The sequence below is a fragment of the Aeromonas sp. 1805 genome, assembly GCF_013085525.1.
GTDB classification, from domain to species: Bacteria; Pseudomonadota; Gammaproteobacteria; order Enterobacterales; family Aeromonadaceae; genus Aeromonas; species Aeromonas hydrophila.
In genome coordinates this window covers 2018646-2130554 of sequence record NZ_CP038515.1, presented here as the reverse complement: position 1 = coordinate 2130554, position 111909 = coordinate 2018646, and the positions used below count along the sequence as shown (strand labels likewise).

At 63.2% G+C, this 111909-nt stretch carries 104 protein-coding genes, 5 pseudogenes and 1 riboswitch (2 of these 110 running past the window's edge); of the genes and pseudogenes, 55 read left to right on the top strand and 54 right to left on the bottom strand.

The window, feature by feature from the left end; translation table 11 throughout:
• The 3 genes in view from E5E96_RS10165 to argC are tightly spaced (at most 25 nt apart) and all read right to left on the bottom strand, a layout consistent with a single transcriptional unit that may run on beyond the window.
• Window positions 1-811: the 5' portion of an ornithine carbamoyltransferase gene (locus E5E96_RS10165; protein WP_171282074.1), read on the bottom strand. The gene continues 101 nt to the left of window position 1, outside the view; 811 of the gene's 912 nt are visible here — the first part of the coding sequence; the start codon lies at window positions 809-811; the stop codon falls past the left edge of the window.
• Between the two features lie 25 nt (window positions 812-836).
• Window positions 837-1616 (bottom strand): acetylglutamate kinase, encoded by a 780-nt coding sequence (gene argB, locus E5E96_RS10160; protein WP_139389503.1) that lies wholly within the window; start codon window positions 1614-1616, stop codon window positions 837-839.
• Window positions 1617-1639: 23 nt separating this feature from the next.
• Window positions 1640-2647: an N-acetyl-gamma-glutamyl-phosphate reductase gene (argC, locus tag E5E96_RS10155; RefSeq protein ID WP_171282073.1), complete on the bottom strand. Its 1008-nt coding sequence runs from the start codon at window positions 2645-2647 to the stop codon at window positions 1640-1642.
• Window positions 2648-2915: 268 nt separating this feature from the next.
• On the opposite strand from argC, the gene argE reads away from it, so the two are divergent.
• The 3 genes from argE (at window position 2916) to E5E96_RS10140 (ending at window position 7418) form a co-directional block, all read left to right on the top strand.
• Window positions 2916-4061, top strand: coding sequence for an acetylornithine deacetylase (argE, locus tag E5E96_RS10150; RefSeq protein ID WP_171282072.1), 1146 nt, complete (start codon window positions 2916-2918; stop codon window positions 4059-4061).
• Between the two features lie 215 nt (window positions 4062-4276).
• Window positions 4277-6910: a phosphoenolpyruvate carboxylase gene (gene ppc, locus E5E96_RS10145; RefSeq protein ID WP_005308531.1), complete on the top strand. Its 2634-nt coding sequence runs from the start codon at window positions 4277-4279 to the stop codon at window positions 6908-6910.
• Between the two features lie 109 nt (window positions 6911-7019).
• Complete coding sequence (locus E5E96_RS10140; RefSeq protein ID WP_171282071.1) at window positions 7020-7418, top strand: hypothetical protein; 399 nt, start codon at window positions 7020-7022, stop codon at window positions 7416-7418.
• A gap of 144 nt (window positions 7419-7562) precedes the next feature.
• Here E5E96_RS10140 and E5E96_RS10135 read toward each other — a convergent pair whose 3' ends face one another.
• Window positions 7563-10031, bottom strand: coding sequence for a bifunctional aspartate kinase/homoserine dehydrogenase II (locus E5E96_RS10135; RefSeq protein WP_171282070.1), 2469 nt, complete (start codon window positions 10029-10031; stop codon window positions 7563-7565).
• The gene (metB, locus tag E5E96_RS10130; RefSeq protein ID WP_171282069.1) at window positions 10031-11194 is read right to left on the bottom strand and encodes a cystathionine gamma-synthase; all 1164 of its coding nucleotides are present in this window, start codon (window positions 11192-11194) and stop codon (window positions 10031-10033) included. Before metB ends, E5E96_RS10135 begins: the two co-directional genes overlap by 1 nt.
• Window positions 11195-11402: 208 nt before the next feature.
• On the opposite strand from metB, the gene metJ reads away from it, so the two are divergent.
• The 3 genes from metJ (at window position 11403) to E5E96_RS10115 (ending at window position 12937) form a co-directional block, all read left to right on the top strand.
• Entirely contained in the window at window positions 11403-11726 is a 324-nt protein-coding gene (metJ, locus tag E5E96_RS10125; RefSeq protein WP_005308521.1) for a met regulon transcriptional regulator MetJ, read from the top strand.
• 35 nt (window positions 11727-11761) lie between these two features.
• Complete coding sequence (locus tag E5E96_RS10120; protein WP_139389501.1) at window positions 11762-12514, top strand: AraC family transcriptional regulator; 753 nt, start codon at window positions 11762-11764, stop codon at window positions 12512-12514.
• A gap of 84 nt (window positions 12515-12598) precedes the next feature.
• Entirely contained in the window at window positions 12599-12937 is a 339-nt protein-coding gene (locus E5E96_RS10115) for a tRNA-binding protein (RefSeq protein WP_010635217.1), read from the top strand.
• A gap of 73 nt (window positions 12938-13010) precedes the next feature.
• On the opposite strand, the gene E5E96_RS10110 is transcribed toward E5E96_RS10115, so the two are convergent.
• From E5E96_RS10110 to nudE, 4 genes are all read right to left on the bottom strand, one after another.
• Window positions 13011-14282 carry an aromatic amino acid transport family protein gene (locus E5E96_RS10110; RefSeq protein ID WP_017408955.1) on the bottom strand — a complete coding sequence of 424 codons (1272 nt, stop codon included), beginning with the start codon at window positions 14280-14282 and terminating at the stop codon, window positions 13011-13013.
• A gap of 202 nt (window positions 14283-14484) precedes the next feature.
• Window positions 14485-14613 carry a hypothetical protein gene (locus E5E96_RS22755; protein ID WP_256681938.1) on the bottom strand — a complete coding sequence of 43 codons (129 nt, stop codon included), beginning with the start codon at window positions 14611-14613 and terminating at the stop codon, window positions 14485-14487.
• An 80-nt stretch (window positions 14614-14693) separates the two neighbouring features.
• Complete coding sequence (cysQ, locus tag E5E96_RS10105; RefSeq protein ID WP_011704554.1) at window positions 14694-15506, bottom strand: 3'(2'),5'-bisphosphate nucleotidase CysQ; 813 nt, start codon at window positions 15504-15506, stop codon at window positions 14694-14696.
• Window positions 15507-15543: 37 nt separating this feature from the next.
• Entirely contained in the window at window positions 15544-16152 is a 609-nt protein-coding gene (nudE, locus tag E5E96_RS10100; protein ID WP_017785790.1) for an ADP compounds hydrolase NudE, read from the bottom strand.
• Between the two features lie 138 nt (window positions 16153-16290).
• Here nudE and yrfG point away from each other — a divergent pair, with 138 nt between their 5' ends.
• Entirely contained in the window at window positions 16291-16959 is a 669-nt protein-coding gene (yrfG, locus tag E5E96_RS10095; RefSeq protein WP_101149822.1) for a GMP/IMP nucleotidase, read from the top strand.
• An 81-nt stretch (window positions 16960-17040) separates the two neighbouring features.
• Here the strand turns inward: yrfG and tyrS are convergent, their stop codons facing one another.
• On the bottom strand, window positions 17041-18309 hold the full coding sequence (gene tyrS / locus E5E96_RS10090; protein ID WP_171282068.1) for a tyrosine--tRNA ligase: 1269 nt from the start codon (window positions 18307-18309) through the stop codon (window positions 17041-17043).
• Between the two features lie 180 nt (window positions 18310-18489).
• On the opposite strand from tyrS, the gene E5E96_RS10085 reads away from it, so the two are divergent.
• Window positions 18490-19305 (top strand): helix-turn-helix transcriptional regulator, encoded by an 816-nt coding sequence (locus E5E96_RS10085; RefSeq protein WP_171282067.1) that lies wholly within the window; start codon window positions 18490-18492, stop codon window positions 19303-19305.
• Between the two features lie 60 nt (window positions 19306-19365).
• Here E5E96_RS10085 and exeN read toward each other — a convergent pair whose 3' ends face one another.
• The 14 genes and pseudogenes from exeN to exeC form a co-directional block, all read right to left on the bottom strand.
• Complete coding sequence (gene exeN, locus E5E96_RS10080; RefSeq protein WP_171282066.1) at window positions 19366-20127, bottom strand: GspN family type II secretion system protein ExeN; 762 nt, start codon at window positions 20125-20127, stop codon at window positions 19366-19368.
• Between the two features lie 61 nt (window positions 20128-20188).
• On the bottom strand, window positions 20189-20680 hold the full coding sequence (gene exeM / locus E5E96_RS10075) for a GspM family type II secretion system protein ExeM (protein ID WP_016349344.1): 492 nt from the start codon (window positions 20678-20680) through the stop codon (window positions 20189-20191).
• Window positions 20677-21861, bottom strand: coding sequence for a GspL family type II secretion system protein ExeL (gene exeL / locus E5E96_RS10070; protein ID WP_080722382.1), 1185 nt, complete (start codon window positions 21859-21861; stop codon window positions 20677-20679). The genes exeM and exeL overlap by 4 nt, the downstream gene beginning before the upstream one ends.
• 119 nt (window positions 21862-21980) lie before the next feature.
• Window positions 21981-22994, bottom strand: a complete 1014-nt coding sequence (exeK, locus tag E5E96_RS10065; protein ID WP_042862657.1) for a GspK family T2SS minor pseudopilin variant ExeK — start codon at window positions 22992-22994, stop codon at window positions 21981-21983.
• An 89-nt stretch (window positions 22995-23083) separates the two neighbouring features.
• Window positions 23084-23158, bottom strand: a pseudogene (locus E5E96_RS22500) (type II secretion system protein GspJ); the annotation flags it as partial.
• A 25-nt stretch (window positions 23159-23183) separates the two neighbouring features.
• Window positions 23184-23813, bottom strand: coding sequence for a GspJ family T2SS minor pseudopilin variant ExeJ (gene exeJ / locus E5E96_RS10055; RefSeq protein WP_081304868.1), 630 nt, complete (start codon window positions 23811-23813; stop codon window positions 23184-23186).
• Window positions 23814-23881: 68 nt separating this feature from the next.
• A complete protein-coding gene (exeI, locus tag E5E96_RS10050; RefSeq protein ID WP_005308487.1) occupies window positions 23882-24241 on the bottom strand; it encodes a GspI family T2SS minor pseudopilin variant ExeI in 360 nt (119 codons plus the stop codon).
• Window positions 24238-24789, bottom strand: a complete 552-nt coding sequence (gene exeH / locus E5E96_RS10045; RefSeq protein ID WP_171282065.1) for a GspH family T2SS minor pseudopilin variant ExeH — start codon at window positions 24787-24789, stop codon at window positions 24238-24240. The genes exeI and exeH overlap by 4 nt, the downstream gene beginning before the upstream one ends.
• Before the next feature lie 5 nt (window positions 24790-24794).
• A pseudogene (locus E5E96_RS10040) lies at window positions 24795-24905 on the bottom strand (type II secretion system protein); the annotation flags it as partial.
• Window positions 24906-24952: 47 nt separating this feature from the next.
• The gene (gene exeG / locus E5E96_RS10035) at window positions 24953-25384 is read right to left on the bottom strand and encodes a GspG family T2SS major pseudopilin variant ExeG (RefSeq protein ID WP_005308483.1); all 432 of its coding nucleotides are present in this window, start codon (window positions 25382-25384) and stop codon (window positions 24953-24955) included.
• A gap of 151 nt (window positions 25385-25535) precedes the next feature.
• A complete protein-coding gene (gene exeF, locus E5E96_RS10030; RefSeq protein ID WP_011704542.1) occupies window positions 25536-26756 on the bottom strand; it encodes a GspF family T2SS innner membrane protein variant ExeF in 1221 nt (406 codons plus the stop codon).
• Window position 26757: 1 nt separating this feature from the next.
• Window positions 26758-28263 (bottom strand): GspE family T2SS ATPase variant ExeE, encoded by a 1506-nt coding sequence (gene exeE / locus E5E96_RS10025; RefSeq protein ID WP_016349336.1) that lies wholly within the window; start codon window positions 28261-28263, stop codon window positions 26758-26760.
• Window positions 28263-30296, bottom strand: a complete 2034-nt coding sequence (exeD, locus tag E5E96_RS10020; RefSeq protein ID WP_171282064.1) for a GspD family T2SS secretin variant ExeD — start codon at window positions 30294-30296, stop codon at window positions 28263-28265. Before exeD ends, exeE begins: the two co-directional genes overlap by 1 nt.
• A 21-nt stretch (window positions 30297-30317) precedes the next feature.
• A complete protein-coding gene (exeC, locus tag E5E96_RS10015) occupies window positions 30318-31166 on the bottom strand; it encodes a GspC family type II secretion system variant ExeC (RefSeq protein WP_301270965.1) in 849 nt (282 codons plus the stop codon).
• 214 nt (window positions 31167-31380) lie between these two features.
• On the opposite strand from exeC, the gene hslR reads away from it, so the two are divergent.
• From hslR to E5E96_RS09975, 8 genes are all read left to right on the top strand, one after another.
• On the top strand, window positions 31381-31779 hold the full coding sequence (gene hslR, locus E5E96_RS10010; protein WP_171282063.1) for a ribosome-associated heat shock protein Hsp15: 399 nt from the start codon (window positions 31381-31383) through the stop codon (window positions 31777-31779).
• 108 nt (window positions 31780-31887) lie between these two features.
• Entirely contained in the window at window positions 31888-32772 is an 885-nt protein-coding gene (hslO, locus tag E5E96_RS10005) for an Hsp33 family molecular chaperone HslO (protein ID WP_024943636.1), read from the top strand.
• 149 nt (window positions 32773-32921) lie between these two features.
• Window positions 32922-34547: a phosphoenolpyruvate carboxykinase (ATP) gene (pckA, locus tag E5E96_RS10000; protein ID WP_045790733.1), complete on the top strand. Its 1626-nt coding sequence runs from the start codon at window positions 32922-32924 to the stop codon at window positions 34545-34547.
• 205 nt (window positions 34548-34752) lie between these two features.
• Window positions 34753-35388 (top strand): GntR family transcriptional regulator, encoded by a 636-nt coding sequence (locus E5E96_RS09995; protein WP_171282062.1) that lies wholly within the window; start codon window positions 34753-34755, stop codon window positions 35386-35388.
• Window positions 35389-35421: 33 nt separating this feature from the next.
• Window positions 35422-37224, top strand: coding sequence for an aminopeptidase P family protein (locus tag E5E96_RS09990; RefSeq protein WP_171282061.1), 1803 nt, complete (start codon window positions 35422-35424; stop codon window positions 37222-37224).
• 112 nt (window positions 37225-37336) lie between these two features.
• Window positions 37337-37732 (top strand): nitrous oxide-stimulated promoter family protein, encoded by a 396-nt coding sequence (locus tag E5E96_RS09985; protein ID WP_026080215.1) that lies wholly within the window; start codon window positions 37337-37339, stop codon window positions 37730-37732.
• Window positions 37733-37852: 120 nt separating this feature from the next.
• Window positions 37853-38305, top strand: coding sequence for an N-acetyltransferase (locus E5E96_RS09980; RefSeq protein WP_171282060.1), 453 nt, complete (start codon window positions 37853-37855; stop codon window positions 38303-38305).
• Window positions 38306-38442: 137 nt separating this feature from the next.
• Complete coding sequence (locus E5E96_RS09975) at window positions 38443-38919, top strand: glycine zipper 2TM domain-containing protein (RefSeq protein ID WP_005308463.1); 477 nt, start codon at window positions 38443-38445, stop codon at window positions 38917-38919.
• A gap of 65 nt (window positions 38920-38984) precedes the next feature.
• On the opposite strand, the gene E5E96_RS09970 is transcribed toward E5E96_RS09975, so the two are convergent.
• From E5E96_RS09970 to E5E96_RS09960, 3 genes are all read right to left on the bottom strand, one after another.
• Window positions 38985-40964 (bottom strand): bifunctional 2',3'-cyclic-nucleotide 2'-phosphodiesterase/3'-nucleotidase, encoded by a 1980-nt coding sequence (locus tag E5E96_RS09970; RefSeq protein WP_029301886.1) that lies wholly within the window; start codon window positions 40962-40964, stop codon window positions 38985-38987.
• A 127-nt stretch (window positions 40965-41091) separates the two neighbouring features.
• A complete protein-coding gene (gene lysE, locus E5E96_RS09965; protein ID WP_011704530.1) occupies window positions 41092-41712 on the bottom strand; it encodes an L-lysine exporter in 621 nt (206 codons plus the stop codon).
• Between the two features lie 213 nt (window positions 41713-41925).
• Window positions 41926-42708 (bottom strand): LuxR family transcriptional regulator, encoded by a 783-nt coding sequence (locus E5E96_RS09960; RefSeq protein ID WP_005315931.1) that lies wholly within the window; start codon window positions 42706-42708, stop codon window positions 41926-41928.
• 62 nt (window positions 42709-42770) lie between these two features.
• Between E5E96_RS09960 and E5E96_RS09955 the strand changes: the two genes are divergently transcribed.
• The 11 genes from E5E96_RS09955 to E5E96_RS09905 all read left to right on the top strand — a co-directional run bounded on the left by E5E96_RS09955 (window position 42771) and on the right by E5E96_RS09905 (window position 55570).
• Complete coding sequence (locus tag E5E96_RS09955) at window positions 42771-43394, top strand: acyl-homoserine-lactone synthase (RefSeq protein ID WP_011704528.1); 624 nt, start codon at window positions 42771-42773, stop codon at window positions 43392-43394.
• 267 nt (window positions 43395-43661) lie between these two features.
• Window positions 43662-44561: a LysR family transcriptional regulator ArgP gene (locus E5E96_RS09950; RefSeq protein WP_171282059.1), complete on the top strand. Its 900-nt coding sequence runs from the start codon at window positions 43662-43664 to the stop codon at window positions 44559-44561.
• Window positions 44562-44661: 100 nt separating this feature from the next.
• Window positions 44662-46683, top strand: coding sequence for an exoribonuclease II (locus E5E96_RS09945; RefSeq protein ID WP_171282058.1), 2022 nt, complete (start codon window positions 44662-44664; stop codon window positions 46681-46683).
• Between the two features lie 187 nt (window positions 46684-46870).
• A complete protein-coding gene (locus tag E5E96_RS09940; RefSeq protein ID WP_171282057.1) occupies window positions 46871-47464 on the top strand; it encodes a TetR/AcrR family transcriptional regulator in 594 nt (197 codons plus the stop codon).
• Between the two features lie 21 nt (window positions 47465-47485).
• Complete coding sequence (locus E5E96_RS09935) at window positions 47486-48532, top strand: DUF418 domain-containing protein (protein ID WP_171282056.1); 1047 nt, start codon at window positions 47486-47488, stop codon at window positions 48530-48532.
• A 454-nt stretch (window positions 48533-48986) separates the two neighbouring features.
• On the top strand, window positions 48987-50909 hold the full coding sequence (locus E5E96_RS09930; RefSeq protein WP_016349321.1) for a PTS mannitol transporter subunit IICBA: 1923 nt from the start codon (window positions 48987-48989) through the stop codon (window positions 50907-50909).
• Window positions 50910-50946: 37 nt separating this feature from the next.
• The gene (locus tag E5E96_RS09925) at window positions 50947-52092 is read left to right on the top strand and encodes a mannitol-1-phosphate 5-dehydrogenase (RefSeq protein WP_016349320.1); all 1146 of its coding nucleotides are present in this window, start codon (window positions 50947-50949) and stop codon (window positions 52090-52092) included.
• A 108-nt stretch (window positions 52093-52200) separates the two neighbouring features.
• A complete protein-coding gene (locus E5E96_RS09920; protein ID WP_005308438.1) occupies window positions 52201-52722 on the top strand; it encodes an MltR family transcriptional regulator in 522 nt (173 codons plus the stop codon).
• A gap of 176 nt (window positions 52723-52898) precedes the next feature.
• On the top strand, window positions 52899-54686 hold the full coding sequence (locus E5E96_RS09915) for a sodium:proton antiporter (protein WP_171282055.1): 1788 nt from the start codon (window positions 52899-52901) through the stop codon (window positions 54684-54686).
• Complete coding sequence (locus E5E96_RS09910; RefSeq protein WP_171282054.1) at window positions 54683-55258, top strand: DNA-J related domain-containing protein; 576 nt, start codon at window positions 54683-54685, stop codon at window positions 55256-55258. The genes E5E96_RS09915 and E5E96_RS09910 overlap by 4 nt, the downstream gene beginning before the upstream one ends.
• Window positions 55259-55321: 63 nt before the next feature.
• On the top strand, window positions 55322-55570 hold the full coding sequence (locus E5E96_RS09905; RefSeq protein ID WP_011704519.1) for a hypothetical protein: 249 nt from the start codon (window positions 55322-55324) through the stop codon (window positions 55568-55570).
• A gap of 42 nt (window positions 55571-55612) precedes the next feature.
• Here the strand turns inward: E5E96_RS09905 and E5E96_RS09900 are convergent, their stop codons facing one another.
• Together E5E96_RS09900 and zntB are read right to left on the bottom strand one after the other, a co-directional pair.
• On the bottom strand, window positions 55613-56131 hold the full coding sequence (locus tag E5E96_RS09900; protein WP_043162330.1) for a mechanosensitive ion channel domain-containing protein: 519 nt from the start codon (window positions 56129-56131) through the stop codon (window positions 55613-55615).
• A gap of 9 nt (window positions 56132-56140) precedes the next feature.
• Entirely contained in the window at window positions 56141-57133 is a 993-nt protein-coding gene (gene zntB / locus E5E96_RS09895; protein ID WP_039215076.1) for a zinc transporter ZntB, read from the bottom strand.
• Window positions 57134-57238: 105 nt separating this feature from the next.
• Between zntB and E5E96_RS09890 the strand changes: the two genes are divergently transcribed.
• The 4 genes from E5E96_RS09890 to E5E96_RS09875 all read left to right on the top strand — a co-directional run bounded on the left by E5E96_RS09890 (window position 57239) and on the right by E5E96_RS09875 (window position 59278).
• Window positions 57239-57691, top strand: a complete 453-nt coding sequence (locus E5E96_RS09890) for a YaiI/YqxD family protein (RefSeq protein WP_011704516.1) — start codon at window positions 57239-57241, stop codon at window positions 57689-57691.
• A 121-nt stretch (window positions 57692-57812) separates the two neighbouring features.
• Window positions 57813-58082 carry a PepSY domain-containing protein gene (locus E5E96_RS09885; RefSeq protein ID WP_011704515.1) on the top strand — a complete coding sequence of 90 codons (270 nt, stop codon included), beginning with the start codon at window positions 57813-57815 and terminating at the stop codon, window positions 58080-58082.
• A 48-nt stretch (window positions 58083-58130) separates the two neighbouring features.
• The gene (locus tag E5E96_RS09880; protein ID WP_171282053.1) at window positions 58131-58685 is read left to right on the top strand and encodes a cytochrome b/b6 domain-containing protein; all 555 of its coding nucleotides are present in this window, start codon (window positions 58131-58133) and stop codon (window positions 58683-58685) included.
• A gap of 92 nt (window positions 58686-58777) precedes the next feature.
• A complete protein-coding gene (locus E5E96_RS09875; RefSeq protein WP_039215114.1) occupies window positions 58778-59278 on the top strand; it encodes a metal-dependent hydrolase in 501 nt (166 codons plus the stop codon).
• A 92-nt stretch (window positions 59279-59370) separates the two neighbouring features.
• On the opposite strand, the gene E5E96_RS09870 is transcribed toward E5E96_RS09875, so the two are convergent.
• A complete protein-coding gene (locus E5E96_RS09870) occupies window positions 59371-60576 on the bottom strand; it encodes a NupC/NupG family nucleoside CNT transporter (RefSeq protein ID WP_016349310.1) in 1206 nt (401 codons plus the stop codon).
• A 564-nt stretch (window positions 60577-61140) separates the two neighbouring features.
• Here E5E96_RS09870 and dbpA point away from each other — a divergent pair.
• Both dbpA and E5E96_RS09860 read left to right on the top strand, forming a co-directional pair.
• Window positions 61141-62517, top strand: a complete 1377-nt coding sequence (gene dbpA / locus E5E96_RS09865) for an ATP-dependent RNA helicase DbpA (RefSeq protein ID WP_011704511.1) — start codon at window positions 61141-61143, stop codon at window positions 62515-62517.
• Window positions 62518-62589: 72 nt separating this feature from the next.
• Window positions 62590-62880: a YkgJ family cysteine cluster protein gene (locus tag E5E96_RS09860; protein WP_016349308.1), complete on the top strand. Its 291-nt coding sequence runs from the start codon at window positions 62590-62592 to the stop codon at window positions 62878-62880.
• Between the two features lie 30 nt (window positions 62881-62910).
• On the opposite strand, the gene E5E96_RS09855 is transcribed toward E5E96_RS09860, so the two are convergent.
• Window positions 62911-63306: a hypothetical protein gene (locus tag E5E96_RS09855; RefSeq protein WP_024943653.1), complete on the bottom strand. Its 396-nt coding sequence runs from the start codon at window positions 63304-63306 to the stop codon at window positions 62911-62913.
• Window positions 63307-63580: 274 nt separating this feature from the next.
• Here E5E96_RS09855 and E5E96_RS09850 point away from each other — a divergent pair, with 274 nt between their 5' ends.
• Entirely contained in the window at window positions 63581-64978 is a 1398-nt protein-coding gene (locus tag E5E96_RS09850; RefSeq protein ID WP_171282052.1) for a PepSY domain-containing protein, read from the top strand.
• Between the two features lie 79 nt (window positions 64979-65057).
• Here the strand turns inward: E5E96_RS09850 and E5E96_RS09845 are convergent, their stop codons facing one another.
• Entirely contained in the window at window positions 65058-65273 is a 216-nt protein-coding gene (locus E5E96_RS09845) for a DUF6500 family protein (RefSeq protein ID WP_171282051.1), read from the bottom strand.
• 106 nt (window positions 65274-65379) lie between these two features.
• On the bottom strand, window positions 65380-66285 hold the full coding sequence (locus tag E5E96_RS09840) for a 1,4-dihydroxy-2-naphthoate polyprenyltransferase (RefSeq protein ID WP_026080210.1): 906 nt from the start codon (window positions 66283-66285) through the stop codon (window positions 65380-65382).
• Window positions 66286-66492: 207 nt separating this feature from the next.
• On the opposite strand from E5E96_RS09840, the gene E5E96_RS09835 reads away from it, so the two are divergent.
• From E5E96_RS09835 to E5E96_RS09805, 7 genes and pseudogenes are all read left to right on the top strand, one after another.
• A complete protein-coding gene (locus E5E96_RS09835; RefSeq protein ID WP_171282050.1) occupies window positions 66493-67839 on the top strand; it encodes an isochorismate synthase MenF in 1347 nt (448 codons plus the stop codon).
• Window positions 67840-67873: 34 nt separating this feature from the next.
• Window positions 67874-69603: pseudogene (gene menD / locus E5E96_RS09830) on the top strand (2-succinyl-5-enolpyruvyl-6-hydroxy-3-cyclohexene-1-carboxylic-acid synthase).
• Window positions 69593-70363: a 2-succinyl-6-hydroxy-2,4-cyclohexadiene-1-carboxylate synthase gene (menH, locus tag E5E96_RS09825; RefSeq protein WP_171282049.1), complete on the top strand. Its 771-nt coding sequence runs from the start codon at window positions 69593-69595 to the stop codon at window positions 70361-70363. Before menD ends, menH begins: the two are co-directional and overlap by 11 nt.
• 4 nt (window positions 70364-70367) lie before the next feature.
• Window positions 70368-71216, top strand: a complete 849-nt coding sequence (menB, locus tag E5E96_RS09820) for a 1,4-dihydroxy-2-naphthoyl-CoA synthase (protein WP_016349300.1) — start codon at window positions 70368-70370, stop codon at window positions 71214-71216.
• Window positions 71216-72144 (top strand): annotated as a pseudogene (menC, locus tag E5E96_RS09815) (o-succinylbenzoate synthase). Before menB ends, menC begins: the two are co-directional and overlap by 1 nt.
• 10 nt (window positions 72145-72154) lie before the next feature.
• Window positions 72155-73561: a 2-succinylbenzoate--CoA ligase gene (locus E5E96_RS09810; RefSeq protein WP_171282048.1), complete on the top strand. Its 1407-nt coding sequence runs from the start codon at window positions 72155-72157 to the stop codon at window positions 73559-73561.
• 301 nt (window positions 73562-73862) lie between these two features.
• Window positions 73863-75098, top strand: coding sequence for a winged helix-turn-helix domain-containing protein (locus E5E96_RS09805; RefSeq protein WP_168755579.1), 1236 nt, complete (start codon window positions 73863-73865; stop codon window positions 75096-75098).
• 2 nt (window positions 75099-75100) lie between these two features.
• Here E5E96_RS09805 and E5E96_RS09800 read toward each other — a convergent pair whose 3' ends face one another.
• The 6 genes from E5E96_RS09800 to E5E96_RS09775 all read right to left on the bottom strand — a co-directional run bounded on the left by E5E96_RS09800 (window position 75101) and on the right by E5E96_RS09775 (window position 81052).
• Window positions 75101-75640 carry a fimbrial protein gene (locus E5E96_RS09800; RefSeq protein WP_171282047.1) on the bottom strand — a complete coding sequence of 180 codons (540 nt, stop codon included), beginning with the start codon at window positions 75638-75640 and terminating at the stop codon, window positions 75101-75103.
• Window positions 75641-75648: 8 nt separating this feature from the next.
• A complete protein-coding gene (locus tag E5E96_RS09795; protein ID WP_045790754.1) occupies window positions 75649-76674 on the bottom strand; it encodes a fimbrial protein in 1026 nt (341 codons plus the stop codon).
• A 2-nt stretch (window positions 76675-76676) separates the two neighbouring features.
• Window positions 76677-77408 carry a molecular chaperone gene (locus tag E5E96_RS09790; RefSeq protein WP_101616170.1) on the bottom strand — a complete coding sequence of 244 codons (732 nt, stop codon included), beginning with the start codon at window positions 77406-77408 and terminating at the stop codon, window positions 76677-76679.
• Between the two features lie 10 nt (window positions 77409-77418).
• Window positions 77419-79953, bottom strand: a complete 2535-nt coding sequence (locus E5E96_RS09785; protein WP_171282046.1) for a fimbria/pilus outer membrane usher protein — start codon at window positions 79951-79953, stop codon at window positions 77419-77421.
• Between the two features lie 67 nt (window positions 79954-80020).
• Entirely contained in the window at window positions 80021-80410 is a 390-nt protein-coding gene (locus E5E96_RS09780) for a hypothetical protein (protein WP_024943668.1), read from the bottom strand.
• A 99-nt stretch (window positions 80411-80509) separates the two neighbouring features.
• Window positions 80510-81052: a fimbrial protein gene (locus E5E96_RS09775; protein ID WP_011704492.1), complete on the bottom strand. Its 543-nt coding sequence runs from the start codon at window positions 81050-81052 to the stop codon at window positions 80510-80512.
• A 1075-nt stretch (window positions 81053-82127) separates the two neighbouring features.
• Window positions 82128-82213, top strand: a riboswitch (cyclic di-GMP riboswitch).
• A gap of 93 nt (window positions 82214-82306) precedes the next feature.
• Between E5E96_RS09775 and E5E96_RS09770 the strand changes: the two genes are divergently transcribed.
• From E5E96_RS09770 to E5E96_RS09760, 3 genes are all read left to right on the top strand, one after another.
• The gene (locus E5E96_RS09770; protein ID WP_171282045.1) at window positions 82307-82630 is read left to right on the top strand and encodes a fimbrial protein; all 324 of its coding nucleotides are present in this window, start codon (window positions 82307-82309) and stop codon (window positions 82628-82630) included.
• A 504-nt stretch (window positions 82631-83134) separates the two neighbouring features.
• Window positions 83135-85882, top strand: a complete 2748-nt coding sequence (locus E5E96_RS09765; RefSeq protein WP_171282044.1) for a collagenase — start codon at window positions 83135-83137, stop codon at window positions 85880-85882.
• Window positions 85883-86093: 211 nt separating this feature from the next.
• Window positions 86094-87074 (top strand): vancomycin high temperature exclusion protein, encoded by a 981-nt coding sequence (locus tag E5E96_RS09760; RefSeq protein WP_171282043.1) that lies wholly within the window; start codon window positions 86094-86096, stop codon window positions 87072-87074.
• 53 nt (window positions 87075-87127) lie between these two features.
• On the opposite strand, the gene E5E96_RS09755 is transcribed toward E5E96_RS09760, so the two are convergent.
• Complete coding sequence (locus tag E5E96_RS09755; RefSeq protein ID WP_171282042.1) at window positions 87128-87742, bottom strand: superoxide dismutase; 615 nt, start codon at window positions 87740-87742, stop codon at window positions 87128-87130.
• Window positions 87743-87763: 21 nt separating this feature from the next.
• Window positions 87764-88189, bottom strand: coding sequence for a hypothetical protein (locus E5E96_RS09750; protein ID WP_171282041.1), 426 nt, complete (start codon window positions 88187-88189; stop codon window positions 87764-87766).
• A 290-nt stretch (window positions 88190-88479) separates the two neighbouring features.
• On the opposite strand from E5E96_RS09750, the gene E5E96_RS09745 reads away from it, so the two are divergent.
• Both E5E96_RS09745 and E5E96_RS09740 read left to right on the top strand, forming a co-directional pair.
• Entirely contained in the window at window positions 88480-89391 is a 912-nt protein-coding gene (locus E5E96_RS09745) for a triacylglycerol lipase (protein WP_042066117.1), read from the top strand.
• Window positions 89388-90143, top strand: coding sequence for a lipase secretion chaperone (locus E5E96_RS09740; RefSeq protein WP_171282040.1), 756 nt, complete (start codon window positions 89388-89390; stop codon window positions 90141-90143). The genes E5E96_RS09745 and E5E96_RS09740 overlap by 4 nt, the downstream gene beginning before the upstream one ends.
• 47 nt (window positions 90144-90190) lie before the next feature.
• Here the strand turns inward: E5E96_RS09740 and E5E96_RS09735 are convergent, their stop codons facing one another.
• Genes E5E96_RS09735 through sgrR form a run of 3 tightly spaced genes read right to left on the bottom strand, consistent with a single transcriptional unit; the run spans window position 90191 to window position 93100 of the window.
• Window positions 90191-90904 (bottom strand): hypothetical protein, encoded by a 714-nt coding sequence (locus E5E96_RS09735; protein WP_171282039.1) that lies wholly within the window; start codon window positions 90902-90904, stop codon window positions 90191-90193.
• Window positions 90905-90935: 31 nt separating this feature from the next.
• Window positions 90936-91331: a thioesterase family protein gene (locus E5E96_RS09730; RefSeq protein WP_011704482.1), complete on the bottom strand. Its 396-nt coding sequence runs from the start codon at window positions 91329-91331 to the stop codon at window positions 90936-90938.
• Between the two features lie 35 nt (window positions 91332-91366).
• Window positions 91367-93100, bottom strand: coding sequence for an HTH-type transcriptional regulator SgrR (sgrR, locus tag E5E96_RS09725; protein WP_171282038.1), 1734 nt, complete (start codon window positions 93098-93100; stop codon window positions 91367-91369).
• A gap of 100 nt (window positions 93101-93200) precedes the next feature.
• Here sgrR and E5E96_RS09720 point away from each other — a divergent pair, with 100 nt between their 5' ends.
• The 3 genes from E5E96_RS09720 to E5E96_RS09710 all read left to right on the top strand — a co-directional run bounded on the left by E5E96_RS09720 (window position 93201) and on the right by E5E96_RS09710 (window position 95540).
• The gene (locus E5E96_RS09720) at window positions 93201-93377 is read left to right on the top strand and encodes a hypothetical protein (protein WP_016349280.1); all 177 of its coding nucleotides are present in this window, start codon (window positions 93201-93203) and stop codon (window positions 93375-93377) included.
• Between the two features lie 156 nt (window positions 93378-93533).
• Window positions 93534-94802 (top strand): O-acetylhomoserine aminocarboxypropyltransferase/cysteine synthase family protein, encoded by a 1269-nt coding sequence (locus E5E96_RS09715; RefSeq protein WP_011704479.1) that lies wholly within the window; start codon window positions 93534-93536, stop codon window positions 94800-94802.
• 108 nt (window positions 94803-94910) lie between these two features.
• Window positions 94911-95540 (top strand): glutathione S-transferase family protein, encoded by a 630-nt coding sequence (locus E5E96_RS09710; protein ID WP_171282037.1) that lies wholly within the window; start codon window positions 94911-94913, stop codon window positions 95538-95540.
• A gap of 132 nt (window positions 95541-95672) precedes the next feature.
• On the opposite strand, the pseudogene E5E96_RS09705 reads toward E5E96_RS09710, so the two are convergent.
• Window positions 95673-96847 (bottom strand): annotated as a pseudogene (locus E5E96_RS09705) (iron-containing alcohol dehydrogenase).
• A gap of 210 nt (window positions 96848-97057) precedes the next feature.
• On the opposite strand from E5E96_RS09705, the gene E5E96_RS09700 reads away from it, so the two are divergent.
• Complete coding sequence (locus E5E96_RS09700) at window positions 97058-97639, top strand: hypothetical protein (RefSeq protein ID WP_011704476.1); 582 nt, start codon at window positions 97058-97060, stop codon at window positions 97637-97639.
• A 195-nt stretch (window positions 97640-97834) separates the two neighbouring features.
• Here E5E96_RS09700 and E5E96_RS09695 read toward each other — a convergent pair whose 3' ends face one another.
• Window positions 97835-98287 carry a hypothetical protein gene (locus tag E5E96_RS09695; protein WP_042066109.1) on the bottom strand — a complete coding sequence of 151 codons (453 nt, stop codon included), beginning with the start codon at window positions 98285-98287 and terminating at the stop codon, window positions 97835-97837.
• A 465-nt stretch (window positions 98288-98752) separates the two neighbouring features.
• Between E5E96_RS09695 and E5E96_RS09690 the strand changes: the two genes are divergently transcribed.
• Window positions 98753-100225 (top strand): C69 family dipeptidase, encoded by a 1473-nt coding sequence (locus E5E96_RS09690; RefSeq protein WP_171282036.1) that lies wholly within the window; start codon window positions 98753-98755, stop codon window positions 100223-100225.
• 61 nt (window positions 100226-100286) lie between these two features.
• Here E5E96_RS09690 and E5E96_RS09685 read toward each other — a convergent pair whose 3' ends face one another.
• Genes E5E96_RS09685 through E5E96_RS09675 form a run of 3 tightly spaced genes read right to left on the bottom strand, consistent with a single transcriptional unit; the run spans window position 100287 to window position 101808 of the window.
• Window positions 100287-101033 carry an SDR family oxidoreductase gene (locus E5E96_RS09685; protein ID WP_171282035.1) on the bottom strand — a complete coding sequence of 249 codons (747 nt, stop codon included), beginning with the start codon at window positions 101031-101033 and terminating at the stop codon, window positions 100287-100289.
• Window positions 101034-101089: 56 nt separating this feature from the next.
• Window positions 101090-101335, bottom strand: a complete 246-nt coding sequence (locus E5E96_RS09680) for a DUF3624 domain-containing protein (RefSeq protein WP_011704472.1) — start codon at window positions 101333-101335, stop codon at window positions 101090-101092.
• Window positions 101336-101349: 14 nt separating this feature from the next.
• The gene (locus E5E96_RS09675) at window positions 101350-101808 is read right to left on the bottom strand and encodes a GNAT family N-acetyltransferase (protein WP_024946079.1); all 459 of its coding nucleotides are present in this window, start codon (window positions 101806-101808) and stop codon (window positions 101350-101352) included.
• A gap of 186 nt (window positions 101809-101994) precedes the next feature.
• Between E5E96_RS09675 and E5E96_RS09670 the strand changes: the two genes are divergently transcribed.
• Entirely contained in the window at window positions 101995-103437 is a 1443-nt protein-coding gene (locus E5E96_RS09670; RefSeq protein ID WP_171282034.1) for a RimK family protein, read from the top strand.
• A gap of 24 nt (window positions 103438-103461) precedes the next feature.
• Complete coding sequence (locus E5E96_RS09665; protein ID WP_162516945.1) at window positions 103462-103995, top strand: MgtC/SapB family protein; 534 nt, start codon at window positions 103462-103464, stop codon at window positions 103993-103995.
• 54 nt (window positions 103996-104049) lie between these two features.
• Here the strand turns inward: E5E96_RS09665 and E5E96_RS09660 are convergent, their stop codons facing one another.
• The 3 genes from E5E96_RS09660 to E5E96_RS09650 all read right to left on the bottom strand — a co-directional run bounded on the left by E5E96_RS09660 (window position 104050) and on the right by E5E96_RS09650 (window position 108263).
• Window positions 104050-105669 carry an alpha-amylase family protein gene (locus tag E5E96_RS09660; RefSeq protein WP_171282033.1) on the bottom strand — a complete coding sequence of 540 codons (1620 nt, stop codon included), beginning with the start codon at window positions 105667-105669 and terminating at the stop codon, window positions 104050-104052.
• Between the two features lie 123 nt (window positions 105670-105792).
• On the bottom strand, window positions 105793-107760 hold the full coding sequence (locus E5E96_RS09655; RefSeq protein WP_171282032.1) for a TonB-dependent copper receptor: 1968 nt from the start codon (window positions 107758-107760) through the stop codon (window positions 105793-105795).
• 245 nt (window positions 107761-108005) lie between these two features.
• Complete coding sequence (locus E5E96_RS09650; RefSeq protein WP_029304479.1) at window positions 108006-108263, bottom strand: DUF2442 domain-containing protein; 258 nt, start codon at window positions 108261-108263, stop codon at window positions 108006-108008.
• A gap of 259 nt (window positions 108264-108522) precedes the next feature.
• Here E5E96_RS09650 and E5E96_RS09645 point away from each other — a divergent pair, with 259 nt between their 5' ends.
• Window positions 108523-110487: an LTA synthase family protein gene (locus tag E5E96_RS09645; RefSeq protein ID WP_171282031.1), complete on the top strand. Its 1965-nt coding sequence runs from the start codon at window positions 108523-108525 to the stop codon at window positions 110485-110487.
• A gap of 57 nt (window positions 110488-110544) precedes the next feature.
• Here E5E96_RS09645 and E5E96_RS09640 read toward each other — a convergent pair whose 3' ends face one another.
• Window positions 110545-111015 (bottom strand): Lrp/AsnC family transcriptional regulator, encoded by a 471-nt coding sequence (locus tag E5E96_RS09640; protein WP_011704464.1) that lies wholly within the window; start codon window positions 111013-111015, stop codon window positions 110545-110547.
• Between the two features lie 159 nt (window positions 111016-111174).
• On the opposite strand from E5E96_RS09640, the gene E5E96_RS09635 reads away from it, so the two are divergent.
• Complete coding sequence (locus E5E96_RS09635) at window positions 111175-111693, top strand: cyclin-dependent kinase inhibitor 3 family protein (RefSeq protein WP_171282030.1); 519 nt, start codon at window positions 111175-111177, stop codon at window positions 111691-111693.
• 8 nt (window positions 111694-111701) lie between these two features.
• Here the strand turns inward: E5E96_RS09635 and metA are convergent, their stop codons facing one another.
• On the bottom strand, window positions 111702-111909 hold the end of the coding sequence (gene metA, locus E5E96_RS09630) for a homoserine O-succinyltransferase (RefSeq protein ID WP_171282029.1). 746 nt of this gene lie beyond the right edge of the window; the window shows 208 of its 954 coding nt (coding positions 747-954); its start codon lies off the right edge, out of view; the stop codon is at window positions 111702-111704.

The following is a 111909-nucleotide window of genomic DNA, read 5'->3' as shown; positions in this document are numbered from 1 at the left end:
AGGTGATCTCCAGCTCCCGGTGCGCCGGCTGGCAGTGCAGCACGTGCTGGATGCCGGTACGGTCGAGCAGGGCCTGGTTGATCTGATAAGGCATAAAGATATCTTTTACCTGCTCCATTGGCGTGTTGTCACCCATGGAGACCCAGGTATCCGTGTAGGCCACGTCAAACCCTTCGATGGCCGCCACGTCATCGCTGATGTGGATGGTCGCACCGGACTGGGCCGCCAGCGCCTGGGCCTGCAGGAAGATCTGGGTATCCGGGCCGTGGCCTTTCGGGCAGACCAGAGTCACGTCGGTGCCCAGCGTCGCCCCCAGCAGCAGCAGGGAGTGGCTGACGTTGTTGCCATCGCCCAAATAGGCCAGCTTCACCTTCGACAGATCGCCGTAGTGTTCGCTGATGGTCATGAAGTCGGCCAGCCCCTGGCAGGGGTGGTAGAGGTTGCACAGGCTGTTCACCACCGGCACTGTGCCGTGCTCGGCCAGCTCGACCAGGGTCTGGTGATCGAACACCCGGGCGACGATGGCATCACACCAGCGCGACAGGTTGGCGGCGAAATCCTTCACCGATTCCCGCTTGCCGAGCGCGCCGTTCTGCTGATCCAGATAGACGCTGTGGCCGCCCAGTTTGGCGATGCCGATGTCGAAGGTGACCCGGGTACGCAGGGAGGGTTTCTCGAACAGGGTGACCACGCTCTTGCCCGCCAGTGCCTGGCCGTACTTTTTCGGATCGGCCTTGACCGCTTTGCCCAGGGCGATCAGCGCCTCAATCTGGGCTTTGTTCAGATCACTGTCTTTCAGAAGATGTTGCATCGGATGTTCCTTGTTCCGGTGGAGATCAGAGGGTGACCTGGGTGCCGACGGCGCCGCCAGCCAGTAGCTTGAGCAACTGATCCGGGTAGCGCCAGCTGGCAACACAGACCGGTTTGCCCAGGGTCTCGGCGGCATGCAGGGCGGCTTTCACCTTGACCGCCATGCCGTCACTGATCACCCCCTTCTCCATCAGATCCAGCGCGGTCACCTTGTCGAGCTGGGGCACCAGCTTGCCCTTGCCATCCAGGATGCCGCTCACATCCGACAGCATCACCAGGTCGGCGCCCAGCGCCTCGGCAATGGCGGTGGCCGCCTGATCCGCGTTGACGTTCATCAGCTGCCCGTCGGCCGTGATGCCGATGGAGCTCACCACCGGCAGGAAGCCCTGAGCGAGGATGCCCGCCACCAGCGCCGGGTTGCCCGGCTGGCAGTCACCCACGGCACCGAGTGCCGGGTCGAGCTGGGTCACCTGGCACAGACCGCCGTCCGCCAGGCAGAGTCCCACCGCCGGAATGTCGGTGGCGATGGCCTTGGCCATCATCATCTTGTTGGCGGTACCGGCCAGCGCGCCGGCGATGAAGGGGATCTGCTCGAACGGGGTCACCCGCAGACCGTTCTTCTTGGTGGAGGTGAGACCCAGCCCCTTGAGCAGGTCATCCACCAGGCAGCCGCCGCCGTGTACCAGCACCAGGGGTCTGTGCTGCTCGTCCAGAAAGGTCTTGAGGGTGGCGAACAGGGCGGTCAGCGCCTCGTCGTTTTCGATCAGTGCGCCACCCAACTTGATTACCAGAGTCTGCTTGTCCATCGTTGCGATCCTTCCTTGAGTCCTTAAATCAGGCCGGTGGCCGGTTCAAATCCAAACTTGATATTTATGCACTGCATGGCCTGGGAGGCGGCGCCCTTGAGCAGGTTGTCGATGGCGGAGACCACCACCAGCATGTTGCCCTGCTGTTGCCAGGCCAGATCGCAGTACGGGGTGCCCGCGACACCACGGATGGAGGGCAGCTGGCCGGTCAGACGCACCAGCGGCTTGCCCTCGTAGGCCTTGAGGTAGGCCTGATCCACCTGGGTCGGCGTCACGCCATCCGCCAGCTGCACATAGATGGTGGCCAGGATGCCGCGCACATAGTTGCCAAGGTGGGGCTGGAACAGCACCTCCTTGCCGAGGTGGTGGCTGATCTCCGGCTGATGCCTGTGATTGAAGGTGCCGTAGGGATTGAGGCTCACCTCGCAGAAGCTGGTGTTGATGGCCGCCTTGCGACCGGCACCGGAGACCCCGGAGACGGCGTTGATGATGGGCTGCCACCCCTTGGCAATCAGTCCTGCCTGCTGCAGCGGCTTGAGGGCGCACAGGGAGGCGGTCGGGTAGCAACCGGGCACGGCAATCAGCTGGGCCGCCTTGACCGCTTCGGCATTCCACTCGGCAAGGCCGTAGGCGGCCTGATCCAGCCACAGCTGGCTCTCGTGGGTGAAGCCGTAGTAGGAGGCGTAGAACTGCTGATCCCTGACCCGGAAGGCGCCGGAGAGATCGAACACCGGCAGCCCCTTGGCCAGAAACTTGGGTGCAAGCTCGACGCTCACCTCGTGGGCGGTGGCCAGCAGCACCAGATCGGCCTGGGTCAGGATCCGGGTCATGCCATCCTCGTCCAGCGGCAACAGCGGCTGATCCAGCGCGCCGACCCACTGGGGATGCAGAGAAGAGAAACGCTTGTGGGCGTCCTGGCTGCCGGCGGAAACATAGAGGCCGAACAGCTTGAGTTGTGGATGGTTCTGGACCAGGGCGGCCAGCTCGGCTCCCGCGTAGCCACTGGCACCGACGATAACGGTGTTAAGCATGTTGAGTATTCCAAGTCAGAGTTCGAGATTCACAGCATGGTGCTGCGGTGCACAAGGGGGTTCGATGCCCCATGCACAAGTGCGGAGGGGCAATTCAGGCGGGTGTGTGTCGTCGGTTATAGATCAGGTGACAGAACATTAACTTTCCCTTACAACTAGAAGCCTTGTCGATGAGCCACGTATTCAGGCAAACTTACAGAATATTCATGCACTCACTTTGCATTTGTATTTTCTAACAGAAACATTCCGGGGAAGCAAGGAGGAGCAGGTGGCCAATCTGGATTTTTTTTCACTCTACAAGAATATTATTGCGATTCCGTCCATCAGCAGCACGGATCCCCGCTGGGATCAGAGCAATGAGGCGGTGATCCGGCTGCTGGCCGACTGGTTCGGTCAGCTCGGTTTTCAGTGCGAGGTGACCGCCCTGCCCGATCTGCCGGGCAAGTTCAATCTGGTGGCGACGATAGGTCAGGGTGAAGGGGGGCTGCTGCTGGCAGGTCACACCGATACGGTGCCGTTCGACGAAGGCGCCTGGCGCAAGGATCCCTTCAAGGTGACCGAGGAGGGCAACCGCCTCTATGGCCTCGGTACCATCGACATGAAGGGCTTCTTCGCCTTTATCGTCGAGGCACTCAAGGAGATCGATCTCAAGATGCTCAGCAAGCCGCTGCGCATCCTCGCCACCGCCGATGAAGAGACCACCATGGCGGGGGCCCGCGCCATCGCCGCTGCGGCTGAGCTGAAACCCGACTATGCGGTGATCGGCGAGCCGACCGGACTGGTGCCGGTGGTGGCCCACAAGGGGCACATGTCGGAAGCCATCCGCATTACCGGCAAGAGCGGTCACAGCTCGGATCCCGCCAACGGCGTCAACGCGCTGGAGATCATGCACCAGGCCATGGGCCAGGTGCTCAAGCTGCAGCACAGCCTGAAGGAGAAGTACGCCGACCACAGATTCGCCGTGCCGCAGCCCACGCTGAATCTCGGCTACATCCAGGGGGGCGACAGCCCGAACCGCATCTGCGGCTGCTGCGAACTGCACATCGACATGCGCCCCACCCCGCAGGTGGGCCCAGACGAGCTGATGGGGATGCTGAAAGAGGCGCTCTCCCCCATCGAGATCCACCAGCCGGGCTGCCTGCACCTGCAGCACCTGCACGAGCCGATCCCCGCCTACGCCTGCGTCGATGACTCCGAGCTGGTGCGCGAGGCCGAGCGGGCAAGCGGGCGGGCCGCCGAATCCGTGAACTATTGCACCGAGGCCCCCTTCATCCAGCAGCTCGGTTGTGAAACCATAGTGCTGGGCCCCGGCCACATCGCCCAGGCCCACCAGCCGGACGAATATCTGGATCTGTCGTTCGTCAAACCGACCACCAGCGTATTGCAGCACCTGATCCGCCGTTTCTGTCTCTGAATTGACGGGAATGTAAGTAAGTTACATGACATCGCACCTCGGGACAGGTGATGGAAATACATGTTCTGAATCGGCCTGTTATTTGACCTTGCGCAGACAATCTGGGTAGATTGTCACCCTAAGATGACGGAGCATATGTTGTAATCGCACAACAATAAGTGAGGTCGTCTCTCACCCCGGATGGGTGTCAGGCACCAACAAGATAAGGATGTGGAATGAACGAAAAGTACGCCGCACTACGCGCCAACGTAGGCATGCTGGGTCAACTGCTGGGCAAGTCCATCAAGGATCATCAGGGACAGGCCTTCCTCGACAAGATCGAAACCATTCGCCAGCTGGCCAAATCCTCCCGCAAAGGCAATGAGACAGACCGGGAACGTCTGCTCGATACCCTGCGCAACCTGAGCGATGACGAGCTGCTGCCGGTGGCCCGCGCCTTCAGCCAGTTTCTCAACCTGGCCAACGTGGCCGAACAGTTCCACACCATCTCCCGTCGCTGCGAAGAGCAGGTCTGCACCCCGGATCCGCTCGAGCAGATGTTCGACAAGCTGAAAGCCTCCAATCTGTCGCAGGAAGCCATCATCCAGGCCGTGCGCGAGCTGGACATCGATCTAGTGCTGACCGCCCACCCCACCGAGGTGACCCGTCGCACCCTGATCCACAAGCACGTGCAGCTCAACGACTGCCTCGAGGCGCTGGAACTCTCCGATCTGCTGCCCCGCGAGCGGGACAAGATCCTCAATCGCATCGAACAGCTGGTCAACCAGGCCTGGCACACCAACGAGATCCGCGAACAGCGCCCGACCCCGGTAGACGAGGCCAAGTGGGGCTTTGCCGTGGTGGAAAACAGCCTGTGGCCGGCCATCCCCGAATTCATGCGCAATCTGGACGAGCGGCTGCAACACCACCTGGGTGTGCGGCTGCCGCTGGATGCCGCGCCGGTCAAGTTCACCTCCTGGATGGGTGGTGACCGCGACGGCAACCCCTTCGTCACCGCCAAGGTGACCGCCGAAGTGCTGGAGCTGGGCCGCTGGATGGCGGTGAGCCTGTTCTACAAGGACATCAAGGAGCTCACCTCCGAGCTCTCCATGTCCGACTGCACCGACGCCGTGCGCGAGCGGGTCGGTGATCACCCCGAGCCTTACCGCGCCCTGGTACGCGAGCTGCGCGAACAGCTGCGCGAGACCCAGGAGTTCCTCACCGCCAAGGTGCAGGGCCAGGCGAGCGAGAGCCGGGATCTGGTCAAGACCACCGCCCAGCTGCGCGAGCCGCTGGAGCTCTGCTACCACTCCCTGCACGCCTGCGGCATGGGCAACATCGCCGATGGCATGCTGCTGGACGTGCTGCGCAAGCTGGCCTGCTTCGGCATCCATCTGGTCAAGCTGGACATCCGCCAGGATGGCGAACGCCACGGCCAGGTCTTCTCCGAGCTGACCCGCTACCTCGGCATGGGTGACTACGCCGAGTGGAGCGAGGACGACAAGCAAGCCTTCCTGCTCAACGAACTCAACTCCCGCCGCCCGCTCATCCCGACCGACTGGGAGCCGAGCGACGAGACCCGCGAGACCCTGGATACCTGCAAGGTCATCGCCCAGCACGATCCCGATGCGTTCGGCATCTACATCATATCCATGGCTGGCGCACCGTCCGACGTGCTGGCGGTGCAGCTGTTGCTGAAAGAGGCCGGCTGCAAGTTCCGCATGCCGGTCGCCCCGCTGTTCGAGACCCAGGAAGACCTGATGGCGGGCACCGCCGTGATGGAGCGCCTGCTGTCGGTGGACTGGTATCGCGGCTACATCCAGGGCCGTCAGTACGTGATGATCGGCTACTCCGACTCCGCCAAGGACGCAGGCATGATGGCCGCCGGCTGGGCCCAGTACGCCGCCATGGAATCCCTGGTGGCACTGGCCGAGGCCAACAATCTGCGCCTCACCCTGTTCCACGGCCGTGGCGGTACCGTCGGCCGTGGTGGCGCCCCCGCCCATCAGGCCATCCTGTCGCAACCGCCAGGATCCCTGCGCGGTGGCCTGCGGGTGACCGAACAGGGCGAGATGATCCGCTTCAAGTTCGGCCTGCCGAAGGTCGCCATCCAGAGCCTCAACCTCTACACCAGCGCCGTGCTGGAGGGGAACCTACTGCCGCCGCCCAAGCCCAAGGAGTGCTGGCGCGCCGTGATGGAGCAGCTGGCCTCTGTCTCCTGCGATCACTACCGCAGCATAGTGCGTGGTCATCCGGACTTCGTGCCCTACTTCCGCGCCGCCACCCCCGAGATGGAGCTCGGCAAGCTGCCGCTCGGTTCGCGCCCCTCCAAGCGCAAACCCAACGGCGGCGTCGAGAGCCTGCGCGCCATCCCCTGGATCTTCGCCTGGACCCAGAACCGGCTGATGCTGCCGGCCTGGCTCGGCGCCCACAAGGGGCTGCAGCAAGCCATCGCCGACGGTCAGAAGGGCGTGCTGGAAGAGATGAGCCGTCAGTGGCCCTTCTTCCGTACCCGCCTCGAGATGCTGGAGATGGTGTTCCTCAAGGCTGACGTCTGGCTGGCCGAGTACTACGACACCCGGCTGGTGCCCAAGGAGCTGTGGGGCCTCGGCAAACAGCTGCGACAGGAGCTTGCCGACTCCATCCAGGTGGTGCTGGAGCTGCGCCCGCAGGGCGACTTGCTCGACGACCAGCCCTGGATCAAGGAATCCATCAAGCTGCGCAACCCCTACACAGACCCGCTCAACGTGCTGCAGGTCGAGCTGCTGGGCCGCTCGCGCAACCATGCCGAAACTCTGCATCCCGAGTTGGATCAGGCGCTGATGGTCACCATCGCTGGTATTGCCGCAGGTATGCGCAACACAGGTTGATGGCTGACAGGCTGCAACGCATATAGAAAAAGGGCGCCATATTGGCGCCCTTTTCGCAGGTATTTGATTGCCGCATAATCGCCTCATCTTCAACGGAGGACACCTGTCCATGCGCCTGCTCTGTCTGCTGGCTCTCTTCGCCTCTTTCACGGCGAGTGCTAATAGCGCCGATACCATCGCGGTCTGTGATGGGCTGATAACCAAAGCCAAAACCTATTCTTCCATACCGCCGGCCACCCTCAAAAAGCTCAGGGACTTGACCATGGAGGCAACACTGGAAGATTTCCGTCAGGAGTATGGTTCCGCCGTCGATGATGCTATGACTCAGCTGCTGGCGACCAACCTCTCTCGGGAGCAGGCGCAATTCCAGCTGCTCCGTCAGCTGCGCATCTTTCAGGGCATGTTGATCAACATGGGGTTGAACCTGAATGGGGTTGAGGATCCCGCCCCATGGGAGAAGTTTCGTCAGGACTGCATCGCCTCAAACGGCCAGTGGCCTGCCATGTGATTGCCTGCACTGCACTTATTGCTCCCCCTTGCCCCTCGTGTCTACTTCAGGTCGTCACTTAAGGGATATCCTCTCGCAAAATGACTGACCCGCAATGAGAAGAGGCGCCACTGGCGCCTCTTTGACTGAATGGCTTGTCCGCTGTTACAGGCTGGCACATATCTGCCAGAGATCGTACTGGATGGCCGCTGCCGTCACTTCCCGACCGGCGCCCGGCCCCTGGATGACCAGTGGGTTGGTGCGATAGCTGTCGCTCTCGATGGCGAAGATGTTGTCGCACGGCAGCAGGTTGGCGAACGGGTGGTGGGGCTCCAGCGCCTCCAGCCCGACCCGCGCCTTGCCGTCGTGCTCGAAGCGGGCGACATAACGCAGCACCTTGCCGACCCGGCGCGCCCCCTCGAAGGCGGTCTGGATCGGGTCATCCAGCTCTTTCAGGCTGTCCATGAACTGATCCGTGCTCACCTTGCGCAGGGAGACAGGTACCAGATTCTCCAGCTCGATGTCGGCGGAGTCGAGCTCGAAACCCGCCTCCCGCGCCAGGATCAGCAGCTTGCGGCGCACATCCTGGCCGGAGAGATCCTCGCGGGGATCCGGCTCGGTCAGGCCGTGCTGCCACGCCTCGTCCACCAGTTCGGAGAAGGGGCGAGTGCCGTCATACTGCTGGAACAGCCAGGAGAGGGTGCCGGAGAAGATGCCGGAGACCCCCTGAATGCGGTCGCCGCTCTGGCGTAGCATCTGGATGCTGGACTGGATCGGCAGCCCGGCGCCCACGGTGGCGTTGTAGCGCCACTGCACCTGATGGTCGCGGCAGGTCTGCTTGATGCGCTGGTAGAACTCGCTGTCGGCGGCGCCGGCAAACTTGTTGGCGGCGATGATGTGAATGCCGAGCTGGGCGAAGTCCGGGTAGTAGCGGCTCACCGTCTCGCTTGCGGTCATGTCGAGGGCAATCAGGGTATCGAAGCCGTGCTGCTCCAGCTGGGCCAGCAGTTCGGGCCAGATCAGCGCTTTGGGATTGAAGTTGTCCTGCACCTTGAGGGGGTTGAGCCCCTCTTCATCCAGCAAGCCCCCTTCCGAGCTGAACACCCCGTAGAGGGTGAGCGCCAGGTTCAGTTCATGCTCGAGCCGCGCCTTCTCGCGGGCATAGAGGTTGAGCCAGTGACCACCGATGTTGCCCTTGCCGAACACCACCAGCCCGACCCGGTTCGGGCGGCTGAACAGGGCGCTGTGCAGGGCGATCAGCAGTGGCTCCAGCACCACCTGGCGCAGCACGGCCACCAGGCTCAGGCCATCTTTGGCCACCTGCACGAACTCCAGCGGCTGATCCGCCAGCAGCTGGTAGAAGCGGTGGCACTGCTCGGCGTTGTCGGTGACGCCGGCCCCCACCAGCGCCACCAGGCTGTAGCCTTCGCGCTGGATAAGACCGGTGAAGCTGCCCTGCAGCTGGAAATCGCGCAGCAGCTCGAACGCCCCCTGTGCCACCTCGAGGGTGTAGGCGAGGCGCAGGATCCGGCGATCCGGCTGGCGCTGCAGGGTGAGCGGGTTGAGGCGATGGCGGGCCAGATGGGCCTCGATGGTGGCCACCGTCTGCTCATAGTTTGTCTGCGGCAGTACCTTCAGCTCGATGAGAGCGATCTGATCCACCGAGGAGACGATGCGGGCGCCGCCGGAGCGCGGGGCACGGCGCAGGATGTGGGTGCAACCCTCGTCCGGGTTGTAGCTGCAGCGCAGGGTGAGGCGCTGGCGGCTGTCGGCCACCGGCTGCAGGGTGCGCGAGTGCAATACCGAGGAGCCGAGGCGGGCCAGCTCGTTCGCCTCGGCGAGGCTCAGGCGCTCCAGCAGGCGCGCCTCCTTCACCCGGCGCGGGTCGGCGCTGTAGACCCCGGCCACGTCGCTCCAGATGGTGGTGGATTCGCCGTCCGCCAGCAGGGCCAACAGGCTGGCGCTGTAGTCGGAACCGTTGCGACCGAGCAGCAGGGAGCGGCCTTCCATGTCGGCGGCGATAAAGCCGGTCACCACGATGCGGCCGGCGTGTTCCGCCAGCCGCGCCTTGAGCAGTTCGCTGGACAGCGCGGTATCCACCTTGACCAGGGCGCCATCCTCGGCGCGCAGGAAGCTGCGGGCATCGAGCCAGATGGCCTTGTCGCCGCGACTGGTGAGCAGGGCCGCCAACAGGCGCGCCGACCACACCTCGCCAAAGGCGAGCAGGCCGTTGCGCTCGAAGCGGTCAAACTGTCCCTCCAGGGTCTTGGCGATCAGCTGCATGTCGTCGGCCAGCTGCTGGCTCAGCTCGAGGTGAAGCTCCCCTTCCAGCAGGCCGTCGATCAGGCTCTGCTGATAGGCCTGCAGGGCCGAGATGGCCTCGCCGGCGGCTTCATCGCCTGCTTCGGCCAGCTCCACCAGCTGGATCAGCCGGTTGGTGGTCTTGCCGGCGGCGGAAACCACCACCAGCTCTCGTCCGCCCCCCTGCTGCTCGGCTTGTTGTTCGAGAATGCTGGCGACCCGGCGATAACAGACCGGATCCGCCAGACTGCTGCCACCGAATTTGTGGACGTGACGTCGCTTCAAGCCTGCTTCTGTTGCCACCGCGATCTCTCCTTGTTGCTGCTGTTCCATTACTTCGCCACCTGCTGTGCCTGTGCAAACGCCGCGGCCAGATCGGCCACCAGATCCTCACCGTGTTCGATACCGACCGACATCCGCAGCAGTTGGCTGCTGATGCCTGCCGCCTGCTGGGCGGCCGGGGTCATGGCCCTGTGGGTCATGCTGGCCGGATGGGCCACCAGACTCTCCACCCCGCCGAGGGATTCGGCCACCGAGAAGAGAGTGAGGGCCGCCAGGAAGGTGCGAATGCCCGCCTCATTGCAATCGAGCTCAAAACTTAGCATGGCGCCGAAGCCGGACTGTTGACGGCGCGCAATATCATGGCCCGGATGGCTCGGCAGGCTGGGGTGATAGATGCGCTTGACCAGCGGTTGCTGCTGCAGGAAGGCGAGGATGCGGTCGGTGTTCTCCTGATGGGCGCGCAATCTGGGAGCCAGGGTGCGCAGACCGCGCAGGGTGAGGTAGGAGTCGAACGCCCCGGAGGTGAGTCCCAGACAGTTGGCCCACCACACCAGGGAGTCGGCCAGCTCGGGATCCTTGGCGATCGCCACCCCGCCCACCACGTCGGAGTGGCCGTTGATGTACTTGGTGGTGGAGTGCACCACCAGGTCCGCCCCCAGCGCCAGCGGCTGTTGCAGCAGTGGCGAGAGGAAGGTGTTGTCCACCGCTACCTTGGCGCCCGCCGCGTGGGACGCCTCGGCGATGGCGGCGATATCCACCACCCGCAGCAGCGGGTTGGAGGGGGTCTCCACCCACACCAGCGCGGGCTGCTGGGCCAGCGCTTCGGCCAGTGCCGCCGCGTCCCCCTGATCGACGAACTGTACCCGGTAGTGGCCCTTGGCCGCCAGGTACTCGAACAGGCGCCAGGTGCCACCGTAACAGTCGTGGGGGGCGATCAGCAGATCCCCTGCCTTGAGCAGGGCGGTGGTGACCAGATGAATGGCCCCCATGCCGGTGCCGGTCACCACGGCGCCGGCGCCCCCTTCCAGCGCCGCCAGCGCGTCCGCCAGATTGGTGCGGGTCGGGTTGCCGGAGCGGGCATAATCGTATTGACGGGGCTCGCCAAAGTCGGCAAAGGTGTAGTTGCTGGAGAGGTAGATGGGCGGCACCACGGCACCGTGCTGTGTGTCTGTCTCAATCCCGGTGCGTACTGCCTGGGTGGCCTTGTGGGTCATGTCACTCTCCTTGATGTCTCTTCACACGCTGGCATGCTATTTCTGCCACGCGCCATCCCGCCATTGCAGGCTCATGGTGAACCACACTACGCCAGCTTAAAAAGGCCGTCAACACTTCTAGACGTCTAAATGGCTTTGCTGTTGGATTGCCATTAAATTCCTTAAGGGTTAAAATCCGCGCTCACGGCTAAATGAGAACAGGTGGATCATGGGTACAGAGTGGAACGGCGACTACGTCAGCCCCTACGCGGAACACGGTAAGAAGAGCGAACAGGTCAAGAAGATTACCGTCTCGATCCCGCTCAAGGTGCTGAAGGTGTTGACCGATGAACGCACCCGTCGCCAGGTGAACAACCTGCGTCATGCGACCAACAGCGAGCTGCTCTGCGAAGCCTTCCTGCACGCCTTCACCGGTCAGCCGCTGCCCTGCGACGAAGATCTGCGCAAGGATCATCCGGACAGCGTCCCTGCCGAGGCGCGTGCCATCATGGAAGCGCTGGGCAAAGAGATCGAAGATTTCGACGCCGAGTAATCCTGCAGCAGATGCCAAACAGCAAACCCCCTTCGATGACGCGGCCCCAGGCCGCGTCATCGCTATCCGCCCCTTTCAGCCTGCGTCGCTACCAGAGCGACGTCTGCAGCCACAGCCACGACCATGCCCAACTGGTGATCCCCCTCGACGGTCCCATCGAGATCGAGGTGCAGGGCCAGGGGCGGCGGCTTGCGCCCGGCTTTGCCTGCATCATCGCCCCCGGTGAGCGGCACGACTACGCCGCCGATCCGGCGCTCTCGTTTCTGGTGCAGGAGAGTCACTGGCTGCCCGGCGAGCTGGGCGAGCGCCCCTTCATCGAGCTGGACCAGGCCCAGCGCCACTACCTCGCCTTCCTGCACCGCATGGTGGCCGATGGGCGCCACGTGGCCGGCATGGAGCAGGTGTGGCTGGGTCTGCTGGCAGAGGCGCAGCAGGCAGGCTCGCGCGGCCGTGCCCGCCTCGCCCCGCGCATCGGCAAGGTGCAGCGTCATATCGAGGCGCATCTCGCCGAGCCCCTCAACAACGAGCAGCTGGCCGCCATCGCCTGCCTCGGCCAGAGCCAGTTCAAGCACGCCTTCCAGCAGCAGGTGGGGATGAGCGTCTCCCACTACATCCGGGCGCGGCGCATGGCGCTGGCGCGTACCCTGCTCGCCCACACCGCCCTGCCCGTCGGCGACGTGGCCAGCCGCTGCGGTTACCAGAATCAGGGGGCCTTCGGCGAGCGCTTCCTGGCCGAAACCGGACTGACCCCTTCCCGCTGGCGCCAGCAAAACGGCCGCTTGCCGTAACCGGGCGGCCGTTTGCCGAAGACGGCGCAGGTGGTTTCGAGGCATGCTGAGGCTCATGCAAGGTATGGGCAACGAGGAGCCAAGATGCAGACCATAAGCTGGCAGGATTTCGAGATGGTGGAGCTCAGGGTGGGCACCCTGGTGCGGGTCGAGCCCTTCCCCGAGGCGCGCCGTCCGGCCTACAAGGTGTGGGCGGATTTCGGCCCCGAGCTCGGGGTACGCAAGAGCAGCGCCCAGATCACCGACCTCTACCAACCTCAGGAGCTGGTGGGCCGCCAGATCGTCGCCGTGGTGAACTTCCCCCCCAAACAGATAGGCCCGATCCAGTCGGAGTTTCTGCTGACCGGCTTCTACCGGCCGGACGGCGCCGTGGTGATCGCCATCCCCGAGCAGGCGGTACAAAACGGCGCCAAGCTCGGCTGAGGCCACCACCGGACCGATACAAGAGAGGCGACCCCAGGGTCGCCTCTCTTTATTTGCGGCTGGTTGCTCGCCGTTACTTCAGCAGGCTGAAGATCAGCGCCGACACCGCCAGCGCGCCGGTCAGCAGGATAAAGCCGTTGGCCCAGCGGTGGCGGAAGCGAGCCAGCGCCTCCACCTTGTAGATGGCCACCACCGGCATAATGAACAGGATCATGGCGATCACCGGGCCGGAGAGGGTCTCCATCAGCCCCAGGATCCCCGGGTTGATGATGGCTGCGCCCCAGATGGAGAAGAACATCAGGGCGATGCCGAGCCGGTCCGCCTTGGCCAGCGACAGGCCGGTGGGCTTGGCGATCAGGCTTTTCAGGCTCTCACGGGCCCCGAGGAAGTGGCCGAGGAAGGAGGAGCTGATGGCGATGAAGGCGATGAGCGGCCCCAGGGTCACGATCACCGGGTTGTCGGTGATGTTGGCGAGGTAGGAGAGCACAGAGACGTTCTGGGCCTTGGCCTCGGCCAGCTGGGCCGGCGAGAGGCTCAGCACGCAGGAGAAGACGAAGAACAGCACGAAGCCCACCAGCATCACGGTGGTGTTGCGCAGGATCAGGCTGCTCTTGGCTTCCGCCTGCTCGCCGTACTCCCGGCGCTGCACGTTGGCAAAGCCGGAGATGGCGGCGGCGTGGCTGAAGGCGAACACGGTGACCGGCAGCGCCAGCCAGACGGTGTTGAGGAAGCTGCCGCCCTCCAGGCTGCCCAGCTGCGGCCATTGCCACTGGGGGATCAGGTAGCAGGAGAGCGCCGCCAGGATGGCCGCCAGCGGATAGACCATGACGGCAAAGGCACGCAGCATCGCCTTCTCGCCGGCCAGCATCACGGCGATCATGGCGAACACCAGCAGACCGGAGAGCATCACCCGGTTCGGGGCATCCATACCGAGCTGATTGATCATGAAGCTCTCCACCGTGTTGGTCAGCCCGACCCCGTAGATGAGCAGGATCGGGAAGATGGAGAGGAAGTAAAGCGCCGAGATGAGGCGGCCGGCCATCTTGCCGAAGTGCTCCTGGGCCACCTCGGTGAAGTCGGCGTGGGGGCGCGAAGAGGAAAGCACGAAGCGCGCCAGCCCGCGGTGGGCCAGGAAGGTCATGGGACCGGCCAGCACGGAGACGATGATGAGGGGCCAGATCCCGCCCAGACCCAGATTGATGGGCAGAAACAGGATGCCGGCGCCGACGGCGGTACCAAACAGGCTGATGACCCAGTGGGTGTCGTGGCGACGCCAGGGGGTGGCGCTGACGGTGGTGGAGCAGGAACCGGACAGCTCCTTGGTGACGTCTACAGATAAACTCATTACTAATTCACTTTTTGTCAGTGTTTTAATCTGAGTTCATTGTGGTTTATCGGGATTTAATTCTCAAAAGTCCACCCTGAAACATATCACTACCATTACGGGCTTCAGCCAGTGAGATTGGGAATGGAATCGGGATCACATAAATGAGTAAAACTGAATATTGTTGAAAACGTGAAATTTAAAACCAAATTTTCACTCTTGTTCAATTTTTTATTTTGGCCAAATGATCGTTTGCAGAATTACCTGAAAAATCGTGCCATTCCTCCGCCTTCTCTTGTGATGATTCACTGTCATTCCCGCGCTTTGCCAGCGGATATTTCTGTTCATTCACGATGAAACCAGCGGATCACACCAAGCAATCAGGCGGCCATGGGCCGCCTGATTGCCGTCAATGATGACCTGTTGACCCGCTCAGTGCGCCAGAATGCTGCCCCAGGCGAGATCCGGATCCCCCATCACGATGAAGTCCGGGTTCTCCAGCGACTCTGTCTCGTTGTAGCGCAGCGGCTGCAGCGCCAGGCTGAGGATGCGGCCACCGGCCGCCTCGACGATGCACTGGGCGGCGGCGGTGTCCCACTCGCCGGTGGGGCCGAGCCGCACGTAGCAGTCGGCCGCCCCTTCCGCCACCAGACAGGACTTGAGCGAGCTGGAGCCGAGCGGGATCAGCTCGTAGTTGATGGCCGGGTTGAGGCGACGGGTCAGGTTCTCCAGCTTCTGGCGGCGGCTGATGGCCACCACCAGCGAATCGGGCTGATCGTGCTCGTGGTGCATGGCGCTGATGGGGTGCACCTCGCCGTTCGCCTCCTTGAAGGCGCCATGACCACGCACCGCCCAGTAGAGCACGTTCGACTCGGGAGCATAGATGACGCCGAGCACCGGCACATTGTCCTGCACCAGGGCGATCAGGGTGGCGAAGTCGCCGCTGCCAGCGATGAACTCGCCGGTGCCGTCGAGGGGATCCACCAGCCAGTACTGACGCCAGTTGGCGCGCTGGCTGAAGGGGATGTCGGCCGCCTCTTCGGTCAGCACGGGAACATGGGGAGTGAGCGCCGACAGCGCCTGTTTGAGGTAGGCATCGGCAGCAAGATCGGCACTGGTGACCGGGGTCGCATCCTCCTTCAGCTGACGCTCGAACTGACCGCCGTGATAGATTTCGTGAAGGATCCTGCCCGCTTCGCGCGCGATCTCCTTGACCCCCGGCACCCAGGCCAACAACTCCTGCATCTTGTTATCCTCTGTATTCAAACTGCCCGTCTGCGGGCTACTCTGCCTGCTCCGCCAGCCAGCGTTGGGCCAGCAGCAGCGCACTGATGCTGCGCGACTCGGTAAAATCGGGTCGCGCCAGCAATTCGTCGATCCGGTTCAGCGGCCAGGGGATCACCTCGAGGGGCTCGGGCTCGTCGCCCACCCGCTGCTCGGGGAAGAGATCCCGCGCCAGCAAGATGTCCATCCGGCTGGAGAAGTAACCCGGCGCCAGCGACACCTGCTTGAGCAGGGTCAGGCTGTTGGCGCCGAAGCCCGCCTCCTCCATCAACTCCCGGTTGCCCGCCTCGAAGGCATCTTCACCCGGGTCGATCAGCCCCTTGGGAAAGCCCAGCTCGTAGGAGTGAGTGCCCGCTGCGTACTCGCGCACCAGCAGCAGGGTGTGGGCATCGAACAGCGGCACCACCATGACGGCGCCCCGGTTGCCACCGCGCATCCGCTCGTAGACCCGCTCCTCGCCGTTGGAAAACTTGAGGTGGAGGGACTCCACCTTGAACAGCCGGCTCTCGGCCACGATCTCGGCCTTGAGGATCTCCGGCTTGCTCTTGTCATGCGCCATGGTGTCGGCGCTGAGGTGGACGGGTTTGCGTTGGTGGAGGTCACTCATCGGGGCTGGCTGCTCGTTAAAAAATCGTGTTTCAAGAGTAAACGACTCCCCTCCCGAACACCACGGGGCAAGGGTGGGAAAGCGGCGGGAAAAATCCGTTATAATGCCCGCCCGTTTCGACCCAACCACCGAGGCCCCATGCCGACCCCACTGCCCTGGCACCAGATAGACACTGTCCTGCTCGATATGGATGGCACCCTGATCGATCTGCATTTTGACAACCACCTCTGGCAGCAGCTGGTACCCGAGCGCTATGCCGAGCGACTCGGCCTGCCGCTGGCCGAGGCCAGAGTGCAGATCGAGGCGCACTACCAGGCCGTCAGCGGCACCCTCAACTGGTACTGCGTGGATTACTGGAGCGAGACGCTGGGGCTCGACATCCGTGCCCTCAAACAGGAGATCCTGGCCAAGATCCAGTGGCGGCCCCACGTCATCCCCTTCCTGGCCGCGCTGCGGGCCGCGGGCAAGCAGCTGGTGCTCTTCACCAATGCCCACCCCGCCAGCCTGTCGGTGAAAGATGCGCAGCTGGGGCTGGCCGGCCACCTCGATCTGATGGTGAGCACCCACGAGCTGGGCTGGTCGAAGGAGAGTCAGCACTGCTGGCAGGCACTGGCCGAGCGGCTGGCATTCGACCCGGCTCGCACCCTGTTCGTGGATGACAGCGAGCGGATCCTGCGCGCCGCCGCCGACTACGGCATCGGCTATCAGCTCGCCATCCAGAACCCGGACAGTTGCCAGCCCGAGCAGCACATCACCGCCTTCCCAGCGATCCGTGACTACGCCGAGTTATTGCCGCTGGCCGTGTGATGTCAACAGGGATACAGAACTCACCGAACTGATGGATAAACAAAAGGGCTGCCCAGGCAGCCCTTGTCGATCCCGGGTCGCTCACCCCTGCCACATCACCAGCCGGTACTGTTTCTTGCCCCGGCGCAGCAGCAGGTAGCGGCCGAACAGCCGGTCAGCCGTCGTCAGTGGCTCATCCCGGCGGATCTCGCCGTTGAGGCTGATAGCGCCTGCCGCCAGCAGCTCGCGGGCGATGCGCCTGGAGTTGGCTAGACCGCTCTCCACCAGCAGGGTCACCAGGCTGGTTTCCCCCTCGATTCGGCAGCTTGGCATGCCATCCTGCGCCAGCTGGGCCAGATCGCTCTCACCAAGACGGGCCACCTCGCCGCTGAACAGCAGTTCGCTGATGCGCTGCACCGCCGCCAGCGCCCCCTTGCCGTGCACCAGTTCGGTCAGCTCGTCCGCCAGCACCTGCTGCGCCAGCTTGCGCCCTTGCCGCTTCGCATCCTCCGCTTCCAGCGCCTCAATCTCGGCCAGCGCCATAAAGCTGTAGTAGCGCAGGAAGCGGTAGGCATCCTCGTCTGCGGTGCCGAGCCAGAACTGGTAGAAGGCGTAGGGCGAGGTGAGCGCCGGATCGAGCCAGACTGCGCCGCCTTCGGTCTTGCCGAACTTGGTGCCATCGGCCTTGGTGATGAGGGGCAGGGTCATGCCGTGCACCTGCGCCTGATGGAGGCGGCGGGTGAGATCCATGCCGCTGGTGATGTTGCCCCACTGGTCGTTGCCGCCAATTTGCAGGGTACAGCCGAGGCGCTGGTTGAGCACTGCAAAGTCCTGGGATTGCAGCAGGGCGTAGGAGAACTCGGTGAACGAGATGCCCTGATCCGGGCGGGCCAGCCGCTGGCGCACCGATTCGCGAGCCAGCATGGCGTTGACCGAGAAATGCTTGCCGATGTCGCGCAGAAAATCGAGGGCGGACATCTGCCCCATCCAGTCGGCGTTGTTGACCAGCAGCGGCGCCGCCAGCCCTTCGCTGGCCGGCAGCAGCGCTTTTATCTGGGCCGACAGGCTGGCCACCCAGCCCTGCACCGTCTGGGCGCTGTTGAGGTTGCGCTCGGTCGCCTTGAAGCTAGGATCACCGATAAGGCCGGTGGCACCGCCCACCAGCGCCACCGGGGTGTGACCCGCCAACTGGAAGCGGCGCAGCATCAGCAGCGGCACCAGATGGCCGATGTGCAGGCTGCCGGCAGTGGGATCGAACCCGCAGTAGACGGTGCGCGGGGTGGCGAGGTGGGAGGCCAGCGCCACCGGGTCGGAATTCTGGGCCACCAGGCCGCGTCGGGTCAGCTCATCGAGCAGGTGGGGGTTGATCATGGGGTCTCCAACAGCAGGGGGAAAAGCCCACATCCTCGCCGCTCTGGCTCGTACCGAATATGTCCCCCAGGGGACAGTTTTGCCACTCTCGTGCTAACATTCGGCTATCGTGTGACCATCGCACGGCCATCGCGGGGAGCCTGCCCGCCACCCGGAAGCCATCGCCATGACCCAGCGCCCATGATCCAGACACTTGCCACAGAAGCCCTTACCCGTAGCATGACCGAGGTGGTCGATGCCCTGCACGGCAGCGCCTTTCCGGCGGCGCTGGTGCGCCTGATCCAGCAGCAGGTGGCGTTCGACTGTGCCCTGCTGCTCGGGGTGGGGCAGCGCCCCGTCTATCTCTATGACAACCTGCATCACCAGCGGGCCCTGCTGTTCGATCGCTACCTCACCCGCCACTTCAGTCAGGATCCCTTTATGCAGGCGCTGGAACAGAGTCTGGGGGCCGGTGTCTGGACCCTGGCGCAGGTGTCGCGGGGGCGGCTCGACCCCGAGTATCGCCACCACTTCTATCAGGCCACCGGCTGGCAGGAGGAGGTGGGGCTGATCCTGCCGGTGCGCGGCGGCCTCACCCTGATGCTGTTTCTGGGCCGCCTCGACAAGCGCAGCAGCCTCAGCCGTGGCGAGCTGGCCCGACTGGATGCGCTGTTTCCGCTGGTGCATTCGCTGTGCCGCCAGCACTGGCGGGAGGAAGCCGCCCTGCTGGCCCAGAGCCCGATGCTACCGGGTGGCGCCGATCTCAAGGCGACGGTGGAGCAGGCCATCGCCAGCGTGGGGGGCGCAAGCCTCACCCGTCGCGAGCGCCAGGTGGCGGGATTGCTGTTGCAGGGGCTCGACACCGAGGCCATTGCCGGTGCGCTCGGCATCGGCAGCGGCACGGTGAAGAATCACCGCAAGCACCTCTACGCCAAGCTGCACCTGCGCTCGCGGGCCGAGCTGTTCCGCTTCTTCCTCAATCACCTCATCACGGCGCCAGCCGCCGCGGCCCCATAACGACACCACCCCGCCGAGGCGGGGTGGTGTCGATGTTTGCCAGATCAGACAACAAGGCCGTCAGATGCGGCCCTGGTAGCGCAGCGGGAAGCGCCCCTGGCCGTCGGGCTGGCCGAGGAAGGGCAGCCCCTGCTTCATCTGCTCCGGCAGCTCGGGCCCGGGTTTGAGGGTGCCCTGGAACAGGTACTGGCGATTGGCCTGCAGCTCCAGCTTGCCTTGCACCTGCACCGCCTCCGAGCCCTGCTTGAGCTCGGCCACCAGCCGGGAGTCGATGCAGGTCAGCTTGATCTCGGGATCCCCCAGCACCAGCTTGCCGGCCGGGGTATCGGCATCGGCCCCGTACCAGTAGAGGTTGCCGTAGAGGTTGTCGCACCAGGGGTTGCCCTGGGCAACCTGATCGAGCTTGAGCTGCAGCTGGCCAGCCACCGTCACCGGCACGGGCACGGGCAGCTGCATCGGCACCCGCGCCAGCAGCCAGGGGGCCGGCACGTTGAGGGTGATGTCGCGGCCAAAGGCGGCGCCGCTCCAGCCAACCACCCCCTGCCCGTTGAGGCCGCTGCGCTCGCCAAAGCGCAGGGACACCTCAGGGGCAAAGCGCAGCAGCGACCAGCCGTTGAGCTCCCAGCGCAGCTGGGTCAGCGACTCGCTGGCGTATTGCAGGCGGGCAACCTGGCCGCTCCAGAGGGTGCCACTCACCCCTTCCAGCTGTACCAGGGGCGGCAGCGGCAGGTAGCGCACCACCAGAGACGCCGGCAGCTTGGCCAGCAGGAAAACCAGATAGGCCGCCAGAAACAGCACGGCAATCAGCACTCTTTGCTTCATAGAAAACGACTCGACTGCAAACGCCCGATCAGGCGCGGGGCCCTGCTCGGGACGCGTGGTTTCATTGGGGACGGCTCAGCTGCAAGCGGCGTACCTTGACCAGGCCGGGCGCCAGATTCTCGCGGGCCACCTCGATCACCTGCACCTGCACGCCATGGCGATCCGCCAGGGTCGCCAGCCAGATCAGCAGATCATCGAACGCCACCGTGTCGATCCACACCTGCAGCTCCTGGCCCTGGGGCTGCAAGCGGGCAATCTTGATCTTCTGGTTGAAGGCGGTACGGTTGACCACCCCTTCCAGGGTGCCGCTGGTATCGAGCTGGCGGCCCTGGCCACCCTGCAGCGCCAGCACCTCTTCACCCTTCTCTTTCAGCCAGGCGAGGGTCTGCTGCTGGCTCAATACCTGCCGCTCGCGCTCGTCGATGCGATTGCCGATGGGCTGCCAGATGACCCAGTAGCAGAAGCCGATCAACAGCACGCTGCCGCCCACCGCCACCAGCCGCTGCTCGCGGGCGCTTATGCCGCGCCACCAGCCTTGTAGTTTGTCCATCATGATGATTTACCCTTCAGCACCAGTGCCCCTTCAACCTTGCCTTCGGTGCTGCGCACCTCCCCCTGCTGCACGTCGAAGCGCTTGCCGGCCAGCTCGCGAAAACGCTCGATCTCGGCAAAACCGGGGGCCGTCACCTGCAGCCTGAGCTCGCCGCGAGCCGCGTCGAAACGCAGCACCTCGGGCTTGAGGCCGGGTACTTCGGCAAAGGTGGGGGCCAGCTCGGTCAGCACCATCAACACCCCGTCCTGCGGCGTCTGCCCCAGTTGCTGGAGGTGCTGGGTCATCTGGCTGCGCACGTTGACGATGCGGCTCTCCCCCGGGAAGATCCGGGTGTAGACCTGCCGGATCTCCGCCTTGAGCGCCTTGTCCTGCTCCGCCAGCTGATAGAGCTGCACGCCGCGCTGGGCGAACGCCACCACCAGCAGCGCCCCGGCCACCACCGCCACCTTGCGCCACTGCTGCCAGTAGCGGGAGTATTCGGTCTGCGGCCGGTAAGGCCCCTGCAGCAGATTGGCCTGACTGGCAAGCGCGCCCCGGGCCAGCAGCAGCATGGGCAGTTCGGGATCGGCCGCCTGCCAGCTGGCCGCCGCAATGGCCGGCGGCGGGGTATGGCTGTGAATGGTCACCGGCGCCGGCTCCGCCGCCAGCAGCATGGCCAGCAGCGGCTCGTCGGCGACGATGCCCTGACAAGGGCCCTGGCGCAGCAGCCACTCCTTGCCCAGCTGCAGCGCCGACCAGCCGTCGGTCGCCTGCGGCAACGCCAGCACGTCCGGCAGCAGTTGCCGGCTCTTGAGACCGGCCTGCTCCAGCCAGCCGAGCCAGGTCTGCATCTTCTCCTTGTCGACCGCCATCAGATCCACCTCGTGACCCTGATGACCCAGCACCACCAGGTGCAGCTCATCCACGTCGGAGGCGATTTGCTCCTCCAGCAGATAGGGCAAGGCGGCCGCGGACTGGCGGCTGTATTTGCCCGGCAGGCTCACCCGCCGGAAGATAAGATCGCTGCCGGGCACCAGCACCACCGCCGGACGGCCACCGGCCCGCTCCTGCAGCTCGCCAAGGGCATGGGCCGAGGCCAGGGTACCGGAGGCGATCACCTCCTCTTCCCCGCCCGACCACACCAGCCACTCGACCGGCTGCTGCGCATTGGTCCCCAGACGGATGACCAGACTCTCGCTCACTAATGTCTCTCCTGCCATGCTCGCTCGCACCCCTCGGGATGGGCGGGCGCGCAGCCATGGGCTGCAGTCCAATCGGGGGATGGCGCGGGCCGGCCAACGGCCGTCGCCCGCCTCCCTTGTTATTCGGCGCCGCCGTTCAGACGGCGCAGCATCACCAGCTTGTTGTCCTTGCCGCGCACGAAGACGCTCTCCAGCCGGGCCCGGGTGTCACCCACCTCGGCAATCAGCCTGGCCTCGAAATAGCTGCTCTTGACGTCCAGCGCCGCATCCAGCCCCTGGATGTTGCCTACCTGCACCGGCATCTGGTCCGTCATCTCCTTCTTGTTCTTCCACCCCTTCTGGGGGCGGCTGGTCAGCACCCGCTTGGCATCGTCCAGCCCCACCTTGTCCAGATAGAGCGCCACCAGCAGGGCCGACTGCTCCGGCCGGATGGTGTTGACGTTCACCACCAGCTTGTCGTTGGGCAGGGCGCACACATAGGGCGCCAGCCGGGCGTACAGCTTGGCGCTCACCCCGCGCACTGCCCGCAGCTCGTCGGTGCCGAGCATCCACTGGTTGGCGGTCAGATAAGGGGGGGTGAGCCCTTCGTAATAGGCATCCTCGGCACCGTAGCTCGACACCAGCACGGTATCCTTGTCGGTCCAGTCGCGGATGGCATCGGTCAGCTGCACCGCCTCGTAATCTTCCACCTCGAGCTGCTTGAGCAGCACCTTGAACACCTTGACCGGATAGGGCTGCTTCTCCAGATCGTCGCCGCTGATCCCGTCCTTCAACGGCACGCTCAGGCTGTTGAGGTTGAAGCAGGATTGCAGATCCCGCACCCGGCCGGTGAGCTTGCCGTCATCCACCGGGAAGACCGCATCCTGGCGCGCCCAGTTCTGCCCCAGGCTGACCACGTTGGGGTCGTCCTTGAAATCCTGAGCCAGCACCTTGCTCACCAGCGCCTCCGCCGACATGGCATACCACCAGGCCTGCTTGCCGGCGGTGAGGTTGGCGGTGCGGCGCAGCTCCAGCTGCAGGCGGCCGCTCATGTTGCTGGCGATGATCACCATCACCGACAGGATGAGCAGCACCACCAGCAGGGCCATGCCCCCCTGGCGGCCTGGGCGGGAAAAACGACGATCAGCTGCCATTTTCAGCCCTCTGGCCACCAGCGCCGCTCAGGAACTGGCGACGTCGAATAGTGCCGTCATCCTCCGTGACGGACAGGGGAAAAGGACGATCAGTTACCATTCTCTGCCCTCTGACCACCGGCGCCGATCAGGAACTGGCGGCGTCGAATAGTGCCGTTATCCTCCGTGACGGACAGGGGAAAATGACGATCAGTTACCATTTTCTGCCCTCTGGCCACCAGCACCGATCAGGAACTGGCGACGGATGGTACCGTAATCTTCCAGATCCAGCTCCACCGCCAGCCCGTAGGGCAGTACGTTGCGCTGGGTCCACTCCTCTTTCCAGGTGCCCTTGTCGTAGAAATAGAGCCGCAGCGCCGTCACCCGCTCCAGCATCGGCTGGATGCGCGGCTCGGTGCCGATCACCGGATCCGGGTAGAGGTAGCTCAGCCGCTCCAGCTTGTGATCCTTGAGGCGCCAGCCAACCCGCTGCAGGCCGGAGCGCGGCAGCATGCCGTCCGGGTTGAGCCAGCCGCCGCGCATGAAGGCCATGCCCCAGTCGTCGCTCTGCTGGCCGAAGCGGGAGGCCGCCAGCAGCACCTTGTTGTTCTCGCCGTCGATGCGGCCGCTGCGCGGCACCATCTGGGTGATGTCCCGCTCCAGCACGGAGAAGGCCAGTTGCAGCTCGGAAAGACGAGCCTCCTTGCGCTTGGCCACCTCGTCGCTGGTGAGCACCCCTTGCAGCACCTGATAGGCGCCCAGGCTCAGGCCGGCGAAGATGGCGATGGCCACCAGCATCTCCAGCAGGGTAAACCCCGCCTGACGCCGGCTTCGGATCATGGAGACTCGTTGGTGAATGTTCATCGGCTGATGCCGGCTCCGGATCATGGAGACACCTTGATGCAGGTTCATCGGCTGATATAGGTCCGGATCATGGCCACCGGGCTGTCGGCCTTGGGCGCGGTACGCACTTCCATGTCCAGCGCCTTGAAGTTGCTGTCGGCGGTAGCGACACCGCGATAGCGCCAGTACCAGGTCTGACCCGCCATCTGCTCGTCCCCTTCCACCCAGCTGTCACCGGGCCACTTGGCTTCGAGCTTCTGCTGCACCAGCTGGTTCTCCACCACCCAGGTCGCCAGGGTCTTCTGTTCCAGATAGTTGAGGCCGGAGAGGTGCTCGCTGGCGGTCTTCATCACCGCCAGCCCGGCGATGGCAAACACCGCCAGCGCCACCATGACTTCCAGCAGGGTCATGCCGCGGGCGTTCATTCCTCTTCCTCCTCGTCCTGCAGCAGACGCAGACGGCCGAACTCGTCCGCCTTGACCGTGCGCACATAGCGCAGATCGTCGTCCTGCTGGGTCAGGGTCAGCACGAAGGGGGTCAGCTCGCCACCGGGAAAGATGAACACCTGCGGGGTGCGATCCTTCTCGTCGCGCCCCTTCTCGTACTTCTCGTCGGATTCGGTCCGCCAGCTGAAGCCCTCGAGCTCGATGGCCAGCCGCATGTTGTCGGGCAACTCGACCCGATCCAGCAGCTTGTCGCCGCTCATCACCTGCCACTTGCGATCCTTGGCCGCGCGCTGCATGAACTGCCAGCTGTTGTCCTCGACACGCAGGCCCACCAGCCGGCCATCCATCACCGAGTACTCCTGCGCCTGCTGCAGCACGGCCATGAAGCGGCGCGCCTGCTTGTCGAGCTCTCTATCCCCCCTGGCGCCACCCATGCTGAGGGTGACGGCAGTGGCAACCAGCCCCATCAACATGGCGACCAGCAACACTTCCAGCAGGGTAAAACCGGCCTGGCGACTATGTTTCATGGCACCAGCCTCAACTGCATGGCAGTGGCCTCGAGCCGACCCATCAACATGGCGACCAGCAGCACTTCCAGCAGGGTAAAACCGGCCTGGCGACGGGCAGAAGAGGCCACCTTCATTCAGGCAGCCCCGAGATGACTCGGTGAGCGCGACGCGGCGGGATCACTTATTGGAAGTCCTTCAGGTTCCAGTTGCCGATGTCGTCATCGGTACCGGCTTCGCCATCCAGCCCCATGGAGAAGATGTCGATCTTGCCGAACTGACCCGGGCTCAGCATCTGGTACGGGTTGCCCCAAGGATCCTGCGGCAGGCGCTTGATGTAGCCCCCTTCGCGGTAACTGCGCGGCTCAGGTGCGGCGGTCGGCTTGTTGACCAGCGCGTCCAGCCCCTGCTCGGTGGTCGGGTAGCGGTTGTTGTCCAGCTTGTACATGTCGAGGGCGTTTTCCAGCGCCACTATGTCGGAGACCGCTTTCTGCTGGTCCGCCTTCTCCTTGTTGCCCATCAGGTTGGGCACCACCAGGCTGGCCAGGATCCCCAGGATCACGATGACCACCATCACTTCCAGCAGGGTAAAACCCGATTGACGACGCTTTTGCATGACTTACTCCCTCACGAAATGAGATGGCATGAACCATCAACGATAAATTGTTAAACCTCGATCGTTCGATGACGCCTGTCGGCTAATCGAACCTACGGAGTTGATTGGATTGGTAGGTTCGAATAGCGAAGCGTATTCGAACGTCCGATCCTTACAGATTCACCATATTGTTGAGCTCCAGGATCGGCTGCAGGATCGACATCACGATAAACAGCACCACCCCGGCCATGGAGACCACCAGCATGGGTTCGAACACCCCGAGGGCGATGTTCACCTGGGTTTCGAACTCCCGATCCTGGTTGTCTGCCGCCCGCTCCAGCATGTTGTCGAGCTCGCCGCTCTGCTCGCCGGAGGCGATCATGTGCAGCATCATGGGCGGAAAAATTTTGGTTTCATCCAGCGACTTGCGCAGGCTGGTCCCCTCCCGCACCCGCTCGGTGGCCTCACCGATGCGCATGCGGGCAAAGTCGTTGGAGAGCACTTCGCCGGAAATCTTCATCCCCTCCAGCAGCGGCACGGCGCTGGCGTTGAGGATGCTCAGGGTGCGGGCAAAACGGGCAGTGTTGAGACCACGGCTGACCCGACCGATCACCGGCAGGCGCAGGATCAGCTGGTGCCAGTGACGGCGACGCTTGTCGTCGGTCAGCCACCAGCGCCAGACAAAACCACCCACCAGCAGCAGCAACAGGAACCAGAGGCCATAGTGCTGCATCAGCTCGCTGGTGCCGATGAGGAAGCGGGTGGTGGCCGGCAGTTGCTGACCCATGTGTTCGAACTGGGCAACCACCTTGGGCACCACGGCGGTGAGCAGGATGGAGATGACGCCGATGGCGACGCAGGTCAGTACGATGGGGTAGATCATCGCCTGCAGCAGCTTGGTGCGCATGTGCTGACGCTGCTCGGTGTAGTCGGCGAGGCGGTTGAGCACCTTCTCCAGGTGACCGGACTTCTCGCCGGCCGCCACCATGGAGCGGAACAGCTGATCGAACACATGGGGGAAGGCCGCCAGCGAATCGGCCAGCGAATAGCCCTCCACCACCTTGCTGCGCACCGTGGCCACCATGCTGCGCAGGTGGGCCTTCTCGCACTGCTCGGCGACGGCCTTGAGCGCCTCTTCGATGGTGAGGCCGGCCCCCACCAGAGTGGCCAGCTGGCGGGTGATCATCGCCAGCTCAGCGGTGCTGGCACCACGGCGGAACAACACGAAGCGGTTAGCCTCGCGCTTGGCCTTCTCGGTGGTCTCGTTCACCTCGAGCGGGGTCAGCCCCTGCTCGCGCAACAGCTGGCGTACCTGGCGGGCGGAATCCCCCTCCAGCACGCCGCTCTTGTTGCGTCCCTTGCCGTCGAGGGCCTTGTATTCGAATGCTGCCATCTCAGTCTTCCCGGGTCACGCGCAGCACCTCTTCGAGGCTGGTCTGCCCCTTGAGTACCTTGTCGATGCCGTCGCGGCGGATGCTGGGGGTGTGACCCCGGATCAGCCGCTCGATGGCCAGCTCGCCGCTGGCGCTGTGGATCGCCTCGCGCACCGCTTCGTCGATCACCACCAGCTCGTGGATGCCGGTCCGGCCGCGATAGCCGGTGTGGTTGCACTGCTCGCAGCCCACTGGTCGCCACACCTGCTGATCCGGCGCCAGCTCGATGCCCATGGCAATGCGCTCCTGCTCGGTGATGGGGCGCGGCGCGCGACAATCGGGGCAGAGGGTGCGCACCAGCCGCTGGGCCAGTACCGCCAGCAGCGAGGAGGAGAGCAGGAAGGGCTCGATGCCCATGTCCCGCATCCGGGTGATGGCACCGATGGCGGTGTTGGTGTGCAGGGTCGACATCACCAGGTGACCGGTCAGCGACGCCTGCACCGCGATCTGGGCGGTCTCGAGGTCACGAATTTCCCCCACCATCACCACGTCCGGGTCTTGGCGCAGAATGGCGCGCAGGCCGCGGGCGAAGGTCATGTCCACCTTGCTGTTGACCTGGGTCTGGCCCACCCCTTCGAGGTCATATTCGATGGGGTCTTCGACGGTCAGGATGTTGCGATCCCGCGAGTTGATCTCGGAGAGGGCCGCGTAGAGGGTGGTCGACTTGCCCGAACCGGTCGGGCCCGTCACCAGAATGATGCCGTGGGGCTTGCGAATGAGTTCGCTGATGATGTTGCGGTTGGCCAGCGTCATGCCGAGCTGCTTGAGCTCGAGCCGCACATTGTTCTTGTCGAGCAGACGCAGCACCACCCGCTCGCCGTAGCTGGACGGCATGGTGGATACCCGCACGTCCACCGCCCGGCCGCCGATGCGCAGTGAGATGCGGCCATCCTGCGGCACTCGCTTCTCGGCGATGTCCATCCGCGACATGACCTTGATGCGCGACACCAGCAAGGAGGCGAGCTTGCGGTGGGGACGCAGGATCTCCCGCAGCACCCCGTCGATACGGAAGCGGATCACCAGGGCCCGCTCGAAGGTCTCGATGTGGATGTCGGACGCCTCTTCTTTTATCGCCTCGCTCAACATGGCGTTGATGAGGCGGATGATGGGGGCATCGTCATCGGCGTCCAGCAGGTCTTCACTCTGGGGCAGCTCTTCGGCCAGCGCGAAGAAGTCCATCTCGTTGCCGAGATCCTCCATCAGCTGGCGCGCCTCGGAGGAGTCGCGCTGGTAGTGGGCCATCAGCAGCTCTTCGAAGGCTTCGCCATCCATCTGCTCCACCGTGAAGGCGCAGCCCGCCACCCGCCGTACTTCCAGCAGGGTTTGCGGCGTCACGCCCTGGCGGCAGAGCAGCACCGGGGCCCCCTGCCGCTCGGTCAGGATCACCCCGAAGTTGCGGGCGAAGGCAAACGGCAGCTCGGGCAGGGCTGCCGGCATGTCGACACCATCCAGCTGGTATGCCGCCATTACTTGTTACCCACGAATGGCTGGGATCCGCCGCTCGTCTGCGGGGCCGACTGCATCTGCTGGATCTGTTTCTGCGCCTCGGGCGACATGGTCACGTCCTGGCCGTACTGGGGCAGCACCTGGCGCTTGGGCGAGGTGAGGTACCCCTCCTGCGCCGCAGCCTCCTGCTGCTCGGAGCGGAACTGGGAGTACTTGTTGCTGGAGATACCGCTGTAGACATCGGCATCACGCAAAATGGTCGGTCGGATAAAGACCATCAGATTGCGCTTGGAGGTCGAGTTGGAGGTAGAGCGGAACAGATAGCCCAGCACCGGGATGTCGCCGAGCAGCGGCACCTTGGAGACCTTCTCCTGGGTCTTCTCGTCCATCAAGCCGCCCAGCACCACTGTCTCGCCACTCTTCACCAGCACCGCATTCTTGATGGTGCGGGTATCGAAGGTCGGGCCCAGCGTGCTGGTGCCGGGTGCCTGGGTCTGCGCCACGCTGGAGACCTCCTGCTCGATGTTGAGCAGCACGGAATCCCCCTCGTTGATCTGCGGCGTCACCACCAGCTTGGTACCCACCGTCTTGCGTTCGATGGTGTTGAACACCTGATCGCTGGTGGTGGAGCTCTGGGAGCCACTCTGCACCGGCACTTCCTGACCGACGTTGAAGGAGGCTTCCTTGTTGTCCATGGTGACGATACTCGGGGTGGAGAGAATATCGTTCTTGGTATCGGTCGACAGGGCCGTCACCAGCGCGGCCCAGTTGCCCTTGTAGAAGCCGGCCGCCATACCGTTGAAATCCTTGGCCAGCGAGGCCAGGCCGGTGGTGGTGCCGTTCTTCTGGTAATCCTTGGCCGCGATGGCCACCGAACCGATGGGCAGACCGGTGTCGGTGAACTGGGTGCCGCCGCCATTGGTGTTGGCCCACTGCACCCCGAGGTTGAGGCCGTCGCCATCGGCGATCTCGACGATGATCGCCTCCACCAGTACCTGGGCACGGCGAATGTCGAGCTTGGCGACTACCTGCTCCAGCTCGGCCATCACGTCCGGCTGGGCGGTGATCACCAGGGCATTGGTGGTCTCGTCGGCGGAGATGGCCAGCTTGCCACCGCCGATGCTGGCACCGCCACCGCCTGTGGTGGTAGCCGCGCCGCCCTTCTTGTCCGCCTCTATGCTGGAGCTGACGCCCTTGAGCACCTCCACCAGATCCTTGGCCTTGCCGTATTTCAGATAGAAGACCCGGGTGTTGCCCTGGCTCTGCAGGTCACGGTCAAGCTGGTGCACCATCTGGATGATGCGGGCGCGCGCCTTGGGCTCGCCGCTCACCACCACCGAGTTGGTGCGCTCGTCGGCCACCACCTTGGGTGCCAGCAGCAGGGAGGTATTGCCGCCCTGGTTGTTGCCATCCTTGTTGAGGTTGGTCACCAGCCGCACCATCTCGCCGGCGGAGGCGTACTTGAGCTTGACGATGTCCACTTCCTGATCGCCCGCCTTGTCGACCCGGCGTACCACTTCCACCAGCCGGTTGACCACGGCGGCGCGGCCGGTGATCAGCAGCACGTTGGAGGGGTCGTAATGGACCACGTTGCCGCCACCGGCGTTGTCGTTAAGCTGGCGCAGCAGCGGCGCCAGTTCACGTACCGAGACGTTGCGCACCGGCACGACCCGGGTCACCATCTCGTCGCCGCTGCCGGGGTTGCTCTCGTCCACCACCGGGATGGCGGAGGTCTTGGCATCCTTGGAGCGCACCACCTTGAGCACGCCGTTGTCCATCGGGACCACGGCGAAGCCATAGACATCGAGCACGCTCAGGAAGAACTGGTAGTACTGGTCCTCGTTGAGCAGGTCATAGCTGCGGACGTTGATCTTGCCGCGCACCGAAGGCTCGATGATGATGGTCTTGTTCAGGTTCTTGCCGACCGTGTTGATGAACTCTTCGATGTCGGCATTCTTGAAGCTGGCGGAATATTCGGTGGCCCAGGCAGAACCTGCCATCATCAGCGCCGCAGCCACGGTGGCCAGACGCCAGCCCTTCCCTTTATTTATCATTCTTGGTGCTACTCCAAATCATTATTCTGACAAGCCGACATAAACGTCGTAGAGCTGTCCTTGCCGCTCGACGGTGACGGTCATTTCCGTTGCGCCAGCCACCTGCTGCATCGCCTGCATGGCCTGAGCGTTATCCCGCAGATCCAGCCCATTGATGCTGACCGCCATGTCGTTGGCGACCAGCCCCAGTTGATTGAACAGTTCCGGATTGCTGCCCGGATTGAGGCGATAGCCGACCATGCGGCCATCGACCCGGACCGGGGAAATATTGAGGTAATCGGTGATCTTGCCGGGGTTGCCCATCAGCTCGTTGCGTACCGAGGAGAGCTTGCCGTCCTGGTTGCCCGGCTTGGGCAGCGGCTTGCCGTACTCCTCCCCGTCCAGCATCAGGGTCTCGTCACGGCCGTCCCGCTCGATGATGACCCGATCCGGGAACACCTGGCGGATCTTGGCCTGGGTACCATCGATGAGATCACCGATGCCGTAGGAGTTCTGCAGCCCGTTGTGGGCGATGATGGCGATGGATTTGGCGGGATCCGAGCTCGCCAGCACGCCGTTGAGCTGGGCATTGAGCTGGGTCTTGGGAGCATCGGCTGCGACAACATCGGCCGCCTGGGCCTGCTGTTTGGCCTTGCCAAACAGTGCCAGCCGGCTGACGCCGCTCAGGTCGAGCCGGTTTGTACCCTGGCTCTGATTGGCGACCACCGACGGTTGCCAGGACTGGCTGACGGGCCGGCTGCCGAGATCCAGCAGACGCCAGGTGAGACCGGCACACTGGTGGGCCAGCAACAGCAGCAGAAGCCAGAACAGAGGCTGGCTAAATCGGGAGAGTGGCACGGTTTTACAACGGGCCAGAAGGGAGCTCAACAAGTCATCCCTGAACGGTAGCGTCATGTTTATCAATATTTTCTGGCATCCAAATCGGTTGGCTATTGTGTACGGCAATGGACCCAGAGACAACCGACCGGATGGGATGAAGCTGCGAAAATTGACATTCCGTCACACCATCAGCCCCCCTGTTTCTATCCCGGGGCCCGCCTCTGGTATAATCAGGCACCCCTTTCAGCCATTCCGGAGTCGATTCATGCCGAACCCCGCAGAAACCCCAGCCCTGGTCCGTCTCGACAAGTGGTTGTGGGCGGCGCGTTTTTACAAGACCCGCAGCCTGGCCCGCGACCAGATTGAAGGGGGCAAGGTGCATTACAACGGCCAGCGCAGCAAACCGGGCAAGCATGTCGAGGTCGGCGCCCTCATTCGCTGCTGGCAGGGCCAGGACGAACGGGAAGTGCGGGTGCTCGAGGTGAGCGAGCAGCGCAAGTCAGCCCCGCTGGCCCAGCAGCTCTATGAAGAGACCGAGGCCAGCCTGAAAAAGCGGGCCGAAAACAGCGAGGCACGCCGCTTCAACAGCCAGTTTGCGCCAAGCCCCGAGCGTCGCCCCCACAAACAGGAGCGGCGCCAGCTGATCAAGGTCAAGCAATATTGACCCGCCAAGATGGCCCTTTTATGACGACAGTTGCCGGAATAAGTTCCTAACCAGCTGTTTATTAATGTTTTTATCTATTTACCCCACCGAAGAACCCAGGAATGCATGATGAGTAACCAAGATCTCCTGTATCGCTATCTGTTCGAAGAGTACGAAGTCCGGGGCGAGCTGGTCCAGCTGGACCACACCTACCGCCACGTGGTTGAGGCCCAGAACTACCCGGTACAGGTGCAAAAACTGCTGGGTGAACTGCTGGTCGCCACCAGCCTGCTGACCGCCACCCTCAAATTCGAAGGCTCCATCACGGTGCAGCTGCAGGGCAACGGCCCGGTACGGCTGGCCGTCATCAACGGCGACAACAACCAGCAGTTGCGTGGTGTGGCCCGCTATGAAGGGGAACTGCCGAGCGACGACAAGCTGCAGAGCCTGATCGGAGAAGGCCAGCTGGTCATCACCATCACCCCGGAGCAGGGTGAACGCTATCAGGGCATCATAGCGCTGGACGCCGACACCCTGGCTGGCTGCCTGGAGCACTACTTCGCCCAGTCCGAACAGCTGGCGACCAAGCTGTGGATCCGCACCGGCTACCACCAGGGTGAGCCGCGCGCCGCCGGCATCCTGCTGCAGGAGCTGCCCGCCCAGAGCGAGGATCACAGCGACGACTTCGAGCACCTGACCCAGCTCACCAGCACCATCAAGGATGAAGAGCTGTTCGGGCTGGAAGCGGAAGAGATCCTCTACCGCCTCTACCACCAGGACAAGGTGCGGGTGTTCGATCCGCAGGCGGTCGAGTTCCGCTGCACCTGCTCCCGCGCCCGTTGCGAAGGGGCTCTGCTGCAGATAGAGAAGGAAGAGGTGATGGAGATGGTGCAGGAGCTCGGCAAGATCGACATGCACTGTGATTATTGCGGCGCCCAGTACCAATTTGATGGGATCGACGTCGAAACCCTGTTCAGCAGGGCTCCCGGTAATGATGCAAACAAGTTACACTAATTGAAGGCGGGCAAAACCCGCCTTTAACTTAAATAACAAAAAAATACCCTATTTTATAAAGTTTGATGGCGATCGCTAAACTCTACCACCTAAGTGATAGGATGAACGCCAGATAGAACCCTACCAACCTCTGAACCCAGGAGAATACAATGACAATCGTGGCAGAACCCACCCTGGCCAAGCAATTAGGACTGGACCAGTACGGTATCAAGAACTCCACTGAAATCCTGCGCAACCCTTCCTACGACCAGCTGTTCGCGGAAGAGACACGTGCCGACCTGGAAGGGTTCGAGCGCGGCGTGGTGACCGAACTGGGCGCCGTCAATGTCAATACCGGCATCTTCACCGGCCGCTCCCCTAAAGATAAATATATCGTCAAAGACGCCACTACCCAGAATACTGTGTGGTGGTCTGACCAGGGTAAAAACGATAACAAAGCCATCACCCCGGAAGTGTGGTCACATCTGAAATCCCTGGTGACCAAACAGCTCTCCGGCAAGCGCCTGTTCGTGGTCGACGGCTTCTGCGGTGCCAACCCGGACACCCGCTTGGCCGTGCGCATCATCACCGAGGTGGCCTGGCAGGCGCACTTCGTGAAAAACATGTTCATTCGCCCGAGCGATGAAGAGCTGAAAACCTTCAAACCGGACTTCGTGGTGATGAACGGTGCCAAGTGCACCAACCCGAACTGGAAGGAGCAGGGTCTCAACTCCGAGAACTTCGTCGCCTTCAACCTGACCGAGAAGATCCAGCTCATCGGCGGCACCTGGTACGGTGGCGAGATGAAGAAGGGGATGTTCTCCATGATGAACTACTTCCTGCCCCTGCGCGGCATCGCCTCCATGCACTGCTCCGCCAACGTGGGTCAGGACGGTGACGTGGCCATCTTCTTCGGCCTCTCCGGTACCGGCAAGACCACCCTCTCCACCGATCCCAAGCGTCAGCTGATCGGCGATGACGAGCACGGCTGGGACGACGATGGCGTGTTCAACTTCGAAGGCGGCTGCTACGCCAAGACCATCAAGCTCTCCAAGGAAGCCGAGCCGGACATCTACAACGCCATCCGTCGCGATGCGCTGCTGGAGAACGTGACCGTGGCGGCCGACGGCACCATCGACTTCGACGATGGCTCCAAGACCGAGAACACCCGGGTCTCCTACCCCATCTATCACATCGAGAACATCGTCAAGCCGGTCTCCAAGGCGGGTCACGCCAACAAGGTGATCTTCCTGACTGCCGACGCCTTCGGCGTGCTGCCCCCGGTCTCCAAGCTGACCAAGGAGCAGACCAAGTACCACTTCCTGTCTGGCTTCACCGCCAAGCTGGCCGGTACCGAGCGCGGCATCACAGAGCCGACCCCGACCTTCTCCTCCTGCTTCGGCGCAGCCTTCCTCTCCCTGCACCCGACCAAGTACGGTCAGGAGCTGGTGAAACGGATGGAAGCCGCCGGCGCGGAAGCCTACCTGGTCAACACCGGCTGGAACGGCACCGGCAAGCGCATCTCCATCAAGGACACCCGCGCCATCATCGACGCCATCCTGGATGGTTCCATCGAGAAGGCCGAGACCAAGGTGCTGCCGATCTTCAATCTGGAAGTGCCGACCGCCCTGCACGACGTGAACCCGGCGATCCTCGACCCGCGCGACACTTACGCCAACAAGGCCGAGTGGGACGCCAAGGCGGTTGACCTGGCAGGACGCTTTATCAAGAACTTCGAGCGCTTCACCGACAATGAAGAGGGCAAGCGTCTGGTCGCGGCAGGCCCGCAGCTGTAACAGCCAGACCCGTTTACTGCCAATCTCATACCGGTCAGCCCAGCTGGCCGGTATTTTTTTGAGCAGAGCGCGGCGTTTGACTCCTGCCAAACCTTGCCTTGTGGGCCCTTGCGCGTTAGATTCAGCCCAACTTTATACAATATACAATTTTGTAACGATTCCCCTGTGACCCGATCATGACCCCCCCTACAAGACCCGTACCCAAATGGTGATGGAAAACCTCCGTGGCCGGATCCTGCGCGGTGAGTTTCCCGCCGGCGCCCCCCTGCGTCAGGACGCCATCGCCAAGGAGCTGGCGGTGAGCCGTATTCCGGTGCGCGAAGCCCTGATGCAGCTGGAAGCGCAGGGGCTGGTGAAGTTCGAGGCACACCGCGGCGCCGTGGTCACCATGCTGGACGCCGCGGCCATCGAGGAGCTCTTTTATTTGCGAGCCCTGCTGGAAGCCGATACCCTGTTCCACGCCGTCGACCTGATGACGGAGGAGACCTTCGCCCGGGCGCAGGCGATCCTCGCCCAGTTCGACCAGGCCCTCGAGTCGGGCACCCAGATCGAACGCTGGGCCGAACTGAACCACAGTTTTCACGCCACCCTCTACCAGGCCGCCGGCCGCCCCCAGGCACTGGAGCTGATCGCCCAGATCAATCTGAGCTGTGACCGCTATGTGCGCTTCGAGCTGCTGTTTGCCAGCGATGGCGTCGACAAGGCCGAGCGCGAGCACGCCCAGCTGCTGGAGCTGTGCCGCGCCCGCCGCAAGCACGAGGCGGTGGTACTGCTCAAGCAACATATCGAGGCAGCTGGCCAGTCCATCAAGCGGATCCTGGACAGCGGCCACAACCACTGAACACTCACATCACAACAATCTGGCATTAACGACATGAATCATTTCGAGATTATTGAAACCCGCGTCGCCCAGGTCAGGGCCGAACTGGCCATGATGGAGCTGGACGCCTTCATCGTCCCCCACGACGACGAGCACCTGGGGGAGTACATTCCCGCCTACGCCGAGCGACTGGACTGGATCACGGGTTTCAACGGCTCCGCCGGCCTCGCCATCATCCTGGCGCAGCGGGCGGCCCTGTTCATCGACGGTCGTTACACGGTGCAGGCACGCATGCAGGCACCGGCCGAGCTCTTCGAGTTTCTCCATCTGGTGGAAGATCCCCATGTGCAGTGGCTGGCGGATCAGCTGCCGTCCGGCGCCCGGGTCGGCTTCGACGCCCGCCTGCACAGCCTGGCCTGGTATCACAATGCCAAGGCGGTGCTGACCGAACGCGGCATCGAGCTGGTACGCGTGGAGCAGAACCCCATCGATCTGCACTGGAGCGATCGCCCCGCCCCCACCAAGAACCCGGCCATCCTCTACAGCGAAGCGCTGGCGGGCCAGTCCAGCCAGGCCAAGCGCGAGATGCTGGCCAGCGATCTGCGCAAGCGCGGTCTGGATGCGGTGCTGCTGACCCAGGCCGAGCCCATCAACTGGCTGCTCAACCTGCGTGGTCGCGACGTGGAGCGGCTGCCGGTGGTGCTGGGCTTTGCGGTGCTCTACGCCAACGCCACCATGGATTTCTTCGTCGACACCGACAAGATCGACTGCTTCGCCTTCAGCCAGCACGTAGGGCAGGATGTCTCCGTCTACCCCATCGACAAGCTGGGTGACGTGCTGCAGCGCATCGGCGAGGATCAGCAGAAGGTACTGGCCGATCCCAACACTGCCAACGCCTGGACCCAGCTGGTCATGGAAGAGGCGGGCGCCATCCTGGTAGCCGGTCAGGACCCGACCATGCTGCCCAAGGCATGCAAGAACGAGGTGGAGCTGGCCGGCATGCGCGCCGCCCATCTGCGCGACGGCGTCGCCGTCACCCGCTTCCTGGCCTGGCTGGATCGGCTGATCGCCAGTGGCGAGTTCGACGGGGTGGATGAAGGCACCCTGGCCGACCAGCTGGAAGCCTTCCGCCGCGAGCAGGAGCACTACGTCGAGCCGAGCTTCGACACCATCTCGGCGCTCGGCCCCAACGCCGCCATGTGCCACTACCGCCACACCAACGGCACCTCGCGCCCCTTTGGCCAGGACAGCATCTATCTGGTGGACTCCGGCGCCCAGTATCTGGACGGCACCACCGACATCACCCGCACCATCAAGGTGGGTGAGCTGACCGACGAGCACAAGGCGATGTTCACCCGGGTACTGCAGGGTCACATCGCGCTGGATCAGGCCCGCTTCCCGCGCGGCACCGCCGGCATCCAGCTCGACGTGCTGGCCCGCCAGCCGCTGTGGCAGGCCGGCTACAACTACGACCACGGCACCGGCCACGGCGTCGGCCACTTCCTCAGCGTGCACGAAGGCCCGCAGCGCATTGCCCCCAAGGGCAGTCTGGTGGCCCTGCAGCCGGGCATGGTGCTCTCCAACGAACCGGGTTACTACCGGGAAGATGCCTTCGGCATCCGTTGCGAGAACCTGGTGGTGGTCACCGAGCAGGAGCAGAACGGCGAGCTGCCGATGCTCGGCTTCGAGCGGCTGACCTATGTACCGTTCGATACCCGCCTCATCGATCGCAGCCTGTTGAGCCCGGCCGAGTTCCGCTGGATCAACGAGTACCACGCCGAGGTCTACCGCCGCCTGAGCCCGCTGCTGGAGGGCGAGGATCTCGCCTGGCTGGAGCAGGCAACCAGCCTCATCTAAGAGCAGACAACTCTGCTTGTCTGATGAAACAGGGCCCACGGGCCCTGTTTTTTTGCCCGCCGGTTTGACCTGTATCAAGACCCCGTCGCCCCAGGTCCGGACAATGCCCTGCATGACGACCCATCACTCCCACCCCGCGCGCCCGGCCCGTGCCGACAAGGCGCCCGTGCATCCCAGGCTCAAGCGGGAGCAGCAGACGGTCAGCGCCATGATCCGCCTCTACTGCGACCATCATCATCAGGATCCCGCCTGCCGGCACTGCCAGCAGTTGCAGGAGTTCGCCCACCAGCGGCTGCGCCGCTGCCGCTATGGTCACGGCCACAAGCCCACCTGTGCCAACTGCCACATCCACTGCTATGCCCCGGCCATGCGCAAGCAGATCCAGCTGGTGATGAAGTGGAGCGGCCCGCGCATGCTGTGGCATCACCCCTGGCTGGCCCTGCGCCACCTGCTGGACAGCCGCCGCAAGGCCCCCAAACGACCGGGCAGCCGTCCCCTGCCGCCCTGAGTCGGGGCCGCCCTGCTGCTCACTGCCCCAGACCCGCTTGCATCAGCCCGGCGGGCCCACTACCCTGTGGCTCCTTTTTGACTGCCGCCCGGCAGCACGTACGACACCACAGGAGCCCGGATGCACCAGCCCCCCGTTTTAAGAGTGGCGCGCCACACCGACATGCACGCCATCTGGCAGATCGACGTCAATGTATTCGGGGAGGATGTCTATCCCGGCTTCTTCTTCCGCCAGGCCATGGATCTGTGGCCCGAGCTGCTGCTGGTGGCCGAGCTGGACGACAAGCTGCTGGGCTATGCCCTGGGCGGACTGGGACAGGATCGGTCGCAGGGCTGGCTGCTCTCCTTGGCGGTGCTGCCGGAGGCGCGCGGTTTCGGCCTGGCCGAACGCATGATGCTGCAGGTGGAGCAGTCACTGCTGACACTGGGGATCGAGCGGGTCAGACTGACGGTGGATCCGGCCAATCCGGCCCAGCGCCTCTACTTTCGACTCGGTTATCAGCAACTGGCCGAGGAGCGCGACTATTTCGGCCCGGGCGAGGATCGCCTGCTGCTGGAAAAACGGCTCGGCTGAGCCGGCAGTGACGGGGTTTGCGGGGCCCGGGCCTTATAATTGGTTACACTTTGCTGGTTTCATGCTCAATCCGGTTGGCGTAGAGTTGAATCACTGACCGAACAAACCAGATTAGATGCCAGCCCAGGAGGCCCATCATGTTGAAACGCATTACCCTCATCGCCCTGTTGGCCACCACCACCGCCACCACCCTCAGCGGCTGTGCCAACAGCGACGTCTACTCCGGTGACGTCTACACCAAGGATCGCGCCAAGCAGGTACAGACCGTCAGCTACGGCACCATCCTCTCCACCCGCCCGGTCAAGATCCAGGCCGATGAGAACTCACTGATCGGCACCATCGGCGGCGCCGTGGTCGGCGGCCTGCTCGGCAGCACCATTGGCGGCGGGCGCGGCAGCGACATCGCCGCAGCCGGTGGCGCCATCGCGGGTGCGGCAGCGGGCAAGGCGGCCGGTGACAAGCTCAACCAGGTGGACGGCGTCGAACTCGAGATCAAGAAAGAGAACGGCGAATCCATCGTGGTGGTGCAAAAGGCCAGCCCCACCTTCGTACCGGGCGCCCGGGTCCGCATGACCCAGGGCAACGGCACCATCAACGTGGCCGTGGTCAACTAAGCCCTCCGCCCATGAAAAAGCCCTCGCACTGCGAGGGCTTTTTTTATTGCCATGTCGGCCGGGAATTACTGACGGATCAGCCGGAAGATGGCGTAGCCAGGGTGCTGGGCGTCATCCATCGGCAGGGTGGACTTGTACTCCAGATCCGCACCGGCCAGCTGTTTGGCCTCCTCGCGGGGCGAGGAGTAGAGCCGCACGTCCACGTTGGCAGGCAGGGCCTTCATGTGCCAGTTGTTGTTGGCCGCCGGGCTGAAGCCGGCCGGGTTGTCGGCAGACTGGGCCTTCAGGTACTGGGCGATGATCTCGCGCGTCTCGAAGGGGTCTTCATGCACTATGTTGCTGCCGTCGATGCCCGGGAAGTGGCCGCCGCCGCTGGCGCGGTAGTTGTTGGTCACCACGTAGAACTTCTGGGCCGGATCGATGGGCTGGCCGTTGAAGGTGAGGCTGCTGATGCGCTGGCCGTCGCTGACCTTGGCCCCTTCCTTGTTGTAACGGGCCGGCTGGGTGATATCCACCTCGTAGTTGACCCCGTCGATCACGTCGAAGTTGTAGGTGGGGAACTTCTCGTTCACCAGCCACTGCACCTCGGTCTTGCCGGTGTCGATCTGGTTGAACTGGCCGGCACTCATCTCCAGCCACTCCTTGACGGTGGCCCCGTTCACCTCGACCACCTGCAGGGTGTTCGGATAGATGTAGAGGTCGGAGACGTTGCGCAGGGAGATGTCGCCCTGAGCCACGTAGGTGAAGTCATTGATGCCGTTGCGGCCGCCACGGAACGGCGCCGCCACCGACAGGATGGGGTAGGACTCCTTGAGCAGGCCGTCTTTTTGCAGCTGTTCGGCATGCTTGCGCTGGGCATCGCTCACCAGCTGCACCGAAGGATCATCCTGCACCAGGGCGAAGAAGCTGTGGATGGAGGAGGTGATCTTGCCGAGCGGCTCATCCAGCCACTGGTTGGTGGCGTCATGGTCGGCCTGTACCAGGTCCACCACCCGTTGATCCACCGCGCTGCCCTCGCTGGAGTCGATCTTGCGCAGGCTGGCCTGGCTCTGTTTCACCTGCCACTTGCCGTCCACCTGCTCCAGCTTGAGGTCGATGATGCCGAGGTGGTTGCCCCAGTAACCCGGCATCACGGTCGGAATGCCACTCAGGGTACCGGCCTTGTTGTCCACCTCCGGCAGATCCGGGAAGTCACCCGGGAAGTTCTTGTGGGCGTGGCCCAGCATCAGGGCATCCACCCCCTTCACCTTGGCCAGGTGCCAGGCGGAGTTCTCCATCATGGCCTCGTAGCTGCTGGCGTTGATGCCGGTGTGGGCCACCACCACCACGATATCGGCGCCCTTGGCACGTAGCTCGGGCACATAGTGGTTGGCAGTCTCGACCATGTCGGCCACCACCACCTTGCCTTCCAGATGACGTTTGTCCCACTGCAGTACCTGCGGCGGGGTCAGCCCCAGGATACCGACCTTGACGGTCTGCAGCTGGCCCTTGTCATCCTTCACCTTGCGTTCCAGCAGCAGGTAGGGGGTGAACTTGTTGCCGCTCCAGTCTATTTGCCCCTTGGCATCGCGCTTGAAGGCGCCCGCCTCGAACACGTTGGCGTTCACATAGGGGAACTTGGCCCCCTGCAGGGTCTTGGTGAGGTAATCCAGCCCGTAGTTGAATTCGTGGTTGCCCAGGTTGCCGGCATCGTAGCCGAGCTCGTTCATCGCCTTGAACACCGGGTGGGCCTGCTTGTCGAGGTAACCGGCACCGGACTGCTCGAAGATGTAGTCCGCCAGCGGCGTGCCCTGGATCAGGTCGCCGTTGTCGAGCAGCAGGTTGTTGGGGTTTTCGGCGCGGGCCGCGCGGATCAGCAGCGCGGTGCGGGAGAGGCCAAACTTGCGATCTTCCTTGTTCTGGTAGTAGTCGTAGCCCAGCACGTTGGAGTGGATATCGGAGGTCTGGATCAGACGCAGGGCAACCTCACCCGGTTGCGCCTTGCTGTCGTTTTCATTGCTACAGGCAGATAACAGCACGATGGCTGCAATAGCACCCAGCTTCATGGTTTTATTCACTGTCTTGTCCCTTTTATTATGAGTGTCGCTTTACCAGCGACGGGAATTTAACAGACGAATATGTCAGCGCATGAAGCCGGGATTAATTTTTATGAGGTGCGGCACAAAAATAGCCTTATGACGCCAGCAGAGCCCCGCTCGCCAGCTGCAACGCCAGCCCCAACATGATGAAACCAACAATAGTATCAATAGCTTGCTGAACCCTGCCGCGAGCGAGCCAGGGCGAGAGGGCGGCCGCCCCGAACGCCAGGCTGTAGAACCAGACCAGCGAGGCCAGCATGGCCCCCGCCGCAAAGGCCGGCCGCAACTCTTCGGCAAACTGGCTGCCGAAGGAGCCGAGCAACATCAGGGTATCCAGATAGACGTGGGGATTGAGCAGGGTCACCCCGAGCGTCATGGCCAGCACGCTCTTGACCCCCATCAACTGGGGCGAGTCCGCCAGCTTGGCCCCCTGCCCGCGCCAGGCACTGCGCAGGGAACGGATACCGAACCAGCCGAGAAACAGCACGCCGCCCCAGGTCAGCAGGGCCAGGCCGATCGGGCTGGCCGCCAGCAGGTTGGCCCCGCCAAACACCCCGATGCCGATCAGCACGAGATCGCACAGGCAGCAGAGGGTCGCCGTCAGCAGATGGTGGTTGCGGTGGATGCCCCGACTCAGCACGAAGGCATTCTGGGCACCGATGGGAATGATCATGGCAAGGCCGAGGGTGAAGCCTTGCAGGGTGGTAGCAAACATGGATGAACCGTCCAGCAGAGTGATTGGACGGCACTATAAGGGGGGCAGTTCTATTTAGAGAAATTCATTGATCTGCTGAGCCATTGGTTTTGCTAATGACTGCAGGGCAGGCATAACCCCTTCGGGGCAGAAGGGCCGCCATTCGGCCATGACTGTCAATTGCAGGATCTGACAATTGTTAGCCAATCACTCTGCCCCGAGAATCATCGGGTTTTATTGCATCAGCTTGGGGAAGTTGGTGACCACGACCTGCTCGAGATTGGGCAGCAAAATGCCACTGCTCACCCCCTTGGCGATGGCCTGGTAGCGATTCATCGACCCCGTTTTACGGGTGACCTGATTGAGGTGGTAGTTCACGGTTCGCTCCGTGATCCCCAGGATGCAGGCGATTTCACCCGACGTTTTCCCTTCACTGGCCCAGAACAGGCATTCGGTCTCCCGGTCAGTCAGGGCCTCCTGAGGGTCATCTTCCCGCAGACTGACCCGCACAATCCGGATCGCCGCCTCGAAGATGTAGTTGGACATCCAGGAGAGGATGGGCGAGGACTCCAGCAGCAGATCGCTCGATGCCCGCTCGGCGGTGATGAACGACAGTATGCCGTTCTCCCCTGCCGCACCGTGCAACGGGAACGAAATTCCGTTGCGCAGCCCGAACTCCGCCGCCAACCCCATCACGTCAAGACTGCCCTCTTGCAGAAAACGCGCCCGCTCATCCAGCCGGTTCCAGTAAATGGGCAAGGTCTGCTTGCGGGCCAATTGAATGATGGGATCACAGGCCAGCATATGGTTGGCCGTGTAGGCCTGCACCCAGGAGTCTGGGCACTGGTTGAACAGCACCACCTTGGGTCTTTGCATCGACATGGGAATGATCAGCGCAAACCGGTAGTAGTCGTAACCCATACCGAGCGTGAACCGACCGATCAACTCGGCCAAACGATCCCCGTCCGTTACCGAAGTGAAATGTTCGAGGTACTCAAGCAGTTGGTCTTGTTTCATATGCTAGCCCCCCTGGCCAGGGCCTCGATTATAGCGCCGAACACTGAAATGGAGACATCTGAATGCTTGTTTTCAAAGGAAAATTAAAAGAACACCCCAGATGGGAGGTAGAAAACGAGCTTTATCGCTTTCGCAATCGCGTCTTCTCCGATCGCCTTGGCTGGGATGTGGAATCCCACCGTGGTCTGGAGCAGGACAGTTTCGATACCCCTGATACCCACTGGGTGCTGATCGAAGACGAGGAAGGCCTGTGCGGCTGCATCCGTCTGCTCAGCTGTGCGCAGGATTACATGCTGCCCAGCATCTTCCCCACCGCCCTCGCCGGCGAAGCCCCGCCACGCAGCAACGACGTGTGGGAGCTGACCCGCCTCGCCATCGATGCCGAACGGGCTCCCCGGCTCGGCAACGGCATCAGCGAACTGACCTGCATCATCTTCCGCGAGGTCTATGCCTTCGCCAAGGCGCAGGGGATCCGCGAGCTGGTTGCCGTGGTCAGCCTGCCGGTGGAGCGGATCTTCCGCCGTCTCGGCCTGCCCATCGAACGGCTCGGTCACCGCCAGGCGGTGGATCTGGGCGCCGTGCGCGGGGTCGGGATCCGCTTCCATCTGGATGAGCGTTTCGCTCGTGCCGTCGGCCAGCCCCTGCAGGGTGCCTATGACGAGGCGCGCGAACTGGTCACCGAATAAAGGCGACACAAAAAAATCCCGGGGTAAGACCCGGGATTAAAAGTTCTCGCTATGGCCCGTTTCCACCCCATGCAAAAACGGACGCAAAAGAGTATCTCTTGAATACCTTTTGACCACCACTGTCACATCTCACAGTGACAAAGCCGCTTTGACCCCACAGCCCTTGTCACGCCTGGTCTGCCGACATTTTCAGCGATCCCCGGTTGTTCTCCCGCCACCACTTGAGTAGCATCCCTTCTCAATTCCCTCTGTTGATAAGGCATGCTGATGAAGGCGTTGGATTACAAGCTGCTGCTGGCGCTGGATGCGGTGATGCAGGAGCAGAACTTCGAGCGAGCCGCCCAGCGCCTGCACATCACCCAGTCCGCCATCTCCCAACGCATCAAGCAGCTGGAGCAGCAGTTTGCCGAGCCGCTGCTGATCCGCGGCCAACCGCTGCAGGCCACCGCGCTCGGGCAGAAGCTGCTGGCCCACTACCGTCAGGTGCGCCAGCTGGAGCTGGAACTGGCCAGCGAACTCTCCCCCGCCGAGCCGCAGGCGCCAATCCGGGTCAGCATCGCCGTCAACGCCGACAGCCTGGCTACCTGGTTTCTGCCAGCCCTGGCCCCGCTGCTGGAGCAGCACCCCATCGAGCTGAATTTGCTGGTGGATGACGAGAGCCGCACTCTGGATCGGGTACGCGAGGGGCAGGCGTTCGGCGCCGTCAGCCTGCACGGCCAGCCGCTGGCCGGCTGCTGCGTCGATGAGCTCGGCGAGATGCGCTACCTGCTCACCGCCAGCCCCGCCTTCGTCGCCCGTCACTTCCCGCAGGGGCTGACCCTGGCCGCGCTGGCCAAGGCGCCGGCGGTGGCCTTCGATCAGCGCGACGACATGCATGTCAGCTACATGGCCCGCCACTTCGGGCTGGAGCCCGGCGGCTACCCCTGCCACACGGTGCGCTCGTCCGAGGCCTTCGTCGCCATGGCCGAACAGGGGCTGGCCTGCTGCCTGATCCCGGAATTGCAGATCCGCCGCCAGCTGGCGGAGGGCAGCCTGCTCGATCTCAGCCCGGACCAGCATCTGGTCGAACGGCTCTACTGGCACCGCTGGGTGCTGGAACGGGGGCTGCACAAGCAGATATCCCAGCGCCTGATCGAGCAGGGTCGCCGGGCACTGCAACCCGGCTGAACCGGCCATTCACCTTGGCTTTGGAGGGGTAAAAACGTATAGTGCTGGGCGATCCGTCATCAGGTCTCCACCCAGGTTTTCCACTTCAGGTTCCTCACTTATGTTCCAAGACAATCCGCTGCTGGCCCAGCTCAAGCAACAAATCCGCGAAAACATCCCCAAGAAAGAGGGTGTGATCCGCGCCTCTGATCGGGGCTTCGGCTTCCTGGAGGTCGATGAGAAGACCAGCTATTTCGTGCCGCCTCCCTACATGAAGAAGGTGATGCACGGTGACCGGGTGAGCGCCCTGATCCGTACCGAAAAAGAGAAGGAAGTGGCCGAGCCGGATGCCCTGCTGGAGCAGTCCGTCACCCGTTTCGTGGCCCGCGTCAAGATGTTCCGCGACCGCCTCAACGTGGTCGCCGATCACCCGCTGATCAAGGATGCCATCAAGGCCCGCGTCAAGAAGGGGCTGGACGAGAAAGAGTTCAAGGAAGGGGACTGGGTGGTTGCCACCCTCAAGCGTCACGCCCTGGTGGACGGCAACTTCTCTGCCGAGATCACCCAGAAGATCGCCTCGCAGGACGATCACAACGTGCCCTGGTGGGTGGTGCTGGCTCGCCACAACCTGGCCCAGGTCGAGCCGGCGGATCTGCCGGAGTGGAAGGTGATCGAAGAGGAAGAGCTGCCGCGCACCGATCTGACCGCGACCCCCTTCTTCACCATCGACGGCGCCAAGACCAAGGACATGGACGATGCCCTGGCCATCCGCAAGCTGGACAACGGCTGGGAGCTGCTGGTGGCCATCGCCGACCCGACCGCCTACGTGGCCGAGGGCAGCGAGCTGGACAAGGAAGCCGCCCAGCGCGCTTTCACCGTCTACATGCCGGGCCGCAACGTGCCGATGATCCCGCGCACCCTCTCCGACGAGCTCTGCTCCCTGAAAGAGGGCGAGGAGCGCAACACCCTGTGCGCCCGTCTGCGCATCGCCGAGGACGGCCTGCTGCTGGAGGAGACCGAGTTCTTCGCTGCCCGCATCAGCTCCCACGCCCGTCTCACCTATGACGACGTCTCCGACTGGGCCGAACACGGCAAACAGCTGGATATCGACGCCGGCGTGCTGGCCCAGCTGCCGCTGATGAAGGCGATGACCGAGGCGCGCATTGCCTGGCGCACCGAACATGCCCTGGTGTTCCCGGATCGCCCCGACTACGACTTCGAGCTGGGCGAGAACGGCGAAGTGCTGGCCATCCACGTCGAGCCGCGCCGCATCGCCAACCGCATGGTAGAAGAGTCGATGATCGCCGCCAACATCTGCGCAGGCCGCGTGCTCGGCAAGCAGGTCGGCTACGGCATCTTCAACGTCCACACCGGCTTTGACGAAGAGTCTCTCGACGGCGCCATCGATCTGCTGAAGAGCGCCGAGGCCCCATTCGAGAAAGAAGAGATCGCCAGCCTCACCGGTTTCTGCGCCCTGCGCCGCTGGATCGACAACCTCGACACCCGCTGGCTGGACGGCAAGATCCGCCGCTTCCAGAGCTATGCGCTGATGTCCGCCGAGCCGGGTGCCCACTATGGCCTGGGGCTGGATGCCTACGCCACCTGGACCTCCCCGATCCGCAAGTACGGCGACATGGTCAACCATCGCCTGCTGAAAGCCGTCATCGCCGGCAAGACCCCGGGCGAGCGCCCGAGCCTGGAGCTCACCGAGCACCTGACCGCCTGCCGCCGTCTGCACCGCATGGTGGAGCGCGACATCGGCGACTGGCTCTATGTCCGCTACCTCAAGGCCGATGCCGGCACCGACAAGGTGTTCAACGCCGAGATCATCGACGTGATGCGCGCCGGCCTCAAGCTGCGTCTGCGCGAGAACGGCGCCGTGGTGTTCATGCCCGCCCGCCATATCCTCGACAACAAGGATCGGCTGGAGTGCAACTGGGACAACGGCCGCGTCTATCTGGACAAGACCGAGGTGGTCTACGAGCTCGGCCAGATCATCGAGGTCAAGCTGACCGAAGCGGTGGAAGAGACCCGTTCCCTCATCGCCAAGCCGGCGGTGGAGCTGGTGCCGGGCCCGGCGCCGGTCGCCCCCACCAGCGAGGCCGATGCCGCGCCTACCGACGAGGCCCCCAAGGCCGAATAAGCCAGGCCTCCCCAGCTTGCAAAAGCCCGCACCCTGCGGGCTTTTTTATTGGGCCATGCCACCCGCCGAGTCCGCCGTTCACTTTTTGTACGCCCCGAGCTTGCCAGTTGCTCGTTACGGGCATAGAGTGAACCTATAAATGAACGAACGTTCGCTCATGATAAATTTTCAGGCAAGAGGCATCCCCATGACCACCAACAACCTGCGGCTGGAGCAGCGGCGCGAACAGATCATCCAGGCGGCGCTCGGCTGCTTCATCGAGCGGGGCTTCCACCAGACCGGCATGCGCGACATCGCCGCCGCCGCCGGGGTGAGCCTCGGCAACCTCTACAACCACTTCGCCCGCAAGGAGGAGCTGATCGCCCTGATCGCCTCGCTGGAGGCGGCCGAGCTGCAACCCCTGCTGGATGAGCTGGTCCAGGGGCCGGCCAGGGCAGCGCTGGCCCGCTTCGCAGCCGGCTACCTCGCCTGGTCGCTGACCCCGGAGAACCTGCTGCTCGGCACCGAGATCCTGGCCGAGCTGACCCGCCATCCGGAGATGGCCACCACCTTCGCCAGCAACCAGCGCCAGCTGTGCGATGCCCTGACGGCGACGGTGCGCCGTGGCCAGCAGGCGGGGGAGCTGGCTGCACACCTGCAACCGGATCTCACCGCCCAGCTGTTGCTGGACGCACTGGAGGGACAGGCGGTGCGCCACGCCCTGGCCCTGCATCCAGAGCAGGCACCGGTCGAGCAAAGGTTGCCGTCCCTGCTGGACCAGCTGCTCGGCCCGGCCTGCTGATCACCCCAAGGAGTCACCACCATGACGACCCCGCACAATCGACTGGAAGGATTGGATCTGGCCCGTGCCATGGCGCTTATCGGCATGGTGCTGGTGAACTTTCGCATCGCCATGGGGGTATTGGCGGGGGGGCCGACCTGGCTCAAACCCCTGCTGGATGCACTGGAGGGACGCTCCGCCGCCAGCTTCGTGGTGCTGGCCGGCATCGGGCTGGGGCTGTCGACCCGCAAGCTGGCGTGGTCGGCGGCCATGACCCACACCGCCAGGCGGGCCCTGTTCCTGCTGATCGTGGGGCTGCTCAACTACCTGGTGTTTCCGGCCGACATCATCCACTACTACGCCGTCTACTTTCTGCTGGGGGCCTGCTGTCTCCGGCTTCCCTCCCCCTGGCTGCTGGCCCTGATCCCGCTGCTGGCGGCAAGCTTCGTCGGCCTGCTGTTCCTGCTCGATTACGATCGGGGCTGGCAGTGGCACAGCTTCAGCTATCCCGAGTTCTGGACCCTGGCCGGCTTCATCCGCAATCTACTGTTCAACGGCTGGCACCCGGTGGTGCCCTGGCTGGGCTTTCTGCTCTACGGCCTCTGGCTGAGCCGCCAATCTCTGGCCAATCCGGTCACCCAGCGCTGGCTGCTGGCCGGCGGGGTGAGTGCCATGGCGCTGGCCAAGGGGCTGTCACTCTGGTTGCCGACCCTCTTGCCGGCCCCCGAGCTGGCGCCACTGCTGGCGACCCAGCCCATTCCCCCGGCGCCGCTCTACCTGCTGTTCGGCATGGGTGCGGCCAGCACTCTGATCGCGCTCTGTCTCTGGCTGGGACGCGCCCTGCCCGAGGCTCGCTGGTGGCGAGTGTGGCTGCCGGTCGGCCGGCAGACCCTGACCCTCTATCTGGCCCACATCATGCTCGGCATGGGCGTGCTGGAAGCGCTGGGCTGGCTGCAGGGGCAGGATCTGCCCGAGGTGGTGCTGGCCGCCGCCCTCTTCGCCCTGGCGGCGCTGCTGTTTGCCAATCTCTGGAATATGCGCTTCGAGCGAGGCCCGCTGGAGTGGCTGATGCGTCGCCTCTGCGGCTGAAGGAGATCATGAAAAACTGAAAGTGGGTTACAAAATAATTGATTCATTGGTTACTTGAATATGGATTCAACCAATCCATCGTCATCACCCTCAGTTTTCAGGTCAGGTGAGTTGCTCCATTTGAATACAAATAATGGAAATGAGAAACAGATCACATTGACATCGGGTTTGCGCAAACAACAAAAGGTGACATCTATCACATAAAAGTGATACTGGCGGCAACAAAGATCGAAATGTAGCCGAAATACAGAGAGTGAATGTGATCGACATCACTATGAAGGGAGGGGGGTGGTCGGGGTATTTGAGAGCTGCGTCACAAGACACCCCGTTTTCAGCCTAATTTGATCACAAGCTGGTAGATTGAAGTTGCTTAGACGACAGGGATGGCGGTTCGGCAAAACCGGCCAGCCCGACTACCACTTTTAATCAAACAGGCTTAAAACGGGGTCCCGACATGTTATCACCGGATACCAAAGTCAAGATACAGAATTTTGGACGCTTCCTGTCCAATATGGTCATGCCCAACATAGGCGCCTTCATCGCCTGGGGCTTTATTACCGCCCTCTTCATCCCCACCGGCTGGCTGCCAAGCGAAACCTTGGCCAAACTGGTCGGTCCCATGATCACCTACCTGCTGCCGCTGCTGATTGGCTATACCGGCGGCAAGCTGATGGGGGGTGAGCGCGGCGGCGTGGTCGGTGCCATCACCACCATGGGCGTCATCGTGGGGACCGACATTCCCATGTTCATGGGCGCCATGATGGTCGGCCCGCTCGGTGGCTGGGCCATCAAGCGTTTCGACAAGGCGATGGAAGGTCGCGTCAAGAGCGGCTTCGAGATGCTGGTCAACAACTTCTCCGCCGGCCTCATCGGCATGCTGCTGGCGATCCTCGCCTTCTTCGTGATCGGCCCCTTCGTCAAGGTGCTCTCCGGCGTACTGGCCGGTGGCGTCGGCTTCCTGGTGGACAACAACCTGCTGCCGCTCACCTCCATCTTCGTTGAGCCGGCCAAGATCCTGTTCCTCAACAACGCCATCAACCACGGCATCTTCTCGCCGCTGGGGATCCAGCAGGCCACCGAGCACGGCCGCTCCATCTTCTTCCTGATTGAAGCGAACCCGGGCCCGGGCATGGGCGTGCTGCTGGCCTACATGGTGTTCGGTCGCGGCGCCGCCAAGCAATCTGCAGCCGGTGCCTCCATCATTCACTTCTTCGGCGGCATCCACGAGATCTACTTCCCGTACGTGCTGATGAATCCGCGCCTCATCCTGGCGGTGATCGCCGGCGGCATGACCGGAGTGTTCACCCTGACCCTGTTCAACGCAGGTCTGGTCTCCCCCGCCTCACCGGGTTCCATCTTCGCCGTGCTGTTGATGACACCGAAAGCCTCCCTCATCGGGGTGCTGCTCTCCATCGTCGCCTCCACCACCGTCTCCTTCCTGGTCGCCGCCGTGTTCGTGCGTGCCCAGCAGCCGGAAGCCGACGAGGCCGATGCCCTCGGTGAAGCCACCCGCAAGATGAAAGCCATGAAGGGTGCCAAGCCCGAGACCGCAGCGGCCAAGAAGCCGGGCGGTGAACTGATGGCGGTGCGCAACATCGTCGTCGCCTGCGATGCGGGCATGGGCTCCAGCGCCATGGGCGCCGGCCTGCTGCGCAAGCGGGTGCAGGCCGCCGGTCTCGACATCAGTGTCACCAACCGCGCCATCGATCAGCTCGACGATCAGGTGGACTGGGTCATCACCCACAAGGATCTGACCGAGCGGGCCCGTCGCCACGCGCCGCACGCCCACCACATCTCGCTCACCAACTTCCTCGACAACGGTCTCTATCAGGAGCTGGTACAGAGCCTGACCCAGGCCGCCAACGATGACGTCGCCAACCCGCAGCTGCTGGTGGCCGCCAACGACGACAGCTACGAGCCGCAGGCCGCCGAAGTGTTCACTCTGAGCCGTCATGACGTGCACCTGGGGCTCAAGGCCGACAACAAGGAGGCCGCCATCCGGGCTGCCGGCAAGCTGCTGGCGGAGCGGGGCTACGTGGCGCCCGACTACGTCAACGCCATGCTGGAGCGCGAACAGCTGGTCTCCACCTACCTAGGCGAATCCATCGCCGTGCCACACGGCACCATCGCCGCCAAGGAGTTTGTGAAGCGCACCGGCATCGTCATCTGCCAATACCCGGCCGGGGTCGCCTTCGGCGAGGCGGCCGATGAAGTGGCGCGGCTGGTGATCGGCATCGCCGCCCGCAACGACGAACACATGCAGGTGATAACCCGCCTGACCAATGCACTGGACGAACCCGGCCTCATCGACCGGCTGGCCAGCACTCAGGATCCCCAGGAATTCCTGGATCTGCTGGGTGCCGAACAGGCTGCCTGATCGTCCTTCATCGTCTTTGGTTCAAGAGGTTAATATCATGAAAACATTGCATTTTGGTGCCGGCAACATCGGTCGCGGCTTCATCGGCAAACTGCTGGCTGACGCCAGCCACCAGGTCACTTTCGCCGACGTCAACGAGACCCTGATCGACCAGCTCAACCACCGCCAGGAGTACAAGGTGCACGTGGTGGGAGCGGATCAGAAGCTGGACGTGGTGCGCAACGTGGCGGCGGTCAGCTCCGCCGGCCACGAGGTGATCGCCCGCATCATCACCGCCGATCTGGTCACCACCGCGGTCGGCCCCAACATTCTGGACAAGATTGCCAGCACCCTGGCCAAGGGGCTGCAGGCCCGCTTCGATGCCGGCAACCTGACGCCGCTCAACGTCATCGCCTGCGAGAACATGGTGCGCGGCACCAGCCATCTCAAGCAGGAGGTACTCAAGTACCTGCCGGTCGCGTATCATGCCACCCTCGACGCCTGCATCGGCTTCGTCGACTCGGCGGTGGACCGCATCGTTCCACCGGCGGCGGCCAACGATGATCCGCTGGAAGTGACGGTGGAGAGCTTCAGCGAGTGGATCGTCGACCAGACCCAGTTCAAGGGCGAGCTGCCGCAGGTGGCGGGCATGGAGCCCACCGACAACCTGATGGCCTTCGTCGAGCGCAAGCTGTTCACCCTCAACACCGGCCACATCGTCACCGCCTACCTCGGCAAGCTGAGGGGCTATCGCACCATCCGCGAGGCGATCGAGGATCCGCTGATCCGCAGCAAGGTGCGCCGCGCCATGGAGGAGAGCGGCGCCGTGCTGGTACAACGCTACGGTTTCGACCCGCGCCTGCACGCTGCCTACATCGAGAAGATCCTGGCCCGCTTCGCCAACCCCTATCTGGTGGACGAGATTGACCGGGTCGGCCGTCAGCCGCTGCGCAAGCTGGCGGCGGGAGATCGGCTGGTGAAGCCATTGCTCGGTACCCTGGAGTACGGCCTGCCCAGCGATCACCTGCAGGAGGGGATCGCCGCGGCGCTGCACTATCGCAACGCCGATGACCCGCAGGCGGTTGAGCTGCAACAGCTGCTGGCGGAGCTGGGCCCGGCCCAGGCTCTGGCTCGCATCACCGGCCTGGCTGCCGACAGCGACATCGTCAGCGCCATCGTCACCCGTTATGGCAATTTGAAGTGACCTAATGAGGCGCCGCCGGCCCACCAAGGCCAGTCACCAAAGCGCCTCATACGATAAAAACCGGGAGAGAGGCCCACTCTCTCCCTGTCAGCTGGACCCAATGCACTTATGACCACACACCAGGAAGATGAAGTACTGGAGCGACTGAACGAGCAAGATGGCCCTCGCGGCTTCTTTCTCGAGGTCGTGACCATCCTGGAAGAGGCGGTCGACTCTCTGATGCGACGCGCGTTCCGTCAGGAGGAGTATGCCGTCAAATACGCCATCGAACCCTTGCTCAACCAGAGCGGCCCTCTCGGCCAGCTGGAGGTGCGCCTCAAGCTCATCTTCGCCCTCGGCCTCATCTCCCTCGAACGCTATCAGGATCTCGAGGCTTACCTGAAGATCCGCGATTTCCTGGTGCGCGACCCCAAGGATTACCGCTTCAGCGACAAGCCGATCCGCGATCTGCTGGCTCGCCTGCACGGCGTCAGCCAGGGCGGCATGATGCCGCAGGAGGCCCCCGCCAACGAGGAGGACTGGCCCTTCTACCAGATGCAGCTGAACCGGCTCGATCAGGTGGTGCGCTCGGCGCTGGTGCTGGCGGTGGCCGACTGTGTCACCGAACTCCACAAAGAGAGCCCCATCTAATCCGGCTGGTGGCCGCAGTCAGCGGCCACACCCCGCCCCTCTCCCGCGGCCATGCCCCCGTGACGCCCGCTGTCGTGCGATCCGCTTCCCCTCTTGTTCCCGCCGCCGGCTGGTGTCAATCTGACCATCTTCCCCACTACACTTCCTCCAGGTTCATCGCCTTAATCGAGGTCTGCATGATTGCTCTCTCCCTGGCCGGGATCGCCCTGGTCTCAGTGCTGGCCCAGTGGCTGGCCTGGTCGCTGCGGGTGCCCGCCATCCTGTTTCTGCTGCTCACCGGCCTGCTGCTGGGCCCGGTCAGCGGCCTGCTCGACCCCGACGCCCTGCTCGGCGACCTGCTGTTTCCGCTGGTCTCCCTGTCGGTCGCCATCATCCTGTTCGAGGGGGCGCTCACTCTGCACCTGGCCGAGCTGAAAGGGATCGGCAAGGTAGTGCGCAACCTCTGCTCGGTGGGCATGCTGGCCAGCTTCGCCGTCATCGGCAGCGCCGGTTACTTCCTGCTGGGGCTGGACTGGCGGGTCGCCATGGTGCTCGGTGCCGTGCTGGTGGTGACCGGTCCCACCGTGGTCGCCCCCATGCTCAACGTGATCCGCCCGACCCGGGAGGTAGACCGCATCCTGCGCTGGGAAGGGATCGTCATCGATCCCATCGGCGCCCTGTTTGCGGTGCTGGTGTTCGAGGCGGTGCGCCTTGGCAGTCAGGGGGATCTCATCGGCCACACCCTGCTGGCGCTGGCCAAGACGGTGGGAGTGGGCTCGCTCATCGGGGTCGGTGCCGGCTGGCTCACCACCCTGCTGATCCGCAAGGACTGGCTGCCGGTCAGCCTGCACAAGTTCGGGGTGCTGGCGCTGGTGCTGGTCACCTTCAGCCTCTCCAACTGGCTCAGCCACGAATCCGGCCTGCTGGCGGTCACCGTGTTCGGCATCTGGCTCGCCAATCAGGAGGGGCTGGATCTGGAGGAGGTGCTGGCCTTCAAGGAGGATCTCGCCGTCATCCTCATCTCCTCCCTGTTCATCCTGCTGGCGGCCCGCCTCGATCTGGCCCAGCTCTGGCAGCTCGGCCCCATGGTGCTGGCGCTGCTGTGCGTGGTGCAGTTCGTGGCGCGCCCGCTCTGTATCCTGGTCTCCACCTGGGGATCGGATCTCTCCTGGCGAGCCCGCGCCCTGCTCGGCTGGATTGCGCCGCGCGGCATAGTCGCGGCGGCGGTCAGCGCCTCGTTCGCCATCAGCCTGCACCAGGCCGGCATTCCCGATGCCGACAAGCTGGTGCCTCTGGTGTTTGCGGTGATCATCTCCACCGTGGTGCTGCAGAGCCTCACCTCGGCGCCGCTGGCCGGCCTGCTCAAGATGCGCCAGAGCGCCCCCAACACCTGGCTCATCATCGGGGCCAACTCGGTGGCGCGGGCCATCGGCCGGGCCCTGGCGGATCAGGGGGTGCCGGTCCAGCTCTGCGATCCGGCCTGGGAGTTCTGCCGTCAGGCACGGATGAGCAACCTGCCCTGCTACTTCGGCAACCCGCAATCCGAACACGCCGAACTGCACCTGCCGCTCACCAGCATCAGCACCGTGCTGGCGCTCTCCCCCAACCGCCACAACAACGCCCTCGGCGTGCTGCACTTCGCCCACCTTTACGGCGAGGAGAAAGTCTACTCCCTGCGCTCCAGCGAGCAGCACGGCAAGGCCAATCGGGAGAGCGCCACCTTTCGCGCCCGCCAGAACCTGTTCGGTCCCGACATCAACTACGCCCGGTTGAGCGGCCTGCTGAGCCGGGGCGGCCAGATCAAGGCGACCCGGCTGAGCGAGGCGTTCGACTGGACCCAGTACCAGGAGGCCAACCCGGGCGCCATCCCGCTGTTCGTGCTGGACGGCAAGGGGCGGACCCGCATCGTCACCGGCCCCGTCGAGCCACTGGCCGGGGAGCTGCTGATCGCCCTGCAGCCGCCGAAGGAGACGGCCGTCCCATGAGCGAGACCCGGCCCAACCCGCTGTTGGCTCCACTGCTGACACTGCTGCGACAGGCAAGCGGCAGCTACAAGGTGCACGAGCTGCTGGCCGAGCTGCGCCGCCAGGAGGTCATCCCGCCCCTGCCGGGGGATGAGCAGCTGCAGCTGTTTCGGCTCAACTTCCTCATCATGAACGCCCTCTACCAGCTGCAGGCCGAGCTTCATGGCGAAGGGTGGTGGTTGGTGATCAGCACCCTGGATATCCGGCTCGAACCGCTCGCCACTCGCGAGGGGGGAAGCGCCCTCGCCCGGGGCGAGGCGCTGCGCAGTTACTACCTCGACTGGCAGGTGTTCTGGCAGACCGATCGGGAGGAGGTGGAGGCGCTGCTTGGCAGCTTCTGGCGGGCCTGTGAGCGGGATGAACACAGGGCCGAGGCGCTGACCCTGTTCGCCCTGCCGACCGGAGCGGGGCCCGATGTCATCCGCCGCCGCTGGCGGGAGCTGGCGCTGCAACACCACCCGGATCGCGGGGGCGATGCCGACACCTTCATCCGCCTGCGCTGGGCCTGGGAGTACCTCAAATCGGCCAAATGAGCCGGCCGACCCCGACCGCAGCCACTAGACTTGAAGTGGCATCAAGCGTCACGGGAGGATGTCATGACAGTCAGCGAACTTCGCCAGCTCTATCAGCAACAAGCCTTCAAGGAAGCCGAGATCCTGCAGGACGCCATCCTGCCCGGCTGGATCGTGGAGTTCAGGGGTCAGGACGGCAAGCTGTACGAGATGACCGACACCCTGGGCTGCCCCCGCTACTTCGGCTCGGTCGAGGAGGCCCGCCAGCACGTGCACCTGGTGGCGGATTGCCCGATCCAGGTCGAGCACCTCTACCGCTTCTTCGAACGCTGAGAGATCGGCAGGCTCAAAAAAGGCTCCCACGGGAGCCTTTTCTCATTCCGGTTGCAGGGGTTCCGCCCCCTTGCCCTCCAGCCGCCTGACCGGCTTTTGCAGGATCAGGTTGGCCGGATAGGTGACCAGATCGCCGTTGTCATCGCGCACCCGCACGTAGAAGAGGCCGATCTCGGTGATGACCCCGGTGACCGAATCATCCTTGTCGAGGATCCGGATCCGGTCGCCAATCTTGTAGGGGAAGGCGAAGAAGATGGTGATGCTGGCGGTGATGTTGGAGAGGATAGACCACTGCGCCACCATGGCGACGCCCAGCACCGCGAAGAAGGAGGAGGCCAGCACCACCAGCCGCGAGAAGTCGAGTCCCCACACCCCGGCCAGGATCAGCAGGGTGGCGCAGCCGAGCAGGAAGTGGAACACGTGCTCCACGTAGAGCACCCGGTTCTCGCTCACCTGCCGGGTCTGCGCCAGCGCCAGCAGGCTCTTGTGAATGAGCCCGCGAATGAGGGTGTGGCCCAGCAGCAACAGCAGGGTCACGCCAAAAGATTCCCATGTTGTCATGTCTGCTCCTTACCACCAGCGCCGATGTTTGAGCCAGACCGCCAGCCCGGTCGCCAGCGCCACCAGGGAGCCGCAGAAGATCCAGAAGGCGGTCGGGCTCTCGGCCCCGGGAATGCCCCCCAGGTTGATGCCGAACAGGCCGGTCAGGAAACTGGCGGGCAGGAACAGCAGCGCCATCACCGACATCTGGTAGGCGCGGCGATTGGTCGCCTCCGCCATCAGGTTGTTGATCTCGTCCGCCAGCACGGCGGTGCGCGCCACCCCGGCATCCAGATCGTCCAGCCAGCGCCGCAGCCGATCGGCGATGTCCAGCAGACGCCGGCGGTCATCTTCATCCAGCCAGCTGATCTTCTCGTTGGCGAGGCGCGCCACCAGATCCCGCTGGGGCGAGAGGTAGCGGCGGATCATGATGAGCTGTTTGCGGATCAGCGCCAGCCTGCCGTTGGCGGGCAGGTCGCGCATCAGCACCATCTCCTCCAGATCCAGGATCTGGTCGTGCAGCTCCTCGACGAACTCCCCGGCCCGGTCGGTCAGGGCGTCACAGATCTCCACCAGCCAGTCGGCCGGGGTATCGGCGCCGCCCCCCAGCTTGAGCTGGTTGAACACATCCTGCTCCGACAGCAGCGGCCGGCGCCGGCTGCTGATGATGAGATCCGGGGTGATGTAGATGCGCAGCGCCACCATCTCTTCCGGTCTGTGGTCCTTGTTGTGGTTGATGCCGCGCAGGATCAGCAGCACCGTCTCCCCCATCCGGACCAGCTTGGGGCGATTGCTCTGGCCGAGCAGCGACTCGCGCGCCGCATCATTAAGCAGCGGGGTCTGCAGCAGCCAGCGCGCCGCCTCCGGATTGCCGTAGTCCAAATGCAGCCAGCCCGGCTGATCAGCCGGTATCTCGCTGCCCGCCACCAGTGGCTGCATGCCACCCCTGCCATCCAGGGTCAGGCCATAAATTACGTCACTGGGCACCCGATCCATCTGCTCGTCCTTTTCGCTCATGTTCATCGGCCCAGCTTACACCAAAGCCGGGCCCGACTCAGCCCCGGGGCAGTCGCCCCGCGCCGGCCGTGTTAAGATGCACCACTCGTTTCAGACACAGGAAGCCCTGCCATGCCCATCTGGGTTGATGCCGATGCCTGCCCCATTCCGGTCAAGGAGATCCTTTACCGCGCCGCCCACCGTGCCCAGGTGGTGACCACGCTAGTGGCCAATCAGGGGCTGCGGGTGCCCCCTTCCCCCTTCATCAAGACCCAGCAGGTGGAGAAGGGCTTCGATGTGGCAGATCATGTCATCGCCCAGCAGGTCAAACCCGGCGATCTGGTGATCACCGGCGACATCCCGCTCGCCTCCTGGGTGATCGATGCCGGCGGCGAGGCGCTCAATCCCCGCGGCGAGATCTACACCCGCGAGACCATCAAGGCGCGGCTCGGCATGCGCAACTTCATGGAGGAGCTGCGCTCGGCCGGGGTGCAGACCGGCGGCCCGGCCCCCCTCAACGCGGCCGACAAGCAGCGCTTCGCCAACGCCCTCGACAAGTGGCTCATCCGGGGCAAGCTGAGTTGATTACCCCCTCCCCGGTATCCAGCCGGGGATATTCATTCCTACCTCCTTGTGCTTAATTTTTCCTTAAGTTTGGTGCCCTAACCTTGTGGCTGTTGACCCCACCACCCGCAAGGAGCAAGCAATGAAACTGACCCCCCTGTTGTTACTGATCCCCCTGTTGAGCGGCGCAGCCCTGGCCGATCCCCAATGTACCCAGGCCGACAAGAGCAAGTGGATGAGCGAAGCCGACGCCCAGCAGCAGATCAAGGCGATGGGCTACGACATCAAGAAGTTCAAGGTCACCAAGACCAACTGCTACGAGATTTACGGTTGGGACAAGGAGAAGCGCAAGGTCGAGATCTACTTCGACCCGACCGACCTGAAGAAAGTGAAAGAAGAGATCGACGAATAATCCGGCCATGGGCCGGTCTCCTGCCGGCCCTTTCTATGGAGCCACACCATGACAACCTCTGAAGTGAAAGTCTGGGATCCCCTCATCCGGGTGTTTCACTGGGCCACCGTCACCCTCTGCCTGCTCAACTTCTTCGTGCTGGAAGAGGGCAGCAAGCCCCACAAATATGCCGGCTACACAGTGGGCATCCTGCTGATCATCCGCCTGCTGTGGGGGCTGGTCGGTCCCCATTACGCCCGCTTCGGCCAGTGGTGGCCGACCCCGGCCCGGGTGCGCTACTACCTGCGCCAGCTGGCCCAGGGCCGTCACCCCTACTACCTCGGCCACAACCCGGTCGGCGCCCTGATGATCTGGCTGCTGCTGCTGTCGCTGGTCGGCACCGTCGTCACCGGCTGGCTCACCACCTGGGATGCCTTCTGGGGCGAAGACTGGCTGGAGGAGCTGCACGGCATCATTGCCAACACCCTGATGGCTGCCGTCGGCGTCCATGCGGCCGTGGTGATCCTGACCGATCGCCTCACCCGCAGCGACCTGGTGCGCGCCATGGTGCTGGGCAAAAAACGGGTGCCCGCCGACGCCAAGGTGGAAGATCCGCGCAGTTAATGACCGGGCTGCCCATCGGGCCCCGGTTTTTTGCTGCAATGGCCCGCGACACTGGTAAGATGCGCCGCCATTTTCCCCATGTCGTAGCCATCATGACCGCCCAAGGGCACCTGCTCTTCTCCGTTACCTGCACCCTGCTCGCCCACAAACTCCAGCTGACGCCGGCCCTGGCCGACGCCAGCCTGTGGCACACCATTCCTGCCGCGCTGGCCAGCGCCCTGCTGCCGGACCTCGACCACCCCAAGTCAGTGCTGGGGCAGCGCCTGCCCTGGATCTCCAAACCCTTGTCGCGGCTGTTCGGCCATCGCGGCTTCACCCACAGCCTGCTGGCGGTGGCCGCCGCCATCTGGGGGCTGGATCAAAGCCTGGCTCCCGCCCTGCTGCCCACCGGCGTCAAGGATGCCCTTATCATCGGTTACCTCAGCCACCTGCTGGGAGACTGGCTCACCCCGGCCGGCATTCCGCTGCTGTGGCCCAGCAAGCGCCGCTACCGGCTGCCGGGCTGGCCGCTCAAAAGCGGCGGCGCCGTCGAGACCGGCTTTTGCACCCTCACTCTGCTGGCCGCCGGTTACTGGGCCCACTGGCCAGGCTAGCGGTCCGTCAGGCCAGCTGCCGCCTGCTGTTGCCCAAAAAAACAAACCCCTGCCGAGGCAGGGGTTTGTCATGGTGAGAGCGGGTGGCGGTATTACAGCATCACACCGGCAATCACGGCGGAGAGCAGGCTCACCAGGGTGGAGCCGTACACCAGCTTCAGACCGAAGCGGGAGACCATGTTGCCCTTCTCTTCGTTCAGCGCCTTCACCGCACCGGCGATGATGCCGATGGAGCTGAAGTTGGCGAACGACACCATGAAGATGGAGAGGATGCCGATGGTGCGCGGAGAGAGCTGGGCCGCGATCTTGCCCAGATCCATCATGGCCACGAACTCGTTGGTCACCAGCTTGGTCGCCATGATGGAGCCAGCTTGCAGCGCCTCACCACTCGGGATGCCCAGGATCCAGGCGATCGGGTAGAAGAGGTAGCCCATGACGAACTGGAAGTTGACGCCGAATGCCATCTCGAACAGGTAGTTGATCAGGGCAATCAGGGCGATGAAGCCGACCAGCATGGCACCCACGATGACCGCTACGGTGAAACCGGCCATGATGTACTCGCCCAGCATCTCGAAGAAGTTCTCTTTCTTCGGGCTGTGGTGCTCGTCACCTTCGGCCAGCGCCTTGGCGTCGGTCACGGTGTTGTCCGGCTCGTAGGGGTTGATCAGCGACAGTACGATGAAGGTGCTGAACATGTTGAGCACCAGCGCGGCCACCACGTAGCGCGGCTCGATCAGCTGCATGTAGGCACCGACGATGGACATGGAGACGGTGGACATGGCAGTGGCGGCCAGGGTGTACATCTGCTTCTCGTTCAGGTGCGGCAGGATGTTCTTGAGCGCGATGAAGTTCTCGGACTGGCCGACGATCATGGAGCTGATGGCGTTGAAGGACTCCAGCTTGCCCATGCCGTTGATCTTGGCCAGCACGGTACCGATGCCGCGGATCACCAGCGGCAGCAGACGGATGTACTGCAGGATACCGATCAGCACGGAGATGAAGACGATGGGCATCAGCACCATCAGGAAGAAGGAGAAAGCCCCTTCATTGACCAGGCCGCCGAACACGAAGTCGGTACCCTGTTTGGCAAACTCCATCAACTTGGTGAAGCCGGCCGCGAAGCCTCCCACCACCGCCAGACCCACTTCGGAGTTCAGCATGAACCAGGCCAGCGCCAGTTCGACCACCAGCAGTTGGCCGATATAACGCAGTTTGATCTGTTTCCAGTTGTGGCGGTTGGCCAGCAAAGCAAGAGCGAGGACCATCACGAGTCCGAGCACAAAGTGAACGTATTCCATACCAGTAGCACCTGAGTAATTTATAATTTTTTGACCGGCGCCATCATAGACATTTGCATATTTAAAAATCAGATAGCCATCACAATCTGCGGTAAAAATATGCATGTTGGATAATACAAACGTTTTTAAATTAATTAAACGCTCACACAAGCATCTAATCAATGTTCAACAAACATAAAAATTATTAATAAACAGTAAGTTGAAAATAAACCACTCAGTCTGAAAGGGCTATTTTCACAGCTTTCTCACATTTATTTAAAACCTGGCGAATGGCGTCATAGCGGTGAGGTTAAATTTACGGCGAATTTATTTAATCAAATCAAAATGACAAACGTTTATCTTATTTGCGATGAATGGCCCGGCTTCTTTCAGCTAATTCCCGAAAGGCAGTGGGGTATTTTCAGACGAGCCGGACAACATGCCGCCACCGTTTTCCCCCGGCCGCAGCCCCGCCACCGTCGCCGTCCAGTCGTTCAAAAATCCGCCACACCCGGCAGCGCTTTCTGATACAATGCGCGCCCTTGCGCACGGCGCAGCCCGTTTTCTCCGATATAGAGTCTTTTTGTGAACAACGAATTTAGCAGCCTGAACCTCTCCCCCGCCCTGCAGGACAACCTCGCCAGCCTGGGTTATCTGCAGATGACCCCGATCCAGGCCCAGAGTCTGCCCCTGGTACTCGATGGCAAAGACCTGATCGCCAAGGCAAAAACCGGCAGCGGCAAGACCGCGGCCTTCGGCCTCGGCTTGCTTGCCAACCTCGATGTCAATCGGCTCGAGGTGCAGGCGCTGGTGCTCTGTCCGACTCGCGAGCTGGCCGATCAGGTTGCCACCGAGATCCGCCGTCTTGCCCGCACCCTGCCCAACGTCAAGCTGGTCACCCTGTGCGGCGGCACCCCGACCGCACCGCAATCCGCCACCCTGAGCTTTGGCGCCCACATCGCCGTCGGCACCCCGGGCCGGATCCTCAAGCACCTGGAGCAGGGCACCCTCGAGCTGGACGGCCTCAAGACGCTGGTGCTGGACGAAGCGGATCGCATGCTGGACATGGGCTTTGGCGAAGACATCAACCGGGTCATCAGCCACGCCCCGCGCGACCGGCAGACCTTGCTGTTCTCCGCCACCTATCCGGAGGGAATCGCCCAGATGAGCCGCGGCGTGCAGCGCAACCCAGTCGAGGTGAGCGTGGAGTCCCTGCACGAAGACAGCGCCATCGAACAGAAGCTGTATGAAGTGCCGGCCGGCCAGCGCCTCGACGCCCTCGGCTGGTTGCTCAGCCACTACCAGCCGAGCTCCTGCGTGGTGTTCTGCAACACCAAACGGGCCTGCAACGACGTAGCCGATCACCTGGCCGCCAAGGGCTTCTCGGCGCTGGCGCTGAACGGCGACCTGGAACAGCGCGAGCGGGATCAGGTGCTGGTGCGCTTCGCCAACGGCAGCGCCACCATCCTGGTGGCCACCGACGTGGCGGCCCGCGGTCTCGACATCAAGGAGCTGGGCGCCGTCATCAACTATGAGCTGACCTACGACCCCGAGGTGCACGTGCACCGCATCGGCCGTACCGGCCGCGCCGGTCAGCAGGGCCTGGCCCTGAGCCTCTACCAGCCGAACGAGGCCCAGCGCGTCAACTTCATCGAGGAGTACCAGCAGGCCCCCATTCCCCAGGGCGACCTGGCCGGGATCGGCCGCGACATCAAGCCAATTGCACCGCAGATGGTGACCCTCTCCATCGATGCGGGCCGCAAGAGCAAGGTGCGCGCCGGTGACATCCTCGGCGCCCTGACTGGCGAAGGCGGCATTGCCGGGGCCGATGTGGGCAAGATCCAGATTTCCGAGCAGTACTCCTACGTGGCGGTGAAGCGCCAGGTGGCCAGCGCCGCCCTCAAGCGGCTGCAGGAAGGCAAGATCAAGGGGCGCAGCTACCGCGCTCGCAAGCTGGGCTAAGGTTCACGACACAGGCGCCGGTTCGGCGCCTGTTTCATATTTATCCGTGCCCATGAGAACAAGGCAGATGCCATGACCCAGACAACCCGACCCGAAGTGAGCTGCCAGAACTGCGAAGCCTGCTGCTGCCGCCTCGAGGTGATGCTGTTTACCGATACCGGCGTACCGGATCGCTATGTGGAAGAGCGGGAAGGTGAAGTGCCGGTGATGCACCGACTGGAAGATGGCTGGTGCGCGGCGCTCGACCGCAACACCATGATGTGCCGCATCTACGAAGTTCGTCCCTTAATATGCCGTGAATTTGAAATGGGCGAGCCCGACTGCGTCGACGAGCGGGACAAGTGGTTTATCAAGCTCAACTGAGCTGCGGGTAATGATCAGCCTGCCGTGCCGTCAGACCAGCCCGGCCAGTTGCCGTTCCAGCCACTGCAGCGCCTCGTCGGTCTGCTCGAAGTAGCGGACGCCCTGAAACGGCAAACCGCTGAACACCTGATCCGCCAGATACTGCTTGAAGCTGCCCGCCAGCACCACCGCCAGAAAGGCGCAGCCGTTGCTGGCGCACCAGCCGAACTGGCGGCGAAAGCGGGCCAGCACCTCGGGGCCCGCCGCCTCGAACTCGGTCGCCACTTCGACAATGCCCCAGGGCGCGTCGCGCAGGCTGGCGATCTGCTGGCTGAACTGGGCCTCATAGGCCATGGCCCCCGCCAGATTGAAGGGGCCGCTCGGTCGGCAGATCAGCACCTGACCGCGTCGCTGCATCTCGAAATGGCCGTGTGGTTGCAACTTCACCTCTGCCTCCTTCCCTGGATTCTTCGTCGCGCAAGCACCCTTTGATGTTGCAACAAGGTAAGGATTTCTCTGCAAAAAGTCCATTCTGCCAGGCGCGAACCTGGAGGGACTGCGTCACCGGTTGACCCACTGGCGGCCTGCTCAGCACGCCCTTGCCCACCGCATCGACCAGCCCTCATGTTCTGTTGCAGTTAACAAAACGTTGCTGCTATCATCCGCGCCGCCACCAACATTCCACCAACTGAAACGTTAACTCACGGCGCAAGGAACAGAGATGAAAAATCGGGACGCGAACCACTATCAGCGCATCTGGCGCTGGCACTTCTATGCGGGCCTCTTCGTCGCCCCCTTCCTGATCCTGCTCTCGCTGACCGGGATCGTCTATCTGTTCAAGCCTCAGCTCGACAACCTGATGTATCCCGAGCTGATGAAGGTCGCCCCCGTCAGCCAGCCGCTCAGCGCCGATCAGCTGCTGGTCAAGGCGATGGTGACGATGCCGGATGCCAGCCTGAGCAAGTACCTGCCACCGGTCAGCCCGGAGGCCAGCGCCCAGTTCATCGTCCGCCAGGGCGGCAACGAGCTGACCCTGTTCCTCGATCCCGCCAGCGGCGCCCTGCTCGGCACCCTGGACAACAAATGGAATCTGCAGGCGGTGGCCCGCGCCCTGCACGCCGATCTGCTGCTCGGCACCATGGGGGATCGGTTGATCGAGCTGGCCGCCGGCTGGGGAATCGTGCTGCTCATCAGCGGACTCTATCTCTGGTGGCCACGCAAGGGGCCAGGAGTCGGCGGCATCCTGTGGCCACGCTGGAGCCAGCGCGGCCGGCTCTGGTGGCGCGACCTGCACGCCGTGGTCGGTTTCTGGGGCGCCGGTTTCCTGTTGCTGCTGCTCTTGAGCGGCATGACCTGGACCGGTTTCTGGGGCGATCAGTTTGCCGCCGTCTGGAACCGCTTCCCGGCCGCCATGTGGAACGAGGTGCCCAAGTCGGCGCCCCTGGCGCGCAGCCTCAACCATGCCCATCAACAGACAGTCCCCTGGGCGGTCGAGAACACCCCCATCCCCAGCTCGGCCGAGCCCAAGGCCCACGACCACAGCGCCATGGGTCACGGCGGCGAGCACGACGGCATGGTGATGGCGGAGCACCGCATCCCGCTGCAACAGGTGGTGGAGATCGCCGCTGCGCGCCAGGTCACGCCGGGCTACAGCATCACGCCATCGGCCGATGCGAGCGGCGTCTACACCATCGCCATCTCGGCCGATGATCCGCGCAACGATGCCACCCTGCACATCGATCAATACAGTGGCAAGGTATTGGCCGACGTGCGCTGGCAAGACTACGGCCCGGTCGCCAAGACGGTGGAAACCGGCGTCATGCTGCACATGGGCAAGCTCTACGGCTGGCCGCACCAGCTGGCCATGCTGCTCATCTGCCTGCTGGTGTTGCTGAGCTCGGTGAGCGGGCTCTGGATCTGGTGGAGCCGCCGCCCCAGTGGTCGCCTCGCCGCCCCGCCCTTGCCGGCCAGCCTGCCCCCCATGCGCGGCGCCATTGCCCTGCTGATCCTGCTCGGTATCTGCTTCCCGCTGGTGGGCGGCTCCATGCTGGTGATCTGGCTGCTGGACAGCCTGCTCTTCGCCCGCCGTCGGGCACCCCGGCTGGCACGGGTCAGCTAGTCGCCGGCGCCGTGCGCCGCACCAAGCCGCGACTCAAGGAGGGCTCCCACACGGGAGCCCTCCTTGTTTCAGCGCGCCTTTACGCTTGCTCCACCAGCTGGAGGATCTTCCTCGCCTTCTCGAAGTGATCGAGGCGCTGGGTCTGGATCCACCAAGTCGCCGCCTCCATCAGCAACTCGGGATCATCGTTGCGGTTGGTAAAGAACGCATAGAAGGAGACGCCGACCGCCTCCCCCTTCTGCGCGATTTTCTGATGGCACACCTGAATGATTTTCTGTTTGAGCGAGTCGCGCATGGCGGCGTTCCGACCTGATGAGTGATTGGCCGGCCAGCATACCCCAACCAACAAAAAGGGCCCCCGTCCGGGAGCCCTTTTGCCTTGCCGATCACATGGCACCCAGTCAGGAGAGCGCCAGCCCGATGGAGAGCAGCAGGCTGAACAGGAAGGCGCTGATGGCGGTCTTCTTGAGCGCGCCGGTCAGCACCTCGCCATCGAAACTCTGGCGCAGGGTCTTGGCGGCATCGGTGAGCGGCTTCATGGCCGGCAGGAAGATCCAGGGCCAGAAACTGGCGGGCTGGGTCAGCAGGAAGGCGATGGTGGTCAGCAACGCCGCCCCCAGCAGTACCCAGTGGTAGGCGATGGCACGGTTGCGACCGAGCCGCACCGCCAGGGTGATCTTGCCGCTGACCGCGTCGGTCTCGATGTCGCGCACGTTGTTGATGTTGAGCACCGCGGTGGCCAGCAGGCCGCAGGCGGTGGCCGGCAGCAGCAGATCCCACTGCAGGGTCTTGGTGAACAGGTAGTAGGAGCCGAGCACCCCCAGCAGGCCGAAGAACAGGAATACCGAGATGTCGCCGAAGCCGCGATAGCCGTAAGGAGTCTTGCCCACCGTGTAGGTGATGGCGGCGACGATGGCGGCGCCACCGAGCAGCACGAAGGTGAGGATCTGCAGCCACTGATCGCCAAAAGCGCAGCCCAGCAGGGCGAGGCCGCTGACTACTGCGGCCAGCGCGGTCAGCGCCATGGCCACGCACATCTGCCGGCGGGTGATGAGGCCGGAGACCACGGCGCGCTGGGGGCCGATCCGTTCGCCATTGTCCGCCCCGGATACCGCATCCCCATAATCGTTGGCCAGATTGGAGAGGATCTGCAGCAGAATGGCGGTCAGCAGGGAGAGCGCCATGATGGTGCCGTCGAAGGCGCCGCGGCTGGCCGCAAGCCCGGAACCCAGCAAAATGGAGGAGCACGCCAGCGGCAACGTTCGCAAACGCGCCGCCAGCAACCAAATAGATAAGGTATTTGTCATATTGTGATGGCCAAACAATCAGATATTGATCGTGTTAAGGGTTATCGAACCGGATTTCGGTATACTTGGCCCCTCGGGAGGTAGCTCCCCGGGCGATTTACATGGACGAATGGGCAGATAATATATAGGAATAATCGCTCCTTTGGCATAAACCAACGGCATCCTTCTGCAGGATGGACCGTCACTATCGGCTCATAGACGAAATCCATGTTGGCTCAGACCCATATCAAGCAACAACTGGACGCCCTGCGTCACGGCAATGCCAGCGGCTTCGTGCGGCTGCGCGTGGCAATCGAGGTCGGCTCCTTTCTGGGCTGGCTCGCGGCGCAGACCCTCTATCCCCGTATCTATTGGCATGCCAGAGGACACGACCGCCCCGAATACGTGGCGCTGGGCTGCCTGCGCGAGCTGACCGAGCCCCAGGCGATCCGCCAGGTCTGCGAACACACCAGCCAGCCCCATGATGACAGCCCCCGCTACTATGGCGGACTGGCGTTCGACCCCACCCAGCCCGGCTGGCAGGGCTTCGGCCCCTGCCGCTTCGTGCTGCCCCGCATCGAACTGGTGCGCCGTGGCGAGTGCGTCACCCTCTGCCTCAACCTCTGGTTGCCGGAGCAGACCGGCAGCGACGCCTTCGAGGCCGAACTGCAGGCCGCCGCCGCCGCCCTCGACGCCCTTCGGCCGGAGGCCCCTCTGCCGCCGCTGACTCGTCATTCATGGCAGCGGGAAGATTGCCCGAGCCAGCCACAATGGCAGACCCTGGTCGAGCAGGTCACCGCCCCCGACTTCCAGGCCCACACCCCCAAGGTGGTGCTGTCGCGCCAGAGCCGGCTCACCCATGACGATGCGACGCTCACGGCCGACCCGCAGGCCGTCGCCCCCTGGTCGCTGTTGGCCAGCTGGGCACAGCACGGCCAGGACTGCTTTCACTTCGGCTTCCAGTTTTCGCCCGAGCAGAGCTTCATCGCCTGCTCCCCCGAGCGGCTCTATCGGCGTGAACAGCAGCACCTCTTCACCGAGGCGCTGGCGGGCACCATCCGCCGCTCCGGCGACGAGGCAACCGACGCGGCGCTGGCCGCCGAGCTGCTGGCCGACAGCAAGAACCGGCTGGAAAACCGGCTGGTACACGCCGACATCCTCAGCCGGCTGGCGCCGCTCACCACAGATGCCACCCTGACCGAGCCGCGCATTCTCAAACTGCGGCTGCTGCAGCACCTCAAGTGCGACATCGAAGCCGAGCTCAAGCCCGGCGTCTGCGACTGGCAATTGCTGGAGGCGCTGCACCCCACCCCCGCGGTGGGCGGCGCCCCGCGCGAGGCGGCGCTGGCCTTCATCCGCGAGCGCGAGCCCTATGATCGCGGCTGGTATGCCGGCGCCTGCGGCATGCTGAGCCGGGAGACCTCGGAGTTCTCGGTCGCCATCCGCAGCGCCCGCATCACGGCGCAGGCCATCACCCTGTTTGCCGGCGCCGGTATCGTCGCGGGTTCCGAGCCTGTCGCCGAGTGGGCCGAACTCGACAACAAGATCGCCAACGTGCTCTCCCTGCTGGGATAGCGTTTTCTCACCGTTTCCTCACTGCGAGAGCCTCATGTCCGCGCGCCAAGAGTTTGCCAGCCACCATGCCACCTTCAACCACGTCTGGTCTTCCCTCTTGTTGGAGGAGCTCTTTCGCCTCGGCGTGCGCGACATCGCGCTGGCCTCCGGTTCGCGCTCGGCGCCGCTCACCATGGCAGCCGCCGCCCACCCCGGCTTTCGCCGCCATCTGCACTTTGACGAGCGCGGCCTCGGCTTCATGGCGCTGGGGCTGGCCAAGGGCAGCGGCCGTCCGGTCGCGGTGATCATGACCTCGGGCACCGCGGTGGCCAACCTCTGGCCGGCGGTGGCCGAGGCGCAACTCACCGGCGTGCCACTCATCATTCTCTCTGCCGACAGGCCGCCCGAACTCATCGACAACGGCGCCAACCAGGCCATCGTTCAGCAGGGGATCTTCGGCCGCTACCCCGTCTATCAGCAGAACCTGCCGAGCCCCACCGCCACCATTCCGGCCGCCTTCGTGCTGAGCTCGGTGGATCAGGCGCTGGCCCAGCAGGCGCGCACACCGGGGCCGGTGCACTTCAACTGCATGTACCCCGAACCCCTCTATCCGGGCGACGCCTATCTGGACTTCTCCGCCTACCTGGCCCCCTCGGCGACTGGCTCAGCTCGTCAGAGCCCTGGAGCCCCTGGCAACTGGCGCAGGCACCCTGCCCGTGTCAGCCAGACTGGGACGAGCTGCAGGGCAAGCGCGGTCTCATCGTCGCCGGCCGCATTCAGGATCCCGCCCAGGCCAAGGCGGTCGCCGCCCTGGCCGAGCGGCTCGGCTGGCCCCTGCTGGCAGACCTGCAGAGTCAGCTGCGCTTCGATGGCCGCAACCTGGTGCACGCCGATCTCGCCCTGCAACACAGCGGCTTCGTGGCCGAACTGGCCCGCGCCGAGGTGCTGCTGCAATTTGGCGCCCGCCTCATTTCCAAGCGGCTCGGCCAGTTCATCAAGCAGCAGCCCTGGCAGGCATACTGGCTCATCGACCCGCAGCCAGCCCGACTCGACCCGGACTACCGGCTGCGCCGCCGCCTGCTGTGCGAACCCGGCACCTTTGCCGCCGCCCATCCGGTGGCGCACCCGCACCTGCCCTGGCACCGGCTGGCGGAGCGCCAGCAGGCCGTGAGCCAGCAGGTGCACAGCGCCTGCGAGCGTTTCTCCGAGCTCGGGGTGTGCCATCGCCTGAACCAGCTGATCAGAGGCCAGCTGTTTGTCGGCAACAGCATGCCGGCCCGGCTGATGGACATGCTCGGCGAGGCAGGCAAGGGCCCCAGCCGGGTGATGACCAATCGTGGCGCCTCCGGCATCGACGGCCTCATCGCCACCGCCTACGGCTTCGCGCAATCGGTCCAGCCAGGCAGCAATGAGCCCACCACCCTGCTGCTCGGCGATCTCAGCGCCCTGCACGACCTCAACAGCCTGGCGCTGCTTGGCAAATCGAGCCGGCCGCTGGTGGTGATCCTGCTCAACAACGACGGCGGCAGCATCTTTCGCATGCTGCCGGTGCCGACCCAGGACGCGCTGCTGGAGACCTACTACTGCCTGCCCCACGGCCTGCACTTCGAACACGCCGCCGCCATGTTCGGCCTCCACTACCGGGCGCCGGCCACCCTCGCCGACTTTGAACGGGATTACGCCGCCGCGCTGGAAAAGGGGGTAACGCTGATTGAAATCAAGGTCCCCAGCAGCGAAGTCGCCGAGGATCTGAAGGCACTGGGAAGCGCAATCCGTGGCAGCTAGTGCCGACCAGCCGACGCTGGTACTGCTGCACGGCCTGCTCGGCGATGCCAACGACTGGCAACCCGTGCAGGCGGCCCTGGCCGGCCTCCCCAGCCTGGCGCTGGATCTGCCGGGCCACGGCAGCAACCAGGCTGTGCGGGTAGCAGGGTTCGAGCAAGCCCATCGCTGGCTGTGCGACGAGCTGGCCGCGCGCGACATCGATCGCTACCAACTGGCGGGCTATTCGCTGGGGGGGCGACTCGCCCTCTATCACGCCAGCCAGACGCCGGCTGGGTTGCAGGCCCTGCTGCTGGAGAACTGCCACCCCGGCCTGCCACCGGCAGAGCGGCCCGCCCGCCTCGCCCACGATGAGGGCTGGGCCCGGCGCTTCGAGCAGGAGCCCCTGGCGGCCGTGCTGGCCGACTGGTATCGGCAGGGGGTGTTCGCCGATCTGGGCGAGGATGCCCGCGCCCGCCAGATAGCCCGCCGCCTTGGCAACGACGGCAAGGCCGTGGCCGCCATGCTGCGCGCCACCTCCCTGGGGCAGCAACCGGATCTCGGCGACTGGCTGGCGCAAGGTGCGCTGCCGGTCACCTACGTGAGCGGCAAGCGGGATCACAAATTCCATCAGCTGGCTTGCCTCATGGCGAGTCAGCATCGCAAAATCAACCACTTGGAGCTGGATGGCGGCCACAATCTGCATGCCCACCAGCCTGAGACTTTTGCCCGGCTCCTCGCGGAGTGGGCCAACCAACAACAAGAAGAGAAGCGTCATGATTGAAGCAATGACTGAAGCGGAACTCTATGCCCCCGTCGAGTGGCGTGATTGCTCCGCCGGTTACGAGGATATCCTCTATCACAAGTCCGACGATGGCATTGCCAAGATCACCATCAACCGCCCCCAGGTACGCAACGCCTTCCGCCCCCGCACCGTCAAAGAGATGCTGCAGGCGCTGGCCGACGCCCGCTACGACGATCAGGTCGGCACCATCATCCTGACCGGCTTTGGCGAGAAGGCCTTCTGCGCCGGCGGTGACCAGAAGATCCGTGGCGACTACGGTGGCTATCGCGATGACGAGGGGACCCATCACCTCAACGTGCTCGACTTCCAGCGCGACATCCGCACCTGCCCGAAACCGGTCGTTGCCATGGTGGCCGGCTACGCGGTCGGTGGCGGCCACGTGCTGCACATGATGTGCGATCTGACCATCGCCGCCGACAACGCCCAGTTCGGCCAGACCGGTCCGAAAGTGGGCTCCTTCGACGGCGGCTGGGGTGCCTCCTACATGGCGCGCATCGTCGGCCAGAAGAAGGCCCGCGAGATCTGGTTCCTCTGCCGCATGTACGATGCCAAGCAAGCCCTCGACATGGGGCTGGTCAATACCGTCGTGCCGCTGGCTGAGCTGGAGCGTGAAACCGTGCGCTGGTGCCGCGAGATGCTGCAAAACAGCCCGATGGCGCTGCGCTGCCTGAAGGCCGCCCTCAACGCCGACTGCGACGGTCAGGCCGGCTTGCAGGAGCTGGCGGGGAATGCCACCATGCTGTTCTACATGACCGAAGAGGGTCAGGAAGGGCGCAACGCGTTCAACGAGAAACGCCGTCCCGACTTCTCCAAATACAAGCGGAATCCCTGATGACACTCGCTCTCTATCGCTACCAACTGCCTTTTACCCAGCCCCTGACCTTTCACGGCAAGGTGGAGGTGGCGCGAGAGGGCCTGTTGGTCCGCGTTGACGACGGCTGGGGGGAAATCGCCCCCCTGCCCGGCTTCTCCCGCGAGAGCCTGGCCGAGGCGCAAGCCGAAGCCATCGCCTGTCTGGAACTGCTGGCGGCGGGGCAGGAGATCGCCCCGCAGCTCCCTTCGGTGCAATTCGGGCTGGACTGCGCCCGCCGCTGCTGGCCTGCCCAGACCACCCCGCTGCCGGAGCCTTATCCGCTTATTCAGGGCTCCCCCAGGAGCTGCTCAAACACTGGAAGAACTGGCTGCACAAGACCCCCAGCAAGGCCAAGCTGAAAGTGGCCCGTTACCCCATGCGCGACGAGCTGGCGCTGATCCGCCTGCTGTGCGACCGCATCCCTACCCTCAAGCTGGTGCTGGACGCCAACCAGGGCTGGACCCGCGAGGAGGCCTGGGCCTTCTGCGGCCATCTGGATCCAAACCGGATCGAGTACCTGGAAGACCCCTGCGCCGACTTTGCCGACATCGCCTTCGTGGCCAATCGCACCGGCATGCCGGTGGCCATCGACGAGCTGCTGGCCCAGGGCAAGCCGTGGGAGCCCATCCCCCAGCTGCGCGCCCTGGTACTCAAGCCCACCCTGCTCGGCTCCCTGGCCCACTGCGAGGCGCTGGTCGCCCGCGCTCGCGAGCTACGCCTCAAGGTGATCGTCTCCTCCTGCTTCGAATCCGGCCTCGGCCTGAACCAGCTGTTCCATCTGGCGGGTGAATGGGCGCCGGATCAGGCCCCCGGCCTGGATACCAAACGCTGGCTGGCCACCGATCTGCTGGACGCGACCGGCAAACCCGACCTGAGCCTGCTGGAGCCCCTGTTTCACCGTGATTGAAGGGGCCTGCATGCCACCGCTATCTGACCATTACCACCCTCTGCAACCTTGCCCGGTGCGTCACTGGGCGAGGTCCTCCCCGGACCGCATCGCCATTCACGCCGCCGACCCGCTCACCTACCAGCAGCTGGATGCCAGACTCAACGGCCTGTGCCAACAGCTGGGGCAGGCGGGCCTGCAGGCCGGTGATCGCCTCGCCGCCGTGGTGCGCGGCGCCCTGCCCGACCTGTTGCTGGCTTGGGCCTGTGTGCGCAGCGGCATCGTCTTCTGCCCGCTCAACCCTGCCTTTCCATTGACGCGGCAAGCGGAGCTGGCAGCCCTGCTCACCGTCAAGGCCTGCTGGTCGGCAGGCGAGATCCCGGCCGGCAGCTGGCAGCCACTGCGGCTCGACTTCACCCATGAGCTGGTGGCGGACGAGGGCGACTGCATGCTGGATCCTGCCCGGCCCAACAACATGATCCTCACCTCGGGCTCCAGCGGCACGCCCAAGGCCGTGGTACACCGGCTGGCCAATCATCTGGCCTCGGCGCGGGGCTCGGCTACCGTGATCCCACTCGACGCCGAGTGCGGCTGGCTGCTCTCCCTGCCGCTGTTTCATGTCGGCGGTTACGCCATCCTGTTCCGGGTCTTTCTGGCAGGTGCAGCCCTGGTGCTGGACGATCGCAGCCGCCCGCTCAGGGAGCGGCTCGAGCAGCAACCCATCACCCATCTCTCCCTGGTGCCGACCCAGCTCTGGCGACTGCTGGCAGAAGGCTTCGATCCCGCCAGAACCCGGCTGCGCGAGCTGCTGCTCGGCGGCGCCGCCATTCCCCAGCCCCTGGTGAACCGGTTGAGCGCCATGGGGCTGGTGCCCAAGGTGAGCTACGGCCTCTCCGAGATGGGCAGCCAGGTCTGCACCGGTCGACCGTCCACTGCCGGCGTGGTGGGCAAGGCGCTGCCCGGGCGGGAGGTCTGCATCCAGCAGGGGGAGATCTGCGTGCGCGGTGACACCCTGTTTGCCGGCTATTTCAAAGCAGGTGGGCTGGAGCGGCCGCTCGATGAGGCAGGCTGGTTCCACACCCGCGACAAGGGGCATTTCACCGTCGATGGCGAACTGGTGGTGGAGGGGCGGCTCGACAATCTCTTCATCTCCGGGGGTGAGAACATCCAGCCCGAGGCCATAGAGCAGCGACTGGTGGATCACCCCGCCGTGGCGCAGGCGCTGGTGGTGCCGGTGCCAAGCGATGAGTGGGGGCAGAGGCCGGCCGCCTTCATCGACTGGCATGGCGAACCGGTGCCCCCTGCCGAGCTGGCGGCCTGGATCCGGCAGACCCTGCCCGGTTTCATGGTGCCGGACCAGTGGCACCCCTGGCCCGATCTGGGCGGTCACCTCAAGCCGCAGCGCAGGCAATATCAGAATATTCTTAAGGCGCAATAATCACTCCTGCGACAGGACTTGGCATGCAGGAGTCATCCAAATACGCACATTATTCGAAAGAAAATGCTGGCGGTGTCAAAATCCCCCTCACAGCCCCAAGTAAGTGAGAACGATTACATAAATGGCTATTTTTTTGCACGTTTTTTGAACTGAATTAATTACCTGTAGTACCATATCCGCCATCATGCATTTCAATGGAAAGGTAACCGTTTGATAGTTAAAGATATTGTCAATTTTGCATTATTTGAACAAAGACTGCATGGTGGTAAAATGCTCTCCTTGGCAGTAAGGCGAGTCACACATGAGTAACAAAAATTATAAAATTGCAGAGGAGATATTTTTCTCCGCGGCAATATTCCGACTCTCTAAGGGAGAAAAGGACATCAAGCTCAGCAACAAAGAAGCCGAGCTGCTCGAAATGCTGTGTGATGAGGCAGGCAGTGTCATTCCAAGAAGCAAACTGCAAGATGCCTTGTGGCCAAACCAGGACAATACCGATACCAACCTAAACCGGCAGATCCTCTCATTGAGAAGAAAGCTGGAATCATTCGGTTTGATGGATGCGATCGATACTATTCCACGCGTGGGATATATCTTTTGTGCCCCTATTGAGGCCGCTGGAGAGACCGAAGAAGCTGCACCAAATGAAGAAGCTCAAGCGGCGAATCCTTCTCATGCACCTCAGGCCAGACGGCAATATACTCGCCGCAAATATGACCGCTATTTCAGCCCAAAGCGTATTCTGCTGTTTGCTCTACTGCTGGTATCACTGACTTCGCTGGCTATCGTCATCTATAACTATGCGACGGCAAATACGCTGCGTACCATCAATCTCAGCCAGATTTCCCTCTATATGACCAGCGAGACGGAAAAAGCGCTGAATGTGAAAATCGATTCGCTGACACCCTTGATACAGCGTATTTCACGCAAGGCGGATGAACAGGTTTCCATTCTGGTCGGTAAAGAAGCCATCAGCTATTTTTCCATCGACAATAACAGCAGGAAATTATCGGAGAATATCTTTCTGCTGCGCAGCGGTCATCCAGTGGCGGAAGAAGTACAATGTGTGATCACCACCATGACCCAGCAGGGAGACAATGTTTCCCACAACTATTACAACAATCCAGATACCACAGTCCGATATCACAGCAATTGCCAGGCGCCGGATAACTGGGTGGAGATGACCAGAAAGAGTAAATTCATTGTCACCATGAACAGGGAAATAGTGGTGGCAACCGTGATCGCCACCGACAATCAGGGCAAAACACTGTTCAATCTGGATTCCGTCGGGGATCTGGAGCGGGATGATGGCGACATTTCGGTCGAGGTGAAAAATACCATCGTCAATTTCATTGATCAGCAAGCGCTGACCAGCAATGGCATGGTAGCAACCCTGGTAGCGGCGTTGACGCCACCCAAACAAACGGCACAATTTGTTCAGTTGCCGGGCGGCATTTACCTCTCCAATTATCTTGGTGGCGTCATCACCTGGCCCAGCCTCGGCAATTCAAAGGTCATCCAGCGCAATGACCTCTGAGTTTATTCATAAGCAACGATGAAGTTGGCAACGGCAGAATAGTCACCGGGCTGGATGTTCTTGGCCGCCAGCGCGTCCGGGTGCCCTTCCACCCGGGCAAAGAATTGCAGCTCATTGTCTGCGCTGCCGCCCAGCAAATAACCGCGGGAAGGGGTGCCCAGATCCAGGGGTGTCTGGGTCACGTCATACAAGCGGATGCCGGCGCCCTTGGCAATGCCCGCGGTAAAGGCCAGCCCGCCGCTGAGCTGGGTATCCTTCGAGCCAGTAAAGGTCACCTTGGCCATGCGGAAAATCCCCGGCTTGCAGTTGGTCAGACGGATAGAGAAAGGCACCTGCTCCCCGGCCCCATTGGCATAGAGTTGCTTCACATCGACCACTCCCATCTCGACCTCCTGCTCAAGGGATTCGGGGGCGACCACACAGGGCTGGTCAATGATCCGACCATGGAGATTGAGCTCTCCACCAAGAAGTTCAAGGTCATCAGCCGCTGCATTGACCCACAGCGGGAAAATCAGCAACCCCAAACAGCCTAAGCGCAACATATCGACTCCTACTGGAATGACGCAACAATGGTACCGGTTGCATAGAAATCACCGGCAGCGACTTCAGCACCGGCGGGACTTATCGGGGCGGCAATAAACCCCCAATCACCGATATTTCCCTGCATGGATACTGGATACCAGTCATTCAGATTCAGTGTCGAGCCATCCAGCTGTTTGAATTTGATGCCAAGATTATTGATAACATCACCACCTTTATATCCATCTCGAGTGGTTCTGAGATAACTCTGGTTAAATGATGTGGGTTTACCAGAAATGGCGAGGTTTATTTTCAATGGCTTATCCTTATCAAATTCCCCACCACTGCACACGAAGTTAAGTGGTACTGTTTTTTCAAAATTGTTGCCATCCAACCCGGTGCCAGGCAAATCACCGAATTCGACCTCAATCGTCTGCCCTCCATTGATAGTGCACTTTTCTGGCACATACAGCACGGAGGATTTGATGACGATCCTGGACATGACTTCATTATTGAAACCGACATCTGTTTTACCCAGACGTCCAAACATTTCGACTATTTCATGGTCAGCAATGTGCACACCATTGATAATGGGCTTGCGAACGCGGAATGTTACCTTTCCCTTGCTACCACTGCGAAAGCCGAAGGTTGCAGAACCATTTCGTTTACGGCACGTGAACTGCCCTCTGTTGGACTCCTCATTGAAAGGGGCATTCACATATTCCTTGCGATTCCCTTCAATCCAGATATCAACCTTGAGATCGAGAAACTCATTTAATTTAACGTACCCACCACCAACACTGGGCAGTCCGGCACTCATGACCGCCTTGTAATAAAATGGCTGGTTAATAATATCTTGATCAGGACATATGGCCGTACCATTATATGTTCCGGCCAGATCCCAACCAAACTCCTTCAGAGCCCCCGTCTGGTTGGCAATATCTTCCTTGGTCAGCTCAATGTCATAGGTCTTGGTATCGGCCCTGACTTCACCGTTAATAGCCAGCGCCGGCATGGACAAGAACATGATACCAAGTACACCCGTACGCAATATCATCTTCATTTCTCCTTCACTGCTTTACAGGCATTGTCTGTGCACTGGTATTTGATATCCATATATCCGCCGTAGTCATTGACGTAGCTGATCACAAATTCATTGCCCAGTGCTTCCGGGATGGTGACCGTCTGCTCTGACTTGGGGGCAACCATAAAGGCCGAAAAGCCCTTCATCGCGGTTCTCCCTTTGCCCTGCGGATGGCCGAGGCCCACGTAGGTGATGTAGTAAGGAGTCGGGTTGTTGACCTTGAGGGCCTTGCCCTGCTTGGTGATCAGCACCTGATCCTGCCAGATGGCACCGCGCTCGGGCAGGATGGCCTCGGGGCGGTAGAACAGCTTGATCTTGGACTGCACGGCAATCTGCATCACGTTGCTCTTCTCGCTCTTGGGCGGGATCTCGCGCAGATTGAAGTAGTAGATGGACTCGCGATCCTTGGGCAGGCTATCGATGGCCGGCACGCTGGCGATCCGCACGATGGACTTCTGGTTGGCGTCCACTCGCTGTACCGGTGGCAGTACCGCGAAGGGAGATGCGATCTTCTGGCCCTGGGCATCTTCAATCCAGGACTGCGCCAGGTAGGGCAGCTTCTGGTTCTCGTTCTTGATGTTGAGGCTGATGGACTTGGCACCGCCCGGATAGACGACACGAGTACGGTCCAGCACGATGGCAGCGCTGACGTTGAGCGAGGTCATGCCCAGCACGGCCAGACAGGTATAAGAGAGCAGCTTTTTCATCGGTATCCCATTACTTGCAAGTGAGAGTCTTCATCGACAGATCGGTTACTTGTTGCGGTGCCACTATCTTGCACTGGCGGGCGCCGCCCCAGGAGAGTTCAAACGCTTCATTCGGTTTCACCCCGGTCAGATAGACCAGGCCATCTTCATCCACCACCGAGAGCACCCGGCCAGAATCCTTGACGACGGTGGCGCCAAACGGCGGCACTGAGCCATCGGGCAGTTTGACGTTGGCCAGCAGCTTGAATCCTTCGGCCATTTCGAAGGCATTATACCCAATTGCGCCCTCGGTCAGGGTCCCCTGCTTGATGGCGTTCATCGCATCGATGTCATCGCTCAGCTGATCCACATCCACCCGGGTGTCGCTCTTGCGATAGTCGGTCATGTCGCTGATCACCGCGACGCCAAAGCGGTTGGTCACGGCGCGGCCGTTGTTGAAGGAGACGCCGGAGGTCTTGTCGGTATCCACCATCATGCGGGTACCGCCACGGCGGGTCGCCTGGTGCAGGGCCGCACCGTGCTGGGTCGCCGTCAGACCGCCACGCAGGCTGGCGCCGACCGAGGTGTATTCGCTCTGCACGCTGTAGGCATTGAGGCTGACCGCCCCGATGTCGCTGTTGTGGTTGTAGTAACCCCGCGCCACGGCGTGACCGTTGCTCTGCACGCCCGCCCCCAGCTGATAGGTATCGTCTGGCCGGCTGTAATCCTGATAGGTGGCCAGATGGGTGATCTTGCCATTGGAGGACTGCACGCTGTATCCCGCGCTCTTTCTGTCCCCGATCGGCATGCTCAGGGTCAGCATGACGCTCTTGTCATCCTCGTAGTTCTCGGTCTTGGTCTTGTAGGCCGACACATAGACGGAGACATCCTTGAAGCTGCCGATATTCACGTTCTTGTTGATGGTGAGGCCGTAGCGATCCTCGGCATCGTGCTCCCAATAAGTTCTGTGGGTGTAGTCCAGATAGACTGTCAGCGCCTTGGCCGCATCCTCCGCCCAGAAGGTCTTGTTGGCGGTGATGGTGTAGAGCTCCTTGTCACCCCAGGTGTTGTAGTCATCGCTCGAGGTCGTCTCGTTCTTCTCCAGCCGCTCCTTGTTGCTCAGGAACTGCGACATGGTCATGAAGTTGTGCTGGGAGAAGCGATAACCGGCGAAGGTGATCGAGCTGTTGTATTCATCAAACTGCTTGGCGTAGTTCACCCGCACCGACTGGCCAATCTTGGTCGACAGGCCCGGCAGCTTGGCAATGGACTGGGTCAGGTCGGCCGAGATGGCGCCGAAGGCATAGAGATCGCGACCGATACCCAGCCCCATGGAGTTGTATTCACCCGCAACCAGGCTACCACCGTACAGCGACCAGGAGTTGGCCACCCCCCAGGAGAAATCTCCGGTCACAAAGGCCGGACCGTGCACATCATGAACCGAATCAGTCTGTTCGGAAGGGGCACCGACCGCCAGGTTGTATCGGACGTAGCCGGGGCGAGTCAGATAGGGGACGGTCGCGGTGTCGACCTGGAACGAGTTGACGCTGCCATCCTGCTCCTCCACCCGTACGTCGAGGCGGCCGCGTACCGAGCTGTCCAGCCCCTGGATGCGAAACGGACCGGCCGGCACGTTGGTCTCATAGAGGATGCGGCCGGACTGGGAGATGGTGACCTTGGCGTTGGTCTTGGCGATCCCGCTCACTTCCGGCGCATAGCCCTGCAGGCTCGGCGGCAGCATGCGCTCGTCATTGGCCAGGTTGACGCCGGTATAGCGGAAGCCGTCGATCAGTTGGGAGTTGAGCTGCTGCTCGCCCACCGTCAGCTTGGCGGCCATGTGTGGCAGCGGACGATAGGCATAGATGCGGTTCAGCTCGGAAGTGGTGCGCTCGTTGTCACCCCAGTAGGCATTGGCCTGGTAGTCGCCCCGCAGGCGCCAGGCGCCATAGTTGAACCCCAGGGTACCGTAGCTGCTGATGTTGCGGTTGGAGTAACCATCCCCTTCGTTGACCTGGGCGTTGATGTTGTAATCCAGCATCATCCCCGGGATCCCTTCATCCCACTGTTCGGGCGGAATCCAGTTGGGATCGCTGTACTTCATCCACGCCTGCGGCACGGCGATGCGCAGCAAGCCGTTACCTATGTCGTTCGCGATCACCACGCCGTCCAGCGCCAGCAGGTTGGCACACTGGCCATCGTGCCAGGTATCGATCTTGGCGATGGCCTCGTCGGTCAGCGCCAGCTTGGGGATCACCTCTTGCGGCAGGCAGGCCACCCCACCCTTTCCCTTGCCGGTATCGGTCTCGTAGAAAGGGATCTTCTGCAGGGGCAGCTTGTTCTTGTTGACCTCGATCTCGAGGTAGTAGTCGCCGGGCAGGATGTAACCTTCGTCGGCAAACTGGGAGAGGTCGATCTTGGTCCGTTCGTCCAGATCGAGCGCATCAATATTAAACTCCGTTTCTGCCCATGCGTGATTTGCCACCGCCATCAGGCCGGGCACGCATAGCATGAAAACCATTTTTGAATAATGTTTTTTTCTCACAGAGTCTGATGTTGAAACGCTCATATTTTCACTCTAGGAATTGCATAACGGTCTCACGTAATGAGGTATCTACACTAAGCAATTGGCTTGCTTACATATAATTGAGTTCAAACAGCGTCGTACTATCCGGAAAAAACAGCTGACTGCTGGTGAGCCCCAAATTGAATTCCAGATCACTGTTGACGATATCCGAAACAATAAAGCGTTCGCCGGATACCTTGTGATATTGGCCGTTGTTGAGAATGCCCAGCTCATCGCTCATGGCACCGCGCACGGACATGGAAATAAAAGGCAGTGATGCCTCCGTCGCCCCTTCAACCTGACAGCCGCTGATTTTCAGCGTGCCCGGTTGCCGAGCCTGCAGCGGAATGCTGCGCAGCACCTCCAGCGTACAGCCCGACTCGGCCAGTCCATCCGTGAGTTCATTGGCGTGGACTGATCCCGCCATCATCACCAGCTGCAGCACCATGGCTGCCATCATTGAAGTTTTCATGATCAAGGTTCGATGTGAGGAGACAGAATGTGTGAGGTTGTGGTGGCTCGCACCACCACAACCCTGATCACACGTTAAGGCACTCTATTACTCGTAGGAGAGAGTAAAGTTGGTCACTGCAGTGAAAGCGCCGGCTTTCAGCGGGTTGGCGGTCTGATCGGCATAACCTTTCAGCACGGCGCTGAAGGGCAGCTCGTTGTCACCGTTGACCAGGCCGAAGGCGGCAGTCGGAGTACCCAGTACGATCGGGGCACCACCCGGAGCGGTCATCTTGATACCGGCACCCGCGGCGTCACCACCACCGATAACCAGCAGGCTGGAATCTACCGGGTCTTTGGCACCGCTGAAGGTTACCTTGACGGCATCTTCCTTGTCGGAGATTTCACAGTTCAGCAGCTTGATGCTGAACGGCTTGGAGTTGGACTCGCCACCGCTGGCCAGCTCTTTGGTGCTGATCTGACCCATTTCAACTACCTGGTCAACAGACTCAGGAGCAACGGAGCAAGGAGCGTTGATGATTTCACCATTGAAGGTGACTTTGCCTGAACCAGCGCCACCGGCAGCAACAGCGGAGCCGCACAGCAACATGGAACCAACACCCATAGCAACCAGAATCTTGTTAGCTTTCATTCGTTTATACCTACATTAACGTGTGTTGTACTGCATCACTCCAATCATGCTGGAGTCACGATCTTCAGTGATGCCGCGATATACTGCACAGCAACTGCTGGTGCTCAACCTCTCATTAAGCCGGTGAGGGGTCATGCCAATAATCAGCTGTGCCTTTTAAGGTCTATTTAAATAAGCAAAAGCAGCACACCGCATCAGGGGCAGTTCCCGCTACACCTCAACTGCACAACTACATACATCCTTGTCGTCTGTGCAGAAAGCCGTGTTCCGCTTTTGCTTGATGGACAAATTAACGACTCATATAATGCACATCAAATACATTTTGATTTTTATAAATTCAGTTATAAACACATATAAAACAATAAGTTAAAATCAAACAGGAACATTGACGAACGCCATGAAATAAATAACACTCATATAGCAAACACCCATTGCATAATTTTAAATCGGATATTTTTAATCACTTAACAACCATTAACAAAAACACAACAAAATAATATTTGAGAAGTATTTTAGGTGATTCTAAAAATACCCATAAAGCAATAGTCGAAACGGCTCACTCATATAGCCAGGTAATCAGGTAATCAGGTAATCAGGTAATCAGGTAATCAGGTAATCAGGTAATCAGGTAATCAGGTAATCAGGTAATCAGGTAATCAGGTAATCAGGTAATCAGGTAATCAGGTAATCAGGTAATCAGGTAATCAGGTAATCAGGTAATCAGGTAATCAGGTAATCAGGTAATCAGGTAATCAGGTAATCAGGTAATCAGGTAATCAGGTAATCATTTTAACCAATTAGACTTGGGGGAAAGCTGATATATCTGCTCTTGCCACCATCCAGTGTGGCCTTGATTTTAATTCACCGGATGCCAGTCATGTATGTTCACCACAGAATAAGGCTTCGTCGAAAACCAGTAACCAATAGTGATGAACAAGATTGGATATATACCGTCTAATATGGGCCAGACAATATATTTCCTGTCACGGTCATATATAAAATTTTATTTGTGACTGATATCCCACACTTTTTTATGGCGATTGATTTCTCAAAGTGGGGTGTTATCATCTAAACATAGAGTAAAGGGCAAACCGGTCGAAAGGTCGGGACGCAAAGCCACCGGTCTAAGGGTTCATAACCTAAGACAGCGGAGCTGCCATCTGAGAAGAGCGATGTCATCAGTTGTATCTGTGTCATTCTCTTTGATTGCGTTGCCCTTTTCGTACAACGACATGTGACGAAAAGGACATAAAAATGAACACTTCCACCGCTTCCGTTCGCAACAGCGCCATCCGTTTCGCTTCTTCTGCCGCCGCAGCCATGCTGCTGGGTGCTGCCTTGCTGCCTACCACTGCCTCCGCCGCCGACGGCACCATCACCTTCACCGGTACCATCTACGAAGCTCCCTGCGATTTTGCCGACAACAGCGTGACCTGCTATTCCGGCACTCAGCGCCAGACCATGGATCTGGCCAGCCTGCAGCAAGCCGGCAGCCTCAATACCATCAGCAGCACCATGCAGTACAAGCTGTCTGCTGGCAGCAGCAACATGGCCATCGTCACCGTCAGCTACCTCTGATCGGGTCGTTCCTGCCATCTGCCCGAGGTTGTTCATTACCTCGGGCGGATCTGCTCGCCTTTTAAAGAATGAGCCTCCACAGCCTCCCCTAGGCTGGCATCGCTAATCACTGCTCTCTATCCACCAATCCCCCTCCCGTTTTCCTCGGTTGCCATGCCGACTGCCGCCCGGCGGCTTTTCACTACGATACTCACTGCGACACTCGGCTTTCTACGCAGGCAGATCAGCACTTTTCCTGCTTGATCCCCAGCTTGCTACTGTCGCATTCCCGCTTGGCAAAAGAACCTCAAACGAGACATTGATCACAGTTGCCGGCCTCAGACTGAGATCCCCCCCAGATGGCAGATGAGTCCTTGCTATCAACCAGGCCCCCTATGGGACTCACTTTGTTTTGATTTAATCTAAATAAATGATTTATATGGCCTGATTGGTGGGTTGATATCCCTTTGGGGCTGACTAGATTGCACGCGTCAATCACGCAGACAATCAAGCAAAGGGATAAAAATGAACAATCTGGGTACCAGGTTGCTGCTGCTGGCAGCACCGGGCCTGTTTGCCACTTCGGCGCTGGCCAACTACTCCCCCTCCGACTGGCAACAGTATCAACTCAAAGGTGAATCCAGCCGTCAGCTGGGGGATCGTCTCACCGAAGTGACCTACGAGCTGAGCGCCCGCAGCGGCGACGCCCCCTATCAGCAGCTGAGGGTGTATCGCCGCTTCGACTGGAGCGATGCCAACCTGGCCGCGCTGGCAGAACAGCACTGCGGCGAACCGCAGCTCAAGATCGAGCAGGGCTGGCAGATCCGCTACCTCAGCTGTGAAGAGGTGGTGCCGGCCGGCAAGGCCGTTCCGGCCAGCAGCTATGACTTTGGCTACGGCATGAAGCAGGGCCGCTGGGAGCCGCTGGCAGGTACCCCGACCGCGCCGCGTCAGGATCGTCTGCCGCTGGCGGAGCGGGTCATCCTGGGTCACAGCGAACAGGAACTGGATCGCTGCGAGCTCAACGCAGAAGGTCGCTGCGCCGAGCAGGCATGGCAGTACCAGCCGCAAAACTGGCAGCAGTTGAAGGTGCTGGAAGAGACCCCCAATGAACGGGATGGCCGCCTCGAGCAGATCTTCTTCCGCCTGCAGCCCATCGCGGGCAGCCAGGCCGCCCGTCAGGTGAGCGAGTTGCACGTCTGGCGCCAGTACACCTGGTTGCTGGAACAGGCCAAGACCCAGCAGGAGTGCGATGAACCCCAGACCCGTCAGGAAGGGGACAAGACCATCAGCTACCGGGTGTGCCGTCAGACCCTGCCCGCCGGCAGCGAAGTGCAGGTGGTTTTGAAGGACACCGGCTATCAATACCCGGTGGGAGGCAGTGAATGGCAGACCCTGCCGGAAACAGCCGAGTGGCAGGAGAGCCGGGTGCTCAACCGCCCCATCGTGCTGGCCAGCAAGGAAGAGCAGCTCGACTGTCGCCGTGCCGACGGCCGCGCCTGTTCCGAGCCGGATCTGCCGGGCACCGAACTGCTGGACGCCGAAGCGGCCAAGATAGTGCAGGATGCCAGTGGCCAGCCCGCACCGGTCTGGCAGGAGAACTATGGTCACGATGACACCAAGCTGCTGGCCGTGTCGCGCGGCATCCAGAGCCTGCTGGCGGCCAATCAGCCGGCCCATCCGGCCATGAAGCTGCTGCTGGAATACGTGCGTGCCCACAACTACCACAACTACGGCAAGCACAAGGAAGACGGCCCGGCCGCCGCCGAGGCGCTGGCCGAGGCATTGACCGCGCTGGGCGCCCATCCGCTGCTCTTCCCGGAGCAGGCCAGCGACGAGGTAGGTGCCGTCATGGGTGCCTGGAGCATCGCCCTGCACGGTCAGTTCAAGAGCCCGGCAGTGCAGAGCCGCTTTGGCACCCTGCTCGGCGAGTTCAACCAGATGCTGGCCTACAGCACCCGCCATGCCAGCGAGATCAACGGCCAGCACGCCTGGGCGACCGGTCTGTTCGATCTGCTCAACTTCCTCGACTTCGCCAGCGACTACAGCGATCCCTTCGCCAACGACTTCCGCCAGCAGGATGGCGAGCTGCGCAAGCAGCTGCACGCCCTCGGCATGAGCGAACTCGCGTTGTGGAAGGGACGGGATGGCGCCGATCTGTTCCTGCTCAACAACGTGCTGGATGCCTACACCCGCCTCTATCGGGTCGCCCGCTATACCCGCCCGGACGAGCTCGACGGCTACCGCAAGCTACTGGATGACTCCGTTATCGCACTGGTTCGCCACCACGACCTGATCCCCGGTGGCCAGCAGAGCCAGGATCTGCTGGAAGACATGTCGCTGACCCTCTCCACCTACTACCTGACCTACACGGATCGCACCAGCGAAGCCTGCATCAGCGGTGACTTCGCCGGCCTCTGCACCCCTGTCCGGGCGGAGGACGTGCTGCCGTTCGAGCACACCTGCTCGCCGACCCTGCGCCTGCGGGCCCAGGATCTGACCATGGATCAGGCCGAGGGGATCTGCCGTGAACTGGGTGCCGAAGAGCAGCAGTTCCACCAGCAGATGGAGACCGGCTGGCAGCCGGTGGCGGATGATCACAACGAGGCGCTGGAACTGGTGGTCTTCAACTCCTCCGCCGACTGGAAACGCTACGGCAGTGCCCTGTTCGGCGGCGTCTCCACCGACAACGGCGGCATCTACCTCGAAGGGGATCCGGCTCGCCCCGGCAACCAGGCCCGCTTCTTCGCCTACGAGGCGGAGTGGAAGCGCCCAGCGTTCCAGGTATGGAACCTGCGCCACGAGTACGTCCACTACCTGGACGGCCGCTTCAACCAGTACGGCAGCTTCGGCCACTACCCGCTCAACCGCACCACCTGGTGGTCGGAAGGGCTGGCAGAGTTCATCGCCCACGGCCAGTGCTTCGCCCGCGGTCTGGACAACGTCGCCGGCCGCCCTGCCAGTGATCGTCCGGCCCTGGCCGACATCCTGCACCTGGATTACGACAAGGGCGGCGAGATGGTCTACTCCTGGTCCTACACGGTGCACCGCTTCCTGAACGAAACCGGTCGCGGCGCCAGCTGGCTCGCCATGGCCCAGGCCCTGCGTAACCCGGATCAGCAGCAGGCCATGAGTGCCTTCGAAGCCGAGTTGGACCAGCTGATTGCCAATGACAGCGAGGCCTACCAGCAGTGGCTCGGCCGCGAGCTGCTGCCCTGGTGGGAAGCCAACAAGGACTCCGACGAGTGCAAGGCCAACGACTCCTCCCACTGAGGACGAGACGGCTATGACAAGGGGCGGCCATGGCCGCCCCTGCTTATGAATGATTTTAATCGGCTCAGGATCAAGCAGTTAGCCGCCCCCTCCCTGCGACAACCTCTGCCCGAGTGACGTCTTCGGCGGTCATCAAGCCTGACGTACGGCGGCAACTTGTAATAGAATGACCCTCTGTCACCTCTTACTTCAGACCCGAACCGCACCGCGCATGAAGAAGTTTGCCAAGATCCTGCTCGCCTGCCTCTGCCTGTTGCTGGCCTCCGTCGCCACACTGCTGGGCTACAGCGAGTGGACCGTCTCGGACGCCCGTCACTACACCTACGACGACGTCAATGCGGTGCCCTACAACCGGGTCGCCCTGGTGCTCGGCACCTCCAAGTACCTGATTGGCGGCAGCCCGAACCACTACTTCAAGTACCGGATCAAGGCCGCCGCCGAGCTCTACAACAACGGCAAGGTGGACTACATCCTGGTCTCCGGCGACAACGCCACCGTGCAGTACAACGAGCCGCGCCAGATGCGGCGGGCTCTGATCCAGGCCGGCATCCCGGCCAACGCCATCTACAGCGACTACGCCGGCTTTCGGACTCTGGACTCCATCGTGCGAGCCAAGGAGGTGTTCGGTCAGGCCCACTTCACCGTGGTCTCGCAGGCCTTTCACAACGAGCGCGCCATCTTCATCGCCCGCCATTTCGGCATCGAGGCGGTCGGCTTCAACGCCGTGGACCCCAGTGCCTATCAGGGCATCAAGACCCGGGTACGCGAGGTGTTTGCCCGCCTGATGGGGCTGCTCGACCTCTACGTGCTGGACAAGGGTCCCAAGTTCCTCGGCGAGCCCATCGTCATCGGCGGCCCGGTCCCCTGCCAGGCGTTGAGCACCATAGGGGCGAGCCAGCCCTGCCTGCCCATTGCACCGCCCCCTCATAAGCCGAAGGCCAAGCCGGCAGCGGCAGTGAGCGCTGCAACCGCCACCAGTGCGGCGGCGGCAACCAGCGGTGCCCCGGCCACCAGCGCAGCTGCACCGAGCGAGTCAACGCCCGTGGATAACCCGGCTGCCGCCAGTGCGGCAACACCAACCAGCAGTGCCCAGACCACCAGCGCAGCCATGCCGAGCGAAGCTACGCCCGTGGATAATCCGGCTGCCGCCAGTGCGGCGCTGCCAACCAGCAGCGCGCTGACCCCTCAATAGCAGAGACCCGCCAACAGGCGGGTCTCTTTCATTGGGCTCGGTATTTCCGGCGATCAGGCCAGCGCCGCCACGTAACGCCGTGCCGCCTCGTTCCAGTCGATCACCTTGTAAAACGCGGCTATGTAGTCGGGACGCTTGTTCTGGTACTTGAGGTAGTAGGCGTGTTCCCACACATCCAGCCCCAAGATGGGCACCAGCCCATCCTGCAGGGGGCTGTCCTGGTTGGCGCTGCTCACTACCTGCAGCTTGCCGCTCCGATCGACCACCAGCCAGGCCCAGCCGCTGCCAAAACGGCTCAGCGCCGCCTGGGTAAAGGCCTGCTTGAAGGCCTCCAGCCCGCCCAGATCCCGTTCGATCGCAGCGGCCAGCTCGCCGCCCGGTTCGCCACCGCCTTGCGGACTCATCACCTGCCAGAACAGGCTGTGGTTGGCGTGACCGCCGCCGTGATTGCGCACCGCCCCCTGCACCTTGCCAGGCAGGCTGTCGAAGCGGGCAAGCAGCGCCTCCACCGGCAGCGCCGCCAGCTCGGGGAGATCGGCCAGGGCGGCATTGAGGTTGTTGATGTAGGTCTGATGGTGACGGCTGTGATGGATCTCCATGGTCAGCGCATCGATGTGGGGTTCCAGCGCGTCATAGGCATAGGGCAGGGCTGGCAGGGTATGGCTCATGGTCACCTCTGTTTATTGTGATTAATGCAGTTGGCGGGCGGACCCGGTCTGGCACAGGCACTGGCCGAGGCAGCGGCGGATGCCGTCGTGGTTGCCGTGTTTGCGCAGGAAGGCGAGCAGCTCGGCATGGGTGCTGCGGGTGTGGCGCAGGGCCGCATCCCGCAGAGGATCGGGGCTGGCCGGCGACTGGCTGGTGGCGAGCAGGCACTCGTGGATGTGGCACAGCAGGTCGGCAGCCCGCTCCGGCCGCGCCATGGCGATCAGCAGATCCGCCAGATTGTGGTGGGCTACCACCAGCGCGGCGACCGCCTCGTCCACGTCGGGCCAGCCGGCAAACTGCTGGCGGGCCAGCCACAGCGCCTGCTGATAGCAGGAGAGCGCCTTGCCGTGTTCACCGGCATCGAAGTGGCGATTGCCGCTCATGGTCTGCACCTTCCAGTGCACCATGCTGCTGTCGCTCCCCTCCGTCCCCACCCATCCTCTTACCCAGCTCGCCGCCATGATCCTCAACACCGCAAATGATAATAATTATTATTTAACTTATGTGGGCGGCGAATACAAGGGATAGTTGTGCCGGCACCGCCAACAGCCCTGCCCATATGGGTAGGGCTTTTTTGAATCTGTCTGTTTGGTGATCATTTGCACAGATGCAAACGTCCCGCTCCGTCATGCTGGTCGGTACTGGCATGAGGCCGGTGGTTGCCGCTGCGGCAACCTTATTCACAAGGATGGACAAGATGAAAAAATGGCTATTGGTGCTGCTGTGCGCCCTGCCCATGCTGGGCCAGGCGGCAGGTTATACCCAGACCCGCTACCCCATAGTGCTGGTGCACGGCCTGTTCGGCTTCGACAAGCTGCTCGGGGTCGACTACTTCTACGGCATCCCCCAGGCGCTGACCCGGGATGGCGCCAGGGTCTATGTGGCCCAGGTCTCCGCCACCCAGAGCTCGGAACTGCGCGGCGAGCAGCTGCTCAAGCAGGTGCAGCAGGTGCTGGCCATCACGGGGGCGGAGAAGGTGAACCTCATCGGCCACTCCCACGGCGGCCCCACCATTCGCTACGTCGCCTCGGTCGCCCCCGAGCTGGTCGCCTCCGCCACCAGCGTGGGCGGGGTCAACTACGGCTCGGAGATCGCCGATCTGGTGCGCGCCAACGTGGCACCGGGCTCGGTGGCCGAGAAGCTGGCGGTGGCTGCCGCCTCCGCCCTGTCCGGGGTCATCTCGCTGCTCTCCGGGGGCAGCCAGCTGCCGCAGGATCCCCTCGCCGCCCTCGACGCGCTCACCAGCGCCGGCGCCCAGCGCTTCAACCAGCGCTACCCGGAAGGGCTGCCCAGCCAGTACTGCGGCGAAGGGCCCATGCAGGCCGCCAACGGGGTCTACTACTTCTCCTGGAGCGGGCGCGGCACCATGACCAACATCCTGGATCCGGTGGATCCGGCGCTGGCGCTGACCGGCAGCTTCTTCAAGGAACCCAACGACGGCCTGGTCGGGGTATGCAGCAGCCACCTCGGCAAGGTGATCGGCACCGACTACCGGATGAACCACCTGGACGAGGTAAACCAGTCGTTCGGCATTCGCCACCTGTTTGAGACCGACCCGGTCAGCCTCTATCGCCAGCACGCCAACCGCCTGCAGAGACTGGGGTTATGAACAAGGCATGGCTGATGGCCGCTCCGCTGGGAGCGGCCCTGCTGCTGGGGGGCTGGCAGCTGTGGCCCGCCCCGAGCCCCATCTCGGCCGCTCCCCCGGCGCAAGAGGCCGGGCCGAGCTCCCCCCTGGCCCGGCAGGCGGCCTCCTCGCCCGATGAGAACTCGCTGCAGGCCCGCTATGAAGCCTTTCTAGCCGCCGAAGGCAGCCTGACGGTGCCGACCGATCCGGGCCTGGCCAGCCTGCAGGTACTGTTCGACGAGCGCGAGCAGTTGCGCCAGCAGAGCTTCACCCCGGCCGAGCAGGAGCAGCTGTTTGCCGAAGATCGGCTGATGGAGCAGTGGACCCTGCGCCGCAAGGCGCTGGCGGAGGCTGGCGATGCCGACAAGCCGCTGCTGGCGAGCGAGCTCGAGCTCTGGCTGGCGGAACAGCCCCAGTGGTTTCGGGAGGCGGAGGCCAACAGCCGCCTGCTCGGTGACCTGCAGAGTCTGGAGCGGCTGCCCGCGGCCGAGCGTGGCGCCGTACTGCGCGAGCAGCTGGGGCCGGAGGCGGCGGACCGGCTGCACCAGCTGGCGGAGAGTCAGCAGGGGTTCGAGCAGCAGCTGGCCGGCTATCTGGCCGAACTCAAGCCCCTGCCCGCCGAGCGCAGGGCCGAACAGCAACCGGAGATCCTGGCGCGCTGGTTCGAGCCCGACCAGTGGCGGCGGGTGGAAGCCCTCACCCGGCTCAGGCTGGGCGAGTCGTCACCGCAATGAAAAGGGGGCCCATATCTGGGCCCCCTCGCTTCATGCTGCAACCGCGCTTACAGCGGCTTGTTGGCCCCCGGCAGCGGCTGCCAGGTGAGGCGGGTCACCTGGGATCCCTGCACCTCGCACTTGAGGCTCAGATCCTGCCACCCCTTATCCTGGCGCAGGGAGACTTCCCCCTCGATGCCCTCGGCGCGGGTCTTGAGCTTGGCCTGCTCGAAGGTCACCTTGTCACCCCCGGCCAGCGCCATCAGCTTGCCGCTGCAGAGCCAGTGGGCCAGCTCCGCCCCCTTGAGCTTGACACCCCCCTTGGCCGCCTTCTGCTCGGCGGCACTCGGCGCGAACAGCTGGCCCAGCTCGGCCGCCCGTTTGGTAAGCCAGACTTCCCGCTGCTGCATGCTCATCTTGCTGACGAACTCGGCGGGCTGGCCCTTCTCGTCCAGCCACTGGGTCAGCTTGCCACTGTCGTCAAAGGCGAACTGGGCGGCGGGCTCCTTCACCCCGAACAGCTTGCCGCCCTTGAAGTAGTAGCGGCTCTCCCCTTCCAGCTTGCCCTGCTCGTTCATGATGGGCACGGCGATGATGACGGGAGCACCATCCACCCAGGCCTTGATGTCGACGCCGTCGTGGCTGAACAGACGAGTATCGAGGGCGCTCTCGGCCCCCTTTTCCATCAGGGAGAACTGCTCGGCGAGGGAGGCCGCCACGGAAGGCAGGGAGCAGAGCCCCAGTCCCAAGCCGAGGCTCAGGGTGATCACGGTATTGCGCATAGGTGTCCTGTGATTGGCCGGTGGGCCAAGGTTAGCTTTCTATCAGCCAGGCCCGCAGCCCCTCCCGGTGGCGATCGCTCAGGGGGATGGACTGGCGGGACTGGTAGTCAAAATGGATCAGGGTGGTTTCGGCGGTCACCGCCAGCTCGTCCCCCTGCCAGGCTTCCTGCCAGAGCGTGAAGGAGCTGGAGCCGATGCGGCGGACCCCGGTTTTGATCAATACCTGCTGGCCGTAGAACAGCTCCCGTTTGAACTGCACCGTGTAGCCCGCGATGATCAGATGCCAGTTGTGCACATCCAGCTCGGGGGAGAAGATGCGAAACAGCGGGTCGCGAGCCGATTCAAACCAGACCGCCGGCACCGTGTTGTTGATGTGACCGAGGGCATCTGTCTCTTGAAAACGGGGTTGGATCTGCATTTCCAGCATGGATATCGACTCCTTGTCGTTGGACCGCGCTCAGGCTAACGCGGCCCGCCTTTGGACTCAAGCTCCCCCGTCGTATCGCCGGTGCCGACGGCCAGCTCCGGGCGCAGCCAGGCGCTGCGAAAATCGAACCAGCCGAGCGCCGTCATCCGCACCCCGTGCACGCCGACCCGGCTCTCCAGCTCCAGCCAGTGGTGAAACAGCGGCACGAACCAGCCCTGGCGCTGCACCTCCGCCAGCAGCGCGCGCGGCCCCGGCTCCTCGCCGCTGGCGCGCCACTGCGTCAGCCCCTGCCACAGACGCTGCTGGCTGCCCCACACCTTGCGCAGCAGCGGGGTGCCCTGCAACCAGGCGTAGGGGGCGAAGGCATGTTCGTGCTCCAGGTTGAGGGTACCGAGCCAGAGATCCACGTCCTCGTCCGCCCCGCTTACCCAGCGGCCGTAATCCAGGGTGCGCACCTCGAGCCGGATCCCCTGCTCTGCCAGCAGGCTGCTCATGGCGTTGGCGCACTCGTTGAATTCCAGGTGCTGGTTGAAGCAGGCCAGCACCAGCTGGCGCGGCAGCTGTTTCGGCGTCGGCAGCGGGGCCGGCTGCGCCTCGCGCCAGTGGGGCAAGAGCCCGAGCGCGCTGGTCCAGCCCCGCTGCAGCTCGGGGGCGACCCGCGCCATCAGGGCGATCGGGTTGAGCAGGCCGGCCAGCCACTGGCGCAGGGCGGGATCCTGCAAGGGAGCGGATCTGTCGTCCTGCAGCAGGAAGTAGCAGCCGGATTCCAGCTCGGACTCGCCGCGCATGGTGCCGAGCTCGGGGCTGTCGCGCCCCAGCTGCAGGTGGCTCTCCAGCCGCTCCGCCAGCTCCGGCAGCATCCAGATGTCGATCTCGTCGAGCAGGGCGCGCAGGCCGAAGTAGTCGTCGAATGCCTCAAGGCACAGCTGCAGCGGGTCGTTGGCGGTCACCCGGTAAGGGCCTGTGCCCACCGGCTGCAGGGCAAAGCCAGCCTCCCCCTTGAGCTCGCGCGGCAGGATGGCGGCCACCGGCTCGGCCAGCAGCTGGGGCAGCAGAGGATCCGGGCTATCGAGATGAAGATCCAGGGTGCGCGGCCAGGGGCTCTCCAGCCGCGCCAGATGGGCAAACAGCGGGCGATCCCGCAGGGCCAGCAGGCTCTCCACCACGTCCTCCACCACCAGCTCGCGGCCGTGGTGAAAACGCACCGCCGGCCTCAGGTAGAAGCGCCAGTGGCAGGGGCCCAGACACTCCCAGTGGTGGGCCAGATCCCCCTCGATTTCCCCATTTTCCTCATTTCGCCGAGTCAGGCCGTTGAAGATCTGGCGGCTCAGGTGGATTTCGGAGCGACGCAGCGGGCCGGTGGGCAGCAGGCGCGGCAGCGGCCGGTAGTAGGGCACCCGCAGGATCTGGCGCCCTTCCCGGGTAGCCTGGCCGAGCTGCTCGATCAGCAGCGGGGTGAGCAGATCGAGACGATCTTCGGCCAGCCGCACCGCCTGCGCCAGCTGGCCCTGGCTGAGCAGATCCCGCAGCCGGCGCCGGGTCAGGCTCTCCTGGTTATCGAGCAGGGTGAGCCGGGAGCGCCGCCCCCGCCCGGCCTCCGCCGCCCAGCTGAGCCAACCCTGATCCTGCATGCGGCGCAGCAGCAGGCGGGCGTTGCGCGGGGTGCAGCAGAGCAGATCCGCCACCTCGGCGAGGCTGATCTCCCGCTCGTCGCAGCCAAGCTGCTGGGCGAGCCGTTGGAATTGCTGGTAAAGGCGACTGGTGGGCATAAAAGAGGAAATCCTGTTGCTGAAAGTCATCAGTTTTTACTTCCGCATTTTAGCTCAATACTGCTGGCGAACGTGAGAACCACAGCACAGGAGCACCATCATGAGCCACGCCAACCCCATCAAACCGAACCGGATCCAGCAGATCCTGCGCCGTTACTTCAAGCGGATCCTGCCCAGGCCGCTGACCCTGATCGAGGATCCCATGAGCCAGCTCAACCGCCTGATGCAGTGGGACATGCAGCAGATCGACGATCGGGAGTATCGCCGCCGCCTCTGAGCCCCCCTCGCCCGGATCGCACAAGGGAGGGTGCAGTTCACCAGCAGGCGCAATTGCTTTGCCGGATTGGGTGGTTTACATCGGCGCTGGGCCTGATAGATTGGACGTCTATCCATCTATAACTGCTACCCAGCAACATCCAACAAGGAGTGTGTGATGAAAGATGCGACCCTGGCCCTGCACCACGGCTTTACCAGCGACCCCACCACCAAGGCCGTTGCCGTACCCATCTACCAGACGGTGGCCTACGAGTTCGAGAGCGCCCAGCACGGGGCGGATCTGTTCAATCTGGCGGTGCCAGGCAACATCTACACCCGCATCATGAACCCCACCAACGATGTGCTGGAGCAGCGGATGGCCGCGCTGGAAGGGGGCATCGCCGGCCTGGTGGTCTCGGCGGGTTCCGCCGCCATCACCTACGCCATCCAGGCGCTGACCGCCGCTGGCGACAATATCGTCTCCACCCCCCAGCTCTATGGCGGCACCTACACCCTGTTCGCCCACATGCTGCCGAGCTTCGGGGTCGAGGTGCGCTTCGCCAAGGATGACAGCGCCGAGGCCATCGCCGCCCTCATCGATGACAAAACCAAGGCGGTCTACTGCGAGAGCATCGGCAACCCGGCCGGCAACATCGTCGACCTGGCGGCCTTCGCCAAGGTGGCCCACGCCCGTGGCGTGCCGCTCATCGTCGACAACACGGTCGCCACCCCGGTGCTGTGCAAACCCATCGAACACGGCGCCGACATCGTGGTGCACAGCCTGACCAAATATGTCGGCGGCCACGGCAACTCGCTGGGGGGCGTCATCGTCGACTCGGGCAAGTTCCCCTGGGCGGATCACGCCGAGCGCTTCCCCCAGCTGACCAAACCCGAGCCTTCTTATCACGGGGTGGTCTACACCGAGGCCTTTGGCCCGGCCGCCTTTATCGGGCGGGTGCGCACCGTACCGCTGCGCAATACCGGCGCCGCACTGGCGCCGATGAACGCCTTCCTGCTGCTGCAGGGGCTGGAGACCCTGAGCCTGCGCATGGAGCGCCACGTGGACAACGCCCTGCGGGTGGCCCATCACCTCAAGCACCACCCCAAGGTGGCCTGGGTCAGCTACGCCGGTCTGCCGGGTCACCCCCACTACCTGCTGGCGGAGAAATACATGGCCGGCCGCCCCTCGGCCATCCTCTCGTTCGGCCTGAAGGACGGCTACGAGGCCGGGGTGCGTTTCTACGATGCGCTCAAGATCTTCAAGCGGCTGGTCAACATTGGCGACGCCAAGTCGCTAGCCTGCCACCCCGCCTCCACCACCCATCGCCAGTTGAGCGAGGCGGAGCAGGCCAAGGCCGGGGTGAAACCTGAGATGATCCGGCTGTCGGTGGGGATAGAAGCCATCGAGGACATACTGGCGGATCTGGATCAGGCGCTGGAGGCCTGAGTCAGTCAACGCAGGAGCGGGCATCCAGCCCGCTCTTTTTTGGCCAGCGGTGAACCCGCCACCGCGCAGCTGCGTATCACCGCCTTCCGTCACTGCGTCGAGGTTTCCATGATAGTCCTGCACCACCTGAACAAATCCCGCTCCCAACGCATCATCTGGCTGCTCGAAGAGCTGGGCCTGCCCTATGAGATCAAGGCGTATCAGCGCGACGCCACCACCTTTCTGGCGCCGCCCGAGCTCAAGGCCATCCACCCCCTCGGCAAGTCGCCGGTCATCGAGTTCGACGGCCGGGTGCTGGCAGAATCCGGTGCCATCACCGAATACCTGATCGCCCACCACGCCCCGGAACGGCTGGCACCGGCCCCCGACAGCCCGGACTATGCCGAATATCTGCAGTGGCTCCACTTCGCCGAGAGCTCCGGCATTCTGCCGCTGCTGCTCGACATGTTCGTGCGCAAGGACGGCAGCCCGATGCGCTTCCTGCCGGACTACGCCAAGGCCGAGTGCGCCAAGGTGCTGGGCTACCTCGATGAGGTGCTGGCAAGTCGCCGCTACCTGGTGGCCGATCGCCTCACCGGCGCCGACATCCTGAACTCCTTCCTGGTGGATCTGCTGGCGCAAAGCGGCCAGCTGGCCCAGTTCCCGCACCTTAAGAGCTACTGGGAACGCCTCAATACTCATCCGGCCCGCCAGAAGGCGGCGGCGCTTGAGCGCGAGCTGGACCGCAGCGCCGGATAAACGGCACAGCCCCGGTGACACCATGCAAAACGCCCCGAGATCGGGGCGTTTTTTTCTGCTCGACAGCCAGATGATCAGAGGCCGTGAGAAAGGATCCGCGCCATTCTGATTGCCAGACGCGAGTCCCCTGACTTAAAGCGCGTGGGAAAGGATCCTGGCTACCTTGTCCGGGTCTATGTCCTGCTGCTCCCCGAGGGCGGTCAGGCCGAAGCGCTTGAGGTTGGAGCAGATGCCGGGGATGCAGCTCTCGCTCAGGCCGTAGTCGGCGAGGCGGGTGCCCACCCCCATCTGCTGGAAGAACTGCTCGGTGCGGATGATCGCCTCTTCGATGCGCAGCGCCTTGTCCTCGCGGCTGGAGTGCCATACCCGCTCGGCGAACTGGGCCAGCTTCTCCTGCTTCTGGGCCGATTGCTCACGCAGCAGGGAGGGCAGCACCACCGCCAGACTCTGGGCATGATCCAGCCCGTGCAGGGCGGTGAGCTGATGACCGATGGCGTGGGTGGACCAGTCCTGCGGCACACCGCGACCGATGAGGCCGTTGAGCGCCAGGCTGGCCGCCCACATCAGATTGGCGCGCACCTGGTAGTTGGTGGGCTCCGCCAGCGCGCGCGGGCCGTTGTCCACCAGCACCTGCAGCAGTCCTTCCGCCAGCCGGTCCTGTACCTCGCCCCCACCGGGAAGGTGAGGTACTGCTCGATGATGTGGACGAAGGCATCCACCACCCCGTTGCCCACCTGGCGCGGCGGCAGGCTGTAGGTGGTCGTGGGATCCAGCACCGCAAACACCGGCTGCACCAGCGGGTTCATGAAGGAGAGCTTGGCCTCCCCGCGGCTCACCACGGCGGCGGGATTGCTCTCCGAGCCGGTGGCCGGCAGGGTCAGCACGCAGCCCAGCCGCAACGCCCCTTTGATGGGGGCCTTGTGCAGCAGGATCTCCCAGGGATCCGCCCCCTCGAAGCAGGCCGCGGCGGCCACGAACTTGCTGCCATCCACCACGGAACCACCACCGACCGCCAGCAGGAAGTCGATGCGCTCGCGCTTGACCAGGGCCACCGCCTCCATCAGCTGGCTGTACTGGGGGTTGGCACCGATGCCGGGAAACTCCAGCCATTCCCGTCCCGCCAGCGCCTGGGTCAACTGCTCATAGACCCCGTTCTGTTTGATGCTGCCGCCGCCGTAGAGCACCAGCAGGCGGCTGCCGGCCGGGATCAGTTCGGGCAGCCTGGCGATCTGGCCTTCACCGAAACAGACGCGGGTAGGATTGGCATATTGGAAGTTGTACACGGCAGAGCCCTCGGTTGAATGCATGCAGGGGAATTGTGCGCCTGTGGCTCCGGCAGGTCAAAAAATGGGAGCCGGCTATCAGATTGCACAGCGAGGGGCAAGTCGCCGTAAGGAAGTCGTGCGGCGCCGCCCCTGTTTCTTTGCCGCTCTGCTATGGTCTCTCTGGGAACCGGGTGCGCAACCCTCAACGCCCGCTCCCGCCCTCTTCACTCTTTTGCTCATAAGGTCTGACACATGAAACTCAAGCATGCATGGATTGCCGGTTTGCTTTCCCTCTCGACCTGTCTGGCGCAGGCTGCCGAGGTGGCAACCGAAGTCGCCACGGCCCCTGGCAAGGCCAACCTGGTGGAGGCCGTCTCGGCCCAGGCCACGGTCACCGCCATCGACATGGCCAGCCGCAAGGTCAGCCTGAAAAATGCCGCCGGCGAGGCGTTCGACATCGTCGCCGGTGAGCAGGTCACCAACCTGGCCAACCTCAAGGTGGGCGACGTGGTGGCGCTTCGCTACCTGCAGATGCTGGATCTGGAGCTGCTCAAGGGCACCGCCGGGGTGAGAAAACGCATCGTGGAAGTGGCGGCCGGCAAGGCCGAGGCAGGCGAGAAGCCGGGCGCCGGGATCGGCAAAAAGGTCACTCTCTATGGCGACGTCATCGCGGTCGACAAGGGGCAGCAGACCATCACGGTGAAGGGGGTGGATCACACCCTGGTGCTCAAGGTACACAACCCGGCCCAGTTTGCGCTGATCGCCAAGGGCGACCAGATCAAGGCCGTTCAGACCCAGGCGGTGGGGATCGGCATTCTGCCCGAGAAGAAGTAGCGACGGCCTGAGTCGATACAACGGCCGGACGCCGTCCGGTCACCAAGGGAGTGGCAGCCGCCCTCCCTTTTTTGTTGCCATGGTGGCGGCGCAGAGCGGCCCGTGCTGCGCCACCTAGGCAACCCATTGGAATCCGGACAGGGGCAAGTGATTGCCCCCACCGACCATGGATTGCCGTTCGAGTCATCCCACCGTTCAGGCGTTCTTGGTCTCTTCCTTGGCGCTGCTCTTCTTGCCGGTGAGGCGGTCCATCGCATCCTGCAACATGGCATCCCGCTGCTCGTTGAGCGGCTTGCTCTGCTCCGCCCGCTCTTCGGCAGTCAGCTGCTTGTTGTCGGCAATCGTCTTGAGCTTCTCTTCTATCTCGTTGAACTTCTTGCGATCAAAACCGAGCGCCTTGTCCACCAGCTGCTGCATCACGCCGCCCTTGTCGGAGCCGATATCGAGCGCCGGCGGCAGCTTGCTATTCTTGGCCAGGTGTTCATAGGTCAGCGCCTGCTGGGCCTGGCCAGTGATCCGCTGGGAGGAGAGGTTGACCAGATCTTCCCAGCCGCCACCCTGACCGCTGTCGGCACTGCTGAGGGTGGCGAGGGCGCGGTTGTTGGAGGCGCTCTGGGCAAGCTGCTGGCTGTAGGGTTTGATATCCATGGGGGCTCCAGTCTGCATGCCGATCCGGCATGACGAGGTCGCTGATTCGATGGCATGAGGCGCCAGGCCCCATCATTGGCAATAAAACCAGCAAGTTGCAGGCCAACTTGCCAGATTGGCGCAGATCCCGGCTCGCACGGGCTCACGAGCCAACCGGCGGTCATCTCGACGTCAGAATCATGACGCTGCGCTGCCCAATCGGCAGCTTCTGGTGCATATCGCTGCCTTTTTCACGCTTTACCAGACAAAGCAAAGGAACTACTCATAGATCACAAAACAAACAACCATCGAGGCATACAATTTCGGCGCACAAAACGACCAGCAAGCAGTGTTATGGATGAAATGTTTGCGTCATCGACCATGAGCAGCACGATCCCCCGGCAGCGTATCGGCGGCCGATCGCACTGCGGCAGACCTGCATCCCACCGCCTGGCTTTCACTCACAGTTACGCTTCGGGCAATCCCATGAAAAAACACACCTTGAGTCTTCTCTCCGCCACCCTGCTCACCCTGCTTGGCACCAGTGCCGACGCCTGTACCGGCCTCATCGTCGGCAAGGGCGCCACTGCCGATGGCAGCGTGATGATCGCCAGAAACGAGGATTTTGGCGTCAACAACTGGAACAAGTACCTGGCCTTCCGGCCCGCCCAGCAGAACGAGGGCACAATCTGGAAACTGGGCAACGGGCTGGAAGTGCCGATGCCAAAGGCCTTCTTCGCCTACTCCGCCATTCGCGACTGGGATGCGACGTCCAGCGACCCGGCCGGCAAATATTATGAAGAGCGCGGCATCAACGAGTTCAACGTCGCCATCTCGGCCACCACCAGTGCCGAGGTCAACGACAAGGCCCAGAAAGCCGATCCGCTGATCGAGAAGGGGGTCATCGAGGCCATCATCCCAACCCTGATCCTGCCGCAGGCCAGGACGGCCAAAGAGGGGGTCGCACTGCTCGGCCGTTATGTGGAGCAATATGGCGCCGGGGAAGGCAACAGCCTCTATCTGGCGGATGTGAACGAGGCCTGGCTGATGGAGATCGGCTCCGGCCACCACTGGATCGCGGTGCGGGTGCCGGACGACAGCTACGCCATGGTGGCCAACGGCCTGCGCATCCACGGCGTCAATCTCGACGGGGCCGATGTGCTGCACTCGCCCAAGCTGCTGGAGTTCGTGCGTGAACACAAACTGCTGGATAACGCCGACCCGAAAGATTTCAACTTCGCCAAGGCGTTTGGGGTCATCGCCGACCCCTACAACGTGGATCGGGAGTGGCTCGGCCAGAAGATGCTGACCGCCAGCCACCCGCAGCCGACCCGGCAGGCGCAATATCCGCTCTTTATGAAGCCGGATGCTCCCATCGCCGTGCCGGACGTGGCCAGGCTGCTGAGCGCCACCTATGAGGGCACGCCGCTGGCCGGCAAGGCGGAGCGGCCGATCCGCATCGACAGGCAGCTGGAATCCCACGTCATCCAACTGCGCAAGGAAATGCCCAAAGAGCTGCAGGGGCTTATCTGGCAGAGCTACGGCGTGCTGGCCGAATCGGTGATGGTGCCGCTCTACAATACCCTGGAGTCCTACCCCCTGCCCTATCGCAGCGGCAGCGACAGCTACTCCGATGACTCCGCCTACTGGCAGTTCCGCAGCCTGACCGCGCTGGCCAGCGCCGATCCGGACAAGTACCTGCCACTGCTGCGCGGCGTCTGGAGCAAGGAGAGCAGCAAGCTCTACCAGGAGGTGGCCCTGCTCGACCACAGCCTGAAGCAGGCCTATGCCAGCGACAAAGCTACCGCCATCGGGCTGGCCACCGACTACTCCTATGGCCAGCTGGAGAAGACCTACCAGATGGCCAAAGAGCTGCGCTACAAGCTGATGACGGATCTCACCAAGCGCACCGAGCAGAAGTACTCGCCCGAGGAGTTCAAGAAGATCATGAGCCTGTAATCGGCTCGCCAACGCAAAGAGGCTCCCTTGGGAGCCTCTTTTATTTCGTCAGCTGCCGCCATCAGCGACGGCTGATATTGAGCGGGCCGAAGGTCTGCGCCACCGGCATGATCTCGATGCTGTTGATGTTGACGTGGGCCGGCTGCTGGCTCACCCAGAGCACGGTATTGGCGATGTCTTGTGGCTGGATCGCCTGCACCCCCTGATAGACGCTGGCCGCCTTGGCATCGTCACCGTGGAAGCGCACGTTGGAAAACTCGGTACCACCGCACAGGCCCGGCTCCACATTGGTGACGCGAATGGCTGTGCCCGCCAGATCGGCGCGCAGGTTGAGGCTGAACTGCTTCACGAACGCCTTGGTGGCGCCGTAGACGTTGCCGCCCGGATAGGGGTAGGTGCCGGCGATGGAGCCGATGTTGATGACATGGCCGCGATTGCGCGCCACCATGCCCGGCAGCAGCAGGCGGGTGAGCAGGGTCAGACCGCTGATGTTGGTGGCGATCATCTGCTCCCAGTCTTCCAGATCCGCCTTGTGGGCCGGCTCCAGCCCCAGCGCCAGCCCGGCGTTGTTGACCAGCAGATCCACCTCGCGCCACTCGGCCGGCAGCCCGTCGATGGCGGCGCGGGTGGCCGCCTTGTCCTGCACGTCGAACACCAGCGGCAGGAACTGCGCGCCCAGCTCGTCGGCCAGCGCCGCCAGCCGTTCGCCGCGACGGCCGGTACCGATCACCCGGTAGCCCGCCTGCACCAGCTGACGGCTGATGGACTCACCAAACCCGGACGAGGCGCCCGTTACCATTGCTATCATCTGAACCTCCATATCTACAGCGCTATTGTTATTTATCTGTTTGAAATCAATCTGATTCATTCATCGCTCAATTCACGTCCGGTCGCCCTGCGCCAGACAAACACCAGCAGGTGGAGCAGCAACAGGCCCGATCCCCCCAGCGCGAACAGCAGGCCGGTGAGGGCGTTGACCGAGGTGTCGGCGCCACACCACCACCAGACCAGCCAGCCGACCAGGCCGATGACGAAGGTCTGGCCGGCGCAGACCGGGCAGCGCCCCAGCTTGGCCTTGATGGCGGTGGCGAGGCAGTTGTCGCAGCTCATCCCCTCTTCCTCTCTCAGGCCTGCTTCAGCGCCAGCACCAGCCGGTGGGCGTGCTGACCGTGACCATAATAATCCGGCAGCTTCTGTCTGGGCCGAAAACCCAGCTCGCGATAGAGGGCCTGCGCCTCTTCATTGGCATCACCGACCTCCAGCCGGATCGCCCCCCAGCCGGCCTCTTTGCCTTCCTGGATCACCTGCTCCAGCAGGCGGCGGGCCCAGCCTTGCCGGCGGATGGTCCAGCGGATGGCGAGGGTCTGGATGATCAGCCGATCCCAGCCCCTGTGCTCCAGCAGGCAGAGGTAGCCCATCAGCTGCTCCTGCTGGTCCAGCACCAGCAGGGTACGCCCCTTGGCGTGGGTCAGCAGATAGTGCCAGCGGCTGCGGCCAAAGGCGACTTCGGGGGGAAAACAGTAGCGTTCCAGCTTAACGATGGCGCCCAGATCATCGGTCCGGGCCGCGCGCACGGTCAACACGGGGAGTCCTTGTTCGGTTATTTATCTTCATCACCAAAAATGCGACTTGTATCACAAGTTACCAAGGCGGCATATTAGGCACTGTAACCTCTTGTTTCCCCTCGCGCCATTGTCGTGCTTGTCGGTGCATCGAAGCCCACTGGGGATCCTGCCATTCAAGGCAGTTTCATCTGTGGAGCCGAAAAAATGAGTACCTACGTCATCGTCGAAGAGCCGGGCGACTGGCCTTGCCATGCCGATTATCTGCTGACCGCCCGCACCTACCTGCAACACGGGGTGCCCACCACCGGCGGCCGCCCCCGCATCATCAACCTCTGCCGCAATCTGGAGCACCTCAGTGCCGGCTACTACTGCTCGCTGCTGGCCCAGGCCCGCGGCCACCACTGCCTGCCGGGTTTGCAGGCCATCAGCCAGCTGCAGCCCCAGCAGCCGCCTGCCAAGCTGTGGCGAAAATTGCAGGGCTGGCTGGCCCTGCAGAGCGAAGACAGGATCCGGGTGCGCGCCATCTTCGGCCAGTGCGAGCAGAGCGAGCTGGCGGGGCTGGCCCGCTACTACTACGGCCTCAGCCAGCTGCCGCTGCAGGAGCTGACCCTCAAGCGCGGCCGCCACGGCTGGTCGGTGCGCCAGCAGCAGAGCCTGTCACCGCTGGAACTGAGCCCAAGCGAAAAGGCGCTGATGCTGCACCACGCCCAGGCGCTGGTGGGGACAGGCGACGAGGAGCAGGCGGCGCCGCTCTATCAGCTCGCCATCCTGGTCGACCCCAACGACGGCCGCGCCAGCAGCGATGCCCTGGCGCTGGATCGCTTCATCCGGGCGGCCGCGGCGCAGGGGATCCGGGCCGAGATCCTGGCACCGTCCGCCATCGAGCGGCTGCCGGAGTTCGATACCCTCTGGCTGCGCTCCGAGACGGCGGTCGGCCACTACACCTTCGAATTTGCCCGCCGCGCCGAGCAGCTCAAGATGCCGGTGATCGACAGCTCCCGCGCCATTCTCGCCTGCAGCAACAAGCTCTACCTCTACGAGCTGATGGTGCGCAGCGGCGTGCCCATGCCACCCACCATGGTGGTGACCCGCCGCGGCCGCCACCACGTGGACGAGCTGGTGCAGCGGCTCGGCCTGCCGCTGATGGTGAAGGTGCCCGACGGGGCGCAGGGGCGCGATCTGGCCATGGCCAGCGACGAGCAGCAACTGGCCCGCCTGCTGGATGAGGGGCTGGCCCGCTCCGCCCTGCTGCTGGTGCAAAGCCGGATCCCCGCCGAGTTCGACTGGCGCATCGGCTTTCTCGACGGCTCGCCGCTGTTTGCCTGCCGCCGTTTCCGCCCCGAGCCTGGCAACCGCATCCGCCGCCGCAAGCACCCTCTCGACATGAGCCGCATCGAGGCGCTGCCGCTCAACGAGGTGCCGGAGCGGGTGCTGCAGACCGCCCGCCGTGCGGTGCATCAGCTCGGCAACGGCCTGTTCGGGGTCGATCTGCGTCAGCAGGGGCGTGACTGTGTGCTGCTGGAAATCATCGACAATCCCTGGATACGTGGCGATATTGAGGACAGAGAGGCAAAGGACCTCTACGAGCGCCTCGCCCGGGCCTTCCGCCAGCGGCTGGAAAACCGGGGGCAGAGCGCGGCCGGATAACAAGCATCGAGAGCAGAGGTGGATATGATGACGACTGATTGGTGGGACATAGCGCCCCTTGGCTGGGAGAACATCCTGGTCTGTCTGGTGTGCGGCACTCTGGTAGGGCTGGAGCGGCAACTGCGCGGCAAGCCGGTCGGCATCCGTACCTCCTCACTCATCATCCTCGGCACCTACTGCTTTCTTGCCATCGGTGCCGCCGTCAGCCCCCAGAGCGCCGATCAGGCGCGGGTGCTGGGCCAGCTCATCACCGGCATCGGCTTTCTCGGCGCCGGGGTGATGATGACCCGGGATGGCCAGGTACTGGGGGTCACCTCCGCCGCCACCGTCTGGATGCTGGCCGCCCTCGGCGCCCTCATCGGCATGCAGATGCTGCACCAGGCGCTGCTGCTCACCGGCGTCACCCTCTCCATCCTAGTGGGGGTGGACTACCTGGAGACCAGCTTCAAGAGCCTGCGCCGCGGGGTCCACAACCGGCTGGAGAGCTGGCGGCACGGCAATGGCAACGTGCAGGCTGCCCCCCATCAGGACGAACTCGGCAGCGGCATCGAGAAGTAACGTCCCCCATGAAAAAGGGCTCCATCACGGAGCCCTTTTTGTTGCCAGCCTCGCTTAGCGCACCAGCAGGAAGCGGCCGCTCAGCGGCGGCAAGTCCACCGTCACGCTGCTGCCACCGATGGCCAGGCTCTCGCCGCTCTGCAGATCCACCAGGGCGCTGGCACTGCGCAGCTTGCCGACCGGCACCGCGTAGCTCTGGGGCGTGTCGGAGACGTTGAGCAGGTAGACTACTTGCTCCGCCGCCGTCTGCTTGATGTCGCCATAGACGCTCCCCTCGGCCACCAGCTTGACCCGCTCCCCCTGATAGAGGGCGGGGTGGGCGGCGCGCAGGGCCAGCAGCTGGCTGAGCCACTGTTTCAGCTCGCTCTGCTCGCTGCTCGGCACGAAGCCGGTGGCACCCGGCACCTTGCCATCGCTGCGGGCCACGTGATCGTCACAGAGCCCCTGCGCGGCGCAGTCGCCACCCACCTGCTTGGCAAAGCCCGGCACCTCGTCGCCAAACTCCTCGCCGTAGTAGAGGGTGATCGGGCCGGAGCGGGCCGCCAGGAAGCTGAAGGCCGCCTTGTGGCGCTGCCAGTAGTCCGCCGGATTGAAGTTGCCGCGCTCCAGCAGATCGCCGAAGCGCACCAGATCGTGGTTGCCCAGCATCAGGTTGGGCATGGCGTGATTCGGGTAGTTCTCCACCTTGTTCCAGCTGGCGTCGAGCACGCTGGCCCCCTGCCCGCCCTTGCCGGACTCCTCCACCGCCAGCGCCTGCACCAGGCCGTAGCGCAGCGGGAAGTCGAACGCCGAGGAGAGTGCCGGGTTGTCGCTCGGCCCATACGCCTGGGCGCGGATCTCGTCGGCGCCCTTCCACACCTCGCCCACCATGTAGCCGAGGGTACCCCACTGCTGGCCGGCGGCCTTGCGCGCCGCGCTAGCCCGCTCCACTTCGCTGCGAATGGCGCGCCAGTCGTCGAGGCCGAGCTGATAGGCCTGATCGAGGCGCCAGCCGTCGATGCCGTACTGCTCGACCCAGTAGCGGGCCACCTCCTTGAAGTAGGCGAGGCTCTGGGGCTGGCTGTAATCCACCAGCTGGCCGGGATAACCGGCCCCGCCGCTCTTGAGGGCGGGCAGCCGTCCTTCGGGAGAAGGCTTGCTCACCCCCACCTTGTTGACGTGGCCGAATACCCCGTCGAGGAAGACGTAGAGGCCGCGCTGATGCGCTCCGTCCACCAGTTTCTTGAGCTGGACGTTGCTGCCGAAGTTGGGGTCCACGTTGAAGAAGTCGCAGGCGAAGTAGCCGGTGGCATCGAGCTTGTCGTCACCGCCTTGCCCCGCGCAGGAGTCAAACACCGGGGTCAGCCAGATGGCATTGACGTTGAGGCTCTTGATGTGGTCCAGGCTGTCGATGATCCCCTGCAGATCGCCGTTGTGCTGGGAGGGGCCATAGCCGACGCCGTAGTTGGCGCTGCCGTCGCCGTCGACGAACGACTCCACCATCACCTGATAGGTGCGCAGATTGCAGGCCGGCTGATCATTGCCGTAGCAGGCGCGGCTGGCGGTGGCCGGCGGCGGGTTGGTGACCGGGGGCTGCTGGGGCTCGCTGGCGCCGCTCCCGCCGCCGCTGCCGCAAGCCGTCAATAACAGGGCGGCCCCGATGAGGCCGCCATGGCGCAACGTTCCTTGTTTCATTGTTATGTTCCCGCTGTGGTGGTATCGGCGCCCAAAGCGCCACACTGGGGCCATGATAGCGGCCCCGCCCGCACGGGTCTGTGACTGAAAACGTTACCTGGCTCAGTCGGTTGGCGCGCCGACCTAGAGCACGCCGGCCGAAGAGAAACGGTAACTGACCGAGAGCCAGTAGGCGCGGCCCGGCTCCGGAATCCGCCCCACCTGCTCGTAGCCCAGCCCGGCCTGACTGGCGTGTACCGACTTGGAGAGGTGCTCGTAGTAGAAGGTGTCGAACAGGTTGTCGACCCCGGCCGACAGCTGCCAGCCCGGGTGGAACTGCCAGGCGGCGCTCAGGTTCATGGCGAAGAAGCCTGGCGTCTCCCCCTGATCTTGGCCGGCTACGGTGCCGGAGCCCACATCGACCCGATCCTGCGCGGCCACGGCGCGGCCCAGCAGGGTCAGGTTCCACTCCTCGGCTGGCTGCCAGCCCAGCGCCAGCTTGCCATCGAGCGGTGGCATCTGGGCCAGCGGCTGGTGATCGCTCTGGTTTTCGCCGTAGACCACCGCCAGACCACCATCGAGGCGCCACTGCTCGGCAAACTGCCAGCGCCCTTCCAGCTCGCCGCCGCGGGTCTGGGCGTCGATGTTGCGTACCTTGTTCGACTTGTTGTTATAGAGCAGGTAGTCCTGAATGTCGGCGCTAAAGAGGGAGAGGGTCAGATCCAGTTCGCGGCTGCGCAGGGCCAGCCCCGCATCCCACTGGCGGCTGCGCTCCGGGTTGAGGGTGAAGGGCACGCTGTCCTTGCTGCGCTCCCAGTAGTCCGGCGCCCGTTTCGCCTGGCCCCAGGCCAGGTAGCTCGACCAGGCCGGCGACCACTGATATTCGTAGCGGCCAAAGCCGCTGTCCAGGGTCAGGGTATCGCTGTAGAGGGTCTGATCTCCCGCGCCGTAACGGGTGGTCTCGACCCTGTCCTGCCGGTAACCCCCCTTGTAGCTGTGAGCGCCCTGCTGGCGGCCCAGCTCGGCAAAGCCGCCCTGCTGCTCGAAGCGCAGGGTGCGCTGACGCGGCTGGTTGGCGTAATCCACCCCGCTGCGGGCCCTGTGCTGATCCCGGTTGGCATCGAGCCCGGCGGTCAGCAGCCAGTCGGCCGGCAGGGCGATGTCGTTGGCCCAGCGCCCGCCGGTGTTGCGCCGGTCCGGGTTGGAGAGCATCTTCATGCCGCTATTTGGACGCAGGCTGAAGTTGTCCATGATGTGGTCGATGTCGTTGTCCCACAGGGTCAGCTCGCTGCGCTGCCAGTGGCGGCTGATCTGCTCCTGCCTGAGCTTGAGGCCGAAGGATTCGCGGTCAAACATGGGGCCGTCCATGGTGCGATCCGCATAGGCGGCGCGGGCATTGCTGCGCTCGGCGGTGAGTTCCAGCCAGGTGTGCTCACTGGGCGTCCAGCCGAGCTGGGCGGTGCCGTTTTCGCGTCGATAGAAAGAGCGCACCTTGTCGCCGTGGCCGTCCCGATAGTCATCGCTGTCGGAGTGGGTGAACTGGCCGCGCAGATAGCCCTGTGGCGCCCCTACTGTGGCATCCAGCATCTGGTCGTCGCGCCCGAAGCTGCCATAGAGCGCCGACGCCTCGGCCTTGACGCCGGGGGCGGTGAACTCGGGCCTGTCCCGCTCGAACAGCACGGTACCCGCCAGGGTCGCCCCCTGTTCGAGGGATTGCGGCCCCTTCAGCACCCGGATCCGGTCGAAAGATTGAGGAAATACGTAGGCGGTGGGCGGGTCCATCCGGCCGCCGCAACCACCGGCCAGCATGCCGCCATCCATCTGCACATTGAGGCGGGACATGCCCATCCCCCGCAACACGGGATCGCCGCCCAGCCCCCCCTTGCGCACCATGCTCATGCCGGTGACGTTTTTGAGGTAACCGGCGCCGTCGGCCGCCGGCATGGGGGAGCCCGGCTTCTTGGGATCCAGGGTCACCTCCAGGGTGCTGGCGGGGCGGCTGGCGACCACCACCATGGGCTCCAGTTGCTGGACCAGTTCCTGGCCGGCGGCACCGTGACAGGCGAAACCGCCCACCAGCAGGGCCAGCGGGGTGCGCATATGACAAGCCATACTCTTTCCTTATCTCTTTGTTTATTTTGTTTTTTTAATTTCAACCAACAAACCATTCCGCTGCTGGAAGGTTTGCCGTCAGGCTGCAAAAAAGGCCTGCGGCGCGGCGGCGGCAAGCCCTCTGAGGCGAAGCCAAGCTAGGGTTGGCAAAATGTTGCGCAGGTTTTACCCAAATTGGGTGAGGAAGGCAAACGCTCAAACATTCCCGTCACAGGAATCTTGGGGTGGTTCACAAAAACAGGGGGTTAGCTGAACGCTTCCCGCTCGTCGATGGGCTTGATCAGGTGATAGACCTCGTGGGCCGACAGGGTACAGCCAGCGGGCCACTCCAACTGGTGGTGGCGATTGATGAAGACCCGGGCACAGCGCCGCTCCGAATCCAGCGCCGCAAACAGCGGCTGGGTGCGCCAAGGGGTCAGGTCCAGTGCCCCCGTGGTACCGTCCGAGAGCACCACGAACAGGCTCCACCCTTGCAAATATTCCACATCGATAAAGACCGGCATCCCTTCGGCTCCGATTGAGAAAATTCGGCGCCATTATAGATAAGCCCCCCGCACCGCTTTGCCGGCAGGATCACAGTTTTTCCAGCCGTTTATGCTGTCTTCGATCCCTGCGCGCCCTCACATAAAAATCATAAATCGTGCCAAAACATCCTTTTAAACAGCACCTACACGCAACCTTTCCCCGGGCCCGCTGTCATAACCCAGCAATATAAAAACAATGCGCCCGTGGACGGGTGCAAACAGGCTTGTAGGAACAACAATGACCACTATCAGACGATGGCTGGGACCGTTTTGGCCCATCGCCGTTTTTTCATTGATCGCGCTAGTCTCTCTCTCCATCAGCCGGCTCGCGCTCGGCCTCTGGCAGCTGGAACGGGTCGACGCCGTCGCCGGCTGGCAGGAGATGCTGCTGCAGGGGCTGCGGGTCGACTTCGCCACCCTCTGCTGGCTGTGGGGCGTGCCCGCCGTGTTCACCCTGCTGCTGGCCGGCCCCCATGCCGTGGGCCGTGCCTGGCTGCAGCTCATCCGGGTCTGGCTGACCCTGGGGCTCTGGCTGCTGCTCTTCCTGGAGATCTCCACCCCCTCCTTCGTGACCGAGTACGGGGTGCGGCCCAACCGCCTCTACATCGAATACCTCATCTATCCCAAAGAGGTGTTCGCCATGCTGTGGGCCGGCCGCAAGGGCGAGCTGCTGCTGGCACTGCTGTTCAGCGGCGCCGTGCTGGCGGGCGGCTGGTGGCTGAGCGGCCGCTTGCTGCGCGGCATCAGCTTCCCGCGCTGGTACTGGCGGCCCGCCTTCGCCCTGCTGATCCTGGCCATCGGTTTTCTCGGTGCCCGCTCCAGCCTGGGTCACCGCGCCCTCAACCCGGCCATGGTGGCGTTTGCCAGCGATCCGCTGGTCAATGCGCTCACCGTCAACTCCTCCTACTCCCTGTTCTTCGCCATCAAGCAGATGCGGGCCGAGGAGGATGCCAGCCAGTTCTACGGCGAGCTGCCCCGTCAGCGCATTCTGGATCTGGTTCGCCAGGAGAGCGGGCGTGAATCCCATGAATTCAGCTCCGACACCCTGCCCAGCCAGACCTTCAACGAGGCCAGCTACGGCGGCAAGCCGAAGAACCTGGTGATCCTGCTGCAGGAGAGCCTGGGCGCCCAGTTCGTCGGCTCCCTCGGCGGCCTGCCGCTCACCCCCAACATCGATGCCTTGTCGAAAGAGGGTTGGGCGTTCGAGCAGCTCTACGCCACCGGCACCCGCTCGGTGCGCGGCATCGAGGCGGTGCTGACCGGCTTCACGCCGACCCCGGCCCAGGCCGTGGTCAAGCTCGGCCGCAGCCAGACCAACTTCTTCACCATCGCCGAGCTGCTCAAGCAGCGGGGCTACGACACCAACTTCATCTACGGCGGCGAGAGCCACTTCGACAACATGCGCAGCTTCTTCCTCGGCAACGGCTTCACCACCATCGTCGAGCAGAAGGACTTCAAGAATCCGGTGTTCGAGGGCTCCTGGGGCGCCTCTGACGAAGATTTGATGGCCAAGGCCGACGAGACTTTCCAGGCGCTCAGCAAGCAGGGAAAACCCTTCTTCAGCCTGGTGTTCAGCTCGAGCAACCACGATCCGTTCGAGTTTCCCGACGATCGCATCGCCCTCTATGAGCAGCCCAAGCAGACCCGCAATAACGCCGCCAAGTACGCGGACTACGCCATCGGCGAGTTCTTCAAGAAGGCGAAGCAGTCGGACTACTGGAAGGACACCCTGTTCCTGGTCATCGCCGATCACGACAGCCGGGTCAGCGGCGCCAGCCTGGTGCCCATCCCCCGCTTCCACATTCCGGGAGTCATCGTGGGTGACGGCATAGCGCCGAGACAGGATCCGCGCATCGTCAGCCAGATCGACATGGCGCCGACCCTGCTCTCCCTGATGGGGATCAGCGCCGACTACCCCATGCTCGGCAAGGATCTGACCCGCATGCCCGCCGACTGGCCGGGGCGCGCCATCATGCAGTACGACAAGAACTTTGCCCTGATGCGCGGCAAGGACGTGGTGATCCTGCAGCCGGAGCGGGCGCCGGAAGGCTTCATCTATGAGGATGCGACAGAGACGCTCACCCCGGCGCCGCAACCGGCCACCATGAAGGATGCGGCCCTCGGCCTGGCGCTGTGGGGCAGCCTCGCCTACCAGCAGGGGCTCTACCGGACGGCGCCGGATACCCGCACCGTGCTGAACTGAGCGCCATAAAACAAAACCCGCCGATTGGCGGGTTTTTTGTAGGAGGCAGACGGGGCGTCAGGTGTTGAGGAAGCAGGGCAGCGAGCGGCTGAACTTGTGCTCGAACACCAGCGAGGTCTCCAGGTGCACCACCTCTTCGCGGGAGGTGAAGTGATCGAACACGAAGTTGCGCAGGTGCTCGGTGTCGGCGACGCACAGATGCACCAGGAAGTCATCCTTGCCGCCCATGTGGAACAGGCTGATCACCTCGGGCAGGGCCAGGATGGCGTCGCGAAACGCATCGATGATCTGGCGGCTGTGGCGGGCCAGCTGCAGCGACACCATGGCCTGGATGTGACCGCCGAGGGCCTGGTAATCCACCTCGCAGTGGGCGCCCTTGAGCACCCCGTCCTGCTGCAGCTTGCGTACCCGTTCCAGACAGGTGGACGGTGCCACCCCGACCAGCGCGGCCAGATCCTTGTTGGTCATGCCCGCATCGCGAAACAGATGGGCCAGGATATCCAAATCCAGTTGATCCAGGTTTCTCATCTTTACTCCTTGAACCGCTCAATTTTTTAGACTCTGCCCGTAAACCGGGCCGAACACAACGCAGATTGACATCGGGGCCGCGCCCCCTATGCTTTGGCGCACTCAAAAACCGGGTCAGGCCCGGCTTGCCTCGCCGTTGCTGGCGTCATAAGGATCTTTATGCACCCGTCTCACCCCTTCTGGAGCCAGGAAGTCCCCCGCGTCGATGGCCAGCTGCTGCTGACCCCCTGCCCCGGCACCCAGCAGGTGGCGCTGCCGCTGGCACTGGGCCAGCTCAAGCTGGCCGGGGCGCACGGCGTGCTGACCCTGATGACCGACGCCGAACTGGCCCGGCTTGAACTGGGCACGCTTGGCCAGCAGATCGAGGCCGCCGGCATGCGCTGGTTCCAGCTGCCCATCGAGGACGATCAGGCTCCCGATGCCGCCTTCGAGGCCACTTGGCATCAGACTCTGCCAGAACTTATCGGACTGCTGCGGGACGGCAAGCACCTGGTCATCCACTGCAAGGGCGGCAGCGGCCGCACCGGGCTGGTGGCGGCGGCCCTGCTGATGAGTCTGGGCCAGCCCCAGCAGGAGGCGATGACCGCCATCCGGGCCCACCGGCCCAAGGCCTTCACCCTGGCCTGCCACCGCCAATGGCTCGCCGGGCTGGCGGCGCGGCTGGCAGAGGACGACTGAGCAACTCCCTACCTCGACGGCAAGTTCTGCTGATAGGTAAACACCTTGCCGATATCCTCGACGCGATAGCTGGTGAGCTGATAGACGTAGTAGTTGAGCCAGTTGGAAAACAGCAGGTGGCCGTGGCTGCGCCAGCTGGCGCGCGGGGTCCGGGTCGGGTCGTTGTCCGGGTAGTAGTTGACCGGAATGACCGGCGCAAGCCCGGCCGCCAGATCC

What these genes read in the sequence shown, in the direction of transcription:
- E5E96_RS09900 (WP_043162330.1), bottom strand. Translation starts at nt 56,131, where the DNA reads ATGACAACATGGGAATCTTTTGGCGTGACCCTGCTGTTGCTGCTGGGC.
- E5E96_RS10120 (WP_139389501.1), top strand. Translation starts at nt 11,762, where the DNA reads ATGACGCGGCCCCAGGCCGCGTCATCGCTATCCGCCCCTTTCAGCCTG.
- nudE (WP_017785790.1), bottom strand. Translation starts at nt 16,152, where the DNA reads ATGAGTGACCTCCACCAACGCAAACCCGTCCACCTCAGCGCCGACACC.
- E5E96_RS09770 (WP_171282045.1), top strand. Translation starts at nt 82,307, where the DNA reads ATGAACACTTCCACCGCTTCCGTTCGCAACAGCGCCATCCGTTTCGCT.
- E5E96_RS09990 (WP_171282061.1), top strand. Translation starts at nt 35,422, where the DNA reads ATGAATCATTTCGAGATTATTGAAACCCGCGTCGCCCAGGTCAGGGCC.
- E5E96_RS09735 (WP_171282039.1), bottom strand. Translation starts at nt 90,904, where the DNA reads ATGCGCAATACCGTGATCACCCTGAGCCTCGGCTTGGGACTGGGGCTC.
- E5E96_RS09925 (WP_016349320.1), top strand. Translation starts at nt 50,947, where the DNA reads ATGAAAACATTGCATTTTGGTGCCGGCAACATCGGTCGCGGCTTCATC.
- exeM (WP_016349344.1), bottom strand. Translation starts at nt 20,680, where the DNA reads ATGATGGACAAACTACAAGGCTGGTGGCGCGGCATAAGCGCCCGCGAG.
- E5E96_RS09915 (WP_171282055.1), top strand. Translation starts at nt 52,899, where the DNA reads ATGATTGCTCTCTCCCTGGCCGGGATCGCCCTGGTCTCAGTGCTGGCC.
- exeK (WP_042862657.1), bottom strand. Translation starts at nt 22,994, where the DNA reads ATGGCAGCTGATCGTCGTTTTTCCCGCCCAGGCCGCCAGGGGGGCATG.
- E5E96_RS09730 (WP_011704482.1), bottom strand. Translation starts at nt 91,331, where the DNA reads ATGCTGGAAATGCAGATCCAACCCCGTTTTCAAGAGACAGATGCCCTC.
- E5E96_RS09970 (WP_029301886.1), bottom strand. Translation starts at nt 40,964, where the DNA reads ATGAAGCTGGGTGCTATTGCAGCCATCGTGCTGTTATCTGCCTGTAGC.
- zntB (WP_039215076.1), bottom strand. Translation starts at nt 57,133, where the DNA reads ATGAACATGAGCGAAAAGGACGAGCAGATGGATCGGGTGCCCAGTGAC.
- E5E96_RS09640 (WP_011704464.1), bottom strand. Translation starts at nt 111,015, where the DNA reads ATGAGAAACCTGGATCAACTGGATTTGGATATCCTGGCCCATCTGTTT.
- exeE (WP_016349336.1), bottom strand. Translation starts at nt 28,263, where the DNA reads ATGGCGGCATACCAGCTGGATGGTGTCGACATGCCGGCAGCCCTGCCC.
- exeF (WP_011704542.1), bottom strand. Translation starts at nt 26,756, where the DNA reads ATGGCAGCATTCGAATACAAGGCCCTCGACGGCAAGGGACGCAACAAG.
- ppc (WP_005308531.1), top strand. Translation starts at nt 4,277, where the DNA reads ATGAACGAAAAGTACGCCGCACTACGCGCCAACGTAGGCATGCTGGGT.
- E5E96_RS09650 (WP_029304479.1), bottom strand. Translation starts at nt 108,263, where the DNA reads ATGCCGGTCTTTATCGATGTGGAATATTTGCAAGGGTGGAGCCTGTTC.
- E5E96_RS09875 (WP_039215114.1), top strand. Translation starts at nt 58,778, where the DNA reads ATGACCGCCCAAGGGCACCTGCTCTTCTCCGTTACCTGCACCCTGCTC.
- E5E96_RS09745 (WP_042066117.1), top strand. Translation starts at nt 88,480, where the DNA reads ATGAAAAAATGGCTATTGGTGCTGCTGTGCGCCCTGCCCATGCTGGGC.
- E5E96_RS09750 (WP_171282041.1), bottom strand. Translation starts at nt 88,189, where the DNA reads ATGGTGCACTGGAAGGTGCAGACCATGAGCGGCAATCGCCACTTCGAT.
- sgrR (WP_171282038.1), bottom strand. Translation starts at nt 93,100, where the DNA reads ATGCCCACCAGTCGCCTTTACCAGCAATTCCAACGGCTCGCCCAGCAG.
- hslR (WP_171282063.1), top strand. Translation starts at nt 31,381, where the DNA reads ATGCCGAACCCCGCAGAAACCCCAGCCCTGGTCCGTCTCGACAAGTGG.
- E5E96_RS09835 (WP_171282050.1), top strand. Translation starts at nt 66,493, where the DNA reads ATGTTGGCTCAGACCCATATCAAGCAACAACTGGACGCCCTGCGTCAC.
- E5E96_RS09905 (WP_011704519.1), top strand. Translation starts at nt 55,322, where the DNA reads ATGACAGTCAGCGAACTTCGCCAGCTCTATCAGCAACAAGCCTTCAAG.
- E5E96_RS09810 (WP_171282048.1), top strand. Translation starts at nt 72,155, where the DNA reads ATGCCACCGCTATCTGACCATTACCACCCTCTGCAACCTTGCCCGGTG.
- cysQ (WP_011704554.1), bottom strand. Translation starts at nt 15,506, where the DNA reads ATGCAGGAGTTGTTGGCCTGGGTGCCGGGGGTCAAGGAGATCGCGCGC.
- E5E96_RS09800 (WP_171282047.1), bottom strand. Translation starts at nt 75,640, where the DNA reads ATGTTGCGCTTAGGCTGTTTGGGGTTGCTGATTTTCCCGCTGTGGGTC.
- E5E96_RS09660 (WP_171282033.1), bottom strand. Translation starts at nt 105,669, where the DNA reads ATGAAACAAGGAACGTTGCGCCATGGCGGCCTCATCGGGGCCGCCCTG.
- exeH (WP_171282065.1), bottom strand. Translation starts at nt 24,789, where the DNA reads ATGAAACATAGTCGCCAGGCCGGTTTTACCCTGCTGGAAGTGTTGCTG.
- argB (WP_139389503.1), bottom strand. Translation starts at nt 1,616, where the DNA reads ATGGACAAGCAGACTCTGGTAATCAAGTTGGGTGGCGCACTGATCGAA.
- E5E96_RS09710 (WP_171282037.1), top strand. Translation starts at nt 94,911, where the DNA reads ATGATAGTCCTGCACCACCTGAACAAATCCCGCTCCCAACGCATCATC.
- E5E96_RS09765 (WP_171282044.1), top strand. Translation starts at nt 83,135, where the DNA reads ATGAACAATCTGGGTACCAGGTTGCTGCTGCTGGCAGCACCGGGCCTG.
- E5E96_RS09685 (WP_171282035.1), bottom strand. Translation starts at nt 101,033, where the DNA reads ATGATAGCAATGGTAACGGGCGCCTCGTCCGGGTTTGGTGAGTCCATC.
- argC (WP_171282073.1), bottom strand. Translation starts at nt 2,647, where the DNA reads ATGCTTAACACCGTTATCGTCGGTGCCAGTGGCTACGCGGGAGCCGAG.
- E5E96_RS09795 (WP_045790754.1), bottom strand. Translation starts at nt 76,674, where the DNA reads ATGATATTGCGTACGGGTGTACTTGGTATCATGTTCTTGTCCATGCCG.
- E5E96_RS09740 (WP_171282040.1), top strand. Translation starts at nt 89,388, where the DNA reads ATGAACAAGGCATGGCTGATGGCCGCTCCGCTGGGAGCGGCCCTGCTG.
- E5E96_RS09790 (WP_101616170.1), bottom strand. Translation starts at nt 77,408, where the DNA reads ATGAAAAAGCTGCTCTCTTATACCTGTCTGGCCGTGCTGGGCATGACC.
- E5E96_RS09850 (WP_171282052.1), top strand. Translation starts at nt 63,581, where the DNA reads ATGAAAAATCGGGACGCGAACCACTATCAGCGCATCTGGCGCTGGCAC.
- E5E96_RS09975 (WP_005308463.1), top strand. Translation starts at nt 38,443, where the DNA reads ATGTTGAAACGCATTACCCTCATCGCCCTGTTGGCCACCACCACCGCC.
- E5E96_RS09805 (WP_168755579.1), top strand. Translation starts at nt 73,863, where the DNA reads ATGAGTAACAAAAATTATAAAATTGCAGAGGAGATATTTTTCTCCGCG.
- E5E96_RS09985 (WP_026080215.1), top strand. Translation starts at nt 37,337, where the DNA reads ATGACGACCCATCACTCCCACCCCGCGCGCCCGGCCCGTGCCGACAAG.
- E5E96_RS09845 (WP_171282051.1), bottom strand. Translation starts at nt 65,273, where the DNA reads ATGCGCGACTCGCTCAAACAGAAAATCATTCAGGTGTGCCATCAGAAA.
- E5E96_RS09680 (WP_011704472.1), bottom strand. Translation starts at nt 101,335, where the DNA reads ATGAGCTGCGACAACTGCCTCGCCACCGCCATCAAGGCCAAGCTGGGG.
- E5E96_RS09885 (WP_011704515.1), top strand. Translation starts at nt 57,813, where the DNA reads ATGAAACTGACCCCCCTGTTGTTACTGATCCCCCTGTTGAGCGGCGCA.
- E5E96_RS09980 (WP_171282060.1), top strand. Translation starts at nt 37,853, where the DNA reads ATGCACCAGCCCCCCGTTTTAAGAGTGGCGCGCCACACCGACATGCAC.
- E5E96_RS10110 (WP_017408955.1), bottom strand. Translation starts at nt 14,282, where the DNA reads ATGAGTTTATCTGTAGACGTCACCAAGGAGCTGTCCGGTTCCTGCTCC.
- tyrS (WP_171282068.1), bottom strand. Translation starts at nt 18,309, where the DNA reads ATGATCAACCCCCACCTGCTCGATGAGCTGACCCGACGCGGCCTGGTG.
- E5E96_RS09780 (WP_024943668.1), bottom strand. Translation starts at nt 80,410, where the DNA reads ATGATGGCAGCCATGGTGCTGCAGCTGGTGATGATGGCGGGATCAGTC.
- E5E96_RS10140 (WP_171282071.1), top strand. Translation starts at nt 7,020, where the DNA reads ATGCGCCTGCTCTGTCTGCTGGCTCTCTTCGCCTCTTTCACGGCGAGT.
- E5E96_RS09635 (WP_171282030.1), top strand. Translation starts at nt 111,175, where the DNA reads ATGCACCCGTCTCACCCCTTCTGGAGCCAGGAAGTCCCCCGCGTCGAT.
- E5E96_RS09860 (WP_016349308.1), top strand. Translation starts at nt 62,590, where the DNA reads ATGACCCAGACAACCCGACCCGAAGTGAGCTGCCAGAACTGCGAAGCC.
- pckA (WP_045790733.1), top strand. Translation starts at nt 32,922, where the DNA reads ATGACAATCGTGGCAGAACCCACCCTGGCCAAGCAATTAGGACTGGAC.
- menB (WP_016349300.1), top strand. Translation starts at nt 70,368, where the DNA reads ATGACTGAAGCGGAACTCTATGCCCCCGTCGAGTGGCGTGATTGCTCC.
- E5E96_RS09920 (WP_005308438.1), top strand. Translation starts at nt 52,201, where the DNA reads ATGACCACACACCAGGAAGATGAAGTACTGGAGCGACTGAACGAGCAA.
- E5E96_RS09720 (WP_016349280.1), top strand. Translation starts at nt 93,201, where the DNA reads ATGAGCCACGCCAACCCCATCAAACCGAACCGGATCCAGCAGATCCTG.
- E5E96_RS09755 (WP_171282042.1), bottom strand. Translation starts at nt 87,742, where the DNA reads ATGAGCCATACCCTGCCAGCCCTGCCCTATGCCTATGACGCGCTGGAA.
- E5E96_RS09960 (WP_005315931.1), bottom strand. Translation starts at nt 42,708, where the DNA reads ATGAAACAAGACCAACTGCTTGAGTACCTCGAACATTTCACTTCGGTA.
- E5E96_RS09940 (WP_171282057.1), top strand. Translation starts at nt 46,871, where the DNA reads ATGACCACCAACAACCTGCGGCTGGAGCAGCGGCGCGAACAGATCATC.
- E5E96_RS09645 (WP_171282031.1), top strand. Translation starts at nt 108,523, where the DNA reads ATGACCACTATCAGACGATGGCTGGGACCGTTTTGGCCCATCGCCGTT.
- lysE (WP_011704530.1), bottom strand. Translation starts at nt 41,712, where the DNA reads ATGTTTGCTACCACCCTGCAAGGCTTCACCCTCGGCCTTGCCATGATC.
- E5E96_RS09665 (WP_162516945.1), top strand. Translation starts at nt 103,462, where the DNA reads ATGATGACGACTGATTGGTGGGACATAGCGCCCCTTGGCTGGGAGAAC.
- E5E96_RS09715 (WP_011704479.1), top strand. Translation starts at nt 93,534, where the DNA reads ATGAAAGATGCGACCCTGGCCCTGCACCACGGCTTTACCAGCGACCCC.
- E5E96_RS09655 (WP_171282032.1), bottom strand. Translation starts at nt 107,760, where the DNA reads ATGGCTTGTCATATGCGCACCCCGCTGGCCCTGCTGGTGGGCGGTTTC.
- exeN (WP_171282066.1), bottom strand. Translation starts at nt 20,127, where the DNA reads ATGAAGCAAAGAGTGCTGATTGCCGTGCTGTTTCTGGCGGCCTATCTG.
- exeG (WP_005308483.1), bottom strand. Translation starts at nt 25,384, where the DNA reads ATGCAAAAGCGTCGTCAATCGGGTTTTACCCTGCTGGAAGTGATGGTG.
- E5E96_RS09670 (WP_171282034.1), top strand. Translation starts at nt 101,995, where the DNA reads ATGAGTACCTACGTCATCGTCGAAGAGCCGGGCGACTGGCCTTGCCAT.
- E5E96_RS10085 (WP_171282067.1), top strand. Translation starts at nt 18,490, where the DNA reads ATGATCCAGACACTTGCCACAGAAGCCCTTACCCGTAGCATGACCGAG.
- exeI (WP_005308487.1), bottom strand. Translation starts at nt 24,241, where the DNA reads ATGAACGCCCGCGGCATGACCCTGCTGGAAGTCATGGTGGCGCTGGCG.
- exeJ (WP_081304868.1), bottom strand. Translation starts at nt 23,813, where the DNA reads ATGATCCGAAGCCGGCGTCAGGCGGGGTTTACCCTGCTGGAGATGCTG.
- E5E96_RS09695 (WP_042066109.1), bottom strand. Translation starts at nt 98,287, where the DNA reads ATGGATATCAAACCCTACAGCCAGCAGCTTGCCCAGAGCGCCTCCAAC.
- E5E96_RS09955 (WP_011704528.1), top strand. Translation starts at nt 42,771, where the DNA reads ATGCTTGTTTTCAAAGGAAAATTAAAAGAACACCCCAGATGGGAGGTA.
- hslO (WP_024943636.1), top strand. Translation starts at nt 31,888, where the DNA reads ATGAGTAACCAAGATCTCCTGTATCGCTATCTGTTCGAAGAGTACGAA.
- E5E96_RS10115 (WP_010635217.1), top strand. Translation starts at nt 12,599, where the DNA reads ATGCAGACCATAAGCTGGCAGGATTTCGAGATGGTGGAGCTCAGGGTG.
- E5E96_RS09840 (WP_026080210.1), bottom strand. Translation starts at nt 66,285, where the DNA reads ATGACAAATACCTTATCTATTTGGTTGCTGGCGGCGCGTTTGCGAACG.
- E5E96_RS09775 (WP_011704492.1), bottom strand. Translation starts at nt 81,052, where the DNA reads ATGAAAGCTAACAAGATTCTGGTTGCTATGGGTGTTGGTTCCATGTTG.
- E5E96_RS09785 (WP_171282046.1), bottom strand. Translation starts at nt 79,953, where the DNA reads ATGAGCGTTTCAACATCAGACTCTGTGAGAAAAAAACATTATTCAAAA.
- E5E96_RS09910 (WP_171282054.1), top strand. Translation starts at nt 54,683, where the DNA reads ATGAGCGAGACCCGGCCCAACCCGCTGTTGGCTCCACTGCTGACACTG.
- E5E96_RS09880 (WP_171282053.1), top strand. Translation starts at nt 58,131, where the DNA reads ATGACAACCTCTGAAGTGAAAGTCTGGGATCCCCTCATCCGGGTGTTT.
- E5E96_RS09690 (WP_171282036.1), top strand. Translation starts at nt 98,753, where the DNA reads ATGAAAAAACACACCTTGAGTCTTCTCTCCGCCACCCTGCTCACCCTG.
- metJ (WP_005308521.1), top strand. Translation starts at nt 11,403, where the DNA reads ATGGGTACAGAGTGGAACGGCGACTACGTCAGCCCCTACGCGGAACAC.
- E5E96_RS09930 (WP_016349321.1), top strand. Translation starts at nt 48,987, where the DNA reads ATGTTATCACCGGATACCAAAGTCAAGATACAGAATTTTGGACGCTTC.
- E5E96_RS09950 (WP_171282059.1), top strand. Translation starts at nt 43,662, where the DNA reads ATGAAGGCGTTGGATTACAAGCTGCTGCTGGCGCTGGATGCGGTGATG.
- E5E96_RS09935 (WP_171282056.1), top strand. Translation starts at nt 47,486, where the DNA reads ATGACGACCCCGCACAATCGACTGGAAGGATTGGATCTGGCCCGTGCC.
- E5E96_RS09700 (WP_011704476.1), top strand. Translation starts at nt 97,058, where the DNA reads ATGAAACTCAAGCATGCATGGATTGCCGGTTTGCTTTCCCTCTCGACC.
- exeD (WP_171282064.1), bottom strand. Translation starts at nt 30,296, where the DNA reads ATGATAAATAAAGGGAAGGGCTGGCGTCTGGCCACCGTGGCTGCGGCG.
- E5E96_RS09760 (WP_171282043.1), top strand. Translation starts at nt 86,094, where the DNA reads ATGAAGAAGTTTGCCAAGATCCTGCTCGCCTGCCTCTGCCTGTTGCTG.
- E5E96_RS09945 (WP_171282058.1), top strand. Translation starts at nt 44,662, where the DNA reads ATGTTCCAAGACAATCCGCTGCTGGCCCAGCTCAAGCAACAAATCCGC.
- metB (WP_171282069.1), bottom strand. Translation starts at nt 11,194, where the DNA reads ATGACCCACAAGGCCACCCAGGCAGTACGCACCGGGATTGAGACAGAC.
- yrfG (WP_101149822.1), top strand. Translation starts at nt 16,291, where the DNA reads ATGCCGACCCCACTGCCCTGGCACCAGATAGACACTGTCCTGCTCGAT.
- E5E96_RS10135 (WP_171282070.1), bottom strand. Translation starts at nt 10,031, where the DNA reads ATGGAACAGCAGCAACAAGGAGAGATCGCGGTGGCAACAGAAGCAGGC.
- E5E96_RS09870 (WP_016349310.1), bottom strand. Translation starts at nt 60,576, where the DNA reads ATGGAATACGTTCACTTTGTGCTCGGACTCGTGATGGTCCTCGCTCTT.
- E5E96_RS09890 (WP_011704516.1), top strand. Translation starts at nt 57,239, where the DNA reads ATGCCCATCTGGGTTGATGCCGATGCCTGCCCCATTCCGGTCAAGGAG.
- E5E96_RS09995 (WP_171282062.1), top strand. Translation starts at nt 34,753, where the DNA reads ATGGTGATGGAAAACCTCCGTGGCCGGATCCTGCGCGGTGAGTTTCCC.